The following is a 113,655-nucleotide window of genomic DNA, read 5'->3' on the forward strand; positions in this document are numbered from 1 at the left end:
GCGCGTCGTCGGAGCTGGCGATCAGCAACTGATAACCGCGGGCCCGGGCACCTTGTTCCAGCAGCTTGGCGATTCGCGCGTAACTGGGGTTTTCCAGGTCCGGCAGAATGAAGCCCAGCGTGCGGGTGTGCCGACTGCGCAGCCCGGCCGCTTGCGGGTTGGGCGTGAAGCCGTGTTGTTCAACGACCGCGCGCACGCGCTCGACGGTGGCACTACTGATGCGTTGCTGTTCGGCCTTGCCATTGATGACATAACTGGCGGTGGTCACGGACACACCGGCCAGTTGGGCGATATCACTGAGTTTCAACTCGGGTTTTCCTTGTTTGTCGGCCGACATTTTCGCCAATCCTACCCGATTCAGGCAGGCGACTATTGTCGCAGCCAATCCGACAAGTTGGGCTTCAAGGATGGGACATAATCGAGTAACGTGCCAATCATTCTAGATTAAACGTTTCAGCAAGCGTATTTTCTACGTTTCAGGTGCATTTGGCCGGTTCTGCCGCGAAACCGCCAAAAGTGATGATTAAGCGCCTAAGCTGACTCATTCAAAACAATACCTGGCACCTCAAGGTGCCAAAAAGGAGAAAGCATGCTCGAGCTCACGATAGAGCAGATTTCCATGGGCCAGTCGGCCGTGGACAAGTCCGCAGCGTTGCATTTGTTGGCTGGGCATCTGGTCACCGATGGTCTGGTGGCCGAGGGGTATCTCGCCGGTTTGCAGGCGCGCGAAGCCCAGGGCTCGACCTTTCTCGGGCAAGGTATTGCCATCCCCCACGGTACGCCGGAAACCCGCGACCAGGTGTTTTCCACCGGCGTGCGGCTGATGCAATTCCCTGAAGGCGTGGATTGGGGCGACGGCCAGATCGTCTATCTGGCGATCGGCATTGCGGCCAAATCCGATGAGCACTTGCGCCTGCTGCAACTGCTGACCCGCGCCCTCGGCGAAACCGATCTGGGCCAGGCCCTGCGTCGCGCCAGTTCTGCCGAAGCATTGCTGAAACTGTTGCAAGGCGCGCCGCAGGAACTGGCGCTGGATGCACAGATGATCGGTCTCGGCGTGTCGGCCGATGACTTCGAAGAACTGGTCTGGCGCGGTGCGCGTTTGCTGCGGCAGGCGGATTGTGTGAGCAATGGTTTTTCTGCGGTGTTGCAGCAAGTCGAAGCGTTGCCGCTGGGCGATGGCTTGTGGTGGTTGCACAGCGAGCAAACGGTCAAGCGTCCGGGCCTGGCGTTTGTCACGCCGGACAAACCGATACGCTACCTCGGCCAGCCGCTCAGCGGTCTGTTCTGTCTGGCCAGCCTCGGCGAGGCGCACCAGGCCTTGCTCGAACGCCTTTGCGCGTTGCTGATCGAAGGCCGTGGTCATGAACTGGGACGTGCCACCAGCAGCCGTAAAGTCCTCGAAGTGCTCGGCGGTGAACTGCCGGCGGACTGGCCCAGCGCTCGCATTGCGCTGGCCAACGCCCACGGCTTGCACGCCCGCCCGGCGAAAATCCTCGCACAACTGGCGAAGAGTTTTGACGGTGAGATTCGCGTGCGCATTGTCGATGGCCAAGACAGCGCGGTGTCGGTGAAGAGCTTGAGCAAACTGCTGAGCCTCGGCGCCCGTCGCGGTCAGGTGTTGGAATTCATCGCTGAGCCGAGCATCGCCGCCGATGCCTTGCCCGCCTTGCTGGCCGCGATCGAAGAAGGCCTCGGTGAAGAAATCGAGCCATTGCCTGCTGTTAGCCAACAACGTGAAGTGATCGCGGAGGTGGCCGAAGTGCTGCTCGCCCCGGCGTCCGGCAGCCTGGTTCAGGCCATCCCTGCCGCGCCGGGCATTGCCATCGGCCCGGCACACATTCAAGTACTGCAAACCATCGAATACCCGCTGCGCGGGGAGTCCGCCGCCATTGAACGCGAGCGTCTCCAGCAAGCGCTGGCGCACGTGCGTCGCGACATCGAAGGCTTGATCGAACGCAGCAAATCCAAAGCCATTCGCGAGATTTTCATTACGCATCAGGAAATGCTCGACGACCCGGAATTGACCGATGAAGTCGAGACTCGCCTCAAGCAGGGCGAAAGCGCCGAAGCGGCGTGGATGGCAGTGATTGAAGCCGCAGCGAAACAACAGGAATCGCTGCAGGACGCCTTGCTCGCCGAGCGTGCGGCAGATCTGCGCGATATCGGCCGTCGCGTGCTGGCGCAACTCTGCGGCGTCGAGACGCCCAATGAACCCGATCAGCCCTACATCCTGGTCATGGACGAAGTCGGTCCGTCCGATGTCGCGCGTCTCGATCCAACCCGCGTCGCCGGCATTCTCACCGCCCGTGGCGGCGCTACCGCGCACAGCGCCATCGTCGCCCGTGCGCTCGGTATTCCGGCATTGGTCGGCGCCGGTGCAGCGGTGTTGCTGCTGGCGCCGGGCACGCCATTGCTGCTTGATGGTCAACGCGGTCGCCTGCACGTGGACGCCGATGCGGCGACCCTGCAGCGCGCCACCGAAGAGCGCGACACCCGCGAGCAACGCTTGAAAGCGGCGGCCGAACAACGTCATCAACCGGCGCTGACCACCGACGGCCATGCGGTCGAAGTGTTCGCCAACATCGGGGAAAGCGCAGGCGTCACCAGCGCCGTGGAGCAGGGCGCCGAAGGCATCGGCTTGCTGCGCACCGAGCTGATTTTCATGGCCCACTCGCAGGCGCCGGACGAGGCGACTCAGGAAGTCGAATACCGTCGTGTGCTCGATGGCCTCGCCGGTCGGCCGCTGGTGGTGCGCACCCTCGATGTAGGTGGCGACAAACCGCTGCCGTATTGGCCGATTGCGAAAGAAGAAAACCCGTTCCTCGGCGTGCGCGGCATTCGCCTGACCTTGCAGCGTCCGCAGATCATGGAAGCGCAATTGCGCGCCCTGCTGCGGGCCGCTGACAACCGCCCTCTGCGCATCATGTTCCCGATGGTCGGCAGCGTTGACGAGTGGCGTCAGGCCCGAGACATGACCGAGCGCCTGCGTCTGGAAATCCCGGTGGCGGACCTGCAACTGGGGATCATGATCGAAGTGCCATCGGCGGCATTGCTGGCGCCGGTGCTGGCCAAGGAAGTCGACTTTTTCAGCGTCGGCACCAACGACCTCACCCAATACACCCTGGCCATCGACCGTGGCCATCCGACCTTGTCGGCCCAGGCTGACGGCTTGCACCCGGCGGTGCTGCAACTGATCGACATCACCGTGCGCGCGGCCCATGCCCATGGCAAGTGGGTCGGCGTGTGCGGTGAACTGGCGGCTGATCCGCTGGCGGTGCCGGTGCTGGTCGGCCTCGGTGTGGATGAGTTGAGCGTGTCGGGCCGCAGCATTGCCGAAGTCAAGGCGCGCATCCGCGAACTCAGCCTGACCCAGACTCAAACCCTTGCCCGACAGGCCCTGGCCGTCGGCAGCGCGGATGAAGTGCGCGCATTAGTGGAGGCCCTGTAATGGCCAAGATCCTGACCCTGACCCTCAACCCGGCGCTGGACCTGACGGTTCAGTTGCCGCGCCTTGAACCCGGCCAGGTCAATCGCAGCGACGAAATGCACACCCACGCCGCCGGTAAAGGCGTGAACGTGGCGCAGGTGTTGGCGGACCTTGGGCATTCGCTCACCGTCAGCGGTTTCCTCGGCGAAGACAATCTACAGGCGTTCGAAGCCCTGTTCGCCAAACGCGGTTTTGTCGACGCGTTTATCCGCGTTCCCGGCGAGACACGCAGCAACCTCAAACTGGCGGAAAGCGACGGGCGCATCACCGACATCAACGGGCCGGGGCCGATGGTCAGTGAAGCGGCGCAGCAGGCGTTGCTGGATCGCCTCGATCAGATTGCGCCGGGTCATGATGCGGTCGTCGTTGCCGGCAGCCTGCCTCAGGGCATCAGTCCCGAGTGGTTGCAGGCGCTGATTGTGCGCTTGAAGAATCTTGGCTTGAACGTCGCACTGGACACCAGTGGCGAAGCGTTGCGCGCGGCGCTCAAGGCCGGTCCGTGGCTGATCAAACCCAACACCGAAGAACTGGCCGAAGTGCTCGGCTGCGAAGTGATTTCGGTCGCGGCTCAAGCTGAAGCTGCGAGCCGCTTGCATGCGCAAGGCATCGAACATGTGGTGATTTCCCACGGCGCCGATGGCGTGAACTGGTTCAGTGTCGGTTCGGCGATGCATGCCACGCCACCCAAGGTTAGCGTCGCCAGCACGGTCGGCGCGGGTGATTCGCTGTTGGCCGGCATGCTCCACGGTCTGCTCAGTGCCGACACGCCGGAACAAACCCTGCGCACCGCCACGGCGATTGCCGCGATGGCGGTGACCCAGATCGGTTTCGGAATCGGTGATGCGGCGCAGTTGGCGCGGCTCGAACAGGGTGTGCGCGTGCGTCCCCTGACAGAACAATAAGAGGGTTTGTCATGAAGTTAGCCATTGTTACGGCTTGCCCCAACGGTATGGTCACCAGCGTGCTTTGTGCCCGCTTGCTCGATGCCGCAGCGCAGCGTCAGGGCTGGAGCACCAGCGTCGAAGTGGTGGATGCGGCGCACCCGGAACGTCAGTTGTCGGCGGCCACAATTGAAGCGGCCGAGTGGGTGTTGCTGGTGACCAGCGCGCCGGTGGACATGTCGCGATTCTTTGGCAAGCGCGTGTTCCAAAGCACCCCGGCGCACGCCCTGCAAGATGTCGAAGCGGTGCTGCGCCGTGGTGCCGAAGACGCTGAGGTTTACGTCGCCCCCGCAGCGGTCGCCGAACCTGCAGCCGTCGCGAAAAACGCGCCCCGGCTGGTCGCGATCACCGCATGCCCGACCGGCGTTGCTCATACGTTCATGGCCGCTGAGGCTTTGCAGCAAGCGGCGAAACGTTTGGGGTACGACCTGCAGATCGAAACCCAGGGCTCGGTCGGTGCACGCAATCCGTTGAGTGCGACGGCGATTGCCGACGCGGACGTGGTACTGCTCGCCTGCGACATCGAAGTCGCGACCGAGCGTTTTGCCGGCAAGAAAATCTACCGTTGCGGCACGGGCATCGCCTTGAAACAAGCCGAAGCGACGCTGAACAAAGCGCTGGCCGAAGGCACGCAGGAAAGCGCCGCGACCGGCGCCAAAGGCCCGGCCAAAAAGGAGAAGACCGGCGTCTACAAACACCTGCTGACCGGTGTGTCGTTCATGCTGCCGATGGTGGTGGCGGGCGGTCTGATGATCGCGTTGTCGTTCGTCTTCGGCATCACCGCGTTCAAGGAGGAAGGCACCCTCGCCGCCGCCCTGATGCAGATCGGTGGCGAGACGGCGTTCAAGCTGATGGTGCCGCTGCTGGCGGGCTACATCGCCTACTCGATTGCCGACCGTCCGGGCCTTGCGCCGGGGATGATCGGTGGTTTGCTGGCGAGCACCTTGGGTGCCGGTTTCATCGGCGGGATCATTGCCGGTTTCATCGCCGGTTACGCGGCGCAGGCGATCAATCGGTATGCGCGTTTGCCGCAAAGCCTTGAGGCGCTGAAACCGATCCTGATCATCCCGTTGCTGGCGAGTCTGTTCACCGGTCTGGTGATGATCTATGTCGTCGGCAAACCGGTGGCCGGGATGCTCGCGGGGCTCACGCATTTCCTCGACAGTATGGGCACCACCAACGCTATTCTGCTCGGCGTATTGCTGGGGGGGATGATGTGCGTCGACCTGGGCGGGCCGATCAACAAAGCCGCTTATGCCTTCTCGGTGGGGCTGCTGGCGTCGCAGAGTTATGCGCCGATGGCCGCGACGATGGCCGCCGGCATGGTGCCGCCGATTGGCCTGGGCATCGCCACGTTCATTGCCCGACGCAAGTTTGCCCAGACTGAACGCGAAGCGGGGAAAGCGGCGTTGGTGCTGGGGTTGTGCTTCATCTCCGAAGGCGCGATTCCGTTTGCCGCCAAGGACCCGCTGCGGGTGATTCCGGCGAGCATTGCCGGGGGGGCGTTGACGGGTGCGCTGTCGATGTATTTCGGCTGCAAACTGATGGCGCCGCACGGTGGGTTGTTTGTGCTGGCGATCCCGAATGCGATCAACCACGCACTGCTTTATTTGCTGGCGATTGTGGCCGGGAGTTTGCTGACGGCGGTGGTGTATGCGGTGGCCAAACGGCCCGAGGTTGTTGAGCTGGCGGTAGAGCCCGTCAGCGCCTGACACTTAACCCCTGTGGGAGCGAGCCTGCTCGCGATGGCGGTGTAACAGTCACCATTTTCGTTGAATGTTGCACCGTCATCGCGAGCAGGCTCGCTCCCACATTGATCTTCATCAAGCGCCAAATTTGTATACGACGAAAATCAAATGTGGGAGCGGGCTTGCCCGCGATGGCGTCAGCGACAACACCATCAAACCGAGGTACGCCTCCTCCCGCTGCAACGCCCGCGCCTGAACCACACCCGGCACAGCACAGCCCTCATGCACAGCTGTCATAAAATATTCAAGTGGGGGATACCGAAGGCTCACAGGTAGCAGCTGATATACAGCATTAGGTTCCTGGGTAATTTCATCATTGCGAGACGTTCAATTGCCGTGATTTGCCTGGCGGTCAGAAGATGGCTCGCCATGGCATCCTCTTCCTTATGCCAGGCCATTATCGGCATCAGGACATCCGTGGTAACGGTCGGGGGCAAATCGGTTTCGAATACCGCCAGGTCGCTGGCTTCTTCTCTTCCGTAAATCTGAAACTTCAAATCATATTTCATGGTTCAACCTTCCTGGTTCTGTTTGCGGGCTTTGTCTGCCGGGTATTCGAGTTCAAACTACTAGGACGCTTAGGCGCTGGAGCTAGGACTATTCCCGATAGCGGTGTCGAAATTTCCTATTCTTTGATAGGACCGGGAGCCGCGACGGTGCCTCCACAAGGGGATCTGTGGTGTTGGCTGATTTGTGTGTCACGCCCGGTTCACACGGTCATGTTTTAGTTTTCCTTTTTCAGGGAGAACACCATGAGCGAATTCAACCTCGGTCGCCGTCGTGTCATGCAAGCGGTCGGCGCCGGGATTCTGCTTCCCGGCCTCGCGCCGGCGGTGATTGCGTCGGTCAAGGACCGGCCGCAACTCACCGATGGCGTGCAGTCCGGCGACGTGCTGGGCGACCGGGCGATGGTCTGGAGCCGCAGCGATCGTGCGGCGCGGATGGTGGTGGAATGGGACACCCGCAGTCTGTTCAGCAACCCTCGGCGTTTTGTCTCGCCACTGGCGGATGCCCGCAGCGATTTCACCGCACGGGTCGAGCTCACCGGTCTGCCCGCCGATCAGGCGATTTTCTATCGCGTGCATTTCGAAGACGCTCAGAGTGGCGTCGCCAGCGAACCCTGGTTCGGTCACTTGCGCAGCGTGCCGCAGGCCCGGCGCGACATCCGCTTTGTCTGGAGCGGCGACACCGTCGGCCAAGGCTTCGGCATCAACCCGGACATTGGCGGCATGCGCATCTATGAAGCCATGCGTTTGCGCCTGCCAGATTTCTTTATCCACAGCGGCGACACCATCTACGCCGACGGTCCGGTCCCGGCGCAGCTGACCACCGAAAGTGGTCGCGTGTGGCGCAACATCACCAGCGATGCCAAGAGCAAAGTCGCCGAAACCCTCGATGAGTACCGCGGCAATTACCGCTACAACCTGATGGACGACAACGTCCGTCGCTTCAACGCTGAAGTGCCGCAGATCTGGCAGTGGGACGACCACGAAGTGGTGAACAACTGGTCGCCGGGCAAGCAACTGGACGAGCGCTACAAGAGCAAGGATATCCACAGCCTGGTAGGCCGCGCACGTCAGGCGTGGCTGGAATATGCACCGATGCGGTTGCAGAGCGCCGACGGTGGCGGGCGGATTTATCGCAAGCTCGGTTATGGGCCGATGCTGGATGTGTTTGTACTCGACATGCGCAGTTATCGTGAGGCCAATGATGACAACCTCGGCGCAGCCAAACCCTTTCTCGGGCGTGAGCAACTGGACTGGCTCAAGCGTGAATTGAAAGCCTCCAGTGCCCAGTGGAAAGTCATTGCCGCCGACATGCCGATCGGCCTCGGCGTGCCCGATGGCGAAGTCAGTCCTGGCGTGGCGCGCTGGGAGGCGGTTGCCAACGGTGATCCGGGCGCCGCTCAGGGGCGTGAACTGGAAATCGCCGAACTGCTCGGTTTTTTGCGGGCGCAACAGGTGCGCAATTTTCTGTTCCTGACCGCGGATGTGCATTACTGCGCGGCGCATCACTATCATCCGGATCGTGCCGCGTTTCAGGACTTCGAACCGTTTTGGGAATTTGTTGCCGGGCCGTTGAATGCGGGGAGTTTCGGACCTAATCCGCTGGATAAAACCTTCGGTCCTGAAGTGGTGTTCGAGAAGGCACCGCCGGCGCAGAACACGTCGCCGTTTGCCGGGTTTCAGTTTTTTGGCGAGGTGAATATCGAGGGGGCGACGGGGGAGATGAGTGTGGTGTTGCGGGATCTGGATGGGGTCAGTGTGTTTGAGCAGAAATTGCAGCCGCTAGAAGGGTAACGGACGACGCCTGGATCCTGTGGGAGCTAGCTAGCTAGCTTGCTCGCGATGTCGGTTTTACATTCAACAGGTCTGTTGGATGTTGCACCGCAATCGCGAGCAAGCTCGCTCCCACAGGGACTGGGGGGTGTCAGTAAACGTCGCGGCGGTAGCGACCTTGCTCGATCAGGCGGTCCACCTCTTCAATCCCGAGCACTTCGTTGAGCACGTGATCCACCCCTGATGCCATCCCCTGCAAGCTGCCGCAGATGTAAATCACGGCACCGTCGGCCAGCCATTGCTTGAGCAGATTGGCCGATTCACGCAAGCGATCCTGCACATAGATCTTCTCGGCTTGATCCCGCGAAAACGCCAGGTCCAGACGCTCGATGTCCCCGGAGATCAGCCACTCTTCCAGCTCGGCGCGACACAGGTAGTCATGCTCGCGATTGCGCTCGCCAAACAGCAGCCAATGGCGAGTCTGCCCATCGGCAATCCGCGCCTTGAGCAAACTGCGCAGCCCGGCAAGGCCCGTGCCGTTGCCCAGCAGGATCATCGGCAACGGTTCGACCGGCAGATGGAAACCGCTGTTGCGTCGCACGCGCAAGCTGATGGTGCTGCCCAGCGGCGCGTGTTCGGTCAGCCATCCGGAGCCGATACCCAGGCGGCCGTCGGGATGCAGTTCCTGGCGTACGATCAGTTCCAGCACGCCGTCGGCGGCAATCGAGGCGATGGAGTATTCGCGCAGGGCCAACGGCACCAGCGCGTCCACCAGCGCTTGCGCGTGCAGACCGACAAGGTGCGTGCGGTTCTCGGGCAATTGTCGAGTGGCGAGTGCTTGTTCCAGCGATTGCGACAAGCCATCGAGCACCACCGCCGCCCGCCCGTCAATCCCAAGGCCATCGAGGAAATGCTCGATCGCCCACGAGCAGTTACGCGGCAACACTTCCACCAGATCACCGGCCAGCCAACTGCTGGTGGTCGGCGCGCTGAGGCCCAACAGGTACACCGGCGAACCGCTGCTGTCCGGGTTCATCAAGTCGCGGCGGCTCAGCGTCCAGTTGTCGTAGCTCGGCGCTTGCCAGGTGTCCACGGGCGCCTTTCCGGTCAGCAGACCGAGTTGCTGCTGCCAGTGACGCAAGGCGTAAGGGTCGCCGCAGTCGACTTCCACCGGCGCAAACAGGTGCTTGCCACCGTGTTCGCCGAGCCAGGCATGCAAGCGTCGGGCGAAACCACAGAAGTGCTGGTACTGGCGATCACCGAGTCCGAGTACCGCGTAATTCAGGCTTTCCAGGCTCAATGCCCGGCCCAGCACCTTGCGTTCAAAACCGCGAGCGCTGTCCGGCGCTTCGCCGTCACCGAAGGTACTGACTACGAACAGCGCGTTACTGGAATCACGCAGATCTTGCTCGCTGACATTGGCCAGCGGCTGAACCTTCACCGGCAGGCCTGCTGCTTGCAGTTGGCCGGCGGTCTGCCACGCCAGTTGTTCCGCAAAGCCACTTTGGCTGGCGAAGCCGATCAGCCACGCCGGTGCATCGCTGTCCGGTTGTTCAAGGCCTTTGCGGGCGTCCTTGATGTGTTTTTTCTTGCGTCGACGATCCAGGTACAGCAACCAGCCAGTGATGAAAAACAGCGGCATGGTCAGCGCGCTGAGCGTCAGGACGATCCGTCCGAAAATCCCGAAGTAACTGCCGACGTGCAGCGCGTAGATGCTCGTCAGCAGTTGCGCCTTGAAGCTTTTGTCGCTGTAGCGGTCATGGCGTTTGACGAGGCCAGTGGCCGGATCGAGGGTGATCTGGTTCAGCGCGCGGTCGTGTGGCGAGGAGTTCAGCAGGTAAAACACGGTCGCCGGTTGCCCGGCCACTGGCGGCATGCGGATGTTGTAGGCGCTCAGTGCCGGACCGGCAGCGCTGTAGATGCTGCTCCACATCGCGGCGTAATCGGCGGTCGGTGCCGGGCCTTCTGGCGCCGGGCCACGATTGCGAACCCGCTCGTTCTGCGGTGAGTCGGAGAGCAATCGGGTCAGGCCCTTGTTGTACCACTCGTAAGACCAGGACAACCCGGTCAGCGCCGCCAGCAGGTAAAACACCAGACACCAGGTGCCGGCCACCGAGTGCAAATCCCAGTTGAAGCTGCGGCCCGTTTTCTTCCAGTCGAGGGTCAGCCAGGCGCGCCAGCTTGTCCATTGGCGCGGCCAGCGCAGGTAAAGGCCGGACAGGCAGAAAAACACCAGGATCAGCGTACAGGCGCCGGTGATTTGCCGACCGGTATCGCCCATGGCGAGGAAGCGGTGCAGTTGCAGCATCAGGCCGAAGAAATCCTGGCCGGTGGCGTCGCCCAGGAACTCGGCGGTGTACGGATCGAAGTAGCGCATCTCACCGCGACGCTCGCCCGGTGGCGGGGTAAAGGACACCCGCGCGGCGTTGCCACTGTCGGTGTCGACCCAGATCATCGCGACTTTCTTGCCCGACGCGCCTTCGATTTTTTCCACCAGTTCAGCCGGCGGCAGCACGCCGGCGACCTGTTTCTCGACCTGCAACACCGACGGGTTGAGTGCGCGCAGGATTTCATCCTCAAACGACACTGTCGCCCCGGTGATGCCCATCAGGGCCAGGACCAGCCCGGCACTGATACCGAAAAACCAGTGCAACTGGAACAGGGTTTTCTTCAACACGTCACTCGCCTTGTTCGTTCAAAAATTGTCATCACGGCGCGCATTATGCCGTGGGCTGTCGAGAAGCATTCTTTTTTACGCACAAAAGCCCCGTTCATGTGGATGAACGGGGCTTTGACCTCACACTTGCGTCAGAAGTGGAAGTTGGCGCTCAGCAGGGCAGTACGGCCCGCCGCCACGTGGGCGTAGTGCGTCTGGAACACCTGGTCGAAGTAACGCTTGTCGGTCAGGTTCTGCACGTTGAGTTGCAGGTCGACGTTTTTGGTCAGGCGGTAGCTGGCCATCGCGTCGTAGCGCCAGTAGGACGGGATCTCTACCGAGTTGGCGATGTTGCCGAACTGCGAATCGACGAACGTGGCGCCGGCACCAATGGTCAACTTTTCCGGAACCACGTCATAGGTTGACCACAGGGTGAAGTTGTTTCGCGGGGTGCTCGGCATATGGTTGCCTTCATCGGCGGCGAGGGTGGTTTTGACCACTTCGCTTTCCATGTAGGTGTAGCCGCCATAGACCTTCCAGTTACGGGTCAGCTTGCCGGTGTACGTCAGTTCCAGGCCGTTGACCTGCTGCTCGCCGTCCAGCACTTGGGTGGTGGCGCCGTCCGGATCGTTCATGCGCGCATTGGTTTTCTCGGTGCGGAACAGTGCAGCGGTCAGCGACAGGTCGTCACCGAAGAAGTCCCACTTGGTGCCGATCTCGTAGTTGCGGTTTTTTTCCGGGTCCAGATCGTTGTTGTTCGCCGCCAGGTCCAGGCTACCGTTGCCGCTGGTTTCACCGGACGGGTTGCTGGAGGTCGAGTAAGCCGCGTAAATGCTGCCGTTTGGCAATGGGTTGTAGACCACGCCGATCTGGTAGTTGACCAGGTCGCTGGTGTTCTCGCGATCGAAGCTCCCCGCCCGTGTGGTACGGCCAGCATTAGCGAAGCCGCTGGATTGGGTCTTGTAGTTGTCATAGCGCAGACCCAGGTTCAGCGACCATTGTTCGTTGAACTTCAGCGTGTCGAACACGTAGGCCGCGGCGGTTTTGGTGTCGGTGTCGGTGAACGCGGCGCTGTCGGTAATCGTGCCGTTCCAGTTATCCCCAGGTGTCGGGTTGTACAGGCTGGTGCAGTCGCCGGAGCGGAAAAGTGCCGGGTTGCACGTCGTGCCGCTGGCGGCCGAAGTCAAGATGTACGGGCGGTTGTGGGTGTCTTGATAAGAAAACTCAAGACCGGTCACCAGGCTGTGTGCGATGGCGCCAGTGTCGAATTTGGCGCTCAGGTCGGTCTGGTTGACCCAGCCGCTGGACGTCGAATTACGGTTCTTGGTGCCACGGTACACACTGCCCTTGGCGACGTTGCCCTTGCTGTCGTCCGGGTTGGTAACGATGTAGTCCAGGGTCGAACGGGACATGCGGAAGCTGTTGGACACGGTCAGGTCTTCATTCAGATCGTGCTCGATCTTGAAGGTGCCGCTGTCATTGGTGGTTTCGCGATAGTCGCGATTGCTCACGCCGTAGAAGTTGTCGCGGTCGACATGCACCGGTTTGTCGACGTTGTACTTGCTGCGGGCCGGGTTCAGGGTCAGCGGAATGCCGTAGTCCGGCATGTCGTCGGTTTCGACGTGGTAGTAGCCGAGGGTCACGCGGGTATCGGTGCCCAGGCCGAAAGCGAACGTCGGCGCCACACCCCAGCGGCTGACATCCACGGTATCGCGCCCGGCGACATTGGCTTCGTGCTTCATCAGGTTCAGACGGAAAGCCGAGGTGTCGGTCATCTGCTGGTTCAGGTCGAGGGTGGTGCGCTTGGTCTGATCCGAGCCCCAAGTGAAGCCGCCATTGTAGAAACTGCCCAGTTTGGCGGTCTTGCTCACCAGGTTCAGGCTGCCACCGGTGGAGCCGGCGCCGGTGAAGGCCGACCCCGGGCCTTTGCTGACTTCGATCGATTCAACGTTGAAGATTTCGCGGCTCTGGGACGCCGGGTCGCGCATGCCGTCGACGAACGTGTCGCTTTCAGCGCTGAAGCCACGAATGATCGGACGGTCGCCCGCCGGGTTGCCGCCTTCGCCAGCACCGAAGGTAATGCCCGGTGTGGTGCGCAAGGCGTCGACCAGGCTGGTGGCGCCCGTGTCGCGGATCACCTGCTGCGGAATCACGGTGACACTTTTCGGTGTTTCGCGCAGCGGTGCGGTGTATTTCTTGTTGGTCGAGGTGTCGGTCTTGTAGGAGGTATCGTCCTGGGCTTCGCCGGTGATGGCAGTGGCGTCCAGGGAAATCGCATTGTTTGGCGCTTTTTCGGTCTTTTCGGCAGCGAAAACCATGTGCCCCGCAGAGCCGGCGGTGATTGCCACGCCAATCGCAGAAGCGAGCAAACGCGGTGAACTGACAGGTAATTGTGGTTGTTGGCGTGACATGTGAATTCCCCTCCCCAAGGATTTGAGGCCGCGGAATATAGGGTAATCGAGTATTCTTATCAATTGCGAAATATTGCTATTCGCACTGAATTTACAATCTTTACAATTTTCCCTTACGGTTTTTGCTGTTTCATTCGTCGCAGGGGTTTTACAGCGCCAATAAGAATCAATACCATTAGCGCCTCTTTGTCTTCAGGTGTATTCCCATGCTGCTGCACATCCCCGGCGTGTTCGCGAAAGAAGAAGTGCAGCGCATCCGTGAGGCTCTGGAGCGGGCGGATTGGGCTGACGGCAAGATCACCGCCGGCTACCAGTCAGCCAAGGCCAAACACAATCTGCAGCTGCCGGAAGGTCATCCGCTGGCCAAGGAGGTTGGCGCGGCGATGCTTGAACGGTTGTGGAAAAATCCGCTGTTCATGTCGGCGGCGTTACCGCACAAGGTTTTCCCGCCGTTGCTGAACTGCTACACAGCGGGCGGCAGTTTCGATTTTCATATCGACAACGCCGTGCGTCAGCCCAAAGGCAGCATCGAGCGTGTGCGCACGGATCTGTCGGCGACACTGTTCTTTAGCGAGCCTGAGGATTACGACGGCGGTGAACTGGAAATCCAGGACACCTACGGCACCCAGCGTGTGAAGTTGCCCGCCGGCGACATGGTGTTGTACCCCGGCACCAGTCTGCACAAGGTCAATGCCGTCACGCGCGGCACACGGTTCGCCTCCTTCTTCTGGACCCAAAGCCTTGTCCGCGAAGACAGCCAGCGCGCCCTGCTGTTCGAGATGGACGGGGCGATCCAGCAACTGACGCAGGACATGCCCGACCATCCCTCACTGATCCGCCTGACCGGCACTTATCACAACCTGTTGCGTCGCTGGGTCGAGGTATGAGTTTTCAACTGCGCCGTGAAGAAGTGCTCGACGGCGATCACCTCAAAGCCATGCTTAATGACAGTCCGGCACGTGCTGCTCAGGCGATCCTGATCGCTGCCCGCGAAGGGGTTCTCGATGCCCAAGCCTTGCTCGGCCAGATTCTGCTGGACGGCCAAGGGATCGAGCAGGACCAGCCTCTGGCCGTGCGCTGGTTCGAGATAGCCGCCCAGGGCGGGCATCTGATGGCGCGCAACATGCTCGGTCGTTGTCATGAACATGGTTGGGGTTGTGCGGCAGATGCTTCAGTCTCCGCGCGGCATTACCGGATTGCAGCAGAAGCGGGTCTGGATTGGGCGATGTACAACTACGCCAATTTGCTGGCCACCGGGCGCGGGGTGGTCGAGGATCAGTTGCAAGCGCTGGAACTCTACCGTCGCGCTGCTGAGCTGGGGCACGCGAAGTCGATGAATCTGCTCGGGCGTTATCTGGAAGAAGGGCGGGTTTGTGCGGCAGATCCGGTTGGCGCTGTCGATTGGTACCGACGTTCTGCGGTCGGCGGGGATTTTCGCGGGCAGTTCAGTTATGCCGCGGTGCTGGCGGATGAAGGGAAAATAAACGAGGCGCTGGAATGGTTGCGCAAAGCATTGGCCGGGGGCAATCTGAATTTTCTGCGGGTGGCGAGTAAGGCGCTGTTGAGCGCAACCGATGCGCAGATTCGCGACCTGGCGACCGATTATGCCCGTCGATACGCCGAACTGGGGCAGGAACTCCCGGCCCTGTAGGCGCTGCTCTTGAGACCATCGCTGGCAGGCCAGGTCCCGCAGGGAACTGGGTGCAATCCAGACAAAAAAAGCCCATGTCACGTCATGGGCTTTTTGATGTCTGCGTGCAGCGTTTTACACGTAGAACGACTTCAGCGGCGGGAAGCCATTGAATTCGACGGCGCTGTAACTGGTGGTGTACGCACCGGTCGACAGCCAGTACAAGCGATCACCGATTGCCAGGTTCAGCGGCAGACCGTACTTGTAGTTCTCGTACATGATGTCGGCGCTGTCGCAGGTCGGGCCGGCGATAACCACTTCTTCCACTTCACCTTTCTTCTCGGTCCAGATCGGGAACTTGATGGCTTCGTCCATGGTTTCGATCAGGCCGGAGAACTTGCCCACATCCGTGTACACCCATCGCTCTACAGCGGTGCGGGATTTACGCGCAACCAGTACCACTTCGCTGACCAGGATGCCGGCGTTGGCGATCAGCGAACGGCCCGGCTCCAGGATGATTTCCGGCAGGTCGTCGCCGAAGTCTTCCTTGAGGAAACGGATGATTTCTTCCGCGTAGGTTTCCAGGCTGTTGGTGCGGGTGATGTAGTTGGCCGGGAAGCCGCCGCCCATGTTGATCAGCTTGAGGTGGATGCCGTCTTCTTCTTTCAGACGCTCGAAGATCACTTTGACCTTGGCGATCGCCGCGTCCCAGACACTGATGTCGCGCTGTTGCGAACCGACGTGGAACGAGATGCCGTAAGGCACCAGGCCCAGGTCACGAGCGAGGATCAGCAGGTCCATGGCCATGTCGGTCTGGCAGCCGAATTTGCGCGACAGAGGCCAGTCAGCGGTGGTCGAGCCTTCAGTCAGAATGCGCACGTAGACTTTCGAACCCGGTGCAGCCTTGGCGATGTTGCGCAGGTCGGCTTCGGAGTCGGTGGCATACAGACGCACGCCCTTCTCGTAGAAGTAGCGGATGTCCTTGGATTTCTTGATGGTGTTGCCGTAGCTGATGCGATCCGGGCCGACGCCCTGGTTCATCACTTTGTCGAGCTCGTAGATCGAAGCGATGTCGAAGTTCGAGCCTTTCTCTTTGAGCAGGTCGATGATTTCGACGGCCGGGTTGGCCTTGACCGCGTAGTAGACCTTGGCGAATTCGAAACCGGCGCGCAGGTCGTCATAGGCCTTGCTGATCATCGCGGTGTCGATCACCACGAACGGGGTTTCTTGTTTGTCGGCGAAGGCCTTCATTTTGTTGAAAGTATCGCGCGCGAAATAGTCTTCGACGTTGATCGACATGCTGGGAACTCCTACTGGCAAACTGAAATTATCAATGGGTGCAAATGAACGTCCTCCGTATCCCCACTTTGGTTCGCCTACTTCCCAAGGCATGTCGCCGAAAGCAAAAAGGCCACGGGAGGCGGTGCTTCCCTTGGCCTTGCTGTCTCGTCGTCAGTACTTGAGCCGGATGGATCGTTTCCAGCATGGACGTTCGGCGCGAACTTTAGGGCGTGAGGGGCTTGAGATCAACAAAAAATGTCGCGTTTTTGCACACTTCCGTCGTGCGGTCCCGGACAGTTACTGATGTAACCGACCTGCATGACAGTGTGATGTTCCCTCGGCAGGGAGATTTCGGGTGTGTCAGGCGGGAGTTGTGTTTGCCCCAATCGCTAGCAGGCTAGCTCCCACAGAGGATTTGTGTTGTTGCACAGATTGCATGCACACCACAGATCCAATGTGGGAGCTAGCCTGCTAGCGATAGCGTCAGATCAGGCGACAGCGGTCTCGGCTGGCGAAACAATGCTGGTCTTGCCGCCACGCGACTTGCCTGAACTCAGATACTCGGCAATCGATTCCTGGGTCACTTCCCCGAGAAACACCCGCTCGGCATCCATCACCGGCAACCACGAGCGATTGAACTCGTACATCCGCGACAACAGAATGCGCAGATGCTCGTCATACGCCGCCGTGGCGTTGAACTCGCGCAGGTATTGCGCGCAAGTGCCGGTCTGACGGTGCAGGTCGCGACGTCGTACGTAACCGAGCGCTTTGTTCTCACCATCAGTGACCACCACGTAACGACGGTCCAGTTCGTCCATCAACTCCAAGGCCTCGGCCACCGGCGTTTCCGGGCTGACGGACGGCGCGTTGTCCGCCGCGTCTTCGGCCTTCACCAGCAACAGGCGCTTGAGCGTGCTGTCCTGGCCGACGAAGTTGCTGACGAAATCGTCCGCCGGGTGCGCGAGCAACGTGTCCGGGTGGTCAATCTGCAACAGCTTGCCGGCACGGAAGATTGCAATCTTGTCACCCAGTTTGATGGCTTCGTCGATGTCGTGGCTGACCATGATCACGGTCTTGTTCAGCGCCCGTTGCATCTCGAAGAATTCGTTCTGGATCATCTCGCGGTTGATCGGGTCGACCGCGCCAAACGGTTCGTCCATCAACAGCAACGGCGCATCGGCCGCCAGTGCGCGAATCACGCCGATCCGCTGCTGCTGACCGCCAGACAGTTCACGCGGATAACGATTCAAATACTGCTTGGGCTCAAGCTTGATCATGCTCATCAACTCGCGGGCGCGGTCGTGGCACTTCTGTTTGTCCCAGCCCAGCAGGCGCGGAACGATGGTGATGTTTTCCTCGATGGTCATGTTCGGGAACAGACCGATCTGCTGGATCACATAACCGATGTTGCGGCGCAGAGTCACGGCGTCGAGGTCAGTGGTGTCCTCGCCGTTGATCAGAATCTTGCCCGAGGTCGGTTTGATCAGGCGGTTGATCATCTTCAGCGTGGTGCTTTTGCCGCAGCCCGACGGCCCGAGGAACACGCAGATTTCGCCTTCATTGACGGTCAGGCTGACCGAGTCCACGGCTTTCACATCTTTGCCGTTGCTTTGGAAGGTCTTGCTGAGGTTTTGAAGTTCGATCATTTCAGGAGTCCTTTTGGAGTCAGCGTGCGTTGCAGCCATTGCAGAAGCAGGTCGGCGAAGATGGCCAGGAGGCTGACCAGCACGGCGCCGACGATCAGCATCGACATGTCGCTGCGGCTGATGGAAGCGAGAATGAGTACACCGAGGCCGCCGGCGCCGATGGTCGCGGCGATGGTCATGACACCGATGTTCATGACCACGGCAGTGCGCACGCCGGCAAGAATTACCGGCACGGCAATAGGCAGTTCGACCATGCGCAGGCGCTGGCCGAAGGTCATGCCGATACCGCGTGCGGCTTCGCGAATGCCCGGTTCAACACCGGTCAGGGCGAGGTAGGTGTTACGCATGATCGGCAGCAGCGAGTACAGAAACACCGCGGTGATCGCCGGCATCGGACCGAGGCCCTGGCCGAATTTCGAGTAGAACGGCAAGAGCAAGCCGAACAGGGCAATCGACGGCACGGTCAGCAGCACCGTGGCGCTGGCCTGCAAGGGGCCGGCGAGCGTCGGGAAACGCGTCATCAGAATGCCCAGCGGCACGCCGACCAGAATCGCCAGGGTCACGGCGATGCCGACCAGGGTGATGTGCTGCCAGGTCAGGTGCAGCACCAGCGGCCAGTCGAGATGGGAAAAGGCGTTGAGAAATTCCATGGCTTTTCCTCCTTAGTTGATGGGGTGCTGGCGCAGGAAATCGGCGGCAACGGATGAAGGGCTTTCGTGATCGACATCAACCCGCGCATTGAGCGCGCGCATGGTTTCGTCATCGAACAGCTCGGCCAGCGGTTTGATTTCTTCCGCCAGTTTCGGATGGGCATCGAGGTAAACCTGGCGCACCACCGGCGCGGCGGTGTAGTCCGGGAAGTAGTGCTTGTCGTCTTCAAGCAACTTGAGTTTGAAGGCGTTCAGGCGACCGTCGGTGGTGTAGACCAGACCGGCAAACACTTGGCCATTGCGCAGTGCGGTGTAGACCAGCCCGGCATCCATCTGCCGCGTGTTTTTGCGGGTCAGGTTCATGCCGTAGAGCTCGACCATGCCGGCCATGCCGTCGGAACGGTTGGCAAACTCGGTGTCCAGGGCGACCAGGTGGTTGGTCTTCGCCTCAGCTTGCATCACCGTGTTCAGCTCGCTGATGGTGTTGATCTGCGGATAAGCCTTCGCCGTGGTTTCCGGTAGCGCCAGAGCGTAGGTATTGCTGAATTTCGACGGGGTCAGCCAGACCAGGCCTTTTTTCGCGTCGAGTTCTTTCACCTTGGCGTAGGACTGGGCACTGTCGAGCTTTTCAGTGATGTGGTTGTAAGCCACCAGCGACACGCCGGTGTATTCCCAAATCAGATCCAGTTGGCCGCTTTCCTGAGCGCTGCGAGCGAGGTTGCTGCCCAGACCGCCCGTGACCTGGGCGTCGTAACCCTTGGCGCGCAGGTACTGTGAAGTGATTTCCGCGAGCAGGGTTTGCTCGGTAAACACCCGGGCACCGATGCGGATCACGGGTTTTTCAGCGGCTTGGGCAAATCCTGCGAACAGCAGGGCGCAGCCTAAAAATAAGCATATTTTTTTCATGAGTCTTCCTTTGCCGAGGCTTAAGACGGGCGCAAGCCGCGTTCGAGCCAGAGGCGGCTGGCGAGTGTCACCAGTCCGTCGAGCAGCAAGGCCAGCAGGGCGGTGCAAGCGGCGCCGAGCAGCAGTTGCGGCTGATTGTTCAGGGCGATGCCGGGGAAAATCAGGCTGCCCAGGCTGTTGGCGCCGATCAGGAACGCCAATGGCGCGGTACCGACGTTGATCGCCAGCGCCACGCGCACGCCGCCGATGATGATCGGCACGGCGTTTGGCAATTCAACCCGCCACAGCACTTGTGTCGGCGTCATGCCGATGCCGACGGCCGCTTCCTTGAGTGAACCCTGGACGTTTTTCAGGCCTTCATAGGTGTTGCGCACGATCGGCAACAACGAGGCGAGGAACAGCGCAAAGATCGCGGGGCCGCTGCCAATGCCCAGAATCCCCAGAGCAATGGCCAGTACGGCGAGAGGCGGCACGGTGTTGCCGATGTTGAAGATCTGCATGAAGCGTTCGGCGCGTCCAACCATGGTCGGGCGGCTGAGGAAGATGCCGGCGGGGATGCCCACAACAAGGGCGGCCAGCATGGAAACGAGGACGAGAATCAGGTGAGCTTGCAGGTAAAACAACAAATCGTCGCGGTAATGTTCGATCGTGTTGATGCCAATCCAGTGGACCAGCAGGGCCAGAAGGGCGACGACAACCGCACCTCCTATCAGCCCTTTGCCATAGCGAATAGCCACAGGCGGACTCCTTTTTTCTTTGTCGGCGAACGCAGTCCCGAGTGGCAATGCCATTCCTGGCTGCCGGGATTATCAACGTTCGCGAGAAGCAGCTCTTCATGCTGATGCAACCGCATGAGATCGAGCCATAAGCGCAGCCTCGTCAGGCTAACTTGCAGGTTCTTCAAACCCTGCTACGAGAGCTGTAACAGGGGAGTGGACGTCTCTACCTTTTAAAAGGTTCCATATTTAACAGCAGATAGCCACCCTTGATGTCCGATCACGTCCCTGTAGGAGCCGGTTTGCTGGCGATGGGCGCGCCTCGGTCTGCCAGATACACCGAGGTGATGCCATCGCCAGCAAGCCGGCTCCTACAAAGTTCCTCGCGTCCGGGCGGGCGGTGGTCCGTGACAGTCGGTTTGCGCTATACTCGCCGCCCTTTTTTGAATCACCGCCAGGCGATTTCCCATGACCAAACAGGCCGCCGAAGTCGCGAAACGCCGCACTTTCGCCATTATTTCCCACCCCGATGCCGGTAAAACCACCATCACCGAGAAGCTCTTGCTGATGGGCAAGGCGATTGCGATTGCGGGCACGGTGAAGTCTCGCAAGTCCGACCGCCATGCCACCTCCGACTGGATGGAAATGGAAAAGCAGCGGGGTATCTCGATTACCACGTCGGTCATGCAGTTCCCGTATCGCGATCACATGATCAACCTGCTCGACACCCCGGGCCACGAAGACTTCTCCGAAGATACCTACCGCACCCTGACGGCGGTCGACTCGGCATTGATGGTCCTCGACGGCGGTAAGGGTGTAGAACCACGGACCATCGCGCTGATGGACGTTTGCCGTCTGCGTGACACGCCGATCGTCAGCTTCATCAACAAACTCGACCGTGACATCCGCGACCCGATCGAACTGCTCGACGAAATCGAAGCGGTCCTGAAGATCAAGGCTGCACCCATCACTTGGCCGATCGGTTGCTACCGCGACTTCAAAGGCGTTTATCACCTCGCCGACGACTACATCATCGTGTACACCGCCGGTCACGGCCATGAGCGCACCGATGTGAAAATCATCGAGAAGCTCGACTCCGATGAAGCCCGCGCGCACTTGGGCGACGAGTACGATCGCTTCGTTGATCAACTGGAACTGGTGCAAGGCGCCTGCCACGAATTCAACCAGCAGGAATTCCTCGACGGCCAACTGACACCGGTGTTTTTCGGTACCGCGCTCGGCAACTTCGGTGTCGATCACGTGCTCGACGCCGTGGTCAACTGGGCGCCGAAACCGTTGGCCCGGGTCGCCAACGAGCGCACCGTGGAACCGGTTGAAGAGAAATTCGCCGGCTTCGTGTTCAAGATCCAGGCGAACATGGACCCGAAACACCGCGACCGTATCGCCTTCATGCGTATCTGCTCCGGCAAATACGAGAAGGGCATGAAGATGCGCCACGTGCGCACCGGCAAGGATGTACGGATCGGCGATGCGCTGACCTTCTTCTCTTCCGAGCGTGAGCAACTGGAAGAAGCGTTCGCCGGCGACATCATCGGCCTGCACAACCACGGCACCATCCAGATCGGCGACACCTTCACCGAAGGCGAAGTCCTGGGCTTCACCGGCATCCCGCACTTCGCCCCGGAACTGTTCCGTCGTGTGCGTCTGCGTGACCCGCTGAAATCCAAGCAACTGCGTCAAGGTTTGCAGCAGTTGGCGGAAGAAGGCGCGACCCAGGTGTTCTTCCCCGAGCGCAGCAACGACATCATCCTCGGCGCCGTCGGTGTGCTGCAGTTCGATGTGGTCGCCAGCCGCTTGAAAGAGGAATACAAGGTCGAGTGCTCTTACGAGCCGATCACCGTGTACTCCGCACGCTGGATCGATTGCGACGATAAGAAAAAGATGGAGGAATTCCGCGTCAAGGCTGTGGAAAACCTCGCAGTCGACGGCGGTGGTCATCTGACCTACCTGGCCCCGACCCGCGTCAACCTGGCGCTGATGGAAGAACGCTGGCCGGACGTGAAATTCCGTGCGACGCGTGAACATCACTAAGCGCTGAGCTGCAAAACCCAAAAGCCCCGGTCGCGAAAGTGCCGGGGTTTTTTCATGCTCGCCACAATCCCCTGTGGGAGCCAGCCTGCTGGCGATAGCGGAGTGACATTCAACACAATCATTGAATGAAAGAATGCCATCGCCAGCAGGCTGGCTCCCACAGGGATCAGCGTTGTTGGTGGGTTTGGGTATAAACATTATTCCAAACCAGTCTTCCCACTCACGGCGTTTCCCGCGCATCGTCAGGGTCTATCTGGAGAACGCGCCCCATCGGAACCGGATGTCTATCAGTGCCGTCGGGCTTCCACGTTTCACCTGCAAAAGGATGGAATCGGCCATGAGCATTTTTCAACGCATTGTGTTGTTGCTGAAGGTTTTGGTACTGCTGTCGGTTGGCATGTCAGCGGCGTGGGCGGAATGCCCGGACCATGGTGAGCAGGCGTCGAGCGGGCAGGTGACGCACACCGGGCTGATGATCGCCGCGTCCGAATCGGAACCCGGCGACCAAGGCCAGGGCGGCAGCGCGGACGATGATGACTCGACCACCGAAGATCCCGATGCCGATACCGATGAAGATGAAGGGGCTTAAGTAGCAGGCAAAAGAAAACCCCTTCTCCCCTGACAGATGCGCAGCCAGGGCAGAAGAGGTTTTGAACAGTTCACCTGTCCCATGTGGGAGCGAGCTTGCTCGCGATGGCGGTGTGTCAGTGTCAGTTATGCTGATTGACACTCCGCCATCGCGAGCAGGCTCGCTCCCGCAGGTTTTTTCAGATCACTGTCATGCCGCGCCGTCGAGGAACTGCTCGGCGTAGTGGCATGCCACCTGGCGGTTATCAAGAGGGCGCAGGGCCGGCTCTTCCGTGCTGCAGCGCTCGGTCGCGTACGGGCAACGCTTGTGGAAAGCGCAGCCCGACGGCGGGTTCAACGGGTTGGGCAACTCGCCGACGATCTTGATTTTCGGCTTGTTGGGATCCGGGTGAATGGTCGGCGTGGCCGACAGCAAGGCCTGGGTGTACGGGTGCAGCGGACGGGCATAGATGTCGTTCTTCGGGCCCATTTCCACCGGGCGTCCGAGGTACATCACCATCACGTCATCGGCAACGTGCTGCACCACGGCCAGGTTGTGGGAGATGAACACGTAGGCGGTGTTGAACTCTTGCTGCAAATCCATGAACAGGTTCAGCACCTGCGCCTGGATCGACACGTCCAGCGCTGAGGTCGGTTCGTCCGCCACCAGCACTTTTGGCTGCAACATCATCGCGCGGGCGAGGGCGATCCGCTGGCGCTGACCGCCGGAGAACATGTGCGGATAACGCTGGTAGTGCTCTGGGCGCAAACCCACCTGCTTCATCATTGCCTGCACTTTCTCGCGACGTTCCGAGGCGCTCAGGCTGGTGTTGATCAGCAGCGGTTCGGCGAGTTGGTCACCGACTTTCTGCCGAGGGTTCAATGAGGCGTACGGGCTCTGGAACACCATCTGCACGTCTTTGCGAAGTTGCTTGCGTTGAGCCTTGTCAGCACCGGCAACTTCCTGCCCGGCGATTTTCAAGGAGCCGGAGGACGGCTCTTCGATCAGCGTCAGGGCGCGGGCCAGGGTGGATTTGCCGCAACCCGATTCGCCCACGACGGCGAGGGTCTTGCCGGCTTCCAGTTCGAACGACACTCCGTTCAGGGCGCGGACGGTCGCATGGCCCTTGAACAGGCCACGGGACACTTCGTAGTGACGGGTGAGGTCGCGGGCGGTAAGTACGACGGCCATTACGCCACCTCCTGGTTCAGCGGGTAGAAGCAGCGGGCGAGGCTGTTGCTTTTCGGGTCGAGGGTCGGACGTTGCGCACGGCAGTTGTCCTGCACATACGGGCAGCGCGGCGACAACAGGCAACCTTGCGGACGGTCATAACGACCGGGAACGATGCCCGGCAGGGTCGACAGACGCGTGGCGCCGAGGCTGTGTTCCGGAATCGCCTTGAGCAGCGCTTCGCTGTACGGGTGCGCTGGAATATCGAACAGTTGTGGGACCTGACCGACTTCGACCGCCTGGCCGGCGTACATCACGCACACACGCTGGGCGGTTTCGGCCACGACCGCGAGGTCGTGGGTGATCAGCACCAGGCCCATGTTCTGCTCTTTCTGCAACGCCAGCAGCAGGTCCATGATCTGTGCCTGAATCGTTACGTCGAGGGCAGTGGTCGGTTCGTCGGCGATCAGCAGTTTCGGCTCGCCGGCAATCGCCATGGCGATCGCAACACGCTGGCTCATACCGCCCGACAATTGATGCGGGTAGGCGTCCATACGGCTGGCGGCGCCCGGGATTTCGACTTTTTCCAGCAGCTCGATGGCGCGGGCGCGGGCTTGCTTGCCGGACATTTTCAGGTGCAGGCGCAGCACTTCTTCGATCTGGAAACCGACGGTGTAGCTCGGGTTCAGCGCGGTCATCGGGTCCTGGAAAACCATGGCCAGGTCTTTGCCGACGATTTGCCGACGCTGACGGTTGCTGAGCTTGAGCATGTTCTTGCCATCGAAATTCAGGGCGTCGGCAGTGACGATCCCCGGATGTTCGATCAGGCCCATCAGCGCCATCATGGTCACGGATTTACCCGAACCCGACTCGCCAACGATGGCCAGCACTTCGCCCTTGTCCACGGAGATGTCGAGCCCGTCGACCACCGGAACGGCGTTCTTGTCGCCGAAGCGAACGTTGAGATTCTTGATTTCTAACAGTGACATTTGAATCTCCTCAGGCGGCGTTCTTGAGTTTCGGGTCCAGCGCATCGCGCAGGCCGTCGCCCATCAAGTTGATTGCCAGCACGCTGAGCAAAATGGTCAGACCAGGCAGGCTTACCACCCACCAGGCGCGTTCGATGTAGTCGCGAGCCGAAGCCAGCATGGTGCCCCACTCAGGGGTTGGCGGTTGTACGCCAAGGCCGAGGAAACCCAGGGCCGCGGCATCGAGAATCGCCGAGGAGAAACTCAGGGTGGCCTGAACGATCAGCGGCGCCATGCAGTTGGGCAGCACGGTGATGAACATCAGGCGCGGCAGCGTTGCGCCGGCCAGGCGCGCGGCAGTCACGTAGTCGCGGTTCAGCTCGCCCATCACCGCAGCGCGGGTCAGACGAACATAGGACGGCAGGGACACCACGGCGATCGCGATCACGGTGTTGATCAGGCCAGGGCCGAGGATGGCGACGATCGCCACAGCCAGCAGCAGCGACGGCAGGGCCAGCATGATGTCCATCAAACGCATGATGGTCGGGCCGAGCAGGCGCGGGAAGAACCCGGCGAACAGACCGAGCAGGATGCCCGGGATCAGCGACATCACCACCGACGACAAGCCGATCAGCAGCGACAGGCGCGAACCCTGGATCAGGCGCGACAGCAGGTCGCGACCCAGTTCATCGGTGCCGAGCAGGAACTGGATCTGCCCGCCTTCCAGCCAGGATGGCGGGGTCAGCAGGAAGTCACGGTATTGCTCGCTCGGGTTATGCGGGGCAACCCACGGCGCGAAGATCGCGCAGAAGATCACCAGCAACATGAACATCAGGCCGGCGACGGCACCTTTGTTCTTGGAAAACGCTTGCCAGAATTCTTTGTACGGGGACGGGTACAGCAGGCTTTGATCGACTGTTACCGCTTGATTTGCAGTTGAAGCTGGAGTGGTCATGGTCATGATCTCAGCGCTGATGACGGATGCGTGGGTTGGCGAAGCCGTAGAGGATGTCCACGATGAAATTCACCAGAATCACCAGGCAGGCGATTAACAGGATGCCGTTCTGCACCACGGGATAATCCCGTGCGCCAATGGCTTCGATCAGCCATTTGCCGATGCCGGGCCAGGAGAAGATGGTTTCGGTGAGGACCGCACCGGCCAGCAATGTGCCGACTTGCAGGCCGACCACAGTCAGTACCGGAATCAGCGCGTTGCGCAGGCCGTGCACGAACACCACGCGTGATGGCGACAGGCCTTTGGCGCGGGCGGTACGGATGTAGTCCTCACGCAGCACTTCGAGCATCGACGAGCGGGTCATCCGCGCAATCACCGCCAGCGGGATAGTGCCGAGCACGATGGCCGGCAGGATCAGGTGATGCAGGGCATCGAAGAACGCTCCGACGTCATCGGCCAGCAGCGTGTCGATCAACATGAAGCCGGTGCGCGGCTCGATGTCATAGAGCAGGTCGATCCGCCCGGACACCGGGGTCCAGCCCAGGGACACCGAGAAGAACATGATCAGGATCAGGCCCCACCAGAAGATCGGCATCGAATATCCCGCCAGGGAGATGCCCATCACCCCATGGTCGAACAGGGATCCTCGCTTGAGTGCCGCGATCACCCCGGCCAGGAGGCCCAGGATGCCGGCGAACAACAGGGCGGCCATGGACAATTCCAGGGTCGCGGGGAATAGAGAGCTGAACTCGTTCCACACGCTTTCACGGGTACGCAGGGATTCTCCGAGATCGCCGTGAGCCAGTTTACCGATGTAATCCAGGTATTGGGCATACAGCGGTTTGTTAAGACCTAGGCGTTCCATTGCCTGAGCATGCATTTCGGGGTCGACTCGTCGTTCGCCCATCATTACTTCCACGGGGTCGCCAGGAATCATGCGAATCAACGCGAAAGTCAGCAAGGTGATGCCGAAGAACGTGGGGATCAATAACCCCAATCGGCGGGCAATAAAACTAAACATCGTGTGGTGTACCTCATCAGCCGGTTAGGCGTGCCTGGTGTCCCTGGAGTCAGGGACACCGGGAGTTTTCTTATCTACTTCACCTGGGTGGTGGCGAAGTTATTAGTGGTGAGGGGGCTAATGTGATAGCCCTCTACGTTGTTGCGCATTGCGGTGAACATTCTAGTGTGCGCCATGCTGATCCATGGCTGGTCCTGGTTAAAAATAACCTGAGCCTGTTCATACAGCGCTGCCCGCTCGGCCGGATCGGTTTTTTCGCGAGCCTGGTCGATCAGCGCCTGGAACTTGTCATTGCACCAGCGCGCGTAGTTTTCGCCGTTCTTCGCGGCTTCGCAACTGAGCATAGGCGTCAGGAAGTTATCCGGGTCGCCGTTATCGCCCGCCCATCCGGCGGAAACCATATCGTGCTCGCCGTTTTTCGCGCGTTTGAGCATTTCGCCCCATTCCATCACGCGGATGTCGATCTTGATCCCGACCTTGGCCAGGTCAGCCTGCATCATCTGTGCGCCGAGCATCGGGTTCGGGTTGGTCGGGCCGCCACCGTTGCGGGTGAACAGGGTGAAGGTGGTGCCTTCCGGTACGCCGGCTTCCTTGAGCAGGGCGCGGGCCTTGTCCAGGTCGCGGGGTGGGTTTTTCAGGCTGTGGTTGTAGCCCAGCAGCGTGTCCGGGAACGGGTTGACCGCCACGGTCGCATTGCCTTTACCAAACAGCGCGTTGACATAAGCCTCTTTGTCGAAGGCGATGTCGATGGCTTTGCGCACCCGCACATCACTCATGTATTTGTGCGTGGTGTTCATGGCGATGTACGAAACGGTCATCGCGTTCAGTTCGTCGACGCTCAGCTTGGCGTCTTTCTTGATGCTCGGGATGTCATCCGGCTTCGGATACAGCGCGACCTGGCACTCGTTGGCCTTGAGCTTTTGCAGGCGCACGTTGTTGTCGGTGGCGATGGCCAGGATCAACGAGTCCGCCGGCGGCTTGCCACGGAAGTAATCCGGGTTGGCCTTGAAGCGAACCTGAGCGTCCTTGGCGTAACGCTGGAAAATGAACGGGCCGGTGCCGACCGGTTTGTTGTTCAGGTCACCGGTCTTGTTCGCCTTGAGCAACTGGTCGGCGTACTCGGCAGGGTAGATCGAGGAAAACGCCATGGCGATGTCGGCCAGGAACGGCGCTTCGCGGCGGGTCAGGGTGAAGGTGACGGTGTTGTCGTCGATCTTCTCTACGCTTTTGAGCAGTTCCTTGAAGCCCATGCTTTCAAAGTACGGGAAGCCCACGCTCGACAGTTTGTGCCACGGATGATTCGGGTCCAGCTGACGCTGGAAGCTCCAGACCACGTCGTCGGCGTTCATGTCGCGGGTCGGCTTGAAGTATTCGGTGGTGTGGAACTTGACGCCTTTACGCAGGTGGAACGTGTAGGTCAGGCCGTCGTCGCTGATATCCCAGGACTCGGCCAGCGCCGGAATCACTTCCGTGGTGCCGGGCTTGAAGTCCGCCAGGCGGTTGAAGATGGTTTCGGCCACCGCATCGGCTGTGACTGCAGTCGTGTACTGAACCATGTCGAAGCCTTCCGGACTGGCTTCGGTGCAAACCACCAGGGGTTTGGCCGAGACGCCAACGGCAACACTCAGCAACGCGGCAGCGATGGCCGCACGTAGGGGAAGCATTTTCATCAAGAACCCTCTGCAATCGGTTGAACAGGAAAAAACCGAACGGCCGACTCCTCATGAGTCAGCCGTCGGCTGGCGCTTTTTACAAAATTTTGAACGGGATGGTGGTCACGAGACGGAACTCGTTGATGCTGCCGTCAGCCTGGTTATCGCTGGCGCGGTGGGTGGTGTAGGTCGCGCGGACTGTGGTGGCCTTGAGCGGGCCGCTCTGTACGGCGTACGAAGTACCGATGCCGTATTCATAGTGGTTCTCGCCATCCATATTGCGCACGTCGTAGGCGGTGCCGGTGTAGTGCGTACCGTCGATGCCCCAGCCGCGAGCCTGGTAGATGTTGAACTTCAGGCCTGGCACGCCGTATTCGGCCATGTTCAGGCCGTAGGCGATCTGGAAGGATTTCTCGTTCGGTCCGTTGAAGTCGGACAGCAAGGAGTTGGCCAGGTAAATGCCGTTGGTTTCATGCAGGTAGTCGAAGTACTCGTTACCGTTCACTTCCTGGTAAGAGAACGTCAGGCTATGGGCGAGGTGAGTCAGACCCAACGACAGCGAGTAGGTGTCGTTGTCAATCTCACCCATCAACTTTTTGCCTTCGTCGACGGTTTTGTAGTAGTTCAGGCCGGTGGTCAGGCTCAGGATCGAGCTGTCACCCAGTTCGTGAGTCGCGCCAAAGTAGTACTGGTTCCAGAAGTCTTCGACGTTGGTCGCGTACAGGCTGGTTTTCAGGCTTTTCAGCGGCTGATAGTTCAGACCTGCGGTGTTTACGTGGTCGGTTTCAGCGCCATTGGCCGAGTACTCGGAAGTGAATTTGGTCAGGCTCTGCTCGGTACGAGGCGATACGCGGTCGAAGGTGCCGAGGTCGAACGACAGGTTGTCGAACTCTTCGCTGTGAATGGTCACACCTTCAAAGCTCGAAGGCAGCGGGCGGTTGCCGATGACGTCGACGATCGGGCTGCTGAAGTTCTGGCGGCCGGCGGTCAGGGTGGTGTTGGAGATACGCGCCTTGACGTTGGCCAGGCCCAGTTTGCTCCACTGATCTACCGCGTCGCCGTTGGTGTGAGCCAGGGTACGGTTGGAACCGCCCTTGATGTCTTCACGGCTACGATCCAGCGCAATGGCGTTGTAAGCAGCGACTTCGGTGCTGAACCCCACGGTGCCCTGGGTGAAACCCGAGGTGTAATTCAGGATGGTGCCCTGAACCCAGTTGATACGGCGCGTGCCGTTCAGGGTCTCGCCGTGGCGCTCGTATTTGTAGGTAGCGCCTCGCTGTTTATCTTCGTTGGCGTACCAGTTACGGGTGCTGCCCGACAGGCTCTGGCCATCAATGAAGCCCTTGGCTTCCGACTGTGCATTGGTGCTTGCCAATTGGGTCGGAACGAAGTCCTGGCTCTGGGATTCTGCGTAGGCCGTGGCGGTAACGCTGCTGATGGCCAAGGCCAATAACGCGGTGCTGCTCAGTTTCATGGGTGAAGCTCCTTTCTTTCTTTTTTAATGCCGGTCTTTTTTTGTGATCCGGCTATTGGTTTTGAAACGCATACAAGGCTTCGCAAACGTTTGCTTTCGGCCTGATCGGCAAACAGCGGCAATACGCTTGCGTGAGGGCGGAATCCGCCCCCAGCGTTTTTGGCTAATCGGTTATTGGTCGATACTGACGCCCGAGAACACGTTGCGGCCGAAAGGACTCACCTTGAATCCTTCGACTTTGGCGCTCAACGGCTGGTTGACCGTCGAGTGGGCGACAGGCGTGATCGGCACTTGCTGCTTGAGCAACTGCTGAGCCTGTTTGTAGAGCACGGTGCGCTGGTCACGGTCGGTGACGACCTTGGCCTGCTTGATCAGCTTGTCGTAAGCCGGATCACACCATTGGGAGTAGTTGTTGCCGCCAATGGCGTCGCAGCTGTAAAGCGTGCCGAGCCAGTTGTCCGGATCCCCGTTGTCACCGGTCCAGCCAATCAGGCTGACGTCGTGCTCGCCATTCTTGGTGCGCTTGATGTACTCGCCCCATTCGTAGCTGACGATCTTGACCTTGAGGCCGATCTTCGCCCAGTCCGCCTGAAGCATCTCGGCCATCAACTTGGCGTTGGGGTTGTAGGGACGCTGAACCGGCATCGCCCACAAAGTGATTTCGGTGCCTTCCTTCACGCCGGCAGCCTTGAGCAGTTCCTTGGCTTTTTCCGGGTTGTAGGCGGCGTCCTTGATGGTGTCGTCGTAGGACCATTGGGTCGGTGGCATGGCGTTTTGCGCGAGTTGCCCGGCCCCTTGGTAAACGGCATTGAGAATGCCTTGCTTGTTTACCGCCATGTCCAGCGCCTGGCGCACTTCGAGCTGGTCGAATGGTTTGTGGCGCACGTTGTAGGCGATGTAACCGAGGTTGAAACCGGGCTTCTCGATGAGCTTGAGTTTTGCGTCGTTCTTCAGCGCTTCGACATCGGCAGGACGTGGGTGCAGGGTGATCTGGCACTCATTGGCCTTGAGCTTCTGCACCCGCACAGAGGCGTCGGTGTTGATGGCGAAAATCAGGTTGTCGAGTTTGACCCGGCTCGGGTCCCAGTACTGCTTGTTGCCGCTGTAACGGATGTTGGAATCTTTCTGGTAGCTCTTGAACACGAACGGCCCGGTGCCGATCGGCTTCTGGTTGATGTCGCTCGGTTTGCCTTCGGCCAGCAGCTTGTCGGCGTACTCGGCGGACAGGATGGCGGCGAAGCTCATGGCGATGTTCTGGATGAACGCGGCGTCAACGCTGTTGAGCGTCATGACCACGGTCAGCGGCCCGGTCTTCTCGACCTTGGCGATGTTCTTGTTCAGGCTCATCCCGTTGAAGTACGGGAATTCGGTTGGATAAGCCTTACGGAAAGGTTGCTGCGGATCGAGCATGCGGTTGAAGGTGAACAGCACGTCGTCAGCGTTGAAATCACGGCTCGGCGTGAAGTACTTGGTCGTGTGAAATTTCACCCCTTCGCGCAGGTGAAAGGTGTACTTGAGGCCGTCCTCGGAAATATCCCAGCTTGTTGCCAGGCCTGGTACGACGTTGGTGGCGCCTTTTTCGAACTCTGCCAGTCGGTTGTACAACGGCTCGGCGGCGTCGTTGTCGGTCGCGGTCGTGTACTGCGCAGTGTCGAAGCCAGCCGGGCTGCCTTCAGAGCAGAACACCAGGCTGTTGTTGGCGGCCTGGCTGATGGAAGTGGCGGCCAGCAGGCCGGTGCCCAGTAATGCGGATAAAACCAAGGTATGGCGCATGACGCTCCCTTTTCTCTTTCGCTAAGTGTTTTCAATGAGCCGCTCCCGTCCGGGGACGTGGAGGCATCACTGATCTCAAGCCATGGCGTGCAACAAAACCGAGAGCCCACACATGAATTGGTCAGATCCCGACGGTATGAGCCGTGGGTCTGGCAGTAAATGCGTAAAGTCCTAAAGACTCGTAGGAAAGTTCAACGCGTCCGACACCGCCGTCGTAATACTCGGCGGAAATGGATGTAGGCTGTTTCCTAATTTCTCGGCAGAAAAAAGCAACGGCGACGTCAAAAACGTCGCCGTTGCCAAATCTTATTTGCTGACGCTAACGCCGTAGAAGGAGTTCAAGCCGAACGGGCTGATCTTGAAATCCTGCACTTCGTTGCGCATGGGTTGGAACACCGTCGAGTGAGCGATAGGTGTCATCGGAACAGCGTCTTTGAGGACGTGCTGCGCCTGCTTGTACAGTTCGGTGCGCTTGCCCTGATCGGTCGTGCGCTTGGCTTCTTTGACGATGCCGTCGAACTTCTTGTCGCACCACTTGGAGAAGTTGTTGCCTTCCAGCGAGTCGCAGCCGAACAGCACGTTGAGCCAGTTGTCCGGGTCACCGTTGTCGCCGCTCCAGCCAATCAGCATCGCGCCGTTTTCGCCGCCTTTGGAGCGCTTGATGTACTCGCCCCACTCGTAGGTCACGATCTTGGCCTTGATGCCGACCTTGGCCCAGTCGGACTGCAGCATTTCAGCCATCAGTTTGGCGTTCGGGTTGTACGGACGCTGCACCGGCATCGCCCACAGGTTGATCTCGGTGCCTTCCTTGACGCCCGCTTCCTTGAGCAGCTCTTTGGCTTTCTCAGGGTTGTACGGCGCATCCTTGATGGTGGTGTCGTAAGACCACTGGGTCGGCGGCATGGCGTTGACCGCCAGTTGACCTGCACCCTGGTAAACCGAGTCGATGATCTGTTGTTTGTTGACGGCCATGTCCAGTGCCTGACGCACTTTCAGTTGGGCCATCGGGTTCGGCTCGGTGCTGCCCTTGATCTTGTCCATCACGTTGTAGGCGATGTAACCCAGGTTGAAACCAGCCTGGTTAGGCACCTTCAACGTCTTGTCTTCCTGCAGCGCCTTCAGGTCGGCCGGACGCGGGAACAGAGTGATCTGGCACTCGCCCTTTTTCAGCTTCTGAATACGTACCGACGGGTCGGTGGTGATGGCGAAGATCAGGTTGTCGATCTTGACGTCTTCAGGCTTCCAGTAGTCCTTGTTCCCGGTGTAGCGGATGTTGGAGTCTTTCTGGTAGCTCTTGAACACGAACGGACCCGTGCCGACCGGCTTCTGGTTGATGTCGGCGGCTTTGCCTTCTTTCAGCAGTTGAGCGGCGTACTCGGCGGACTGCACCGAGGCGAAGCTCATGGCCATGTTCTGGATGAACGCGGCATCCACTTCTTTCAAAGTGAACTTGACGGTGTGGTCGTCGACTTTATCGATCTTGGTGATGTTGGTGTCCATCCCCATGTCGGTGAAGTACGGGAATTCGGTCGGGTACGCCTTACGGAACGGATCATCCTTGTTAATCATGCGATTAAAGGTGAACAGCACGTCGTCGGCGTTGAACTCGCGAGTCGGTTTGAAATACGGGGTGGTGTGGAACTTGACGCCTTCACGCAGGTGGAAGGTGTAAGTCAGGCCATCAGCGGAGATGTCCCACTTGGTCGCCAGACCAGGAATAACGGCGGTGCCGCCGCGCTCGAACTGGGTCAGACGGTTGAACATGGTTTCTGCAGAGGCGTCGAAGTCGGTTCCGGTGGTGTACTGACCAGGATCAAAACCAGCCGGGCTCCCTTCGGAGCAAAACACCAGGTTAGTCGCCGCTTGGGCGAAAGGTGCGGCAGCTAACAAGCTGGCGCCGACTAAAAACGGAATGACCGCGTGTTTAAGCATGTTGGCCTCATGATTTGTTGTCATTTTTGGAATTAGAGGACGACCTCGTGAGCCGTGCCTGCGGATACTTATGCAGGGGCCATACCCAATGCAAGATCCTGAACGACCACAGGCCTTAAACAGTGGCACGAACGTACCTTAATGTCGCATATGTATAAATTCACGCGCATTTGATCGTTTGCGCAGGTTTTTTTCAGTGCAAATCGCGCACCGGTGAGGGGCAACCGGGGCGCGTGGCGCACCCGGTTGGAGCGTGGTGTTACTTATTTATACCCACACCATAGAAGGGCGTGAGGCCGAATGGGCTGATCTTGAAGTCGGTGACTTCCTTGCGCAGTGGCTGGAACACCGTGGAGTTGGCGATCGGCGTGATAGGTACTTGTTGCTTAAGGATTTGTTGTGCCTGTTGATACAGTTTGACCCGCTGCTGTTTGTCCGTGGACACCTTGGCTTGCTGGACGAGCTTGTCGTAAGCCGGGTCGCACCACTTGGCATAGTTGCTGCCCTTCACGGCCGCGCAGCTGTAGAGCACGCCGAGCCAGTTGTCGGGGTCACCGTTGTCGCCGGTCCAGCCGTAAATCATCGCGTCGTGTTCGCCGTTTTTGGCGCGTTTGATGTACTCGCCCCATTCATAGCTGACGATGTTGGCCTTGATGCCGACCTTCTCCCAATCCTGCTGGATCATCTGTGCCGACATCCGCGCGTTGGGGTTGGAGGCACGCTGCACGGTCATGGCCCACAAATTAATGGTCGTACCGGGTGCAACCCCTGCTTCTTTCAGTAGCGCCCTGGCCTTTGTCGGGTCGTGGGGCGCGTCCTTGATGTTCGGGTCATACGACCATTGCGCCGGTGGCAGTGCGTTTTGCGCCAGTTGCCCGGCGCTCTGGTAGACCGCTTTGATGATCGCTGGTTTGTCGATCGCCATGTCCAGGGCCTGACGCACCTTGAGCTGGTCCAGCGGCGGGTGCGTCACGTTATAGGCCAGGAAGCCGAGGTTGAACCCGGCCTGTTTGAGCACGCGCAGGTTCGGGTCTTTCTCCATCACTTCAATGTCGGCCGGACGCGGGTAACCGCTGACCTGGCATTCGCCGGTCTTGAGTTTCTGCAAGCGCACGGCGGCGTCCGGAGTGATCGAGAACACTAGGTTGTCGATTTTCACGTCCTCGGGTTTCCAGTACGCCTTGTTGGCGACGTAGCGGATCTGCGAGTCCTTCTGATAGCGCTTGAACACGAACGGGCCGGTGCCGACAGGTTTCTGGTTGATGTCGGCTGCCTTGCCTTCCTTTAACAGTTGCGCGCCGTACTCGGCCGATTGCACCGAAGCGAAACTCATCGCCAGGTTCTGGATGAAGGCGGCGTCAATGTTGTTCAGGCTGAAGCGCACGGTGTGCTCGTCGATTTTGTCGACGCTCTTGATCGTTTTGTTCAGGTCCATGTCGGTGAAGTAGGGTGATTCGGCGGGATAGGCTTTGCGGAAGGCGTTTTCCGGGTCGAGCAGGCGCTGGAAGGTGAACAGCACGTCGTCGGCGTTGAAATCCCGGGTTGGAGTGAAATAGTCGGTGGTGTGGAATTTCACGCCGTTGCGCAGGTGAAAGGTGTAGCTGAGGCCGTCAGTCGAGACATCCCAGCGTGTGGCCAGGCCGGGTTCGACTTCGGTGCCGCCGCGTTTGAATTGGGTCAGGCGGTTGAAGACGGTTTCGGCCGAGGCGTCGAAGTCAGTGCCGCTGGTGTATTGGCTGGGGTCGAAGCCGGCGGGGCTGGCTTCGGAGCAGTAGACCAGGGTGGTGGCGGCTTGGGCGAATGGGGCGGTGGTGGCGATGGCCAGGGCGAGCAGGAGTGGTTTGACGGTGGTTCTTTCCATGGAGTCCCCGAGGGTTTGGGCGGTGATGTTTTCCGCAGAGTAGCGTCGTAGACGGGGTGGGCGGAAATATCTGTTTTTGAGGTCGACCCCTCTATCTCGGTATATTCAGGCTGTTTGTCGGATGTGCACACATTCAATGTGTAGGTGCTGGCTTGCTGGCGATGGCGGCCTCATAGCCGGCCATTTTCTTTCAGGTGTACATATCCATTCCTGCGGTAACGGCCGCCTATGGTTTCGCCCTTACGGCGAGTCCCTTTTGTCAAACGCCACAAAAGGAACCAGAAAGTCTCGCCCCGAGCGTCCAGCCCCTCGCTAAGGCTCGGCGTTCCCTCGCTCCGGTCCTGCTCCGTGGGCCCGCCGCCATCGGCCATCCATGGCCGGGGGCGGCTAGCCCGGCATCCATGCCGGGCTGCCCACTGCGCAGAACCTCCACTCGGCCTTCCGAAGGGGCGGGCAGATCAAATTCAAAAGCGCAACGCGAGCTAACGCTCGGCCTCGTGGTTTGGCGGGTGTACGCCGATCCATTGTAGGAGCCGGCTCCTACAGGATCGTGTGAACCACTCCCTTCTGTCAGGCAGTCCCACCGCTGACTTTTGCCTGGCCACAAAAAAACGGCGATCACTCAAGTGATCGCCGTTTTTTTGTGCAGGTTATCGAATCACTGCATCAACACTTCAATCGACCCATCCGCCGTCATGCTGACCTGGCTGGTGCCGGCCTCGACTTCCGGGGTCACCGGCGCGGCATCCATGCTCGCCGCTTTCATCATCATCGGCCCGCGCATGTACGGTTGTGGGTAGCCGTTGCTGTTGAGGTTCAGGTTGACGATTTTGTAACCCTTGCCCCCCAGCGCATCGGTGGCCAGTTGTGCGCGGGACTTGAAGGCGGTCACGGCGTCTTTCAGCAGCGCGTCTTCGCTGGCCTTGCGGGTTGGCGTGGCGATGGCGAAGTCCATGCCGCCCATTTTCAGGTCGGTCAGCAGTTCGCCGGTCAGTTTCGACAGTGCGGCGAAGTCCGAGCTCTCCAGGCGCAGTTCGGCGCGTTCACGCCAGGCGGTGATTTTCTGGCCCTTGGTGTCGTAGATCGGGTAGCTGTTGCGACTGCCCTGGCGCAGGGTGATGTCTTTGACTTGCTTGGCCTGGGCCAGTGCCTTGTTCATGGTGGTGCTGACGTCGGCGGCGAGTTTGGCCGGGTCGGTGTTTTGTTCTTCGGTGTAGAGGGTCACGATCATCAGGTCGCGGGCGACTTCCTGACTGACTTCGGCGCGCAGGGAAATCTGGTTGTAATGCAGCTCGTCGGCGGCCAGGGCCGGGAGGCTGGCGACGGTGCCAACGCTGAGGGCGAGAAGGGCGGCGCTGCGGCGGAAAGTGTGCATGAAAACTCCTTGGACGATGCGCAGGGGTTAGGTCCGAGCCTGCGTGAAACCATCAGACTCTAGCTCTAATGATCCGGTTCGCCCAGTTACAACTTCTATACAGATGGATTGACGGTAGCCGCTGCGCGGCCAATCGCGAGCAGGCTCGCTCCCACATTGGAATGCGTTCACCTGTGGGAGCCAGCCTGCTCACGAAGGCGGCCTTATAGACGCAGCTGGTTTTTCTGCCATGTGGCCGTTTGCCGCACTTTTGCCTGTCAGCCCCCGTGCTTGGTTATACTCCGTGCGATCCGCCTGGAGCGCTCATCAGGAGAGCTCATGCTCGCCCCCGTTCAAATCACTTCTGCAACCCGCCAGAATCTCTGGCGGCTGACGTTCATTCGCACCTTGGTGCTGGCCGCTCAGGCCGGTTCGGTGGGCCTGGCTTACTGGCTCGACTTGCTGCCGCTGCCCTGGTTTCAACTGGCCGCGACCCTCGGTTGCTCGATGTTGCTGTGCGCGTTCACGGCGATTCGCTTGCGCACCTCATGGCCCGTCACCGAACTCGAATACGCCGTGCAACTGGCCTGCGACCTGTTTATCCACAGCGCCTTGCTGTATTTCTCCGGCGGTTCGACCAACCCCTTTGTCTCTTATTACCTGGTGCCGCTGACCATCGCCGCCGTGACACTGCCGTGGCGTTATTCAGTGATTCTGTCGGGCATCGCGCTGACGATGTACACCTTGCTCCTGGCGGGTTTCTATCCGTTGCAAACCTTCCCGATTGCCCGGGAAAACCTGCAGGTCTACGGGATGTGGCTGAGCTTTGCCCTCGCGGCGGCGGTGATCACCTTTTTTGCCGCGCGCATGGCCGAAGAGCTGCGCCGGCAGGAAGAGCTGCGCGCTATCCGTCGCGAAGAAGGCCTGCGTGATCAGCAATTGCTGGCCGTCGCGACCGAGGCCGCCGGTGCCGCCCATGAACTGGGTACGCCGCTGGCGACCATGAGCGTGCTGCTCAAGGAAATGCGTCAGGACCACCACGACCCGATGTTGCAGGACGACCTCAGTGTGCTGCAGGATCAGGTCAAACTCTGCAAAGAAACCTTGCAGCAGCTGGTTCGGGCGGCCGAAGCCAATCGCCGCTTGGCGGTAGAAATGCAGGACGTCACCGACTGGCTCGACGAAGCGCTGAACCGCTGGCACCTGATGCGTCCGGAAGCCAGTTACCGCTTCCAGCGCCTGGGCCAGGGCACCGTGCCGCGCATGGCGCCGCCACCGGACCTGACCCAGGCGCTGCTGAATTTGCTCAACAACGCCGCCGATGCGTGCCCCGAAGGGCTGCAAGTGTCGCTGGACTGGAATGCCGAGGACTTGACCATCAGCATTCGCGACCACGGCGCCGGTGTGCCGCTGGCCATTGCCGAACAGATCGGTAAACCGTTTTTTACCACCAAGGGCAAAGGTTTCGGCCTGGGCCTGTTTTTGAGCAAGGCCAGCGTGACACGCGCCGGCGGCTCAGTGAAACTCTACAGTCATGAGGAAGGCGGCACGCTCACCGAGCTGCGCCTGCCCCGTGTCGCCCGAGGAGACGAACATGAGTGAAGAGATCCAAGTCGAAGGCGAAGAACTGCCGCATTTGCTGCTGGTAGATGACGACGCCACGTTCACCCGCGTGATGGCGCGTGCCATGGCCCGCCGCGGTTTTCGCGTCAGCACCGCCGGTTCCGCCGAAGAAGGCCTGACCATCGCCCAGGCCGATATCCCGCATTACGCCGCGCTGGACCTGAAAATGGACGGCGATTCGGGCCTGGTGTTGTTGCCTAAACTGCTCGAACTCGATCCGGACATGCGCGTGGTGATCCTCACCGGTTACTCGAGCATTGCCACCGCCGTCGAGGCGATCAAGCGCGGTGCCTGCAACTACCTGTGCAAACCGGCGGATGCCGACGACGTGCTCGCCGCGCTGCTCTCCGAGCACGCTGACCTCGACACCCTGGTGCCGGAAAACCCGATGTCGGTGGACCGCTTGCAGTGGGAACACATTCAGCGCGTGTTGACCGAACACGAAGGCAACATCTCCGCCACCGCCCGCGCCCTGGGCATGCACCGGCGCACGCTGCAGCGCAAACTGCAAAAGCGTCCCGTTCGTCGCTGAACCTGCGCTGAACGAATGCCGGCCGTGCCTCGCGACAAACCGAGCCGATCCTCTATGATCGGTTCGTGTGTGTTCTTTTCTTTATCGAGCCTTTTCCATGAATCAGAACGCTGAATATTCCGCGGTCAACGACGCGGTGCGCGGGCAGTTTTTTCGCAAAGTCTGGGCGATGATCACGCCTTACTGGCGCAGTGAAGAGAAGGTCAAAGCCTGGACGCTGCTGATCGCGGTGATTGCGTTGTCACTGATCAGCGTGGGCATCTCGGTGTGGTTCAACACCTGGTACAAGGATTTTTACAATGCGCTGCAGCAAAAAGACGAAGCGGCGTTCTGGCGGCTGATTCTTTATTTCTGCGGGATTGCGGCGGTGGCGATTGTCGGTGCCGTGTACCGGCTCTATCTGACGCAGATGCTGACCATTCGCTGGCGTGCCTGGCTCACCGAAAAGCATTTCGCCCGTTGGCTCGGCAACAAGAATTACTACCAGCTGGAACAGGGTGGATACACCGATAACCCGGACCAGCGGATTTCCGAAGACCTTAACAACTTCACCTCGAATACCCTGGAACTGGGCATTGGTTTGCTGCGCAACATTGTCAGCCTGGTGTCGTTCTCGATCATTCTGTGGGGTGTTTCGGGCAGCATTGAAGTGTTCGGTTTTACCATTCCCGGCTATATGTTCTGGTGTGTGCTGGTGTATGCCGTGATCGGCAGCTGGCTGACCCATTTGATCGGTCGGCGCTTGATCGGCCTCAACAACCGACAACAACGCTTCGAAGCTGACCTGCGTTTCTCCATGGTCCGGATTCGCGAGAATGCCGAAAGCATCGCGTTGTACAACGGCGAGCCCAATGAAAACCGTCGCTTGAGTGACCGCTTCGGGCTGGTCTGGCATAACTTCTGGGACATCATGAAGGTGTCCAAGCGTCTGACGTTCTTTACCGCAGGTTACCAACAGGCCGCCATCATCTTTCCGTTCATGGTCGCCGCGCCACGTTACTTCGCGGGCAAGATCGAACTGGGCGAGCTGATGCAAATCAGTTCGGCGTTCGGCAATGTGCAGGAGAGTTTCAGCTGGTTTATCAGTGCGTACCAGAACCTTGCGTCGTGGCGCGCCACTTGTGATCGTCTGCTGAGTTTCCGTCAGGCCATGACCGACAATGAAGAACGTGCGCCAGCCATTGACGTGCAGAATCAAGGTGATGCATTGAAGGTGCATAACCTGGACCTCGACCTCGCGGATGGTCGTCACCTGCTGACCAAAGCCGACATGACCGTGGAGGAGGGCGAGCGCGTAATGCTCAGCGGCCGTTCCGGCAGCGGCAAGTCCACGTTACTGCGGGCGATGGGGCATTTGTGGCCGGCGGGCCACGGTAGCATTCGTCTGCCGGCGGCGCGCTATCTGTTCCTGCCGCAAAAGCCTTATTTGCCGATTGGCACGCTGCGCGAGGCGTTGAGTTATCCACAGCCTGGCGAGACCTATCCGCACGAGCGTTACGTCCATGTGTTGGAAACCTGCCGTTTGCCGCACCTGGTTTCGCGTCTGGATGAAGCGAATCACTGGCAACGCATGCTCTCACCGGGTGAGCAGCAACGTCTGGCCTTTGCCCGTGCGCTGCTTTATGCACCGCAATGGCTGTACATGGATGAGGCGACCTCGGCGATGGATGAAGAGGATGAGGCGTCCTTGTATCAGGCGCTGATCGATGAGATTCCGGGGCTGAGCATCCTCAGCGTCGGGCATCGCAGCAGCCTGAAACGCTTCCACCCGCGGCATGTGCGCATCGACAACGGTCATTTGGTGGACCAAGCCGTAACCGTATAACCACCACCTAACCTGTGGGAGCGGGCTTGCCCGCGATGGCCTCGACGCGGTTCACCCACTGAACCGCGTTATCGTTCATCGCGGGCAGCCACGCTCCTGCAGGGGGCGATGGTGATCGTACAACGGCGTTAAGCTATGATGCGGTTTAAGCCGAACTTTTCGAGACAGACGTTCACCATGGAAAACCCGATCGACGCACCACGCCTCCCTCGCAAGCGCCGCAGCCTCGCACAGGAACTGGTGACGGTGCTGTCCGAGCAGATCCGCGACGGTCACCTCAAGCGCGGCGACAAATTGCCCACCGAGTCGGCGATCATGGATGCCCATGGTGTCAGCCGCACGGTGGTGCGCGAGGCGATTTCCCGTTTGCAGGCAGCCGGGCAGGTGGAAACCCGCCACGGCATCGGCACCTTCGTGCTCGACACGCCGAGCCCGAGCGGTTTCCGTATCGATCCGGCCACCGTGGTGACGCTGCGTGATGTGCTGGCGATTCTGGAACTGCGCATCAGCCTCGAAGTGGAATCCGCCGGCCTCGCCGCACAACGCCGCAGCGCCGAACAGTTGGCCCTGATGCGCGCCGCGCTGGACGCCTTGAACGAAAGCGCGGCCCACGCCAGCGATGCCGTGGCCTCGGACTTCCAGTTCCACCTGCAGATTGCACTGTCGACCGGCAACCGCTACTTCACCGACATCATGACCCACCTGGGCACCAGCATCATTCCGCGGACGCGCCTGAATTCGGCGCGCCTGGCCCACGACGACCAGCAGCATTACATGGGGCGCCTGAGCCGCGAGCACGAAGAGATTTACGATGCGATCGCCCGCCAGGATTCCGATGCGGCGCGGGCGGCGATGCGTTTGCACCTGACGAACAGCCGCGAGCGGTTGCGTCATGCCCATGAAGAGGCTGAGGCGCAGCGGGGGTAGGTTTTCCCCGGTTAAGATCTTTATTTCCTGACAGGTCGCCTTCGCGAGCAGGCTCGCTCCCCCATTGGATTTGTGTACAACCACGATCAAATGTGGGAGCGAGCCTGCTCGCGAAGGGCCGACCGCCCTCTCGCAAAACTTCAATTAGTCGCCTCTCCTCCGACAACATACCACTGCCGCCAAACAGGCTCTGCGGCAGCATTTACCTGCCTGAACAGCTGCCTTCCCACCTCATTCCCCCTATGAAATTTACGCCCCGGCGATGAAATGCAGTTGACGGTTATTATTTAAGTTGTACGATGACCTACAACTCGGCGCAAGCTGAACGCTTTCCTCATACACAAACGTTGCTACCCAGGGTGTTCGAATAATGAATCCACAAGAACTGAAGTCCATCCTCTCTTCCGGTCTGTTGTCTTTCCCGGTTACCGATTTCAATGCTCAGGGCGACTTCAATCGCGCGGGCTACATCAAGCGTCTCGAATGGCTGGCCCCATACGGCGCCTCGGCTCTGTTCGCCGCAGGCGGCACCGGTGAGTTCTTCTCTCTGGCGGCCAGCGAATATTCGGAAATCATCAAGACGGCCGTCGACACCTGCGAAACCAGCGTGCCGATTCTGGCCGGTGTGGGCGGTTCGACCCGTCAAGCCATCGAATACGCACAGGAAGCCGAGCGTCTGGGCGCCAAAGGCCTGTTGCTGCTGCCGCACTACCTGACCGAAGCCAGCCAGGACGGCGTTGCCGCCCACGTTGAAGCCGTGTGCAAATCGGTGAAGATCGGCGTGGTGGTTTACAACCGCAACGTCTGCCGCCTGACCGCGCCGTTGCTGGAGCGTCTGGCCGAGCGCTGCCCGAACCTGATCGGCTACAAGGATGGCCTGGGCGATATCGAATTGATGGTGTCGATCCGTCGTCGCCTCGGCGATCGCTTCAGCTACCTGGGTGGTTTGCCGACCGCCGAAGTCTACGCAGCGGCCTATAAGGCACTGGGCGTGCCGGTTTACTCCTCGGCGGTGTTCAACTTCATCCCGAAAACCGCGATGGATTTCTACCACGCTATCGCTCGCGAAGATCACGCCACCGTCGGCAAGATCATCGACGACTTCTTCCTGCCGTACCTGGACATCCGTAACCGCAAAGCCGGTTACGCGGTGAGTATCGTCAAGGCCGGGGCAAAAATTGCCGGCTATGACGCAGGTCCTGTGCGTGCGCCGCTGACCGATCTGCTGCCGGAAGAGTACGAAGCTCTGGCCGCGCTGATCGACAAGCAAGGTGCGCAGTAACACACCCGATTAAACAAGGCCGCTGAGCAATCAGCGGCCTTTTGCGTGAGGAGATTCCCAAGTGGCAGATGCAAAGCGTTTTGATAACTACATCAACGGTGAATGGGTGGCGGGCAGTGAATATTGCGCCAACGTCAACCCGTCCGAACTGACCGACACCATCGGTGAATACGCCAAGGCTGATCTGGCCCAGGTCCACGCCGCCATCGACGCTGCTCGCGCTGCGTTCCCGGCATGGTCCACTTCGGGCATTCAGGCACGTCACGACTCGCTGGATAAAGTCGGTACTGAAATCCTCGCTCGCCGCGAAGAGCTCGGCACTTTGCTCGCCCGTGAAGAAGGCAAGACCTTGCCTGAAGCCATCGGCGAAGTGACTCGCGCCGGTAACATCTTCAAGTTCTTCGCCGGTGAAACCCTGCGCCTGTCTGGTGACTACTTGCCGTCGGTACGTCCGGGCGTCAACGTCGAAGTGACCCGCGAAGCCTTGGGTGTGGTTGGCCTGATCACCCCGTGGAACTTCCCGATCGCCATCCCTACGTGGAAAATCGCCCCGGCCCTGGCCTATGGCAACTGCGTCGTGCTGAAACCGGCGGATCTGGTGCCGGGTTGCGCCTGGGCGCTGGCCGAAATCATCTCCCGCGCAGGCTTCCCGGCGGGCGTGTTCAACCTGGTGATGGGCAGCGGTCGTGTAGTTGGCGATGCGCTGGTGCAGAGCCCGAAAGTCGATGGCATCAGCTTCACCGGTTCCGTCGGTGTCGGTCGTCAGATCGCGGTCAGCTGCGTCTCGCGCCAGGCCAAGGTTCAGCTGGAAATGGGCGGCAAGAACCCGCAGATCATTCTCGACGACGCCGACCTCAAGCAAGCGGTCGAGTTGTCGGTACAGAGCGCGTTCTACTCCACTGGCCAGCGTTGCACCGCTTCGAGCCGCTTCATCGTCACTGCCGGGATTCACGACAAATTCGTTGAAGCCATGGCCGAGCGCATGAAGTCGATCAAGGTCGGCCACGCGCTGAAAACCGGTACCGACATCGGTCCGGTGGTTTCGCAAGCTCAGCTTGAACAGGACATGAAGTACATCGACATCGGCCAGTCCGAAGGTGCGCGTCTGGTCAGCGGCGGTGGTTTGGTAACGTGCGACACCGAAGGCTACTACCTCGCGCCAACGCTGTTTGCCGACAGCGAAGCCGCGATGCGCATCAGCCGCGAAGAGATCTTCGGCCCGGTGGCCAACATCGTTCGCGTGGCGGATTACGACGCGGCACTGGCCATGGCCAACGACACCGAATTCGGTCTGTCGGCGGGCATCGCCACCACATCGCTGAAGTACGCCAACCACTTCAAACGCCACTCCCAGGCCGGGATGGTGATGGTCAACCTGCCGACGGCGGGCGTGGATTACCACGTTCCATTCGGTGGGCGCAAAGGTTCATCCTATGGATCGCGCGAGCAGGGTCGCTATGCGCAAGAGTTCTACACGGTCGTAAAAACCTCCTACATCGGTTCCTGATTCACCGCCGTACCTGTGGGAGCTGGCTTGCCAGCGATAGCATCACCGCGAAGTGACTGACACTGCGCGGTGCCTGCATCGCGGGCAAGCCCGGCTCCCACAGGAAGTCAGCGCCTACAAAACATCGTTATTACCCGCATAAAAATAATCAGTGGGAGTACATCTACATGCAATCGACCCAAAAGCCGACTCACGTCCGCTATTTGATCCTGCTCATGCTGTTTCTGGTGACCACGATCAATTACGCCGACCGGGCGACCATCGCCATCGCCGGCTCCAGCCTGCAAAAAGACCTCGGCATCGACGCGGTCACCCTCGGTTATATCTTCTCTGCATTCGGTTGGGCCTACGTGGCCGGGCAAATTCCCGGTGGCTGGCTGCTGGACCGTTTTGGTTCGAAAAAAATCTATGCGCTGAGCATCTTCACCTGGTCGCTGTTCACCGTGCTGCAGGGCTATGTCGGCGAGTTCGGCATGTCCACGGCAGTGGTTGCGCTGTTCATGCTGCGCTTCCTGGTGGGCCTGGCCGAAGCGCCATCCTTCCCCGGTAATGCACGCATCGTCGCGGCCTGGTTTCCGACCGCTGAACGTGGCACCGCTTCGGCGATCTTCAACTCGGCGCAATACTTTGCCACTGTATTGTTCGCGCCGCTGATGGGCTGGATCGTCTACAGCTTCGGCTGGCAGCACGTGTTCATCGTCATGGGCGTGATCGGCATCATCTTCTCGGGCATCTGGCTCAAGGTTATCCACAGCCCACGCCAGCACCCGATGATCAACGACGCCGAGTTCAAGCACATTGCCGACAACGGCGGCATGGTCGACATGGACCAGGACAAAGGCAAAGGCAAGAAGGTCGACGGTCCGAAGTGGGACTACATCCGCCAGTTGCTGACCAACCGCATGATGCTCGGCGTGTACCTCGGCCAATACTGCATCAACGGCATCACCTACTTCTTCCTGACCTGGTTCCCGGTGTACCTGGTGCAAGAACGCGGCATGACCATCCTCAAGGCCGGTTTCATTGCCTCGTTGCCGGCGATCTGCGGCTTCATTGGTGGTGTGCTCGGCGGGGTGATTTCCGACTACCTGCTGCGCAAAGGCCATTCCCTGACCTTTGCCCGCAAGGCGCCGATCATCGCCGGTTTGCTGGTCTCCAGCAGCATCGTGGCCTGCAACTATGTGGATGTTGAATGGATGGTCGTGGGCTTCATGGCCCTGGCATTCTTCGGCAAAGGCGTGGGTGCGCTGGGTTGGGCGGTGGTGTCCGACACCTCGCCGAAACAGATCGCCGGGCTCAGCGGTGGCCTGTTCAACACCTTCGGTAACATTGCGTCGATCACCACGCCGATTGTCATCGGCTACATCATCAGCTCCACCGGCTCGTTCAAATGGGCGCTGGTGTTTGTCGGTTGCAACGCACTGGTTGCAGTGTTCAGCTACCTGGTGATCGTCGGTCCGATCAAACGTGTGGTGCTCAAAGAGCCACCGGTCAACGGCCCTGAAACAAACAACAAATTGTCACAAGCGCATTCCTGAGGAGCGGCGTCATGCAGTTGATTGAACATTCCGACTCGCCGCGCTACATCCGCCTGCACGAGCGGGACAACGTCGTGATCGTGGTCAATGACCAAGGCGTCCCGGCAGGCACCGAGTTTCCCGATGGCCTGGTGACGGTGGACTTCGTGCCGCAGAGCCACAAAGTCACCCTTGAGGACATTCCCGAGGGCGGCCAGGTGATTCGTTACGGCCAGACCATTGGCTACGCGTTGCAGCCGATTCCGCGCGGCAGTTGGGTCAAGGAAGATCAACTGCGCATGCCCACCGCGCCACCGCTGGACAGCTTGCCGCTGTCCACCGAAGTGCCGGCCGCGCAGGCACCGCTGGAAGGTTTTACGTTCGAGGGTTATCGCAATGCCGACGGCACTGTCGGCACGCGCAACATTCTCGGGATCACCACGACGGTGCAGTGCGTTACTGGCGTTCTGGATCATGCGGTCAAACGCATCAAGGACGAGTTGCTGCCCAAGTATCCGAACGTCGATGACGTGGTCGCGCTGACTCACAGCTACGGCTGCGGCGTGGCGATCACCGCCACCGACGCGTACATCCCGATTCGCACCGTGCGCAATCTGGCGCGCAACCCGAACCTGGGCGGCGAAGCGCTGGTGATCAGTCTGGGCTGCGAGAAATTGCAGGCTGGGCAGGTGATGCACGAGAACGACAGCTCGGTGGATTTGAGCGAGCCGTGGTTGTATCGCTTGCAGGATTCGAGTCACGGTTTCACCGAGATGATCGAGCAGATCATGGCGCTGGCCGAGACCCGTTTGAAGAAGCTCGACCAACGTCGCCGGGAAACCGTGCCAGCGTCCGAGTTGATCCTTGGCATGCAGTGCGGCGGCAGCGATGCGTTCTCCGGCATCACCGCCAACCCGGCGCTGGGTTACGCCTCTGACCTGTTGCTGCGCGCTGGCGCGACCGTGATGTTTTCCGAAGTCACCGAAGTGCGCGACGCGATTTACCTGTTGACGTCCCGTGCCGAAACCGAGGAAGTCGCTCAGGAACTGGTACGGGAAATGGACTGGTACGACCGTTACCTGGCCAAGGGTGAAGCGGACCGCAGCGCCAATACCACACCGGGTAACAAGAAGGGCGGGTTGTCGAACATTGTCGAGAAGTCCCTCGGGTCGATCGTCAAATCCGGCAGCAGCGCGATCAACGGCGTGCTGGGCCCTGGCGAACGTTTCAAGCGCAAAGGGCTGATTTTCTGCGCGACCCCGGCCAGTGATTTTGTCTGCGGGACGCTGCAGTTGGCGGCCGGGATGAACCTGCATGTGTTCACCACCGGTCGCGGTACGCCGTATGGTTTGGCGATGGCGCCGGTGGTGAAGGTATCGACCCGGACCGAACTGGCGCAGCGCTGGCCTGACTTGATCGACATCGATGCCGGGCGGATCGCGACCGGGCGCGCTTCGATCGAGGACCTTGGCTGGGAGTTGTTTCACTACTACCTGGATGTCGCCAGCGGCAAGAAGCAGACGTGGGCGGAGCAGCATAAGCTGCATAACGACATCACGTTGTTCAACCCGGCGCCGATCACCTGAGACCGCGTTATCGTTCATCGCCAGCAGGCTGGCTCCCACAATGATCTTCGGTGTTCACACAGTTTGTGCAACAAAGAAGATCTCCTGTGGGAGCGAGACCGGCTTGCCGGCGATGGCGATCTACCAGACGCCAACGTCCTCGGTGGCTTATCATTAGCCAACTAACGACACCCTCAAGGTTCTCCCCGGCATGCTGGCAATCTTCCTCGAAACCCTGAACATCACCGCGCCGGTGTTTGCCATGCTGTTTCTGGGTGTGCTGCTCAAGCGCATCAACTGGATCAACGACAACTTCATTCACACCGCGTCGGCCTTGGTGTTCAACGTCACCATGCCGGCCTTGCTGTTTCTGGGCATCCTGCATGCCGACCTGCACGCCGCACTGCAACCGGCGCTGCTGATCTATTTCTCGATTGCGACGCTGGTGTGTTTTGCCATCGCCTGGGGCTGGGCGATCTGGAAGTGTCCGCGAGAAGACCGCGGGATTTACACCCAGGGTGCGTTTCGCGGTAACAACGGCGTCATTGGCCTCGCGCTGGCAGCGAGCATGTACGGCGATTACGGGATTTCCCTCGGGGCGATTCTCGCGGCGCTGGTGATTCTGTTTTACAACACGCTTTCGACCATTGTGCTGGCGGTCTACAGCCCGGTGATCAAGTCCGACCCGTGGAGCATCTGCAAAAGCGTGATGATCAACCCATTGATCATCAGCGTGTTTGCGGCGGCGCCGTTTGCGTATTTCAAGATCGGTTTGCCGGGCTGGCTGGAGACGTCCGGCCAGTATTTGGCGCAAACCACGTTGCCGTTGGCGTTGATCTGCATCGGCGGCACGCTGTCGCTGGCGGCCATGCGCAAGAGCGGCAATATTGCGCTCAGCTCCAGCCTGGTAAAGATGATCGGCCTGCCGGTGCTGGCGACGCTGGGCGCTTGGCTATGGGGCTTTCGCGGGGCGGAGTTGGGGATTCTGTTCCTGTACTTCGGCAGCCCGACCGCCGCGGCCAGTTTTGTCATGGCGCGTCAGGCCAACGGTAATCATGAGCTCGCGGCAGCGATCATTGTGATCACCACGTTGATGGCGGCGGTGACCACCAACATCGGGATCTTCCTGCTGCAGTGGGGCGGGTGGATCTAGCTTCACGATTTTCAGTGATCCTAAGGGCCTCATCGCGGGCAAGCCCGCTCCCACAGTGATCTTCAGTGCTCACACAATTAGTGCAGCAAAGAAGATCCCCTGTGGGAGCGGGCTTGCCCGCGATAGCGATTTCAATGTCACTGCAAAAGCCAGACTGTTACTCGGGCTTCTGGTAGCTATCGATCACTTCCTGCGCCGCCCGAAACGCATCGATCGCCGCCGGCACGCCCGCATACACCGCGCAATGCAGCAGTGCCTCGCGAATCTCTTCCACCGTGCAGCCGTTGTTCAGCGCGCCGCGCACGTGACCTTTCAACTCTTGCGGGCACTTCAGCGCGGTCAGCGCGGCAAGGGTGATCAGGCTGCGGGTTTTCAGCGGCAACCCTGCGCGATTCCACACACTGCCCCAGGCGTGTTCGTTGACGAAATCCTGCAGCGGCTGGGTGAACTCGGTGGCATTGCCCAAGGCGCGATCGACGAAAGCGTCGCCCATCACTTGGCGGCGGACTTCAACGCCGGGTTTTTTATGGTCGGTCATGGCAATTCCTTCTTGTGGTGTTGGCGACGCCAGGCGCGTAGCGACGTGAACAGCAAGAACGCCACAAGCGTCGGCAGGACGAAAAACAGCATCAGGTGTTCAAGCTTGCCGGCCAGCGGCATGCCGGTGGTGAATGACACCACGTGCAGACCGTAAGCCAGGTACAAGCCCAAAAACAGCAGACCTTCGGCGCGGGTCACCCGGTAGCCGGAATAGAACACCGGCAGGCACAGCGCCGCGACGCCGAGCATCACCGGCAAATCGAAATCCAGCGCGTTGGGCGAGACCGACAACGGCGATGGCGCGATCAGAGCAGTGACGCCCAGTACGCCCAACAGGTTGAACAGGTTGCTGCCGATCACGTTGCCGACGGCGATGTCGCGCTGACCCCGCAATGCCGCAATCAATGAGGTCGCCAGTTCCGGCAACGAAGTGCTGACGGCGACGATGGTCAGGCCGATGATCCGCTCCGACAGCCCCAGGTCCGTAGCGACCGACACCGCCGCGCCCAACAGCAAATGCCCGGCGTAGATCAGCATCGCCAGGCCGGCGACGATCATCAGCAGACTGCTGACCCACGGCACTTGGGGGCCTTCGTGGAGTGGCGATTGCGGGCGGACCGAGTGCCGCGACTGGCGCAGCAACAAGCCCAGATACAGCACCAGCGCCGCCAACAGCATCACGCCGTCGGCCCGGGTCAGTTCTTCATTCCACGCCAGAACGAACACCAGCAGGCTGGCGCCGATCATCAGCGGAATGTCCAGGCGCACCAGTTGCCGCGAGACCCGCAGCGGGATGATCAGCGCCGAGAGCCCGAGGGTGACGAGAATGTTGAAGATGCTGCTGCCGATCACGCTGCCGACGGCGATGTCGGCGTTCTGCGCCAGCGTGGCTTGCAGGCTGACGGCCATTTGCGGGGCGCTGCTGCCGAGGGCGACGATGGTCAGGCCGATGATCAGCGGTCGGACATGCAGGCGCGCGGCCAGGCGCACGGCGGCGCGCACCATCAGCTCGGCACCGGCGATCAGTAGAACCAGGCCGCTGAGCAGTTCAATCATGCTGAGCAGGGGGATGTCGGCAAGTCCGAAAATGGTCGGGGCTCCGTCAGTCAGTCGAGGGCTTGCACGCGAACCCGTGCGGTGCCGCTTTTAAGCATGCCCAGTTGCTCGGCGGCTTCATGAGACAAGTCGATCAGACGTCCGCGAGTATGCGGCCCGCGATCATTGATGCGGACGACGCAGGACTTGTCGTTTTTCAGATTAGTGACCTTCACCCGTGTACCAAAAGGTAGTTGGCGGTGGGCGGCGGTCAGGGAATTCTTGTCGAAACGCTCACCACTGGCGGTGCGTTTGCCTTGGTGTCTGGCGCCGTAATAGGACGCCACGCCTGTCTGGTCGTAGCCGTGTGGATCGACGACATCGGTGCTGGCGCAACCGGCGAGCAGAGAGAGCAGGGCGCAGGCACCCAATAGACGCTTCATTCAAGGTCTCCCGAAAACAAATGTGGGAGCCAGCCTGCTGGCGATCGCGGAGTATCAGACACGGGTATGTTGAATGTCAGACCGCAATCGCCAGCAGGCTGGCTCCCACAAGGGGTGGAGCCAGATTTGACGGCTGGCTCCATTCTCATCAGCCTTCGAGCTTGCTTTTCAGCAGTTCGTTGACTTGTTGCGGGTTGGCCTTGCCTTTGGAGGCTTTCATGGCCTGACCGACGAAGAAGCCGAACATCTTGCCGCGTTTGGCTTCGTCTGCCGCGCGGTATTGCTCGACCTGCTCGGCGTTGGCCGCAAGCATTTCGTCCAGCACCGCCGAGATCGCGCCGCTGTCGGTCACTTGCTTCAGACCGCGCTTGTCGATGATCTCGTCTGCGCTGCCTTCACCGTTGGCCATCGCTTCAAACACCACTTTGGCGATCTTGCCGGAGATGGTGTTGTCCTTGATGCGCAACAGCATGCCGCCCAGCTGCTCGGCCGAAACCGGCGATTGATCGATGTCCAGGCCTTGTTTGTTCAACAGGCTGCCCAGTTCAACCATGACCCAGTTGGCCGCCAGTTTGGCGTCGCCGCCGATGCTCGCGACTTTCTCGAAGTAATCGGCTTGCTCGCGGCTGGTGGCCAGGACGCTGGCGTCGTAGACCGACAGACCGAACTGCTCCTGGAAGCGCTCGCGTTTCTGCGGTGGCAATTCCGGCAGCGTGGCGCGCACGTCGTCGAGGAACGAGTTCTCGATGACCACCGGCAGCAGGTCCGGATCGGGGAAGTAACGGTAGTCGTTGGCTTCCTCTTTGCTGCGCATCGGACGGGTTTCGTCCTTGTTCGGATCGTACAGGCGGGTCTGCTGGATCACCTTGCCGCCGTCTTCGATCAGCTCGATCTGACGCTGCACTTCGGTGTTGATCGCCTTCTCGATGAAGCGGAACGAGTTGACGTTCTTGATCTCGCAGCGCGTGCCGAACTCAGCCTGACCTTTCGGGCGGATCGACACGTTGCAGTCGCAGCGCAGCGAACCTTCGGCCATGTTGCCGTCGCAGATGCCCAGATAGCGCACCAGCGCGTGGACGGCCTTGACGTAAGCCACGGCTTCCTTGGCGCTGCGCATGTCCGGCTCGGAAACGATTTCCAGCAGCGGCGTGCCGGCGCGGTTCAGGTCGATGCCGGTGGCGCCGTTGAATTCTTCGTGCAGGCTTTTACCGGCATCTTCTTCCAGGTGCGCGCGGGTGATGCCGACACGTTTGACCGTGCCGTCTTCCAGCGCGATGTCCAGGTGGCCCTTGCCGACGATCGGCAATTCCATCTGGCTGATCTGGTAGCCCTTGGGCAGGTCCGGGTAGAAATAGTTTTTACGGGCGAACACGTTGTGCTGGCCGATCTCGGCATCGATAGCGAGGCCGAACATCACCGCCATGCGCACCGCTTCCTGGTTCAGCACCGGCAGTACGCCAGGCATGCCGAGGTCAACCAGGCTGGCCTGGGTGTTCGGCTCGGAACCGAATGTGGTGGAACTACCGGAAAAGATTTTCGACCGGGTGGTGAGCTGGGTATGAATCTCCAGCCCGATCACGACTTCCCATTGCATGTGTTTCTCCTCAGAAGCCGGTTGGGGTGCGGGTGTGCCAGTCAGTGTTCAACTGGTACTGGTGCGCAACGTTGAGCAAGCGGCCTTCCTGGAAATACGGGGCGAGCAATTGCACGCCGACCGGTAGACCGTCGACAAAACCTGCCGGCATGGACAGGCCCGGCAGACCGGCGAGGTTGGCGGTGATGGTGTAGACGTCTTCCAGGTACGCAGCGACCGGGTCGCTGTTCTTGGCGCCGAGCTTCCAGGCCGGGTTCGGCGTGGTTGGGCCGAGGATGATGTCGACCTCGTTGAAGGCGGCCATGAAGTCGTTCTTGATCAAGCGACGAATCTTCTGCGCCTTCAGGTAATAGGCGTCGTAGTAACCGGCGGACAGCGCGTAGGCGCCGACCATGATCCGGCGCTGCACTTCCGCACCGAAACCTTCGCCACGGGAACGCTTGTACAGGTCTTCGAGGTTTTTCGGGTCTTCACAGCGATGGCCGAAACGCACGCCGTCGAAACGCGACAGGTTGGAAGAGGCTTCTGCCGGGGCGATCACGTAGTACGCAGGAATCGCGTGCTGCATGTTCGGCAGGCTGATTTCCTTGATCACGGCGCCGAGCTTTTTCAGCTCTTCGACACTGGCCATGACCAGGTCGGCGATACGCGGGTCCAGGCCGGCGCTGAAGTATTCCTTCGGCACGCCGATGCGCAGACCTTGCAGCGAGCCGTTGAGGCTGGCGCTGTAATCCGGCACGGGTTCGTCGATGCTGGTGGAATCCTGCGGATCGAAACCGGCCATGCCTTGCAGCAGGATCGCGCAGTCTTCGGCCGTGCGGGCCAACGGGCCGCCCTGATCGAGGCTGGAGGCGTAGGCGATCATGCCCCAGCGCGAAACGCGACCGTACGTCGGTTTCAGGCCGGTGAGGTTGGTCAGTGCAGCGGGCTGACGGATCGAGCCGCCGGTGTCGGTGCCGGTAGCCGCCGGCAACAGGCGCGCCGCGACCGCCGCAGCGGAACCGCCGGACGAACCACCCGGAACGTATTCCAGGTTCCACGGGTTTTTCACCGGGCCGTAGTAGCTCGACTCGTTGGCCGACCCCATGGCGAATTCGTCCATGTTGGTCTTGCCCAGCGTCACCGCGCCGGCAGCTGCCAGTTTGGCAACCACGGTGGCGTCGTACGGTGCTTTAAAGTTGTCGAGCATCTTCGAGCCGCAGCTGGTGCGGATGCCTTGGGTGCAGAACAAGTCTTTGTGGGCGATCGGCGCGCCGAGCAGGGCGCCGCTCTCACCGTTGGCCCGGCGAGCGTCAGCGGCTTTCGCCTGCTGGAGCGCCAGGTCTTCGGTGAGGCTGATGAAGCTGTTGAGCTGAGGATCGAGCTGGGCGATGCGCGCCAGCAGGACTTTGGTCAGCTCTTCGGAAGAAAACTTTTTATCGGCGAGACCGCGGGCGATCTCGGCCAGAGTCAATTGATGCATTGCAGGCTCTTTCCCTTTAGTCGATGACTTTCGGAACCAGGTACAGGCCGTTTTCGACCGCTGGTGCGATGGACTGATACGCCTCGCGATGATTGGTCTCGGTCACGACGTCTGCACGCAGGCGCTGGCTGGCTTCCAGTGGGTGGGCCAGCGGCTCGATACCGTCGGTATTGACCGCCTGCATTTCGTCGACCAGCCCCAGAATGCTGTTCAGGGCCGAAGTAATATGTGGAAGATCGGCATCATCGAGGCCAAGGCAGGCCAGATGAGCGATTTTTTCCACGTCGGAGCGTTCAAGCGCCATTGCGATTCTCCAGTGGAAAACAGAACGGACGGCGTCCGTGTGTTAGATTGTCGGAACACTACCGCATTTCTACGGTCATAAGGCCGCGATTGTGGGGGTTGGTGCACAGAAAAGCGGCCAATTTAACATATTGGCGCCTTGCCCAAAATCCCTGTCGTTGTTAGAGTTTGCCGCACTTTTTTACCCACGCGTTGCCTAGGGTCCCTTTCCCATGTTCAAGAAACTGCGTGGCATGTTTTCCAGCGATCTTTCCATTGACCTGGGCACTGCCAACACCCTTATTTACGTGCGCGAGCGCGGAATCGTCCTGAATGAGCCATCGGTTGTGGCTATTCGGACACACGGTAACCAGAAAAGTGTCGTTGCTGTCGGCACCGAGGCCAAGCGCATGCTCGGCCGTACGCCGGGCAACATCGCGGCCATTCGTCCGATGAAGGACGGCGTGATTGCCGACTTCAGCGTCTGCGAAAAGATGCTGCAATACTTTATCAACAAGGTTCACGAAAACAGCTTCCTGCAGCCTAGCCCTCGTGTGCTGATCTGCGTTCCATGCAAATCCACTCAGGTTGAGCGTCGTGCCATCCGTGAATCGGCCCTTGGTGCCGGTGCGCGTGAAGTGTTTCTGATCGAAGAGCCGATGGCAGCTGCGATCGGTGCCGGCCTGCCGGTTGAAGAAGCACGCGGTTCGATGGTGGTCGATATCGGTGGCGGTACCACTGAAATCGCGCTGATCTCCCTGAACGGTGTGGTTTACGCCGAATCCGTACGGGTGGGTGGCGACCGCTTCGATGAAGCGATCATCACCTACGTACGTCGCAACTACGGCAGCCTGATCGGCGAATCCACCGCCGAGCGCATCAAGCAGGAAATCGGTACAGCCTACCCGGGCGGCGAAGTTCGCGAAGTCGACGTTCGTGGCCGTAACCTGGCTGAAGGCGTTCCACGCGCATTCACCCTGAACTCCAATGAAGTGCTGGAAGCTCTGCAAGAGTCGCTGGCCACTATCGTTCAGGCCGTGAAAAGTGCACTGGAGCAATCGCCGCCGGAGCTGGCTTCCGATATCGCCGAGCGTGGCCTGGTACTGACCGGTGGTGGCGCCTTGCTGCGTGACCTCGACAAGTTGCTGGCCCAGGAAACCGGTCTGCCGGTGATCGTTGCCGAAGACCCGCTGACCTGCGTTGCTCGCGGCGGTGGCCGTGCATTGGAAATGATGGATAAACACACCATGGATCTGCTGTCCAGCGAGTAAGTCGCCGGATCGCTTCTATGCTGTTGAGCGCGCAGGCGGCACTTTGCAGTGCTGCCTGTTTGCGTTTACCTTCTGTCAGTCTGTATCCAGGCCGGTCTGCCGTATGAATAAACAAAACATTTGCCTGGGAGGAGCGGCTTATTAAACCGCTTTTCACCAAAGGGCCTTCACTGGGCGTGCGCTTGTTGGTGCTGGTCGTGCTATCGGTCGCGCTGATGGTGGTCGATGCCCGCTTCACACTGCTCAAGCCAGTGCGTAGCCAGATGTCGCTGGTGTTGATGCAGTCTTACTGGATCACCGACCTGCCGCAGCGGCTATGGCAAGGTGTGGCCAGCCAGTTTGGCAGCCGTACCGAGCTGGTCGCCGAAAACGAAAAACTCAAGACCGAAAACCTGCTGCTGCAGGGGCGCATGCAAAAGCTTGCCGCCCTCACCGAGCAGAACGTTCGGCTGCGCGAGTTGCTTAATTCCTCCGCACTGGTCAACGAGAAGGTCGAAGTGGCCGAGTTGATCGGCATGGACCCTAATCCCTTCACCCATCGCATCATCATCAATAAAGGTGAGCGTGACGGTGTGGTGCTCGGTCAGCCGGTGCTCGATGCCCGCGGCCTGATGGGCCAGGTGGTCGAGTTGATGCCGTACACCTCCCGTGTGCTGTTGCTCACCGACACCACCCACAGCATCCCGGTGCAGGTGAACCGTAACGGTCTGCGAGCCATTGCCAGCGGCACCGGCAATCCGGAACGCCTGGAACTGCGTCACGTGGCCGACACGGCGGATATCAAGGAAGGCGATCTGCTGGTCAGCTCCGGTCTCGGCCAGCGATTCCCGGCGGGTTACCCGGTGGCGACGGTCAAGGAAGTGATTCACGATTCCGGCCAGCCGTTCGCCATTGTCCGCGCCGTACCGACCGCTGCATTGAACCGTAGCCGATACCTGTTGCTGGTGTTCAGCGACACCCGTACGCCGGAAGAGCGCGCAAACGACGCCGCCCAAGCCCAGGAAAGCCTCGATGCGCAAGGCGGTGGGCCAATCATTCCTGCCACCGTGCCGAAACCTGCTGCCGTGATTGCACCTGCCGTTGCAGCCCCTGCCGCTCCAGCGACTGCACCTGCCGCTGCGACCCCGGTCAAACCTGCTGCCGCACATCCTGCCGCCGCCAGGCCGCCCGCGACTGCGCCCGCCGCCAAACCACCGGCGACGCAACCCGCTGTCGTGAAGCCTGCTACCAAACCGCCTGTCTCTGCACCGGCTACCACTGGGGGAAGAGAATAATGGCCGGTGCTACCGCCTCCCGAAACGACTGGATGGTCTGGCTGACATTCGCCATCGGCATGTTGCTCAGCGTTTCGCCGCTGCCGCAGTTCATGGAAATCCTCCGTCCGCTCTGGCTCGCCTTGCTGCTCGCGTTCTGGGCGTTGGCATTGCCGCAGAAAGTCGGGATGGTCACTGCGTGGTGCCTGGGCCTGGCTGAAGATGTGCTCTACGGCACGTTGCTGGGCCAGAACGCGCTGATCCTGACGCTAATCACCTTCCTGGTGCTGTCGCTGCAACAGCGGCTGCGGATGTTCCCGATGTGGCAACAGAGCTTGGTGATCCTGGTGATCTTCGGCCTCGCACAGCTTGTTCAACTCTGGCTCAGCGCCTTGACCGGCAACCGTCAGCCCACGTTGGCGCTGGTCTTGCCGGCACTGGTCAGCGCGCTGCTCTGGCCGTGGATCAGCTTCGGTTTGCGTGGTCTGCGTCGACGCTACAAAATCAATTAAATCGGTCAGGCATTTGCCCATAACCTCGACAGGGAGATGTCTTGATGAAACCGCTTTATCTCGCCTCCGGCTCTCCGCGTCGGCGTGAACTGCTCACGCAGATCGGCGTGCCGTTCTCCGCCATCAGCGCGGACATCGACGAAACCCCTTTGAATCATGAATCGCCGTCGGCCTATGTCGAGCGCCTCGCGCGCGGCAAGGCTGAAGCCGGACGCGGCACGGTCGTGTCCGACGCAGCATTCTGCGTGCTGGGCGCCGATACCGCCGTGGTGCTCAACGGGAAAATTCTTGGCAAACCGGTGGACGAAGCCGACGCGTGCGCCATGCTTATGATGTTGGCAGGGCAAGAGCATGAAGTGCTGACCGCCATTGCCGTGCTTGACGGTGAGCGTTGCGAATCGCGTGTTGTACGCAGCCTGGTGCGTTTTCGCCCCATCGGCCGCGATGAAGCGGCGGCCTACTGGGCCAGCGGTGAACCGCAGGACAAGGCCGGCGGCTATGGCATTCAAGGACTGGGCGCGGTGTTTGTCGCCGGTCTCGATGGCAGCTACTCGGCGGTGGTCGGACTGCCGCTGTGCGAAACCGCTGAGCTGCTTGGCCATTTCGGCATACCCTGTTGGCAAACCCTTAACGCGCGCTGAGCGTCGTACTGACAAGATGCGGCCATTATCGTGAACATGCCTGAACGAGACCCTGCCATGAGTGAAGAGATCCTGATCAACATCACGCCGATGGAATCGCGCGTGGCGGTGGTTGAAAACGGTGTCCTGCAAGAGGTCCACGTCGAGCGTACGCAAAAGCGCGGGATCGTCGGAAACATCTATAAAGGCAAAGTCGTGCGGGTGTTGCCCGGCATGCAGGCGGCGTTCGTCGACATCGGTCTGGACCGCGCCGCGTTCATTCATGCCTCGGAAATTTCCCTGCGCGAAGGCCCGGCGGTCGAAAGCATCAGCGCGCTGGTCCATGAAGGCCAAAGCCTGGTAGTGCAAGTCACCAAGGACCCGATCGGTTCCAAAGGTGCGCGCCTGACCACACAACTTTCAATTCCTTCGCGTTACCTGGTGTACATGCCGCGTACTGCGCATGTCGGCATTTCGCTGAAGATCGAAGACGAAGCCGAGCGCGAGCGTCTCAAGCAAGTGGTTACCGATTGCGTGGCCAAAGAAGGCATCAAGGAAGCGGGTGGTTTTATCCTGCGTACCGCCGCCGAAGGCGCCGGGGCCGATGAAATCCTCATGGACATCCGTTACCTGCGCCGGCTCTGGGATCAGATCAACGAGCAGATCAAAACCATCGGCGCGCCGAGTGTCATCTACGAAGACCTCGGCCTGGCACTGCGCACCTTGCGCGACCTGGTCAGCCCGAAAATCGAGAAGATCCGCATCGACTCCCGGGAAACCTTCCAGAAAACCACGCAGTTCGTTGCCGAACTGATGCCGGAAATCGCGGATCGCCTGGAGCATTATCCGGGCGAGCGGCCGATCTTCGACCTGTACGGCGTCGAAGACGAAATCCAGAAAGCCCTTGAGCGCAAAGTGCCGCTGAAGTCTGGCGGTTACCTGGTGGTGGACCCGGCGGAAGCCATGAGCACCATCGATGTCAATACCGGGGCGTTCGTCGGTCATCGCAATCTCGAAGAAACCATCTTCAAGACCAACCTCGAAGCCGCGACCGCCATCGCTCGCCAGCTGCGCCTGCGCAACCTGGGCGGGATCATCATCATCGACTTCATCGACATGGAAGACGAAGAGCACCAGCGCCAGGTGCTGCGCACCCTGGAGAAACAACTGGAGCGCGACCACGCCAAGACCAACATCATCGGCATCACCGAGTTGGGCCTGGTGCAGATGACCCGCAAGCGCACCCGCGAAAGTCTCGAACAGGTGCTGTGCGAACCGTGCAGCAGTTGCCAGGGGCGCGGCAAGCTCAAGACGCCGGAAACGGTCTGCTACGAAATTTTCCGCGAAATCCTCCGTGAGGCTCGCGCCTATCAAGCGGAAGGCTATCGTGTATTGGCGAACCAGAAAGTCGTCGACCGTTTGCTCGATGAAGAGTCGGGCAACGTCGCCGAACTCGAAGGTTTTATCGGACGCACCATTCGGTTCCAGGTGGAAACCATGTATTCCCAGGAACAATACGACGTGGTGCTGCTCTGAATCGCTGTATTTGCACCCGACTAGAACAGCTGGCCTCAGCTTTTTGCAGTACTTTTGCCATGGGAGCCAACTGACATGGACCGTCTGACACGCATTTTGGCCGCACTGACCCGCTGGGGTCTGGGCCTGTGCGCGTTGGCTTTGGTGCTGATGGCACTTTACGTCAGTCTCGGTCGCGAGCTGACACCGCTGGTGGCCGAGTACCGGGCCGAAGTCGAAACCAAAGCCGGCGCTGCCTTGGGCATGCCGCTGCACATCGGTGAGCTGGAAGGTAACTGGAGCGGCTTCGCGCCGATTATGCTGGCTCACGACGTGATGGTCGGCGAGGGCGCCAATGCCCTGCGCCTGGATCAGGTGCGCGCGGTGCCGGACCTCTGGGCCAGCCTGCTGGCCCGCGAAGTGCGCATCGCTCATCTGGAGCTCAACGGTCTGAAGATCAGCCTCAAGGAAGGCGAGGACGGTCGTTGGGCGCTGGAAGGCTTGCCGGTGCAGCAGGATCAGCCACTGGATCCGGAACAACTGCTCAATCGCATGCAGATGGTCCAGCAGTTGTCGGTGCTCGACAGCCAGGTGACCTTGCAGCCACTGGATCACCCGCCGCTGACCTTGACGTACGTTGGCCTGAATCTGAAAACCGGCGTTTCCCGGCAGCGCCTCGATGCGCGGCTGACCCTGCCCGACGGGCAGCCGGTCGCCATGAGTGTGCGCACCCGCATTCGCGCCAGCCAGTGGCAGGACGGCGCAGCGGATGCGTACCTGAGCCTGCCGCAAAGCGACTGGTCGAAATGGCTGCCCGAACGCGTGACCCGGCAGTGGAACTTCTCCGAGTTCAAGGCCGGCGGCGAACTCTGGGTCAACTGGGATAAAGGCGCTCTGCAAAGCGGCGCGATCCGTTTGAACGCGCCTCAGCTCAAGGGCGCTTACGCCGAGCGCAAGCCGATCCAGATCAACAATCTGGCGCTGAACGGCTTCTTCCAGCGCGGCACCGAAGGCATCCTGGTGACCCTGGACTCCCTGGCGATGAACTTTGGCGAAACGCGCTGGGAATCGCACCTGCAACTCAAACAGAGCCTGGCGACTGACAAGGCCGAAGAACTCTGGCATCTGCAAGCCGACCGTCTCGACCTCACCCCGCTGACCCCGCTGCTGAATGCCCTGGGGCCATTGCCCGAAGGTGTTGCCACCGCCGTCGAGCGGCTCAAGGTGACCGGTGGTTTACGCAACGTGCTGATGGACTTCCGGCCCAACGCCACCGACGACAGTAAGATCAGCTTCGCCGCCAACCTCGATCGGGTGGGTTTTGACGCCTATCACGGCGCGCCGGCGGCGAGAAATGTCAGTGGCAGCATCAGTGGTGACCTCGGCCATGGCGAGTTGCGCATGGACAGCAAGGATTTTTCCCTGCATCTGGACCCTATTTTCGCCAAGCCATGGCAATACATTCAGGCCAACGCCCGGCTGACCTGGAAGCTCGACAAAGAAGGTTTCACCCTGATCGCGCCGTACCTGAAGGTGCTGGGCGAGGAGGGCAAGATTGCCGGCGATTTCCTGATCCGCCTGCATTTCGATCACACCCAGGAAGATTACATGGACCTGCGGGTCGGTCTGGTGGAGGGCGATGGCAAATACACCGCCAAGTACCTGCCGCAAGTGCTCAGCCCGGCGCTGGATGAATGGTTGCGTACAGCGATTCTCAAGGGAGCGGTGGACGAGGGCTTCTTCCAGTATCAGGGCTCGCTGAATCATGGCGCCGCCGACACCGCCCGCAGCATCAGCCTGTTCTTCAAGGTGCACGATGCCGAGCTGGCGTTCCAGCCAGGCTGGCCGTCTGTGAGCAAGGTCTCGGGCGACGTGTTCATCGAAGACAGCGGCGTGCGCATTCTGGCCAGCCAAGGCCAGTTGCTCAACACGCAGGTCAGCGACATCTACGTCAATATTCCCCACGTGCCTGCCGGGCAAACCACCCATCTGTTCCTCGACGGCGCGTTCGCCGGCGGGTTGGGCGATGGCGTGAAAATTCTGCAGGAAGCGCCGATCGGCACCGCCGCGACCTTCGCTGGATGGGAAGGCGAGGGCGATCTGCAAGGCAAATTGAAACTGGATATTCCACTGGTCAAAGGCGAGCAACCGAAAATTCTCGTCGACTTCAAGACGGCCAAGGCACGTTTGAAGTTGGCCGAGCCACCGCTGGAGCTGACTCAGCTCAAGGGCGATTTCCGTTTCGACAGCGACAAAGGTTTGAGCGGCCAGAACATCACGGCGCGAGCGTTTGACAAACCGGTCAGCGCCCAGATTTTCGCCGACGGCAGGCCGGGCAACATCAAGACACGCGTCACCGCTTCAGGCCAGGTCGAGGTCAAGAAGCTGACCGATTGGCTGAGCGTCACGCAGCCGTTGCCGGTGTCCGGCCTGATCCCGTATCAACTGCAACTGAACCTGGACGGCGCAGACAGCCAGTTGATGGTCAATTCCAGCCTCAAAGGCGTGGCCGTCGACTTGCCGGCGCCGTTCGGCATGACGGCCGACGTCGGGCGCGACACGACGTTCCGCATGACCCTGCAGGGGCAGGAGCGGCGTTACTGGGTCAAATACGGCGAGTTGGCGAGCTTCACGTTTGCAGCACCGCCGGGCAATTTTGCCGACGGTCGCGGCGAACTGTTCCTCGGCGGCGGCGAAGCCGTGTTACCCGGCGCCAAAGGTCTGCGGGTGCGCGGGGTGCTGTCGGAACTGGATGTCGGCCCGTGGAAGGATCTGGTCGACAAGTATGCCGGCCAGGATCCGGGCGGCAGCGCCAAGCAGTTGCTCAGCAGCGCGGATTTCAAGGTTGGCAAGCTCAGCGGCATCGGTACCACGCTGGGTCAGGCCTCGGTGCAGTTGAACCGCAAGCCGACCGCGTGGGCCTTGCAGCTCGACAGCCAGCAGGTCAAGGGCACCGCCGTTATCCCCGATGCGAAAGCCGCTCCGATTGCGATCAATCTGCAATACGTGCGTTTGCCGGCGCCGGATCCGACTGTACTGGCCGATGAAAACTCGCCGGATCCGTTGGTGACCGTGGACCCGACAAAGATCCCGGCACTGGATATCACCATCAATCAACTGTTCCAGGGGCAGGATTTGGTCGGGGGCTGGTCGCTGAAAGTGCGCCCGACCGCCAAGGGCATCGCGCTCAATACGCTGGATCTGGGCCTCAAGGGCATTCTCTTGCAGGGCAGCGGCGGCTGGGAAGGTGTGCCCGGCTCCTCCACCAGTTGGTACAAAGGTCGAATCAGCGGCAAGAATCTGGCTGACGTTTTGAAAGGCTGGGGCTTTGCGCCCAGTGTCACCAGCGAAGAGTTTCATATGGATGTCGACGGCCGCTGGCCCGGTTCGCCGGCCTGGCTGGCGACCAAGCGTTTCTCCGGGACGCTGGATGCGTCGCTGAATAAAGGCCAGTTCGTTGAAGTCGAGGGTGGTGCTCAGGCGTTGCGGGTGTTTGGCCTGCTCAACTTCAACTCCATCGGCCGACGCTTGCGGCTGGATTTTTCCGATCTGTTTGGCAAAGGCTTGAGTTACGACCGGGTCAAGGGCCTGCTGGTCGGGACCAACGGCGTTTACGTGACCCGTGAGCCGATTCTGTTGACCGGCCCGTCGAGTAATATCGAGCTCAATGGCACGCTGGATCTGGTGGGTGATCAGGTCGATGCGAAACTGCTGGTGACCTTGCCGGTCACCAACAACCTGCCGATTGCCGCGCTGATCGTCGGCGCACCGGCTATCGGCGGGGCGCTGTTCCTGATCGACAAGCTTATCGGCGACCGCGTGGCGCGTTTCGCCAGCGTGAAGTACACCGTCAAAGGCCCGTGGAAAGAGCCGAAAATCACCTTCGACAAACCTTTTTGACGCGCTTTTTCAGAACCCACACGCCAAGCCTATGGAGTAGCATGGACGCCTGTCTATTCAGGAGCGCGCCATGTCTGTAGCGGTAATTCAAATGGTCAGCCAGAGCGACGTGCTGGCCAATCTGGCCCAGGCCCGGCGCCTGCTTGAGCAGGCGGCAGCCGCTGGCGCGGTACTGGCCGTGCTGCCGGAAAACTTTGCCGCCATGGGCCGTCATGACATCGCCGACATCGGTCGCGCCGAGGCATTGGGCGACGGTCCGATCCTGCCATGGTTGAAACAGACCGCCCGCGACCTCAAGTTATGGATAGTGGCCGGCACATTGCCGTTGCCGCCGGTGGATCAGCCGACGGCGAAAGTGCATGCCTGCTCACTGCTGGTCAATGATCAGGGCGAGACGGTGGCACGCTACGACAAGCTCCATTTGTTCGATGTGGACGTGGCGGACAATCGCGGGCGTTATCGGGAGTCCGACGACTATGCTTATGGCAGTGGCGTGGTGGTCGCGGACACGCCCGTCGGTCGCGTCGGCCTGACCGTATGCTACGACCTGCGCTTCCCCGAGCTGTACAGCGAATTGCGCGCTGCCGGTGCGGAGTTGATTACCGCGCCGTCGGCCTTTACTGCGGTGACTGGCGCGGCGCATTGGGATGTACTGATTCGCGCGCGGGCCATCGAGACCCAGTGTTATGTGCTCGCGGCTGCCCAGGGTGGCACGCATCCGGGACCGCGAGAAACGTATGGCCATGCTGCAATTGTCGACCCATGGGGTCGGGTGCTGGCGCAACAGGATCAAGGCGAGGCCGTGCTGCTGGCCGAACGCGATAGCAGCGAACAGGCGTCCATCAGGGCGCGGATGCCGGTGTCGAGTCACCGGCGCTTTTTCTCGCAGGGCGCCCGGCGACCTGCCTCAGAACGATGAATTTAAGGCGTAAAGCATATGAGCGAGTTGTTGTCCTCAGTCAGTGAACACCTCCTGGCGCCCGGCGGCGTCACCATCGAGAGTCTGCAAGGTGTGCTCGGCGATCTGGCCGGCCCGGGCATCGATGCCGCCGACCTGTATTTCCAGGGGCAGATTTCCGAGTCCTGGGCGCTGGAAGACGGCATCGTCAAGGAAGGCAGCTTCAACCTCGATCAGGGTGTTGGCGTGCGGGCGCAATCGGGTGAGAAAACCGGATTTGCCTACAGCAATGCAATCACCCTCGAAGCCTTGGGCGCGGCGGCCCGTGCGGCGCGCTCGATCTCCCGCGCCGGACAGAACGGCACGGTGCAGGCCTTCACCACTCAGGACGTCGCCCAGTTATACGGACCGGACAACCCGCTGGAAGTGCTGACCCGTGCCGAAAAAGTCGAATTGCTCAAACGCATCGACGTCGCCACCCGCGCCCTCGACCCGCGTATTCAGCAAGTCACGGTCAGCATGGCCGGCGTCTGGGAGCGCATTCTTGTCGCTTCGACCGACGGCAGCCTGGCGGCGGATGTGCGGCCGCTGGTGCGCTTCAATGTCAGCGTGATCGTCGAGCAGAACGGTCGCCGCGAGCGCGGTGGTCATGGCGGTGGCGGTCGGACCGATTACCGTTATTTCCTCGCCGAAGACCGTGCCATGGGCTACGCCCGTGAGGCGCTGCGTCAGGCATTGGTCAACCTTGAAGCCATCCCTGCGCCGGCCGGTACCTTGCCGGTTGTATTGGGGTCGGGCTGGTCCGGCGTGCTGCTGCACGAAGCGGTCGGCCATGGTCTGGAAGGCGATTTCAACCGCAAGGGCAGCTCGGCTTACAGTGGCCGTATGGGCGAGATGGTTGCGTCCAAGCTTTGCACCATCGTCGATGATGGCACGTTGGCCGGTCGTCGCGGTTCGCTGAGTGTCGACGACGAAGGCACGCCGACCGAATGCACCACACTGATCGAAAACGGCGTACTCAAAGGTTACATGCAGGACAAGCTCAACGCGCGCCTGATGGGCGTGGCCCGCACGGGTAACGGTCGTCGCGAATCCTACGCGCACCTGCCGATGCCGCGCATGACCAACACTTACATGCTCGCGGGTGAAAGTGATCCGGCAGAAATCATCGCCTCGGTGAAGCGCGGGATTTACTGCGCCAACCTCGGCGGCGGTCAGGTGGACATCACCAGCGGCAAGTTCGTGTTCTCTACCAGCGAAGCGTATTTGATCGAAGACGGCAAGATTACTGCCCCGGTCAAAGGCGCGACGTTGATCGGCAACGGGCCGGAAGCCATGAGCAAGGTGTCGATGGTCGGAAACGATCTGGCGCTGGACAGCGGCGTGGGGACGTGTGGCAAGGATGGGCAGTCGGTGCCGGTGGGTGTCGGCCAGCCAACGCTGAAAATCGATGCGATCACTGTGGGTGGCACAGGATCGTAAGGGATGGAGCGTCGGGTGAGCCGCGTGACGACTCACCCGAGAAGGGACTTAACGCAAGCCGCGTTGAGTCTCGTCCAGCTCACGGATGTACTTGAAGATTTTACGGCTCGATGCTGGAGGCTTATTGGTCGCCAGTTCGTGCTGGGCCTGACGGATCAGGGAGCGCAACTGCTGACGATCAGCTTCCGGGTAGTCGAGCACGAACTTCTCCAGGACTGCATCGTCGCCCGCGATCAAGCGATCGCGCCAGCGTTCCAGACCATGGAAACGTTCGTTGTACTGCCGTGTGGAGGCATCGAGTTGATCGAGCAAAGTCAGAATGGCGTCAGTGTCCTGATCGCGCATCAGTTTGCCGATGAACATGAGATGCCGTTTACGCGCGATATTCGCGGTGTGCTTGGGCGCATCGGCCAGGGCCCGGCGCATAGCGTCGGTCAATGGCAGTTTTGCCAGCAAGTCAGGCTTGAGCGTTGTAAGGCGCTCGCCGAGGTCAACCAGAGCATGCAGCTCGCGTTTAACCTGGGATTTGCTTTTTTCTCCCGTATCGAGGGAGTCGTCGTAAGAATCAACCATGGTGGCCGTCCGCAAAGAAACGCCGCCATGATAACCAGTCGGGGGCCGCTTGTCCGGCCCGGTCGCTCGAAGGCCTTTACCGAAAGCAGAATTTGAGTGGAGAACAGCATGAGTGCAGTTGAAAGCGTCGGCCCACAAGCGTTGCCGGCACTGCAAGAACAAGTCGAGCAGATCATTGCTGAAGCCAAGCGTCAGGGCGCCAGTGCCTGTGAAGTGGCGGTGTCCCTGGAGCAGGGACTGTCCACATCGGTGCGCCAGCGTGAGGTCGAAACCGTCGAATTCAACCGCGATCAGGGCTTTGGCATCACGTTGTACGTCGGGCAGCGCAAGGGTTCGGCCAGCACGTCGGCCAGCGGTCCTGAAGCGATTCGTGAAACCGTCGCTGCAGCGCTGGCCATTGCCAAGCACACCTCCGAAGACGAAGCGTCGGGCCTGGCGGACGCCGCGCTGATGGCCAAGGATCTGCAGGATTTCGACTTGTTCCACCAATGGGACATCACGCCGGAGCAAGCCATCGAGATGGCACTGAGCTGTGAGGCCGCGGCATTTTCCGCCGACAGTCGCATCAAGAATGCCGATGGCACCACCCTCAGCACGCATCAGGGCTGTCGCGTATACGGCAACAGCCACGGTTTTATCGGCGGTTATGCATCGACTCGTCACAGCCTGAGCTGCGTCATGATCGCCGAAGCCGATGGCCAGATGCAGCGCGATTACTGGTACGACGTGAATCGCCAGGGCAGCTTGCTGGCCGACCCGGCGAGCATCGGCCAGCGTGCCGCGCAAAGGGCGGCGAGCCGTCTGGGCGCGCGTCCGGTGCCGACCTGTGAAGTGCCGGTGCTGTTCTCCGCTGAACTGGCGGGTGGCTTGTTCGGAAGTTTCCTCTCGGCGATTTCCGGCGGCAGCCTGTATCGCAAATCGTCGTTCCTTGAAGGCACGCTGGGTCAGAAGCTGTTCCCGGAATGGCTGACCATCGATGAACGCCCGCACTTGATGCGCGCCATGGGCAGTTCGGCGTTCGATGGCGATGGTCTGGCGACCTACGCCAAACCGTTCGTCGAAAAAGGTGAGCTGGTGTCCTACATCCTCGGCACCTATTCCGGTCGCAAGCTCGGCATGCCGAGCACGGCCAACGCGGGCGGCGTGCACAACCTGTTCGTCACCCATGGCGATGAAGATCAAGCGGCCTTGCTCCGCCGTATGGGCCGTGGCTTGCTGGTCACCGAGCTCATGGGCCAGGGCCTGAACATGGTCACGGGTGATTACTCCCGCGGCGCGGCGGGTTACTGGGTCGAGAACGGCGAAATCCAGTTTGCGGTCCAGGAAGTCACCATCGCCGGCAACATGCGCGACATGTTCAAGCAGATCGTCGCCGTGGGTAATGACCTGGAATTGCGCAGTAACATTCGCACGGGTTCGGTGTTGATCGAGCGGATGACTGTCGCCGGTAGCTAAACACTTACGGCAACACAAAAGGCGCGCCACCCATTGGGTGGCGCGCCTTTTTTATTGGGTTCGTGCAGACCCTGTGGGCGTGGGCTTGCCCGCGATGGCGGTGTGTCAGGCGCCCGGTATGTTGGATGTACTTGCCTCATCGCGGGCAAGCCCGCTCCCACAATGTACTCAGAGTGTCTCTGGGCTTGTGTTGGTTATCATTATCATATAATAATAAATCTCATTACCGAATGAGCCCGGATCATGAGTTCTGCCTTGTACGAGCAGCCTTACCTCGAAAGCTGGCGCTGGATGAGTCGCCAGATCCGTTGCGGGATGGACCCTGACGAGCCTCGCCTGATCGAACACTACTTGGCCGAAGGCCGGTATCTGGCGTGTTGTACCGCGACGTCCCCTTGGACCATCGCCGAAACCTCTTTCCGATTGCTGCTCGACACTGCCGCCGATGTCGCGCTGCCCTGGCACTGGCGAACCTATTGCCTGGACCAGGCGTGGCGCCCGCTGCGCGAACTCGAACGCCTCTCCCTCTGCAAGTGCCGCCTCAAGCGCTGGCAAAGCTACACCTGGCAACTGGCGACCTGCGAGTTGCAGCCCTCGATACCTCTCATAGAACTGGTGCAAGGATTTTCTGATGAGTAGGGTCTGCCATCCGTTATTTCCTATGCCGCGCCGGGCCTGCTGTGGTGCAGGGCCAGACTGCGTTGCAGTCCTTGGCAAGGGAACAACCATTACCAGCGGACTGCGCCTTGCCTGGCCCGCTTTCATACGCAACGCGACATAGGAAATAACGGATGGCAGACCCTAAGACTCGTATTGAGCGCGACAGCATGGGCGAACTCCAGGTCCCGATGGACGCCCTCTACGGCGCACAGACCCAGCGTGCGGTGAACAATTTCCCGATCAGTGGCAAGCCGATGCCGATGCAGTTCATCCGCGCACTGATCCTGGCCAAGGCCGCCGCCGCGCGAGCCAACGTCGAACTCAGGCAGATCAGCGAATCCCAGGGCAACGCCATCGTTGAGGCATCACTGGGCTTGCTTCAGGACGATTTCATGCAGCACTTCCCGGTGGATATTTTCCAGACCGGTTCCGGCACCAGTTCCAACATGAATGCCAACGAAGTGATTGCGACCCTGGCCAGCCGTCTGCTTGGCGAGCCGGTGAACCCCAATGATCACGTCAATTGCGGCCAGAGCAGCAACGACATCATCCCGACCACCATTCACGTCAGCGCTGCGCTGGCGTTGCATGAACAATTGCTGCCGGCACTGGTGCGTCTGGTGCAGGTGATCGAGCACAAGGCCGAAGAGGTTCATCACCACGTCAAAACCGGTCGCACTCACTTGATGGATGCGATGCCAGTGCGCATGAGCCAGGTGCTCAACGGTTGGGCGCAACAACTGAAGGCCAACATCGGCCATCTGCAGGATCTGCTGCCGAGCCTGCAGTCCCTGGCTCAGGGCGGTACGGCGGTGGGCACCGGTATCAATGCGCATCCAGAATTCGCCAGACTTTTCAGCCAGCAGCTGACCAGATTGACTCAGGTGCAATTCACGCCGGGCACCGATTTGTTCGCTCTGATCGGCTCTCAGGACACCGCCGTTGCGCTCTCCGGGCAGCTGAAAACCTCCGCTGTATCGCTGATGAAAATCGCCAACGACCTGCGCTGGATGAACTCCGGTCCACTGGCCGGCCTCGGCGAAATCGAACTTGAAGCCTTGCAGCCGGGCTCGTCGATCATGCCCGGCAAGGTCAATCCGGTGATCCCGGAGGCCACCGCGATGGTCGCCGCCCAAGTGATCGGCAATGACACGGTGATCACCATCGCCGGCCAGTCGGGCAATTTCGAGCTGAACGTGATGCTGCCGATCATCGCCCAGAACCTGCTGAGCAGCATTGAATTGCTGGCCAACTCCAGCCACTTGTTGGGTGAAAAGGCTATCGCCAGCTTCAAGGTCAACGAAGCCAGGCTCAAGGAAGCGCTGTCGCGCAACCCGATTCTGGTCACGGCACTCAACCCGATCATTGGTTACCAAAACGCTGCGGAGATCGCCAAGAAGGCTTATCAGCAGGGCCGGCCGGTGATCGATGTCGCTCTGGAACACACTGACCTGTCGCGCAGCCAACTGGAAGAGTTGCTCAATCCGGAAAAGCTCACCGCAGGCGGCGTGTAATCACCGCAACCGCTTTGGAGGCTCACCATGGAGCACTGGAAACGCACGATCGAAAGAGCAAACCGCTGTTTCATGCTGGGCGAATACGTCGATGCTCGCGAGGCTTACTTGCAAGCATTGGCCCTGGCCCAGGTGTTGTTCGAGCGCTGGGCGGATGCCGACGAAGCGGTGGCGGCCTGCGTGATTTCCCATCACAACCTGGCGGACCTGCATTTGCGTCTGAACCAGCCGGAGGAGAGCGCCGAATACCTGTGCGCCATCCACCAACGGTTGTTGAAGACTATGCAGGACCCGCGACTGGCGCCGGCATTGCGTGAAGCCGCGCTGCGTCAGAGCAGCAAAACCTACGTTGAACTGTTGAATTTCATCAGCGAGCACGGCGAATACCCGCGCACTCATCGTTTACTGCACATCGATGCCGCGTCGTCCCCTGCGCCTCTACACCATGGAGTCCACTGAAATGGCTTTTAGCTTGCCTGTCTTGCCGTACGCCTACGATGCCCTGGAACCGCATATCGATGCGCAGACCATGGAAATCCACTACACCAAGCATCACCAGACCTACATCAATAACCTTAACGCTGCCGTCGAAGGCACCGAGTTTGCCGAGTGGCCGGTGGAAAAACTGGTGGCTGCCGTTCAGCAACTGCCGGAAAAACTCCGCGCGGCGGTGATCAATCAGGGTGGCGGTCATGCCAACCATTCGCTGTTCTGGGAAGTCATGGTGCCCAACGGCGGCGGTCAGCCGGTCGGCGAATTGGCCAAGGCCATCGAGGAGCAGTTGGGCGGCCTCGACCGTTTCAAGGAAGCGTTCACCAAAGCCGCGCTGACCCGTTTCGGCAGCGGCTGGGCCTGGCTGAGTGTGACGCCGCAAAAGAGGCTGGTCGTTGAAAGCAGCGGCAACCAGGACAGCCCCTTGATGAACGGCAATACGCCGATTCTGGGGTTGGATGTCTGGGAGCATGCCTATTACCTGCAGTATCAAAACCGCCGTCCCGAATACATCAACGCGTTTTACAACGTGATCAATTGGCCCGAAGTCGCTGCGCGCTATCAGGCTGCACTGGTTTAAGTCTTCTAGAAAAACAATCCTGGGCTGACTATGGGCACTGAAACACTGGCGATCGGAAGTGGGCGGATGTTTCGTTACGCGTTTGGGTCGCTGTTACTGCTGGCGGGCATGAGCTTGTTGGTCGCGCATGGGCTCGCGTGGCTGGATCTCGAGCCGAAACTGCTGCGCGCGTTGCAAGGCGGGGCGATTTGCGCCTTGGGCACGGCCTTGGGCGCGGTGCCGGTGCTGGTGATTCGACGCATGCCTCAGGCGGTCAGCGATTCGCTACTCGGCTTTGGCGCCGGGGTTATGCTCGCCGCAACGGCATTTTCGCTGATTGTTCCGGGCATTGCCGCCGCTGAAAGCCTGGGACTGACACCTTGGACGGCCAGCGGGCTGATCAGTTTCGGCATCATGCTTGGCGCGTTCGGGCTGTATCTGGTGGATCGAAAGGTTTCCGGTGCTTCGCCGGAAATGCTCGTCGGCACGCTGGAGCGGCCGGTTATTCCGCCACGGATCTGGTTGTTCGTGTTTGCCATCATTGCCCACAACATTCCTGAAGGCATGGCGGTCGGTGTCTCGGCGGGTGGCGGCATGCCCGACGCCGACAGCCTGGCGATGGGCATTGCCTTGCAGGATGTGCCGGAAGGATTGGTGATTGCGTTGGTGTTGGCCGGGGCAGGGATGTCGCGGGTCAAGGCGTTCCTGATCGGCGCGGCATCAGGGTTGGTCGAACCGGTCTTTGCGCTGTTGTGCGCCTGGCTGGTGAGCCTTGCCGAGTTGCTCTTGCCGTTGGGGCTGGCGCTGGCGGCTGGGGCCATGCTGCTGGTGGTCACGCATGAAGTCATTCCCGAGTCGCGCCGCAATGGTCACGACAAGCTTGCCAGCCTTGGGCTGCTGATCGGGTTTTGTCTGATGATGGTGATGGATACAGCGCTCGCCTAGGCGAGCGTTATTCGCCTTCGTCGAAGAAGTTGTTGATCAGCGCGACCAGCGCGTCCAGCGCTTCCTGTTCCTGCTCGCCTTCCGTGCTCAGATGGATTTTGGTGCCTTTGCCTGCAGCCAGCATCATCATGGCCATGATGCTTTTGCCGTCGACCGTGGACTGCGGCGTGCGTCCTACCCTGATCGTGCAATCCTTGAACTGACCGGCCACGCCGACGAACTTGGCGGAAGCGCGGGCATGCAGGCCCAGCTTGTTGATGATTTCGATTTCCAGAGCAGGCATCGCGATGTGAATCCTTTAGCTGAGGTCGCGGTGGCGGACCTGGACGTTCTTCAGGGATTTTTGCAGGACCTGGCCCAGACGTTCGGTCAGGTAGACGGAGCGGTGATGCCCGCCGGTGCAGCCAATGGCAATGGTGACATAAGCGCGGTTGCTGGCGGCAAAGCGGGGCAGCCATTTGAGCAGGTACGTGGAAATGTCCTGGAACATCTCCTCGACGTCCGGCTGGGCCGCCAGGTACTCGGCAACCGGTTGATCAAGCCCGGACTGCTCGCGCAGCTCCGGCTTCCAATAGGGGTTGGGCAGGCAACGCACATCGAACACCAGATCGGCGTCCACCGGCATGCCGCGTTTGAATCCGAACGACTCCACCAAAAACGCAGTACCGGGTTCCGGTTGGTTCAGCAGGCGCAACTTGATGGTATCGCGCAACTGATACAGGTTCAGGTTGGTGGTATTGACCTTGAGATCGGCGAGGTCGGCAATCGGCCCGAGCAGGTTGGTTTCATCGTTGATCGCCTCGGCCAGCGAGCGGTTGGCGCTGCTCAACGGGTGACGACGGCGAGTTTCCGAAAAACGCTTCAGCAAGGTTTCTTCGTCGGCGTCCAGGTACAGGACATCGCATTGGATATGTCGGCTGCGAACTTCTTCGAGCAGTTCCGGAAACCGGCTCAAGTGGCTCGGCAAGTTGCGCGCGTCAATGGAGACGGCCACCAGCGGCTGCGCAAGTTCGGTGTGGATCAGCGCGCGCTCGGCCAGTTCCGGCAACAACCCGGCAGGCAGGTTGTCGATGCAGTAATAGCCGTTGTCTTCGAGAACATCGAGCGCGGTACTTTTACCTGAGCCGGAGCGGCCACTGACGATGATCAAACGCATGATTACTGCCCGTTTTGCTCGTTCAGGACAACCTGATACAAGGCTTCATTGCTCGGAGCGCTGCGCAGTTTTTCGCGCACTTCCTTGCGATCGAGCATGCTGGCGATCTGGCGCAGTAGCTCCAGGTGCGCATCGGTAGCGGCTTCCGGGACCAGCAGAACGAACAGCAGGTCAACCGGTGCGCCATCGATGGCGTCGAAATCGATGGGAGCGTCCAGGTGCATCAAGGCACTGATGGGCGAGATACAGCCTTTGAGGCGGCAGTGAGGAATGGCGATGCCGTTGCCAAAACCGGTCGAGCCGAGTTTTTCACGGGCAATCAACGCCTCGAAGACAACTTGCATCTCCAGATCCGGCACTTCCCGGGCGATCAGGTTGGCAATTTGCTCGAGGGCTTTCTTTTTGCTGCCGCCCGGCACGTTCACGAGGGAACGGCCGGGGGTCAGGATGCTTTCAAGTCGGATCATGGGTTGGGAGTGTTAACGACCGGTCGCGCCCTGGAGGAGGCTCTGGGTCTTTTCCTTATGCTTTTTGAGTTGTTTATCCAGCTTGTCGGTCAATGCGTCGATCGCCGCGTACATATCGGTATGTTCCGCGTTGGCGACCACTTCATTGCCGGGAATATGCAGCGTGGCTTCGATTTTCTGCTTCAGCTTTTCGACCGTCATCGTGACCTGCACGTTGGTGATCTTGTCGAAATGCCTCTCTAACCGTTCGAGTTTTTCGCCGATGTAGGTGCGAAGAGGTTCGGTCACTTCCAGTTGGTGTCCACTGATGTTGACTTGCATACAGCTTCTCCTTCGTTGCCAGTGCATAAAGCGGTAGACCAGATGATCTACCACTGGAACGCTGTGGCGTGGCTCTACATCAACCGCTTGCGTTCGCTCGAAGGCGCGATCCCGAGGGATTCGCGGTACTTGGCGACGGTGCGGCGAGCCACCTGAATGCCTTGTGCCTCCAGTAAACCAGCGATCTTGCTGTCACTCAACGGCTTTTTCTGATTTTCAGCGGCAACCAGTTTTTTGATGATCGCGCGGATCGCTGTGGACGAGCATTCACCGCCTTCGGAGGTGCTGACGTGGCTGGAGAAAAAGTACTTCAGCTCATATATGCCCCGAGGGGTATGCATGAATTTTTGTGTGGTCACCCGCGAAATCGTCGATTCGTGCATGCCCACCGCTTCGGCGATGTCATGCAGTACCAACGGCTTCATCGCTTCGTCGCCGTATTCCAGAAAACCGCGCTGATGCTCGACGATCTGGGTGGCAACTTTCATCAGGGTTTCGTTGCGGCTTTGCAGGCTCTTGATGAACCAGCGGGCTTCTTGCAACTGATTGCGCATGAAGGTGTTGTCGGCGCTGGTGTCGGCGCGGCGCACAAAACCGGCATATTGGGCATTGACCCGCAGCCGTGGCACCGACTCCTGATTCAGTTCGACCAGCCAGCGCTCGTTGTCTTTGCGCACGATCACGTCGGGTACGACGTACTCGGCTTCACTGGATTCGATCTGCGAGCCAGGGCGCGGGTTGAGGCTCTGGACCAGTTCGATCACCTGGCGCAGTTCATCTTCCTTGAGCTTCATGCGGCGCATCAGCTGGCTGTAGTCACGGCTGCCGAGCAAATCAATGTAATCGCTGACCAGGCGCTTGGCCTCGGCCAGCCAAGGTGTCTTGGCCGGCAGCTGGCGCAATTGCAGCAGCAGACATTCACCCAGGTTGCGGGCTCCGATGCCGGCAGGTTCGAATTGCTGGATGCGATGCAGGACGGCTTCGATCTCGTCCAGTTCGATGTCGAGTTCAGGGTCGAAGGCTTCGAGGATTTCCTCGAGGGTTTCGTCCAGGTAACCCTGGTTGTTGATGCAATCGATCAGGGTTACGGCGATCAGGCGATCGGTGTCGGACATCGGCGCCAGGTTCAGCTGCCACAGCAGGTGGCTTTGCAGGCTCTCACCGGCGGATGTACGGGTAGTGAAGTCCCACTCGTCGTCATCGTTGCTCGGCAGGCTGCTGGCGCTGGTTTGGTAGACATCTTCCCAGGCGGTGTCGACGGGCAGCTCGTTGGGAATGCGCTCGTTCCAGTCACCTTCCTCGAGGTTGTCCACCGTTGGGGCGGTTTCCTGGTAGGAGGGTTCCGAGACGTCGGCATTGGGTTGCTGTTCGGCTTTGTCGGCCAAGGGGTCGGCGTTATCGAAGTCGTCGCCTTCTTCCTGGCGTTCGAGCATCGGATTGGACTCCAGGGCCTCCTGGATTTCCTGTTGCAGGTCCAGGGTCGACAATTGGAGCAGGCGGATGGCCTGTTGCAGCTGCGGTGTCATCGTCAGCTGCTGGCCCATTCTCAAGACTAGCGATGGTTTCATGGCAGGGGCTAAACACCTTATTCGCCGGCGCGCATGCGCCATCCACTACAGGGCGCCGAAGCGCCAAACATAAGCAAATTATATGCCCGAAACCGTAGCGTTTGCCTAGAGCGCTGTAACAATAAAAAACTATTGATTTTTTATCGAGACAATCGCTCGGACAACCAGCCAGACACCTCAGCGCTTACAGACGGAACTCGTGGCCCAGATAGACTTCTTTCACGAGGTCGTTGGCCAGGATGGTGGCCGAGTCACCTTCGGCGATCAGTTGGCCATCGTTGACGATGTAGGCGGTTTCGCAGATATCCAGGGTTTCACGGACGTTGTGGTCAGTGATCAGCACGCCAATGCCCTTGGCCTTGAGGTGGTAGATGATCTGTTTGATGTCGCCCACCGAAATCGGGTCCACACCGGCGAACGGTTCGTCGAGGAGGATGAATTTCGGGTTGGTCGCCAGTGCCCGGGCGATTTCCACGCGGCGGCGTTCGCCACCGGACAGGCTCATGCCGAGGTTGTCGCGGATGTGGCTGATGTGGAATTCCTGCAGCAGGCTTTCCAGCTCTTTGCGACGATCGGCCTTGTCGAGTTCCTTGCGGGTCTCGAGGATCGCCATGATGTTGTCGGCGACCGAGAGTTTGCGGAAGATCGACGCTTCTTGCGGAAGATAGCCGATACCGGCCTTTGCACGACCGTGCATCGGCTGGTGGCTGACGTCCAGATCATCGATCAGGACGCGGCCCTGATCGGCCTGAACCAGGCCGACAATCATGTAGAAGCAGGTGGTTTTACCGGCGCCGTTAGGGCCAAGCAGGCCGACGATCTGACCGCTGTCGATGGACAGGCTGACGTCGCGCACGACCTGACGGCTCTTGTAGCTCTTGGCCAGATGCTGAGCTTTCAGAGTTGCCATTACGGGGCCTTTTGCTCTTCGGTTTTCTTTTTCGGCTGGATCACCATGTCGATGCGCGGACGCGATTCGGTCACATTGGTCCCTGTGGCACGACCGGCGCTGGCAAGCTTTTTATTGGTGTCGTAGACGATTTTCTCGCCTTGGGTGACGTTGCCGTCTTTATCGACAACTTTGGCGCGATCGATCAGCACGACGCGGTCTTGCGAGGCGTGGTACTGGATGGTGACCCCCCAGCCCTGAACGGGCTTGGTGTCGCCTGCCGTTTGCAGTTGTTCGAAGTAGGCGAGGTTGCCCACCGAAGTCACCACGTCGATGTCGCCCGCAGGGGTGCGGGTCATGGTCACAGTATTGCCCTTAACGATCATCGAGCCTTGGGTGATGATCACGTCACCTTTATAGGTGGCAATGCCGTTCTTGTCGTCCAGTTGGGCGTCGTCGGCCTGAATACGGATAGGCTGCTGTTGATCGTTCGGCAGAGCCCAGGCGCTCACGCTTCCCAGTGCTGCGCCCAGACCGAGCAAAATAGGGAGAGTTTTAACGAGCCTCATACTGTCCTCTTACGTTCGATAGCAGGTGTATCCTGCTTTCTTTCAAATACGCTTTCATTCCCTTGCCAGTCGATACACCGCCAGCGCCGTCGATTCTAACGGGTTGCTCGGTCTGCGCATATTGCTGTTGCGGGAACACGGTCATGCGGGTGGAGGTAATCAGGGTCTTGCGGTTTTTCTCGTCGAAGCGCGTGATGCGCACCGAGTCGATCAGTTCGACCTGAGTGCCGTCCGGGTTGACTTCGCCGTGTTCGCTCTGGACGTGCCAAGGGAACTGGGTGCCGCGGAACAGGTTCAGGTCCGGGTTGGTCAACAGCGTCACTTCGGTCGCTTTCAGGTGTTCAACCTTGTCGGACGTCATCTCGTACTGCAGTTTGCCATCCGGCAGGTACTGCACGCTGTGCGCGTTGATCGCGTAGTAGTCGATCTCGCTCTCATTGACTGTAGCCACTGGCTTGTCGAGGAAGCGTTCCGGGCTGATGTTCCAGTAGCCGACCGCAGCAAAAATCGCTGCGATGCAACCGAACACCAGGATGTTACGAAATTTCTTGCTCAGCATAGTTGGCTCACAGGTACGCGGCGTTGGCCGCATCGAGGCGGCCCTGGGCGCGCAGGATCAATTCGCAGAATTCGCGAGCGGCACCCTCGCCACCACGGGTCTGGGTGATGCCGTGGGCGTGTTCACGCACGAAGCTGGCGGCATTGGCCACCGCCATGCCCAGGCCGACGCGGCGAATCACCGGCAGGTCTGGCAGGTCGTCGCCGAGGTAGGCGACTTGTTCATAGCTTAGATTGAGCTGGGCGAGAAGCTCGTCGAGCACCACCAGTTTATCTTCGCGGCCCTGATAAAGGTGGGGAATACCGAGGTTCTTCGCCCGTCGCTCGACCACCGGGGTCTTGCGGCCGCTGATGATAGCCGTCTGCACGCCCGCTGCCATCAACATCTTGATGCCCTGGCCGTCGAGTGTGTTGAATGTCTTGAATTCGCTGCCGTCTTCAAGGAAATACAGGCGTCCGTCGGTCAGGACGCCGTCGACGTCGAATACCGCGAGTTTTATCTGTTTGCCGCGTTGCAGCAGGTCCGCACTCATTACATTACTCCCGCACGCAGCAAGTCGTGCATGTTCAAGGCGCCGACCGGGCGGTCTTCGCTATCGACCACGACCAGCGCGTTGATTTTATGGTCTTCCATGATTTTGAGTGCCTCGGCCGCGAGCATCTCGGCGCGAGCAGTCTTGCCGTGGGCGGTCATGACCTGGTCGATCGTCGCGCTATGGATATCGATGCTGCGATCCAGGGTGCGGCGCAAATCGCCGTCGGTGAAGATCCCGGCGAGTTTGCCGTCGGCTTCGAGGATCACGGTCATGCCCAGGCCTTTGCGGGTCATTTCCATCAGCGCGTCCTTGAGCAGAGTGCCGCGCTGGACTTGCGGCAGCTCTTGCCCGGCGTGCATGACGTTTTCCACTTTCAACAACAGGCGTCGGCCCAGCGCACCACCGGGATGGGAAAACGCGAAGTCTTCAGCGGTGAAACCGCGGGCTTCGAGCAGCGCAACGGCCAGAGCATCGCCCATGACCAGCGCCGCGGTGGTCGACGACGTCGGTGCCAGGTTCAGCGGGCAGGCTTCATGCTCCACGTGCACGTTGAGGTTGACCTCGGCAGCCTTGGCCAGCGGTGAGTCGGGGTTGCCGGTCACGCTGATCAGTTTGATGCCCAGGCGCTTGATCAGCGGCAGCAGGGTGACGATTTCGTTGGTGGAGCCGGAGTTCGACAGGGCCAGGATGATGTCGTCGCGGGTGATCATGCCCATGTCGCCGTGGCTGGCTTCAGCCGGATGTACGAAGAAAGCCGTGGTGCCGGTGCTGGCCAGGGTGGCCGCGATCTTGTTGCCGATGTGCCCTGATTTGCCCATGCCGACCACGACCACGCGGCCTTTGCTGGCCAGAATCATCTCGCAAGCGCGTACGAAATCTGCGTCGATATGGGGCAGCAAGCCTTGTACGGCTTCCAGTTCGAGGCGGATGGTGCGTTGTGCTGATTGAATCAGGTCGCTGGATTGGCTCATGTCAGAAATCGTATAGCCTGATGAAAAGGCGGCGATTATAGCGGTAATGATCAAAACCCTCACGCAAGTTCGTCGCGCTTTGACATTCCCTTCTTCCGAAACCCTCTAAATGCTGCTTTTTGCCTGTCATGCTACTGAATATGGCCCGGCTTGGAGCTTGGGCGCTTGGCCTTTGCAGTGATATAGTTCGCCGCCAGTTCGGCCTGCCCGGGATGTATGTGCTTTCGCCAGAAAGTCAGGCGTCCGAGTGAGAGGCTGCATCGCAAGGAGTTTAGATGAGTGCCGATAACGCCTACGCGGTCGAGCTGAAGGGACTGACCTTCAAGCGCGGTTCGCGCAGCATTTTCAATAACGTCGATATCCGTATTCCACGCGGCAAGGTCACCGGCATCATGGGGCCTTCCGGGTGTGGCAAGACCACATTGCTGCGTTTGATGGGCGCACAACTGCGTCCTACCAAGGGCGAAGTCTGGGTCAACGGTCAAAACCTGCCGAAGCTTTCGCGCAGCGATTTGTTCGACGCGCGCAAGCACATGGGTGTGCTGTTCCAAAGTGGCGCACTGTTTACCGACCTCGATGTGTTCGAGAACGTCGCCTTTCCGCTACGCGTTCATACCGAGCTTCCGGAAGAAATGATCCGGGACATTGTCCTGCTCAAATTACAGGCCGTTGGCCTGCGTGGCGCCATCGACCTGATGCCTGACGAGCTGTCCGGCGGCATGAAGCGCCGTGTCGCGCTGGCGCGGGCGATTGCCCTGGATCCGCAGATTCTCATGTATGACGAACCCTTTGTCGGCCAGGACCCTATCGCCATGGGCGTGTTGGTGCGCCTGATCCGTTTGCTTAACGATGCGCTGGGTATCACCAGTATCGTGGTTTCCCACGATCTGGCCGAGACGGCCAGCATCGCCGATTACATTTATGTAGTGGGCGACGGGCAAGTGTTGGGGCAGGGCACTCCCGAGGAGCTGATGAATTCGCAGGAGCCTCGAATTCGTCAATTCATGACCGGCGATCCCGACGGTCCGGTCGCATACCACTTTCCAGCGACGGATTACCGCGCAGATCTTCTGGGGAAGCGTTGATGCGCAAGATTTCACTATTAGAACGCGTACGTCGTTTCGGTCACGGCGGCATTGATGTGATGGCGGTGTTCGGCCGTTCGGCGATCTTCCTGTTCCATGCCTTGCTCGGCCGTGGCGGCATCGGTGGCGGGTTCGGGCTGCTGATCAAGCAATTGCATTCGGTGGGCGTGATGTCCCTGGTGATCATCGTGGTCTCCGGGGTGTTCATCGGCATGGTGCTGGCGCTGCAGGGGTTCAACATCCTGTCCAGCTATGGTTCGGAACAGGCGGTCGGGCAGATGGTTGCGCTGACGTTGTTGCGTGAGTTGGGTCCTGTGGTCACGGCGTTGTTGTTCGCCGGGCGCGCCGGTTCGGCCCTGACGGCTGAAATCGGCAACATGAAGTCCACCGAGCAGTTGTCCAGTCTCGAAATGATTGGTGTCGACCCGCTCAAATACATCATTGCCCCGCGCCTCTGGGCCGGCTTCATTTCCCTGCCGGTGCTGGCGATGATTTTCAGCGTGGTGGGTATCTGGGGCGGTTCGTGGGTGGCCGTCGACTGGCTGGGTGTCTATGAAGGTTCCTACTGGTCGAACATGCAAAACAGCGTGACCTTTGCGGACGATGTGCTGAACGGCATTATCAAAAGCATAGTCTTCGCTTTTGTCGTGACCTGGATCGCCGTATTCCAAGGCTATGACTGCGAGCCCACATCCGAGGGGATCAGTCGTGCCACTACCAAGACCGTTGTGTATGCCTCGTTGGCTGTACTCGGCCTGGACTTTATTCTGACCGCCTTGATGTTTGGAGATTTCTGATGCAAAACCGCACCCTGGAAATCGGTGTCGGCCTTTTCTTGCTGGCTGGCATCCTGGCTTTGCTGTTGCTGGCGTTGCGGGTGAGTGGCCTGTCCCCGAGCGCAACCACCGATACGTATAAACTGTATGCCTATTTCGACAATATCGCCGGTTTGACGGTCAGAGCTAAAGTGACCATGGCCGGTGTGACCATCGGCAAGGTCACGGCGATCGATCTGGACCGCGACAGTTTCACCGGTCGAGTGACGATGCAACTGGAAAAGCGCGTAGATAACCTGCCGACTGACTCCACTGCATCTATCCTGACGGCTGGCCTGTTGGGCGAGAAATACATCGGTATCAGCGTGGGCGGCGAAGAAGGCTTGCTCAAGGATGGTGGAACCATCCACGACACCCAGTCGTCGCTGGTGCTCGAGGACCTGATCGGTAAATTCCTGCTCAATACCGTTAGCAAAGACGCCAAATGAGGAGCTTTTGAATGATCTCTACCTTGCGACGTGGCCTGTTGGTATTACTCGCGGCTCTGCCGTTGATGGCTAACGCCGTGGCGGCGCCTTCCGCGCACGAACTGGTTCAAGACACCACGACCCGCTTGCTGGCGGATCTGTCGGCCAACAAAGAGAAGTACAAGCAGGACCCGCAGGACTTTTACACAGCGCTGAACACCATCGTCGGCCCTGTCGTGGATGCCGAGGGCATTTCCAAGAGCATCATGACGGTCAAATATTCGCGCAAGGCCACGCCTGCGCAAATGAAGACCTTCGAAGAAAACTTCAAAAAGGGCCTGTTCCAGTTCTATGGCAACGCCCTGCTGGAGTACAACAACCAGGGCATCGTCGTCGACCCTGCCAAGGATGAGTCGGGAGACCGCACCAGCGTTGGCATGACGGTCAAGGGCAGCAACGGCGCGATCTATCCTGTGTCCTACACACTGGAAAAGATCAACGGCGAGTGGAAGTTGCGTAACGTGATCATCAACGGCATCAACATCGGCAAGCTGTTCCGCGATCAGTTCGCTGATGCGATGCAGCGCAATGGCAACGACCTGGACAAGACCATCAATGGTTGGGCCGGTGAAGTCGCCAAAGCCAAGGAAGCCAGCGAGAAGCAGACCCAATGAGTGTATCGGCCATTCGCATGAGCGAATCCGGTGAGCTGATGCTCAGCGGCATGCTGGATTACCGTACCGGCCCCGGCCTGCGCAAGCAGGGCCAGGCGCTGATCAAGGCCAGCAAGGCCCCCGCACTGGTGGTGGATTGCTCGGCGGTACTGAAATCCAGCAGTGTCGGCTTGTCGCTGCTGCTGTGTTTCATTCGGGATGCGCAGGAGGCCGGCAAGCCGCTGAGCATCCGCGCGATGCCCGAAGACATGCGCGAAATTGCTCAGGTCAGCGAATTGACCGAGCTGTTGGCGCATCCCTAACCGCATCGACAGAGAAGCCCCCCGTCAGAGTCCTGCTTCGCGGGGTTCGCAGGCGCGGGGCTTTTTTGTATGATGTCCGACCCGCGCGCACAGGGCGCCGATTGAGGTTGAGCATGCAGGCCGTAGAAGTGAAGAGCTTCCTTGAAGGAAAGCTGCCAGGAATCCAGGTGGAAGTTGAAGGCGAAGGCTGCAACTTTCAGCTGAACGTGATTAGCGATGAACTGGCGGCACTGAGCCCGGTCAAGCGTCAGCAAAGCATCTATGCCCATTTGAACCCATGGATCGCCGATGGCAGCATCCATGCGGTCACTATGAAATTTTTCAGCAGCGCGGCCTGGGCCGAGCGCACCTGAGCCCAAGGGCGTCGAGATTCTTATGGATAAATTGATTATTACCGGTGGCGCTCGTCTTGATGGCGAGATCCGCATTTCCGGGGCAAAGAACTCTGCCCTGCCGATCCTGGCTGCAACCCTGCTGTGCGATGGCCCGGTGACGGTTGCCAACCTGCCGCACCTGCACGACATCACCACCATGATCGAGCTGTTCGGTCGCATGGGCATCGAGCCGGTGATCGACGAGAAACTCAGCGTCGAAATCGACCCGCGCACCATCAAGACCCTGATTGCTCCGTACGAACTGGTTAAAACCATGCGTGCGTCGATCCTGGTGCTGGGCCCGATGGTTGCCCGCTTCGGTGAAGCCGAAGTCGCACTGCCTGGCGGTTGCGCCATCGGTTCGCGTCCGGTGGACCTGCACATCCGTGGTCTTGAAGCCATGGGTGCGGTCATCGACGTCGAAGGCGGCTACATCAAGGCCAAGGCGCCTGAAGGTGGCTTGCGCGGCGCGCACTTCTTCTTCGATACCGTCAGTGTGACCGGTACCGAAAACATCATGATGGCCGCTGCTCTGGCCAAGGGTCGCAGCGTGCTGGCCAACGCCGCCCGCGAGCCGGAAGTCATCGACCTGGCGAACTTCCTGATCGCCATGGGTGCCAAGATCACTGGCGCCGGCACTGACACCATCACCATCGATGGCGTCGAGCGTCTGCATCCGACCACTTACAAAGTGATGCCGGACCGTATCGAAACCGGGACGTACCTGGTCGCTGCCGCTGTGACCGGCGGTCGTGTGAAGGTCAAGGACACCGATCCGACGATCCTCGAAGCCGTTCTGGAAAAACTCCGTGAAGCCGGCGCCGAAATCACTTCGGGCGAAGACTGGATCGAGCTGAACATGCACGGCAAGCGGCCAAAAGCCGTCAACGTGCGAACCGCTCCGTACCCGGCGTTCCCGACCGACATGCAAGCGCAGTTCATCTCGCTCAACGCCATTGCCGAAGGCACCGGTGCCGTGATCGAGACGATCTTCGAAAACCGCTTCATGCACGTTTACGAACTGCACCGCATGGGCGCCAAGATCCAGGTCGAAGGCAACACCGCCATCGTCACCGGTACCGAGAAGCTGAAAGGCGCGCCAGTCATGGCCACCGACCTGCGCGCCTCGGCCAGCCTGGTGATCTCGGCGTTGATCGCTGAAGGTGACACCCTGATCGACCGCATCTACCACATCGACCGTGGTTACGAGTGCATCGAAGAGAAACTGCAAATGCTCGGCGCCAAGATCCGCCGCGTACCGGGCTAGTTTTTTTGCTGCATGGGCATAAGGATGTGCCCGTTGAATTCGTTTCAAGTCGAGGGTAATTCACTCTCGATGTGTGTCCGGCACCGTTTGTGACCGGGCACGTACCTTGATAAGGACTGACGTTTCCCATGTTGACCATCGCACTGTCCAAGGGCCGCATCCTTGACGACACCCTGCCGCTTCTGGCTGAAGCGGGCATCGTGCCGACCGAGAATCCGGACAAGAGCCGCAAGCTGATCATCCCCACGACCCAGGCCGATGTGCGTCTGCTGATCGTGCGCGCCACCGACGTGCCGACGTATGTCGAGCATGGTGCCGCTGACCTGGGCGTCGCCGGTAAAGATGTGTTGATGGAATATGGCGGCCAGGGTCTGTACGAACCACTGGACCTGCGCATTGCCCTGTGCAAGCTGATGACCGCTGGCCGTGTCGGCGATGTCGAGCCCAAGGGCCGTTTGCGGGTGGCGACCAAGTTCGTCAACGTTGCCAAGCGCTACTATGCCGAACAAGGCCGTCAGGTCGACATCATCAAGCTGTACGGCTCGATGGAACTGGCGCCGTTGATCGGTCTGGCGGACAAGATCATCGACGTGGTCGACACCGGCAACACCTTGCGCGCCAATGGCCTGGAACCCCAGGATTTCATTGCCGACATCAGTTCCCGGCTGATCGTCAACAAAGCTTCGATGAAAATGCAGCACGCCCGTATCCAGGCGTTGATCGACACCCTGCGCAAGGCAGTGGAGTCTCGACACCGCGGCTGATTCACCTGCGCGGCCTTGAGTCGCGCCGTCTATCCGCCTCATAGCCAGAATTCTCAGGTGCCCAAGCGGATCGAATGTTAGCTTCGGGCGCCTGAGTTTTTTGCCAATCCTATGAGGCTCTCGCTATGACCGCACCGACTGCAATTCGCCGACTCAACGCTGCTGACCCGGATTTCGCACATCATCTGGATCATCTGCTGAGCTGGGAAAGTGTGTCTGACGACTCGGTCAATCAGCGGGTGCTGGACATCATCAAAGCCGTGCGCGAGCGTGGTGATGCGGCGCTGGTGGAATTCACCCAGAAGTTCGACGGCCTGCAAGTCGCCTCGATGGCCGACCTGATCCTGCCGCGTGAACGCCTGGAACTGGCGCTGACCCGGATCACCGTGCCGCAGCGTGAAGCGCTGGAAAAAGCCGCGGCCCGCGTGCGCAGTTACCACGAAAAGCAGAAACAGGATTCCTGGAGCTACACCGAGGCCGATGGCACCGTGTTGGGCCAGAAGGTCACGCCGCTGGATCGCGCCGGTCTTTATGTCCCGGGTGGTAAAGCGTCGTATCCGTCGTCCGTACTGATGAACGCGATCCCGGCCAAAGTGGCGGGCGTGACCGAAGTGGTCATGGTGGTGCCGACCCCGCGTGGTGAAATCAACGAACTGGTGTTGGCCGCAGCCTGCATCGCCGGCGTTGACCGTGTCTTCACCATCGGTGGCGCACAAGCCGTTGCCGCGTTGGCTTATGGCACCGAAAGCGTGCCGAAGGTCGATAAAGTGGTCGGCCCGGGCAACATCTATGTCGCCACCGCCAAGCGCCACGTGTTCGGCCAGGTCGGCATCGACATGATCGCCGGCCCGTCGGAAATCCTCGTCGTCTGCGACGGCCAGACCGATCCGGACTGGATCGCGATGGACTTGTTCTCTCAGGCCGAGCATGACGAAGATGCCCAGGCGATTCTGGTCAGCCCGGACGCCGGGTTCCTCGACAAGGTCGCCGCCAGCATCGCCAAACTGTTGCCGACCATGGAGCGCGCCGAGATCATTGAAACCTCGATCAATGGCCGTGGTGCGCTGATTCAGGTGCGCGATATGGAACAAGCCATCGAAGTGGCCAACCGCATCGCACCGGAGCACCTGGAGTTGTCGGTCGCCGATCCGCAAGCGTGGTTGCCGCAGATCCGCCACGCTGGCGCAATCTTCATGGGCCGTCACACGTCCGAGGCCTTGGGCGATTACTGCGCCGGCCCGAACCACGTATTGCCGACTTCCGGCACCGCGCGATTCTCCTCGCCGCTGGGTGTTTATGACTTCCAGAAACGCTCGTCGATCATCTTCTGCTCCGAGCAGGGGGCATCCGACCTGGGCAAGACCGCTTCCGTGCTGGCCCGTGGCGAGTCGCTGACCGCGCACGCTCGCAGCGCCGAATACCGCATCGTTGACGAAGATTTTCCACAAGGGCAGGGAAACTGAACATGAGTAAATTCTGGAGCCCCTTCGTCAAGAATCTGGTGCCTTACGTGCCGGGCGAGCAGCCGAAGCTGACGAAACTGGTGAAGCTCAACACCAATGAAAACCCGTACGGCCCGTCGCCCAAAGCCTTGGCGGCGATGCAGGCCGAACTGAATGACAACCTGCGTCTGTACCCGGACCCGAACAGTGATGTGCTCAAGCAAGCCGTCGCCAGGTATTACGGCGTGCAGGGCAATCAGGTGTTCCTCGGCAACGGTTCCGATGAAGTCCTGGCGCACATCTTTCACGGTTTGCTGCAACACGATAAACCGCTGCTGTTCCCGGACATCAGCTACAGCTTCTACCCGGTCTACTGCGGGCTGTATGGCATCACGTTCGACGCAGTGCCGCTGGACGAACAGTTCCAGATCAACCCGACTGATTACGCCAAGCCGAACGGCGGGATCATCTTCCCGAACCCGAACGCCCCGACCGGTTGCCTGCTGGCGCTGGACGCGGTCGAGCAAATCCTCAAGGCCAGCCCGGATTCGGTGGTCGTGGTGGATGAGGCTTACATCGACTTTGGAGGCGAGACGGCGATCAGTCTGGTGGACCGATATCCGAATTTGCTGGTGACCCAGACCTTGTCCAAGTCCCGTTCGCTGGCCGGTCTGCGGGTCGGTCTGGCGGTGGGGCATCCGGACCTGATCGAGGCGCTGGAGCGGATCAAGAACAGCTTCAACTCCTATCCCCTGGATCGCATGGCAAATGTCGGTGCTGCGGCAGCGTTCGATGATCGTGAGTACTTCGACAAGACCTGCCGTCTGGTGATCGAAAACCGTGAATGGGTGATCACGCAATTGCAGGCGAAAGGCTTTGAAGTGCTGCCGTCGGCGGCGAACTTCATTTTCGCCCGTCACCCGCAGCACGATGCGGCGGGGCTGGCGGCGAAGCTGCGCGAGCAGGGCGTTATCGTTCGGCACTTCAAGCAAGAGCGGATTGCGCAGTTCCTGCGGATTTCCATCGGCACGCCTGAGCAGAACCAGGCACTGATCGACGGGCTCGGCGACCTGTAAATCGCTTTCGCTGGCAAGCCTCCAGCGCTTACAGAATTGTGTCGTCCACAACGGCCGTGATCGACACAAATCCTGTAGGCGCCGGCTTGCCGACGAACGATTCACCGCAGAATCGGTGTCCTACTCGTGATGTGGCTCGCCCAGGAACGTCAGCGAACTGAACAATCCCCGACTACTCACGTCAGCACTGTCCTTCACCGGGACTTCCACCTGCGCCGCAATCACATTCAACCCTTCATTACGCACCAACACCTGAGCCCGCCCTTGGGCGTCGGTTTCCGTGCTCAACGTATTCGGCGCGCTGCGGTAGTCGCCCGTCAACTTCACTCCCGCCACAGGCTTGCCATCCAGTAGCACGCGAACCGGCAACGATTTGCCCGCCCCGACCGTCAACGGATCAACCTCCGGCAAAATCAGCAGTTTCATCTGATCAAGTGACGGCAATCTCGCCCCCGGTTGGTAGATCGCCAGGCTGTACTTGAACGTCTGGATCGACTCGATTGCGCCCGGTACTTTACTGCGTCCTTCGTTGATCCACTTTTTATCGGCAGTCTGCGACCACATTCCATTGTTTAGCGCCACGGCCATGACGGCCGGCGGTTTCAGCGGTTGCAGGCGTGCGTGGTCAGCGAGGCGTTGCACGGTCACCGGGATCATTTTGCCGCTGACGTCATAGGCCCAGGCGCCGCTGATCTTTTCCGGTTTGAAGGCGTTGTCCTCGGCGCCGTGGCCGTAAACCACTTCGATGTTGCCGCGGCGTTGTTCGGTCCACAGGCCATGGGCCGAGACTTCAGTGGCGAAGAGCAAGCCGAGCAGTGCCAAGGGTTTGAGAGGGTGCATGGTGATGTCCTTTTTACAGTTTGAGTGTCAGGCTGACGGTTAAATTGCGCGGCTCGCCGGGATTGACCCAGTAGTTGCTGTAAGAGCGCTCGAAGTAATTCTCGTCGAAAAGGTTGTTCAGGTTCAGGCCCACGGTGACGTTTTCGGTGGCCTTGTAATGGGCCAGCAGGTCAACGGTGTGGTAAGCCGGCAGTTCAAAATCAGTGCCGGTTTCACCCGAGCGATCGCCGACATAAGTGAATGCCGCACCGAGGTCTGACCCGCGCAAACGGCCCTCCTGAAATTCATAAACCCCCAGCAGGCTGCCGCTGCGCCTGGCCACGCCGAGGATGCGGCTACCGGCCGACGTGACCTTGTCGCCCTTGGTGACTTCGGCGTCGATGTAGGCAAACGCACCGATCACCCGCACGGCGTCGCTCACTTGTCCGGTGACTTGCAGATCAAAACCCTGGCTACGCGCCTTGCCCATGGCGCGACTGGAGTCGGTGCCCGGATCGAAGGCCAGCACGTTTTCCTTGTCGATCCGAAAAGCGGCGAGGGTGCTGCTCAGGCGATTGTCGAACAGCTCGCTCTTGATCCCGATTTCATAGCCCACACCTTCTTCCGGATCGAAGGATTTGCCGGCTGCGTCCAGGCCGTTGTTCGGTTTGAACGAGGTGGAAGCGTTGGCGAACACACCGACTTCAGGCGTCAGTTGGTAGAGCAAGCCGGCCCGTTGAGTCAGCGCGTCGTGCCTCTTGCGACTGGTCGCTCCGCGCGTGTGATCGTCGATGCTTTGTTGGAAATGTTCGACGCGCGCACCGAGCAGGCCGCGTAGTTTGTCGGTGAAGACAATCTGGTCCTGCACGTTCAGCGCCTGGCTTTCGACATGCTCGAAAAAATCCGTGCCTGAGCGAGCGCCGTTGGGCTTCGGTTGGCCGTAGACCGGCTGATAAATGTCGATGGCGTAGGCACCGCCGGCAATCGTGGTCACCCGTTCGTTCTTGCGGTAGTTCTCGTATTCGCTGCCGATCAGCAGTTCGTGCTGCCAGCTCCCGAGGTCGAACAGACCCCGCAATTCGAGCTGGGTGATGCTGTCGTGCCAATCATTGTCACGCTCGCGGTAGCGTCGATTGACCGTGTGCCCGTTGGCATTCAGCGGCCGCGTCTCGGAGGCGAAGCCCCAGAGTTTGCCTTCTTTGTAATGGCTGGCCAGACGCAGCTTCCAACCATCGTTGAGGTGATGTTCAAGAGCGGCCTGCAGACTGTTGTTGTGGTTGTCGATGTCGTCGTCATTGGGTTCGCCGAGGAAGGTTGAGCGCGAAACGCCGCTCCACGAGTTGTTCGGGGCGACGATGCCACGGTCGAACGTCGAGCGGTGACGGACGAGTTCGCTCTCCACCAGCAAATGCGTGTCAGTGTTCAGTTGCCAACTGAAGGAGGGCGCGATGAACACGCGCTGGCTCTCAACATGATCGCGAAAACTGTGGTTGTCCTCGACCGCCAGGTTGACGCGGGACAGCACATTGCCGTCGTCATCCAGCGGTGTATTGACGTCCAGCGCGGTGCGATAACGGTCCCGACTGCCGGCGCTGGTCTGCAACGTGGTGAAGGTTTCTGGCTGCGGTTTCTTGGCGACGATGTTTACTGTACCGCCCGGATCACCACGGCCATAAAGACTGGCGGCCGGACCTTTGAGCACTTCGATTCGCTCGATGTTGGCCACGTCCGGTGTGCTGGGGTAACCACGGTTGGCACTGAACCCGTCCTTGTAGAACTCGGAGGTGGTGAAGCCACGCACGCTGTATTCGTAAAGCGTCAGGCCGCCGAAGTTGTTCTGCTTCGATACGCCGCCGGCAAAATCCAATGCGCGCTCGACGTTGTTGCTGCCGAGGTCCTTGAGCACGCTGGCGGGAATCACACTGATCGATTGCGGGGTGTCGCGAAGGGCCGTGTCGGTTTTAGTCGCGCTGGAGGAGCGAGTGGCGCGGTAGCCTTTGACCGGGCCGGTGGGTGATTCGTAGTCGGAGGTGACGCTGATGGCGTCCAGCTCGAGCGGGCTGGAGTCTTCGGCGAAGACCGGATCTGCGAGCAGGCCAAAGGCAAGACTTGCCACAGAAACCATTGTTCGAGACGACATGTTATGTTGTTCCAATAGTGATATTGAAACAATATAACATGTCTAATGAGAATGTCTGCTGTTAGCCCGCATGGCTCGGGCTAGCGCTTTTATTCCTCTTCTTTTTCCTTCGCGGGCGCGGGTGGCGGGCGCAAGCCAATTTCAGCGGTGAGCTTCAGTTCTTTGCCGTTGCGCATTACCTGAATCGTGACTTTGTCGGTCGGCTTGATCCGTGCGACCTGGTTCATCGAGCGACGACCATCACCGGCCGGTTCGCCGTCGATGGCGAGAATCACGTCGCCCAATTGCAAACCGGCCTTCTGCGCCGGACCGTCACGGAATATCCCCGCGACCACAATGCCCGGACGTCCCGACAAACCGAACGATTCGGCCAGTTCCTGGGTCAACGGCTGCACTTCGATACCGAGCCAGCCGCGAATCACCTGGCCGTGTTCGATGATCGACTTCATCACTTCCATCGCCAGTTTGACCGGGATCGCGAAACCGATGCCTTGCGAGCCGCCGGACTTGGAGAAGATCGCGGTGTTGATCCCGGTCAGGTTGCCATTGGCGTCCACCAGCGCGCCGCCGGAGTTGCCGGGGTTGATCGCGGCGTCGGTCTGGATGAAATCTTCGTAGTTGTTCAGGCCCAGCTGATTACGGCCTGTGGCGCTGATGATGCCCATGGTCACGGTCTGGCCGACGCCGAACGGGTTGCCGATGGCCAGCGCGACGTCGCCGATGCGGATGTTGTCCGAGCGGCCGACGGTGATCGACGGCAGGTTTTTCAGATCGATCTTCAGGACGGCGAGGTCGGTTTCCGGGTCGCTGCCGATCACGCGGGCCAGGGTTTCACGGCCGTCCTTCAAGGCGACCACAATCTGGTCGGCGCCGCTGGTCACGTGGTTGTTGGTCAGCAGGTAACCTTCCGGGCTCATGATCACCCCGGAGCCGAGGCTCGATTCCATGCGCTTCTGCTTGGGCGAGTTGTCGCCGAAGAAGCGGCGGAACTGCGGGTCTTCGAACAACGGATGGTTTGGCTTGTTGATGACTTTGGTGGTGTACAGGTTCACCACCGACGGTGCTGCCGTGGTCACCGCGTCGGCATAGGACACCGGACCCTGTTGCATGGTGGTGGTTTGCGGGGCTTGCTGCAGGTTGACGTCGAGGCTCGGGAGCCCGACCCACTGCGGGTAACGCTGGATGATCAACAGAGCGATAAGCACGCCGGCCAACAGCGGCCAGCCGGAAAAACGCAGCGCCTTGAGCATTAAGCACGTCCTGAGAGGTTGCAGGCGGTTAGAGACCGCCCATAATGTCGCGCATTATACGAGGCCGCGCGCGCCTCTGAACGGGATATTTAGGAGTCTTTTATGGCCGTCGCCCTGAGCACCCTGGTCGAAGAAGCCGACCGTTACCTGAACAGTGCAAAGATTGCCGATTATTGCCCCAACGGGTTACAGGTCGAAGGTCGGCCGCAGGTGATGCGCATCGTCAGTGGCGTCACCGCCAGCCAGGCGTTGCTGGACGCGGCCGTCGAAGCCCAGGCCGATCTGGTGCTGGTGCATCACGGTTATTTCTGGAAGGGCGAGAACCCGTGCATCACCGGTATGAAGCAGCGTCGGTTGAAAACCCTGCTCAAGCACGACATCAGCCTGCTGTCTTACCATCTGCCACTGGATCTGCATCCGGAAGTCGGCAACAACGTGCAGCTCGCACGTCAACTGGACATCACCGTCGAAGGCCCGCTCGATCCGGAGAACCTTAAAATTATCGGTCTGGTGGGCTCTCTGAACGAACCGGTGACGCCGCGTGATTTCGCTCGCCGCGTGCAGGAAGTCATGGGGCGCGAGCCATTGTTGATCGAAGGCGGCGAGATGATTCGTCGGGTCGGCTGGTGCACCGGTGGAGGTCAGGGTTACATCGATCAGGCGGTTTTGGCCGGCGTCGATCTGTATCTCAGTGGCGAGGCGTCCGAGCAAACCTTCCACAGCGCCCGGGAAAACGACATCAGCTTCATCGCCGCCGGTCACCACGCCACCGAGCGCTACGGTGTGCAGGCACTGGGGGATTACCTGGCACGACGGTTTGCGCTGGAGCACATCTTCATCGATTGCCCGAATCCGATTTGATTAACACCACACATAAAATGTGCGAGCGAGCCTGTTCGCGATGACTGCATCACAAGCGACATTGATGTGACAGATACACCGCAATCGCGAGCAGGCTCGCTCCCACAGGGGCCTGACCGCCCTAACGAGGGGGTATATTCATATACCCTTTCGATCTAGCTCGCGTCCTGATTAGAAGAGGACGCTGTGCTAGGATTCCTCGCTCGAACACGGCCCGCTGGCCGTCCATAAGATCGTTTTCGTGAGTAGCCATGGTCGACAAACTGACGCATCTGAAACAGCTGGAGGCCGAAAGCATCCACATCATCCGCGAGGTCGCCGCCGAGTTCGATAACCCGGTGATGCTGTACTCCGTCGGTAAAGACTCCGCCGTGATGCTGCACCTTGCGCGCAAGGCATTCTTCCCGGGCAAGTTGCCGTTCCCGGTGATGCACGTCGACACCCGGTGGAAGTTCAAGGAAATGTACGCGTTCCGCGACCGCATGGTCGAAGAACTCGGCCTGGACCTGCTGGTGCACGTGAACCCCGATGGCGTCGCGCAGGGCATCAACCCGCTGACCCACGGCAGTGCCAAGCACACCGACATCATGAAAACCGAAGGCCTGAAACAGGCTCTCGACAAGTACGGTTTCGATGCCGCTTTCGGTGGCGCTCGTCGCGATGAAGAAAAATCCCGTGCCAAAGAGCGCGTGTATTCCTTCCGCGACACCAAGCACCGCTGGGACCCGAAAAACCAGCGTCCAGAGTTGTGGAACGTCTACAACGGCAACGTCAACAAGGGTGAGTCGATCCGCGTTTTCCCGTTGTCGAACTGGACCGAACTGGACATCTGGCAGTACATCTATCTCGAAGGCATCCCGATTGTGCCGCTGTATTTCGCCGCCGAGCGCGACGTCATCGAGATGAATGGCACCTGGATCATGATCGACGACGAACGCCTGCTCAATCACCTGAGCGACGAAGACAAGGCGCGCATCGTCAAGAAGAAGGTCCGTTTCCGTACGCTCGGCGACTACCCGCTGACCGGTGCGGTCGAGTCCGAGGCCACCAGCCTGACCGACATCATTCAGGAAATGCTCCTGACGCGAACTTCCGAACGCCAGGGCCGGGTCATCGACCACGATGGCGCAGGCTCGATGGAAGAAAAGAAACGTCAGGGTTATTTCTAAGGGGTTGTCATGTCGCACGTATCTGATTTGATCAGCGAGGACATCCTCGCCTACCTGGGCCAGCACGAACGCAAGGAAATGCTGCGTTTCCTGACCTGTGGCAACGTCGACGACGGCAAGAGCACCCTGATCGGGCGCCTGCTGCACGACTCCAAGATGATCTACGAAGATCACCTGGAAGCCATTACCCGCGACTCGAAAAAAGTCGGCACCACCGGCGAAGACATCGACCTGGCATTGCTGGTCGACGGCCTGCAGGCCGAGCGTGAGCAGGGCATCACCATTGATGTTGCCTACCGCTATTTCTCCACCGCCAAACGCAAATTCATCATCGCCGACACCCCTGGCCATGAGCAGTACACCCGCAACATGGCCACCGGTGCGTCCACCTGTGACCTGGCGATCATCCTGGTCGACGCCCGTTACGGCGTGCAGACCCAGACCCGTCGCCACAGCTTCATCGCCTCGTTGCTCGGCATCAAGCACATCGTGGTCGCCATCAACAAGATGGACCTCAACGGTTTCGACGAAACAGTGTTCGAGTCGATCAAGGCCGATTACCTGAAGTTCGCCGAAGGCATCGCCTTCAAACCGACCACCATGGCCTTCGTGCCGATGTCGGCGCTGAAGGGCGACAACGTGGTGAACAAGTCCGAGCGCTCGCCGTGGTACACCGGCCAGTCGCTGATGGAAATTCTCGAGACCGTCGAGATCGCCAGCGACCGCAACTACACCGACCTGCGTTTCCCGGTGCAGTACGTCAACCGTCCGAACTTGAACTTCCGTGGTTTCGCCGGCACCCTGGCCAGCGGCGTCGTGCACAAGGGCGACGAAGTCGTGGTGCTGCCGTCGGGCAAGAGCAGCCGCGTGAAATCCATCGTCACCTTCGAAGGTGAACTGGAACACGCAGGTCCGGGTCAGGCGGTAACGCTGACCATGGAAGACGAGATCGACATCTCCCGCGGCGACTTGCTGGTGCACGCCGACAACCTGCCGCAGGTGACTGACGCCTTCGACGCCATGCTGGTGTGGATGGCCGAAGAACCGATGTTGCCGGGCAAGAAATACGACATCAAACGCGCCACGACGTACGTGCCGGGTTCGATCACCAGCATCGTCAACCGCGTTGATGTGAACACTCTGGAAGAAGGTCCGGCCAGTTCCCTGCAACTGAACGAGATCGGACGGGTCAAGATCAGCCTCGACACCGCCATCGCGCTGGACGGTTACGCGAGCAACCGCACCACCGGTTCGTTCATCGTCATCGATCGCTTGACCAACGGCACCGTTGCGGCCGGCATGATCATCGCTCAGCCATTGGCGCATGGCAGCAGCACGCACCACGGCAAACTGGCGCACGTTGCCACCGAAGAACGCGCTCAGCGTTTCGGCCAGCAGCCGGCCACCGTGTTGTTCAGCGGTTTGTCGGGCGCGGGCAAAAGCACCCTGGCTTATGCGGTTGAACGCAAGTTGTTCGACCTGGGCCGCGCGGTGTTTGTGCTCGATGGCCAGAACCTGCGTCATGACCTGAACAAAGGTCTGCCACAGGATCGCGCCGGGCGTACCGAGAACTGGCGCCGTGCCGCGCACGTTGCGCGTCAGTTCAACGAGGCCGGTCTGCTGACCCTCGCTGCGTTTGTTGCGCCGAGTGCTGAAGGTCGTGAGCAAGCCAGGGAACTGATCGGCAAAGAGCGTTTGCTGACGGTCTACGTCCAGGCCTCGCCGACGGTCTGCGCCGAGCGAGATCCGCAAGGTTTGTACGCGGCGGCCGGGGATAACATTCCGGGCGATTCCTTCCCGTACGACGTGCCGCTGGACGCCGACCTCGTGGTCGACACCCAGTCGCTGTCGCTGGAAGAAAGCGTCAAGCAAGTGCTGGATCTGCTGCGTCAGCGTGGCGCGATCTAAGCCCTTTTAGCCGTTAATAAAAAACCCGCCGATGAGTGATCATCGGCGGGTTTTTTTGTGGGTCAACTCGGTCAGCTGTGGGAGCTAGCCTGCTAGCGATTGCGGTGATTCAGGTAATAAATCTGCTGAATGTGAACCCGCTATCGCCAGCAGGCTGGCTCCCACAGTAGGTCAGTGTTTATCGGGATACTCCCGATGCATCTGCTCCAGCAACGCATCCTTGTCTTCCCAAAGCTGATTGATCCAGCCCTGAAACTGCAAGCGATACTCTCCATCCTGGTCGTAATTCTTGCCAATGAACTGCGGCGGAATCTTCAGCTCCTGAAAATGCACCACCACGTCCGCAACGTTTCCGCAGAGCAAATCCCAGTACCCCGGACGCCCGCCCGGGTAGTGAATGGTCACGTTGACGATCGACTCCAGCTGCTCACCCATCGCATCCAGCACAAACGCGATGCCACCGGCCTTGGGTTTGAGCAGATACTTGAACGGTGATTTCTGTTGCGCGTGCTTGCCCTCGGTGAAGCGTGTGCCTTCAACGAAATTGAAAATCCCCACCGGGTTATTGCGAAATTTTGCGCAGGTCCTGCGGGTGGTTTCCAGATCCTTGCCTTTCTTCTCCGGGTGTTTTTCCAGGTAGGCCTTGGAGTAGCGCTTCATGAACGGAAAGCCCAACGCCCACCACGCCAGACCAATCACCGGCACCCAGATCAGCTCTTGCTTGAGAAAGAACTTCAACGGCTGGATGCGCCGGTTGAGCACGTACTGCAACACCATTATGTCGACCCAGCTCTGGTGGTTGCTGGTGATCAGGTACGAGTGCTGGTAGTCCAGGCCTTCGAGGCCGCTGAGGTGCCAGCGCGTGCGGCAGACCAGGTTCATCCAGGCCTTGTTGTTGCTGATCCAGGCTTCATGGGTATGGCTCATCAACCAGCGCGTGAAACGCTGGGTGAGGGCAAACGGCAACACCTTGAAAATCGCCACGCAGAACAGAAACGAGCAGAGCAAAATTGTATTCAACGCCAGCAACAACGATGCAATCACGCCGCGCACGGCGGCAGGCAGGAAATCCAGCATTTAAAGATCCAGAGGTCGGTTGGCAGCTTGAATCGCGGTCAACGCGATGGTGTACACGATGTCATCGACTTGCGCGCCGCGCGGCAGGTCGTTCACCGGTTTGCGCAGGCCTTGCAGCATCGGCCCAAGGCTGACGCAATCGGCACTGCGCTGCACGGCTTTGTGCGTGGTGTTGCCGGTGTTCAGGTCGGGGAACACGAACACTGTGGCACGTCCGGCCACCTGACTGTTCGGCGCCAGTTGCCGGGCGACGGTTTCGTTGGCGGCGGCGTCGTATTGCAACGGGCCGTCGATCAGCAGTGAGTGCTGTTGTTCGTGGGCGAGCAAGGTCGCCTCGCGCACCTTCTCGACTTCTTCACCGCTGGCCGACTCACCACTGGAATAGCTGATCATCGCCACGCGCGGGGTAATGCCGAATGCGGCGGCCGAGTCGGCGCTTTGCAGGGCGATCTCGGCCAGTTCGCTGGCACTCGGGTGCGGGTTCATCACGCAGTCGCCGTAGACCAGCACCTCTTCGGGAAACAGCATGAAGAACACCGACGACACCAGGGTGCAGCCCGGCGCTGTTTTAATCAGCTGCAAGGCCGGGCGGATGGTGTTGGCGGTGGAGTGAATGACCCCGGACACCAGGCCGTCGACTTCATCCAACGCCAGCATCATCGTGCCGATCACCACGGTGTCTTCCAGTTGCTGCTCGGCCATCGGCGCATTGAGGCTTTTGCTTTTGCGCAAGGCAACCATTGGCTCGACGTAGCGTTCGCGAATCAGGTCCGGATCGAGAATTTCCAGACCTGGCGGCAGCTCGATATCGTGGGCACGGGCCACGGCTTCGACGTCCGCCGGTTTCGCCAGCAACACGCAACGGGCAATGCCGCGCGCCTGACAGATCGCCGCCGCTTGTACGGTCAGCGGCTCGCTGCCTTCGGGTAACACGATGCGTTTGTTGGCGGCCTGGGCGCGCTGGATCAGTTGATAACGGAACACCGCCGGCGACAGGCGCATTTCCCGTGGCGTGCCGCAGCGCTGGTGCAGCCAGTTGGCATCGAGATGGCTGGCGACGAAGTCGGTAATGATCTCCGCACGCTCGCGGTCGTCGATCGGGATTTCCTTGTTCAACCCGTTCAACTGGTTGGCGGTCTCGTAGGAACCGGTGCTCACCGACAACACCGGCAAACCGGCCTGCAACGCGCCACGGCACAAGTCCATGATGCGCGGGTCGGGCAGGGTGTCGCTGGTCAACAACAGGCCGGCCAATGGCACGCCGTTCATGGCGGCGAGGCTGACGGCGAGGATGATGTCGTCGCGATCGCCGGGTGTCACCACGAGTACGCCGGGCTTGAGCAGCTCCACGGTGTTGCGCATGGTGCGGGCGCAGATGATGATTTTGGTCATGCGCCGGGTTTCGTAATCGCCGGCATTGAGGATTTGCGCGCCCATCAGGTCGGCCACGTCGCGGGTGCGCGGCGCGTTCAGTTCCGGCTGGAACGGGATGCAACCGAGCAAGCGGAAATCACCACTGCGCAGCAACGGCGAATGCTCCTTCAGGCGCGAGGCGAAGGCCTCCATGCTCTCGTCGGTCTTGACCTTGTTGAGGATCACGCCGAGGACTTTCGGATCTTTCGGACCGCCAAACAATTGCGCCTGCAATTCCACGCGGCCGGAGAGCTCGGTCAGCACTTCGTTTTCCGGCGCCGAGACCAGGATCACGTCGGCGTCGAGGCTCTTGGCCAAATGCAGATTGACCCGCGCGGCGTAACTGGCGCTGCGGGTCGGGACCATGCCTTCGACGATCAGCACGTCCTTGCCAATGGCCGCTTGCTGATAGAGCGTGATGATTTCTTCGAGCAACTCATCGAGCTGACCGTCGCCCAGCATGCGCTCTACATGGGCCAGGCCCAGCGGTTGAGGCGGTTTCAAGCCGTGGGTGCGCGCCACCAGTTCGGTGGAGCGCTCCGGCCCGGTGTCGCCCGGATGGGGCTGGGCGATCGGTTTGAAAAAGCCGACTTTGAGGCCGGCCCGCTCAAGTGTACGCACCAGCCCGAGGCTGATGGAGGTCAGACCCACACCAAAATCGGTGGGTGCGATAAAAAAAGTTTGCATGCGGATTCTCTAAGGGTGCATGGCAAAGGCGATCATCTATAACTGACGATCTACCGAAATTCAGTCGCCAAGGTTATCGCTAACCGAGCCTTGTGCGCACCACCCGCAATCAAAGGGTTGACCTATTTTTTCATGACGCCGCAGTGGGTCCATGACCCAGGCGCGTGATTGCCACGGCGGCTGGTGGCGCAGGTGTTGCGTGTGGCCGCAGGAAAGCTCGGCCACCCAATGCCCGTCCTCGTCCTGATGAAAACCGGTGACCGTTGAGCCTTGCGCTGCATTCCGTCTGTCCGGGTTGTGTTCGCTTTCGGACGATTGCTTCGCTAAACTTGGCCTTTCTAAATTCTTATGCAAAAGGTCTCGCCCCATGCTGATCGCCGCCAATAAGGCTGTCTCCATCGACTATACCCTGACCAACGACGCTGGTGAGGTCATCGACAGCTCCGCCGGCGGCGCGCCGCTGGTCTACCTGCAAGGTGCAGGCAACATCATCCCGGGTCTGGAAAAGGCTCTGGAAGGCAAAGCAGTCGGCGACGAGCTGACCGTAGCCGTTGAACCTGAAGATGCCTACGGCGAATACGCTGCTGAACTGGTCAGCACTTTGAGCCGCAGCATGTTCGAAGGCGTCGACGAACTGGAAGTGGGCATGCAGTTCCACGCTTCCGCGCCGGACGGCCAGATGCAGATCGTGACCATTCGCGACCTGGACGGCGACGATGTCACCGTCGACGGCAACCACCCGTTGGCCGGTCAGCGCCTGAATTTCCAGGTCAAGATCATCGACATCCGTGATGCCAGCCAGGAAGAAATCGCTCATGGTCACGTCCATGGCGAAGGTGGCCATCACCACTGATTTTCTGCGCTAAGCTCAGATAACTGGAGAGGCGCCCGAGGGCGCCTTTTTAGTCCGCGGCTGTCCCTGGCGGCGCCGCCAAGTGGCTGTTTCGAGAAGAACACGGGAATCTGGAGTTCGTCATGAGTGCTTTTCACGACCTTAAATTAACAGCCCTGGATGGTCAGGAGCTACCTCTGGCACCCTTCAAGGGGCACGTCGTGCTGGTGGTCAACGTCGCCTCCAAATGTGGCTTGACCCCACAGTACGCGGCGCTGGAAAACCTCTACCAGCAATACAAAGGTAAAGGCTTCAGCGTGCTGGGCTTGCCGTGCAACCAGTTTGCCGGGCAAGAACCAGGCACCGAGCAGGAGATCCAGGAATTCTGCAGCCTCAACTATGGCGTGACCTTTCCGTTGTCCAGCAAGCTGGAAGTCAACGGTCATGAACGTCATCAGTTGTATCGCCTGCTGGCAGGCGAGGGTGCTGAGTTTCCGGGTGACATCACCTGGAACTTCGAAAAATTCCTGCTCGGCAAGGACGGCCGTGTATTGGCGCGATTCTCGCCGCGTACGGCGCCGGATGATCCGAGCGTCATTCAGGCGATCGAAAAAGCCCTGAGCTGATTCCCTATTGCAGGAGCCGGCTTGCTGGCTCCTGCAGTTTCGTGTGACTTTTAGATCTTAATCACTGCAATCAATAGTGCTGTTCATTGCGACGGACTCTCCATATTATCGCCGTCATAAAGTCTATTCCCGTGGAGCGTCCCATGCCTGTCAAAGCCCTGTTCAAACCGTTCCACCTCGGCACCCTCGAACTGCCGACCCGTGTCGTCATGGCGCCGATGACCCGCTCGTTCTCGCCGGGTGGCGTACCTAACTCCAAAGTGGTCGAGTACTACCGTCGTCGCGCCGCCGCCGGCGTTGGTTTGATCATCACCGAAGGCACCACCGTCGGTCACAAAGCCTCCAACGGCTACCCGAACGTGCCGCATTTCTACGGTGAAGACGCGCTGGCCGGCTGGAAGAAAGTCGTCGACGCGGTGCACGCCGAAGGCGGCAAGATCGTGCCGCAACTGTGGCATGTCGGCAGCGTGCGTCGCATCGGCACCGAGCCGGATGCCAGCGTGCCGGGTTACGGTCCGTCGGAAAAACTGAAGGACGGCCAGGTCGTGGTGCACGGCATGACCAAGCAGGATATCCAGGACGTGATCGCCGCGTTCGCCCAGGCTGCCAAGGATGCCCAGAGCATCGGCATGGACGGTGTGGAAATCCACGGCGCCCACGGCTACCTCGTGGATCAGTTCTTCTGGGAAGGCACCAACCAGCGCACCGACGAATACGGCGGCGACCTGGCCAGTCGTTCGCGTTTTGCCATCGAACTGATCCAGGCCGTGCGTGCAGCCGTCGGCGAAGGTTTCCCGATCATCTTCCGTTTCTCCCAGTGGAAGCAGCAGGACTATACCGCGCGTCTGGTGCAAACCCCGGAGGCTTTGGGCGAATTCCTCAAGCCGTTGTCCGACGCCGGCGTGGACATTTTCCACTGCTCGACGCGCCGTTTCTGGGAGCCGGAGTTCGACGGTTCTGAACTGAACCTGGCGGGCTGGACGCGCAAACTGACCGGCAAGCCGACCATCACCGTGGGCAGCGTCGGCCTGGATGGCGAGTTCCTGCAGTTCATGGTCAACACCGACAAGATCGCGCAGCCGGCCAGCCTGGAAAAACTGCTGGAGCGTTTGAACAACGACGAGTTCGATCTGGTGGCGGTAGGGCGTGCGCTGCTGGTGGACCCGGACTGGGCGCAGAAAGTGCGCGACGGTCGTGAGGAAGACATTCTGCCGTTCAGCCGTGAGGCGTTGATGACCTTGGTCTAAGCGGCGACTGGCAAGGCCCCATCGCCAGCAGGCTGGCTCCCACATGTTCTGTGTACAGCGCAGACCCCCTGTGGGAGCCAGCCTGCTGGCGATGAATGACTCAATGTCACCCTGGGCTCAGGGCAAGGTGGGTGCATTCGGCACCACCGCCTCCCCAACACAAGCCCCGCGCAACTGCCCCTCAAACTGCTCGATAATCGCCGCCCACCCCTGCCGACTCGCATGCTGGCGCGCATTGAGCCTTATGCATCGCAAGGTTTCGCGCTCCTCCAGCAGCCACGCCGCGGCATCGTTGAACGCTTCCTCATCCCCCGGCATCGCCAGCACGCCGTTGTAGCCATGGCGTATATGCTGAGCCGCCGCAGCCTGATCGTAGGCCACTACGCCCAACCCTGAAGCGAGCGCTTCAAGCACCACATTGCCGAACGTTTCGGTCATGCTCGGAAACAAAAACACATCCCCTGACGCATAGTGGCTGGCCAAGGCTTCGCCGCGCTGTGCGCCACAGAAAATCGCCTCGGGCAGTTCCTGCTCCAGAGCCACTCGTTGCGGACCGTCACCGACGATGATCAGTTTTAAGTTTCGCTGTGGATAAGTTGCTTTCAGCGTGTCGAAACAGCGTTTGAGCAAACCAAGATTCTTCTCCGGTGCCAGGCGTCCTACGTGGATGACAGCGATGTCCTTCTCACCCAGGCCCCATTGTTCACGCAACGATTGCAGGCGTTTGGTCGGGTGGAACAACTGACTGTCGACCCCACGGGAAAGCAATGCCAGCCGCTCGAAATGCCGCCGCTCGAGCTCCAGTCGCTGGCTGACACTTGGCACCAGGGTCAGGGTCGAACGATTGTGAAACCAGCGCAGGTAGTGGGTCAGCAGGCGCGTGAGCAAGCCGAGCCCGTACTGATTGGAGTATTGCTGGAAATTGGTGTGAAAGCCGCTGACCACCGAAATGCCCAGGCGCCGTGCTGCACGCAACGCGGACAATCCCAGTGGCCCTTCCGTGGCGATGTACAGCACGTCCGGGCGCTGGCGCTTCCAGCGTCGCAACAGCTTGTGCATCGACGACTGACCCCATTGCAAACCTGGATACCCTGGCAGCGGCCAGCCCCGACACAGCAGCAACCCATCGTCGCTGCCCAGCTGTTGATCGCAACCTTGCCGCGGCCGCACCAGTTCTACCTGATGGCCGCGCGCGCGCAAACCGTCGCACAAGCGGCCAAGGGTATTGGCCACGCCGTTGATTTCGGGAGGGTAGGTTTCGGTGATCAGGGTGATATGCAGAGCTGTCGTCATGACCTCAGTGTCGGCTGAGGCCATGTCGTCGTTGTGGCGTTTTGATGATGGATTTGTGACCGGCTCAGCGTTGCGTCACCAGATTCTCTGCACCGCGCTCACGCACCCAGAACAATGTCGCGCCCGCCACCGCCGCCGGCATCATCAGAATGTTGACCACCGGAATCAGCAGCACCAGGTAAACACTGCCGCCAAAACTCATGCTCTGCCAGCGCTTCTCGCGCAGCCAGGCAAGCATCTCGTTCCAGCCGAGTTTGTGGTTGTCCGCCGGGTAGTCGATGTACTGGATCGCCATCATCCACACCCCGAACAGCAGCCACAGCGGCGCGGCGATGATGTTTACCACGGGGATGAACGAGAGGATGAACAGCCCGAGCGCCCGCGGCAGGAAGTAGCCGAGCTTGCGCATCTCCCGAGCCAGGGTGCGCGGGACCATGGCGATCAGTTCGCCCCAACTGAACGCCGGGAAGTCATCGGTGCCACGCACCACCACTTCGACTTTCTCCGCGAGAAAGCCGTTGAACGGCGCGGCGATGATGTTGGCCAGCATGGTGAAGGTGAAGAACACCATCAACACCACCAGCACCACGAAAATCGGCCACAGGACATAACTGAGAAAACTCAGCCAGTCGGGCAGGGACGGCATCAGCGTATCGACCCACAGGCTGAATTGATGGCCGGCCAGATAGATCAATCCGACGAACAGCACCAGATTGATCGCCAGCGGCAGCAACACGAACAAACGCAGGCTGGGGCTGAGGACCAGCTTGAGGCCTTCGCGCAGGTATTGCGGGCCGGACAGAACAGGGGCGGGCATATCGTGCTCCGAGCAGAGGGGAAACGCGCCGACCTTACCGGCTTTGCCTGAAGGGCGAAAGCGCGGTCGCAGTATCGACATCAACTGTAACAAAGGCGCCTATATATAGGCTGCAATCGGATAGAGACCGCCTATGAGCTGGATTGTTAAACCGTATTTCCTTAATCTTCGCCCCCTCGATACGCTGCACCCAATCTTTTTACAGGACTGTCGAGTTCAAGCCTTCCCCAAGTGCTTTCAACAGTCCTTTTTTATTCCCGCCGGCAACCCGGCGTTCCGCGCCAGGTGTTTCGGGCCGGTCAACAGGAGCAGGTCATGTCTGAAGTCCGTCATTCGCGAGTGATTATTCTCGGTTCCGGCCCTGCCGGTTACAGCGCCGCGGTCTATGCCGCCCGTGCCAACCTCAAGCCTTTGCTGATTACCGGCATGCAAGCCGGCGGTCAACTGACCACCACCACCGAAGTCGATAACTGGCCGGGCGACGTCCACGGTCTGACCGGCCCGGCGTTGATGGAGCGGATGCGTGAGCACGCCGAGCGCTTTGAAACCGAGATCGTTTTCGATCACATCAATGCCGTGGACTTCGCTGCCAAGCCGTACACCCTGACCGGTGACAGCGCGACGTACACCTGCGACGCCCTGATCATCGCCACCGGCGCCAGCGCTCGCTACCTGGGCCTGCCATCGGAAGAAGCGTTCATGGGCAAAGGCGTTTCGGCCTGCGCGACCTGCGACGGTTTCTTCTATCGCAACAAGCCAGTGGCCGTGGTCGGTGGCGGTAACACCGCTGTCGAAGAAGCGCTGTACCTGGCCAACATCGCCAGCACCGTGACCCTGATCCACCGTCGCGAGACTTTCCGCGCCGAGAAGATCCTGATCGACAAGCTCAATGCCCGCGTTGCCGAAGGCAAGATCATCCTGAAACTGAACTCGAACCTGGACGAAGTCCTGGGCGACAACATGGGCGTTACCGGTGCTCGCCTGAAGAACAACGACGGCAGCTTCGACGAGCTGAAAGTCGACGGCGTGTTCATTGCCATCGGCCACACCCCGAACACCTCGTTGTTCGAAGGCCAACTGACGTTGAAAGACGGCTATCTGGTGGTGCAGGGCGGCCGTGAAGGCAACGCTACCGCGACTAACATCGAAGGCATCTTCGCGGCCGGCGACGTGGCTGACCACGTTTACCGTCAGGCGATCACCTCGGCCGGTGCTGGCTGCATGGCTGCACTGGATGCCGAGCGTTATCTGGACGACCTGCAGAACGCCAAGTTCTGAGAGCGTTGAAATGAAAAAACCGGCTTCGGCCGGTTTTTTTGTGCCCACAGAAAGTGCGGCCAACACAAACCCTTGTGGGAGCTAGCCTGCTAGCGATGGTGTGTCAGTCACATCAATGGAGCTGACACACCATCGCTAGCAGGCTAGCTCCCACAGGGACTGCATGGGCTTTAAGTTCAGACTAGTTTCTTCAGACACACCTCGAGGATGTCCAGACCTTCCTCCAGTACGGTAGCCTCGGTGGTCAATGGCGCCAGCAGCCGAATGATATGGCGCGACTTGCCGCTGGGCATCAGCAGCAATCCCGCCTCGCGCGCCAGGGCCAGCAGTTGGGTCAACTGCGCCGGGGCCGGTGTACCGTCGGCATGGGCCAGTTCGATGCCGCGCATGGCGCCCACGCCGGTCAGCCGTCCGAGAAAGGGTGAAATCCTGTTGGCGCGCCAGGCGTCGTAGCGACTGACAATCGCTTCTTCCTGTTGCACGCCCCACGCGTGCAGGTTGGCGTCGGTCATTTCATCCAGCGTCGCCAACGCAGCGGCGCAAGCGATCGGATTGCCCGAGTAAGTGCCGCCCAGTCCGCCCTTGGGCAAGGTGTCGAGCAGTGTCTTGCGCCCCACCACCGCACCCAGCGGTACGCCGCCGGCGATGCTTTTGGCCAGCAGGATCAGGTCGGGTTCGATACCCAGTCGCGAGAACGCAAACCGCTGGCCGGTGCGGCCGAAACCGGACTGGATTTCATCGGCGATCAGCAGGATGTTCTTTTCATCACAGAACTTGCGCAAGGCCTGTGCGAACGCCACGTCCATCGCCAGGAAGCCCGCTTCGCCCTGCACCGGTTCGACGATAAAACATGCCACGTCGTCGACATCGATCTCGACGCTGAACAGCCGATCCATCGCCTTCAACGCTTCGGCGCAGGTCACGCCGTTGTCCTTGCTCGGGTAGGGCAAGTGGAACACCGGACCGGGCAGCACGCCGACTTTCTGCTTGTAAGGCGCGACTTTGCCATTGAGGTTGAGGGTGGCAAGGGTGCGACCGTGGAAGGCGCCGTCGAAAGCGATGACGGCCGTGCGACCGGTCGCGCCACGGACGATCTTCAGGGCGTTTTCCGCCGCTTCCGCGCCGCTGTTGGTGAGCATGCCGCTGACCGGGTAATCCACCGGAATGAACGCGGTCAGTCGCTCCATGAGTTCGAGATAGGGCACATGCGGGGCGGCGTTGAACGCGTAGTGCGTCAGCCGGGTGGCTTGTTCGCGAATGGCCTCGACGATGCGCGGGTGGCAATGGCCAAGGTTCAGCACGCCGATGCCGCCGACAAAGTCGATGTAGCGTTTGCCCTCGGTGTCCCAGACCTCGGCATTTTTGCCATGGCTGAGAGTGACGGGGTGCACGATGTTGATCGACTGGCTGATGGTTTCGCTGCTCATGGATGACCGACTCTGAAGAAGGGATACTTCTTTTTATCTAAGCCGTGAGCAGTGGTGCCGGGCAAACGAAATAAAGTTGCCGGGTCAATCTTAAAAGTCGGGATGTGCTCTGAGCGTTGTGCAAAATACTTCGAAACAACGCAGACCCCTTGCAGGAGCCGGCTTGCCGGCGATGGCGTCTTCGAAGGCGATGCACGACTCGAGGGACCCATCGCCGGCAAGCCGGCTCCTGCAAGGTTGGTGTCAGTCAGAAATCAGCGGCGGGTCAGTGGTTGTTCAGTGAATTTCACGCCGGCCAAACCGTGAGTAATCAACGCACGGATGTTGCCGTGATCGCTGCCGTCGGGGGTGGCCACGACGGAGCGGTAATGCTCGCCAAACGCCAACAGCGCTTCTTCATCGCTCAACCCTTCCAGCAACGCCAGACCCAGGGTCTTGCACGAACCTTCGTTTTGCCCGGCCGCATTTTCCACGCCGCCGTTGTTGAAGGCCTGAGGCTGGTAATCGTAGCCTGCGGCGATGAACGCCAGGGTGTCGGCAAAAACGTGTTCGCCGCTCTTGAGGCTGGCGCGCAGGGTGTTCAAATCACTCATTGGGTTTTCCTTTGGCGAACGCCGCTTGTTGGTCGGCGCTGGCTTCTTGCTGGTATTGGGCTTTCCACTCGGCGTACGGCATGCCGTAGACGACTTCGCGGGCGTCGTCGAGGCTGACCTCGATCTGGCGTTCGTCAGCCGCGGCCTTGTACCACTTGGACAGGCAGTTGCGGCAGAAACCCGAGAGGTTCATCAGGTCGATGTTCTGCACATCCTTGCGGCTGTCCAGGTGCGCGACCAGCCGGCGGAAGGCGGCGGCTTCAAGTTCGAGGCGTTGTTGATCGTTCATGGCGGGCTCTGTGCAATCGAATCGTGGCGCGGATGATAAAAGTCTGGCGCACGATGCGCCAGACGCGGTCAGCGGCTTGCGGCCAGGGTGATCGACACCGACTCGGCGAAGCGCAGCGCGTGGGGCTTGTCGACTTCGACCTCGGCGTACAGCACCGACTCATTGGCCATGACCAGATCGAGAATTTCCTGGGTCAGGCGTTCGAGCAGGGCAAAGCGATTGCCTTCCACGTGAGCGATGATCGCTTTGGTGATGGTCCGGTAATTCAGCGCGTGATCGATGTCGTTGTCACGCACCGCTTCCTGGGCGGCATACAGGATCGTCAGGTTGATCAGCACGTCCTGTTTGTTGAGGATTTCATCCTCGTTGATCCCGATGAACGTCCGCAGGCACAGGTCCTTGACCCGGATGCGTGCCATTCCTGGTTGAAGTTGTGGCATTGCTACTTGCTCCGTCCAATCAATTGCAGGAACTCCTGACGGGTGTTGCTCGAGTCGCGGAAGGCACCGAGCATCACCGAGGTGTTCATGGTCGAATTCTGTTTCTCGACGCCGCGCATCATCATGCACATGTGCCTGGCTTCGATGACCACCGCGACACCGGCGGCACCGGTCACCTGTTGCACCGCGTCGGCGATTTGCCGGGTGAGGTTTTCCTGGATTTGCAGGCGACGGGCGAACATGTCCACCAACCGCGCAATCTTCGACAGACCCAGCACTTTACCCGTTGGAATATAAGCCACATGGGCCTTGCCGATGAAGGGCAGCAGGTGATGTTCGCAGAGTGAGTACAGCTCGATGTTGTCGACAATGATCATTTCATCGTTGTCGGAGGCGAACAACGCACCGTTGACGATCTCTTCGATACTTTGATCGTAACCATGACACAGGTACTGCATGGCTTTGGCCGCGCGTGCCGGTGTATCGAGCAGTCCCTCGCGGTCGGGATTTTCACCGAGGCCGATGAGGATCTCTCGGTAGTTCTGGGACAGGCTATTCCGGGGTCGGGATAACGTCATGAAATATCCTCGCGGGGCAACTTACTTGAGGTGCCGTCCGCCGTTGACGGTCAGGGTTGTGCCGGTGACATAAGGGTTGTCGAGCAAATAACGCAGGCTCTGGTAGATCACTTCGCTGCCGGGTTCGATACCCAATGCGGATTTGGCCAAAGCCTTGGCGCGGTACGCCGCGTCGTCGTCAGGATTGAACAGTAGCAGGGCGGGGGCGATGCCGTTGACCTTGATGTCGGGCGCGTACTTCGCCGCGAAGGACAGGGTCAGGCTGTCGAGCCCGGCTTTGCTGGCGCAGTAGCCGATGTGCTTGCTGCTGCCCTTGCGTGTGACGTCATCGCTGATGTGCACGATGTCCGCCGGGGTCGAGCGTTGCAACAAGTCCGCACAGTGCAGGTTGATCAGATAGGGCGCCAGCATGTGCACGCTGAACATGCCGGTGAACGCTGCGGCGTCGGTGTCAGGCGTTTCGGCCAGCCATTGGGACGCGTTGTGGATGATCGCCCGCAGGCAGACGGTGTGGGTTTTCAGTTCGCTGATGAAGGCGAGTATCCCGCCTTCGCTGGAAAAGTCGGCGAAGATTGCCGTCGCCCCCAGATCACGCAATGCCTGTACGCCGGGGCGTTCAGTGCGATAGCTGAAGATTACCGCGTGGCCGTCTTCGAGCAATCGCTGCGCACAGTGCAGGCCGACACGCTGGCCGGCACCGGTGATGAGGATCGGGGCGGATGAAGAAGTCATGAACGGCTCGCGTCGCGGTAAGAGCAAAACTATACCAGCGAGCGGCCGCGTTCACCTATTGTGGGAGCGAGCTTGCTCGCGGTGGGGCCGTATGCTCAAACATCGATGTTGGCTGTTACACCGCTGTCGCAAGCAAGCTCGCTCCCCCAGGGTGATCAGCGGTTTTGGGAGGATGGTTCAGCGGACAACGGACGTATTGGCGTGCTGTTCAGCCAGTTGGCCAGAATCCGGGTCGACAGCGGAATAAAGAAGTAGACCATCAGCGGCGTCAGGCACAGCGTGCTGATAAACACCCGAGGCAGGAGGCTCATTTCACCGAGCAACGGCCCCAGTACAAAGTTGAACAGCAACGACACCGGGAAGAACGCCAGCCAGATCGCCACGGCCTGTTTCCAGCGCGGTGGACGTTGACCGGCCGCGCCGAACCAGCCTTCGATGCCGCTCACACGATGTTCCGTTTTATGCGCAAACAAGTCGCTGCCGCGTGCGAGCCAGGCGGTACGCGAGGCCGAATGCTCCCACGCGTGCATGGTCTGCTCGTTGGCGAAACGGAAAATGATCTGGAATTCGTCATCATCGGGCGGCGGGGCGAGCACGCCTGAGCCGAGATAACCCTGGAAATCGGTGGCCAGTTGTTCGCCTTCGCGTAACCAGGCCATCAGGTCCTGATAACGTCCATCGGCGACGCGGCGCGCAACCATCAGCGTGACGGGTGAGGTAGACATCGTGTATCTCCGTATGACAATCGCGTCACTCCGGATAGGAGTTTCGCCAGGCACAGCGCCGGGGTGGTGGGCTGCGTCTTGGAACAAGCAAGGATTATTCCGGATTCTACAGGTTCTGCCTGTGACAATCGTCTCCCATCAATGGGTTGAATGATGATGGGGCAACAGAGGTAGAATGGGATCCGATTTACACACGGAAGTTGACTGCCCTATGCCTGTCATGACTGACGATGTCGCTGGTTTGCAGCCTGTGCTTCCCCTTGAGCAGCAAGAGCTGTTTCCGATCCGGGAAGTGTCGCGGCTGACGGGCGTCAATCCGGTGACCTTGCGGGCATGGGAGCGACGTTATGGTCTGATTCAGCCAATGCGCACCGAAAGCGGGCATCGCTTGTACGCAATGACCGATATCGAACGGGTCCGCAGCATTCTGGGCTGGATCGAACGTGGCGTTGCCGTCAGCAAGGTCGGCAAGATTCTGGCCAAGACAGCGCCGCTTCAAGCGCTGTCGCACATTATCCCCAATGAACTGGTGCAGGCTGACTACGCGCAGTGGCAGGAACAAGTCAAAGCGGCGGTGAGCGTGTTCGACGAGGTAAAACTGGAGCAGGTCTATGGACAGATCTTTTCCAGTTACCCCTTGGCCGTGGCGTTTCAGGACATCCTGATGCCACTCTGGAAGCAACTGTTGCAATGTCATGAAGCGTTCGGTCAGGCCAGCGAGTGGTTATTCCTGGACGGTTTTTTGCGTTCACGGGTGTTACAGCGGCTGCTGCTGGTGCGCGTCATGCAACCACGGCGCGTGATTGTATGTCCCCTGAACGATCAATGTCGTGAGCTCGAACTGTTGGTCACGGCGCTGTTTTTGAGCAGTGTCGATTCGGCCATTCAACTGCTGGCGATCGGTCAACCCTTCGATGAACTGGCGCTGGTCTGCGAAAGGGTCAAGCCCCAGGCGTTGGTGCTGGTTTCCAATCACGCGCCCAGCAATGAATTGCCACGCCGTTTGAATCGTCTGGCAATGAGCCTGGATTGCCAGTTGATGCTGGCCGGTGATGTGTCGGAACTGGCGCAGGAAAGCCTGGACGGATCGTCCATTGGCTGCCTGGGTAACGAAGGATTGGTGATGCGTCAGCGTCTGAAACAGTTCCTGGCAGGAAACCTGGATACCTGAGTCAAAGATGCAGGGTCGGATGGGTCAGTCGATGCTGCTGAAGGATGTACTGGCGCAGGCGCTCGGTTTCGTCCTTGTCGCTCTGACTCAACTGATAGGCATAGAAGCCGTTCTCGGTTTCTTTCTCGAAGGTGCCGCGCAACGCGATACGTTCGTAGCCTGACGGGCTGAACCACAACGCGAAATGCTTGGGTGGTTTGGTCTTGTTGCGAACTTCCAGCAGAACCCCTTTGAACGACACTTCATGCACCCACATCGTGCCGGATTGACCACCGGCATTCTCCAGTGCGACCGGTTCTTCGAGGACCAGGCGCCATGGGCGGACCAACGGCCCGTCTTCATAGATGCTGGGGACGCCGAGACGTAAATGCAGTGCATGAAACTCGTCTTCCACCAGATGCAGCGGGAAGGTCATTTGCTGATTTTCGAAGTTGGCCTGGATCGTGACTTGCTCATGAGCAGCAAGGCGCGTGAGCAAGTCACGGATTTGCGAACCACCATTTACAAGCAGACTCGACGTCGCATCCCGCACATTGAGTTGCGGGTTGTGTTGCATGGTCTGGATAAAATCCAGTTCATCCTGGGTCAGGAGTGCGTCGCGCTGCATGATCGGCTCGAAAGGAAAAGTTACAAAGTCATCGGTGATTGTAGTTAATGACAATCAATTAGTGGTTTTGTTTGCGCCGTTCGTCGGTTTTAGTGCTGCGAGCTCGGCCTGAAGCGCCGCCACTTGTGCTTCGAGCTGCGCTACCCGCTGCTGTGTCTTGACCTGTGCGGTGACGTCCTTTTGCACACCGACAAAATAAGTCTGACCGTCGCTCGGGTTTTTCACCGTCGAAAGCGACAACTCGTTCCAGAAAGGCGTGCCGTCCTTGCGGTAGTTTCGCAGGATTTCCCGGCAGGAGCCGCCATTGCTCAACGCATTGCGGATCACGGTCAGCGCTTCCTGATCGCGGTCGCCCGATTGCAGAAAGCGGCAGTCCTGGTAGAGGATTTCTTCGCTGGTGTAACCGGTCAGGCGTTCGAACGCCGGGTTGACGTAAATCAGGATGTTGTCGTGTTCACCTTCTTTTTCGGCGATCACAACGCCGTCGTTGGAAGCGTTAATCACCATTTGCAGCAGTTGTGCGTTGATCATCGGAGAATCCTTTCCAGATTGATTGAGCGCAGCATTCTAAAAGAACTCTAGCGGCCTTCAATGCTTGATGAGAGCCAATCGCAGCTTTTTTGCTGCGGCTGTTAATATCACTCATCTTTTTACTGCTTCAGGATCAGATTGATGAAAGTCGCCATCTTTTCGGGCTCGGTGTACGGCACGGCTGAAGAAGTCGCTCGCCACGCTGCGAATATTTTGAAAACTGCGGGCTTCGAGACCTTTCACAACCCGCGCGCAAGCCTTGCCGATGTTCAGGCGTTTGGCCCCGAAGCGTTTCTGGCAGTGACGTCGACCACGGGCATGGGCGAACTGCCGGACAATCTGCAACCGTTGTATTTCGCCGTTCGCGACCAATTGCCCGCCGCCTGGCGTGGTTTGCCGGGTGCCGTGATCGGCCTGGGTGATGCGAGCTACGGCGATACGTTCTGCGGCGGCGGTGAGCTGATGCGCGAGCTGTTCGGCGAACTGGGCATCCGCGAAGTGCTGCCGATGCTGCGCCTGGACGCCAGCGAGAGCGTCACCCCGGAAACCGATGCAGAACCCTGGCTGGCGGATCTCGTCACGGCCCTGCGGGACTGACCGGCCATTCGCGCAGCAAGGCGAGCCAGGCTTGTGCGGCTTTTGACAGGTACGCGCCCTGACGCCAGATGAATGCGATGTCCCAGCGCAGAGAGCTCGGCGCGTTCAGGGTCAGGCGCACCACGCCTGGCCGAACCAGCCCGCGAGCCACCACTCGCGGCAACAACACCACGCCTTGGCCCGCGGCCACCAGCGCCGCTAGAAAGTCCGCCTGACCGCTGCGTCCGCCTTCCTTCGGTGTAAAGCCCAATTGCTGACAGGCTTGCAGCAATCGGTCGTTGAGAACGAAGCTGCGCTGATACAGCAGAAAGGGTGTGTCGGCCAATTCCTCCAACCCGATCACCGTTTTCGTCGCCAGCGGATGATCGACCGGTAGCAGGGCATCCAGGGGTTCGTCACAAAAGGGTTGAAAGGCAAACTGCGGGTCTCTTGTCAGCAGACTGCCACCCAGTTCCAGTTCACCGCTCAACACGGCTTGCTCGATGTTCAGGCTGCCGCCTTCGATCAACTGGATATTGATGTTGGGATAGCGTCGCCGGTACTCGGCAAACAGTCCGGCAAACAGCGCGTCGCTGCCTAACAACGGCAAACCCAGACGTAATTCGCCACGGGCCAGTTGGCTCAGATCATCCAGCTCGTTGAGCAATTCGGTGCGCAAACGCAGCATGCCTTCGGCCCGTTGCAAAACCACGCTGCCCGCGGCAGTCAAACGTAGCTGCGAACCCAGCCGTTCGAGCAGCGGTGTACCGAGGCTCTGTTCCAGCTGAGCAACCTGCTTGCTCACGGCCGATTGGCTGATGTGCAGGGACTTGGCGGCTTGGGTAAAGCCCCCTTGATGCATGACTTCGACGAAGCTGCGTAGCTGTTTGAATTCCATCTGCATGATTCCATTTTGGAATGGCTTCGAGTCTAACAATTCGCTTCTGGGATAGCAGCCCGCTCCGTAAAATGGACGCCTGTGAGGACCGAAGACATGCACGCATCCACCCTGAAATACCTGGCTCGACTGACAACCGAATTAGCCGTGTTGCTGGGCATCTACTTGCTCGGCTGCCAAATGACCCTCTGGTTTGGCTGGCCGGTTCCCGGTGGTGTCATCGGCATGCTGTTATTGCTGTTGGTATTCGCATTGGGACTGGTCAAACCGGCCGCGTTGCAAATGGGCGCCGGCCTGTTGATGGCCGAGATGCTGTTGTTCTTTATTCCGGCGTTGATG

105 protein-coding genes (2 of these 105 running past the window's edge) are annotated in these 113,655 nt (G+C 60.0%); 51 read left to right on the top strand and 54 right to left on the bottom strand.

All coding sequences use genetic code 11. From position 1 onward, the window contains the following. Positions 1-307 carry the beginning of a catabolite repressor/activator gene (gene cra / locus F8N43_RS22535; RefSeq protein ID WP_150633570.1) on the bottom strand. It extends 689 nt beyond the left edge of the window, so 307 of the gene's 996 nt are visible here — the first part of the coding sequence; its start codon is at positions 305-307; the stop codon falls past the left edge of the window. A 282-nt stretch (positions 308-589) separates the two neighbouring features. Between cra and ptsP the strand changes: the two genes are divergently transcribed. From ptsP to F8N43_RS22550, 3 genes are read left to right on the top strand one after another with little or no spacing between them, the layout of a single operon-like run. Continuing rightward, on the top strand, positions 590-3,451 hold the full coding sequence (gene ptsP, locus F8N43_RS22540) for a phosphoenolpyruvate--protein phosphotransferase (RefSeq protein WP_150633524.1): 2,862 nt from the start codon (positions 590-592) through the stop codon (positions 3,449-3,451). After that, a complete protein-coding gene (gene pfkB / locus F8N43_RS22545) occupies positions 3,451-4,392 on the top strand; it encodes a 1-phosphofructokinase (RefSeq protein ID WP_150640095.1) in 942 nt (313 codons plus the stop codon). Before ptsP ends, pfkB begins: the two co-directional genes overlap by 1 nt. Before the next feature lie 11 nt (positions 4,393-4,403). Beyond that, a complete protein-coding gene (locus F8N43_RS22550) occupies positions 4,404-6,143 on the top strand; it encodes a PTS fructose-like transporter subunit IIB (protein ID WP_150654399.1) in 1,740 nt (579 codons plus the stop codon). Positions 6,144-6,445: 302 nt separating this feature from the next. On the opposite strand, the gene F8N43_RS22555 is transcribed toward F8N43_RS22550, so the two are convergent. Then, positions 6,446-6,688, bottom strand: coding sequence for a pyocin S6 family toxin immunity protein (locus F8N43_RS22555; protein WP_150633936.1), 243 nt, complete (start codon positions 6,686-6,688; stop codon positions 6,446-6,448). A 243-nt stretch (positions 6,689-6,931) separates the two neighbouring features. On the opposite strand from F8N43_RS22555, the gene F8N43_RS22560 reads away from it, so the two are divergent. Further along, the gene (locus tag F8N43_RS22560) at positions 6,932-8,479 is read left to right on the top strand and encodes an alkaline phosphatase D family protein (protein ID WP_150654400.1); all 1,548 of its coding nucleotides are present in this window, start codon (positions 6,932-6,934) and stop codon (positions 8,477-8,479) included. A gap of 130 nt (positions 8,480-8,609) precedes the next feature. On the opposite strand, the gene F8N43_RS22565 is transcribed toward F8N43_RS22560, so the two are convergent. Together F8N43_RS22565 and F8N43_RS22570 are read right to left on the bottom strand one after the other, a co-directional pair. After that, entirely contained in the window at positions 8,610-11,135 is a 2,526-nt protein-coding gene (locus F8N43_RS22565) for a PepSY domain-containing protein (protein ID WP_150654401.1), read from the bottom strand. A 131-nt stretch (positions 11,136-11,266) separates the two neighbouring features. Continuing rightward, positions 11,267-13,525, bottom strand: a complete 2,259-nt coding sequence (locus F8N43_RS22570) for a TonB-dependent receptor (RefSeq protein ID WP_150654402.1) — start codon at positions 13,523-13,525, stop codon at positions 11,267-11,269. A 206-nt stretch (positions 13,526-13,731) separates the two neighbouring features. Between F8N43_RS22570 and F8N43_RS22575 the strand changes: the two genes are divergently transcribed. Both F8N43_RS22575 and F8N43_RS22580 read left to right on the top strand, forming a co-directional pair. Continuing rightward, on the top strand, positions 13,732-14,412 hold the full coding sequence (locus F8N43_RS22575; RefSeq protein ID WP_150633940.1) for a Fe2+-dependent dioxygenase: 681 nt from the start codon (positions 13,732-13,734) through the stop codon (positions 14,410-14,412). Then, a complete protein-coding gene (locus F8N43_RS22580) occupies positions 14,409-15,176 on the top strand; it encodes a tetratricopeptide repeat protein (RefSeq protein WP_150654403.1) in 768 nt (255 codons plus the stop codon). Before F8N43_RS22575 ends, F8N43_RS22580 begins: the two co-directional genes overlap by 4 nt. A 114-nt stretch (positions 15,177-15,290) precedes the next feature. On the opposite strand, the gene F8N43_RS22585 is transcribed toward F8N43_RS22580, so the two are convergent. The 5 genes from F8N43_RS22585 to F8N43_RS22605 all read right to left on the bottom strand — a co-directional run bounded on the left by F8N43_RS22585 (position 15,291) and on the right by F8N43_RS22605 (position 20,375). Next, positions 15,291-16,454 (bottom strand): type III PLP-dependent enzyme, encoded by a 1,164-nt coding sequence (locus F8N43_RS22585; RefSeq protein ID WP_150640009.1) that lies wholly within the window; start codon positions 16,452-16,454, stop codon positions 15,291-15,293. A 470-nt stretch (positions 16,455-16,924) separates the two neighbouring features. Next, positions 16,925-18,082, bottom strand: a complete 1,158-nt coding sequence (locus F8N43_RS22590) for a betaine/proline/choline family ABC transporter ATP-binding protein (protein WP_150633942.1) — start codon at positions 18,080-18,082, stop codon at positions 16,925-16,927. Then, positions 18,079-18,732 (bottom strand): ABC transporter permease, encoded by a 654-nt coding sequence (locus F8N43_RS22595; protein ID WP_007942812.1) that lies wholly within the window; start codon positions 18,730-18,732, stop codon positions 18,079-18,081. Before F8N43_RS22595 ends, F8N43_RS22590 begins: the two co-directional genes overlap by 4 nt. A gap of 12 nt (positions 18,733-18,744) precedes the next feature. Further along, a complete protein-coding gene (locus F8N43_RS22600) occupies positions 18,745-19,638 on the bottom strand; it encodes a glycine betaine ABC transporter substrate-binding protein (protein WP_150633943.1) in 894 nt (297 codons plus the stop codon). Positions 19,639-19,658: 20 nt separating this feature from the next. Then, a complete protein-coding gene (locus F8N43_RS22605) occupies positions 19,659-20,375 on the bottom strand; it encodes an ABC transporter permease (protein ID WP_054049992.1) in 717 nt (238 codons plus the stop codon). A gap of 447 nt (positions 20,376-20,822) precedes the next feature. On the opposite strand from F8N43_RS22605, the gene F8N43_RS22615 reads away from it, so the two are divergent. Together F8N43_RS22615 and F8N43_RS22620 are read left to right on the top strand one after the other, a co-directional pair. Beyond that, positions 20,823-22,406 (top strand): peptide chain release factor 3, encoded by a 1,584-nt coding sequence (locus F8N43_RS22615; RefSeq protein WP_150633945.1) that lies wholly within the window; start codon positions 20,823-20,825, stop codon positions 22,404-22,406. Between the two features lie 337 nt (positions 22,407-22,743). Next, positions 22,744-22,995 carry a hypothetical protein gene (locus F8N43_RS22620; RefSeq protein ID WP_150633946.1) on the top strand — a complete coding sequence of 84 codons (252 nt, stop codon included), beginning with the start codon at positions 22,744-22,746 and terminating at the stop codon, positions 22,993-22,995. A 189-nt stretch (positions 22,996-23,184) separates the two neighbouring features. Here the strand turns inward: F8N43_RS22620 and F8N43_RS22625 are convergent, their stop codons facing one another. From F8N43_RS22625 to F8N43_RS22670, 10 genes are all read right to left on the bottom strand, one after another. Further along, a complete protein-coding gene (locus F8N43_RS22625; protein WP_150633947.1) occupies positions 23,185-24,165 on the bottom strand; it encodes a peptide ABC transporter ATP-binding protein in 981 nt (326 codons plus the stop codon). Next, entirely contained in the window at positions 24,165-25,133 is a 969-nt protein-coding gene (locus F8N43_RS22630; protein ID WP_150633948.1) for an ABC transporter ATP-binding protein, read from the bottom strand. The genes F8N43_RS22625 and F8N43_RS22630 overlap by 1 nt, the downstream gene beginning before the upstream one ends. A 10-nt stretch (positions 25,134-25,143) precedes the next feature. Next, positions 25,144-26,067, bottom strand: coding sequence for an ABC transporter permease subunit (locus F8N43_RS22635; RefSeq protein WP_150633949.1), 924 nt, complete (start codon positions 26,065-26,067; stop codon positions 25,144-25,146). 10 nt (positions 26,068-26,077) lie between these two features. After that, positions 26,078-27,088 carry an ABC transporter permease subunit gene (locus F8N43_RS22640; protein ID WP_150633950.1) on the bottom strand — a complete coding sequence of 337 codons (1,011 nt, stop codon included), beginning with the start codon at positions 27,086-27,088 and terminating at the stop codon, positions 26,078-26,080. Between the two features lie 74 nt (positions 27,089-27,162). After that, positions 27,163-28,758, bottom strand: a complete 1,596-nt coding sequence (locus F8N43_RS22645; RefSeq protein WP_150640010.1) for an ABC transporter substrate-binding protein — start codon at positions 28,756-28,758, stop codon at positions 27,163-27,165. A gap of 79 nt (positions 28,759-28,837) precedes the next feature. Continuing rightward, complete coding sequence (locus F8N43_RS22650) at positions 28,838-30,214, bottom strand: OprD family porin (RefSeq protein ID WP_150633952.1); 1,377 nt, start codon at positions 30,212-30,214, stop codon at positions 28,838-28,840. A 171-nt stretch (positions 30,215-30,385) separates the two neighbouring features. Next, complete coding sequence (locus F8N43_RS22655; protein ID WP_150633953.1) at positions 30,386-31,987, bottom strand: ABC transporter substrate-binding protein; 1,602 nt, start codon at positions 31,985-31,987, stop codon at positions 30,386-30,388. Positions 31,988-32,293: 306 nt separating this feature from the next. Continuing rightward, a complete protein-coding gene (locus F8N43_RS22660) occupies positions 32,294-33,919 on the bottom strand; it encodes an ABC transporter substrate-binding protein (RefSeq protein ID WP_150633954.1) in 1,626 nt (541 codons plus the stop codon). Between the two features lie 259 nt (positions 33,920-34,178). Then, the gene (locus F8N43_RS22665) at positions 34,179-35,780 is read right to left on the bottom strand and encodes an ABC transporter substrate-binding protein (protein ID WP_150640011.1); all 1,602 of its coding nucleotides are present in this window, start codon (positions 35,778-35,780) and stop codon (positions 34,179-34,181) included. Between the two features lie 658 nt (positions 35,781-36,438). After that, positions 36,439-37,155 carry an SIMPL domain-containing protein gene (locus F8N43_RS22670; RefSeq protein ID WP_150640012.1) on the bottom strand — a complete coding sequence of 239 codons (717 nt, stop codon included), beginning with the start codon at positions 37,153-37,155 and terminating at the stop codon, positions 36,439-36,441. A gap of 318 nt (positions 37,156-37,473) precedes the next feature. On the opposite strand from F8N43_RS22670, the gene F8N43_RS22675 reads away from it, so the two are divergent. The 9 genes from F8N43_RS22675 to F8N43_RS22720 all read left to right on the top strand — a co-directional run bounded on the left by F8N43_RS22675 (position 37,474) and on the right by F8N43_RS22720 (position 49,065). After that, complete coding sequence (locus tag F8N43_RS22675) at positions 37,474-38,736, top strand: ATP-binding protein (protein WP_150633957.1); 1,263 nt, start codon at positions 37,474-37,476, stop codon at positions 38,734-38,736. Then, a complete protein-coding gene (locus F8N43_RS22680) occupies positions 38,729-39,289 on the top strand; it encodes a response regulator transcription factor (RefSeq protein WP_150633958.1) in 561 nt (186 codons plus the stop codon). The genes F8N43_RS22675 and F8N43_RS22680 overlap by 8 nt, the downstream gene beginning before the upstream one ends. A 97-nt stretch (positions 39,290-39,386) precedes the next feature. After that, positions 39,387-41,114 (top strand): ABC transporter ATP-binding protein/permease, encoded by a 1,728-nt coding sequence (locus F8N43_RS22685; protein WP_150654404.1) that lies wholly within the window; start codon positions 39,387-39,389, stop codon positions 41,112-41,114. Positions 41,115-41,291: 177 nt separating this feature from the next. Then, positions 41,292-42,041: a FadR/GntR family transcriptional regulator gene (locus tag F8N43_RS22690; RefSeq protein WP_191623752.1), complete on the top strand. Its 750-nt coding sequence runs from the start codon at positions 41,292-41,294 to the stop codon at positions 42,039-42,041. A 370-nt stretch (positions 42,042-42,411) separates the two neighbouring features. Continuing rightward, on the top strand, positions 42,412-43,323 hold the full coding sequence (gene kdgD / locus F8N43_RS22695) for a 5-dehydro-4-deoxyglucarate dehydratase (RefSeq protein WP_150633960.1): 912 nt from the start codon (positions 42,412-42,414) through the stop codon (positions 43,321-43,323). A gap of 61 nt (positions 43,324-43,384) precedes the next feature. Next, entirely contained in the window at positions 43,385-44,830 is a 1,446-nt protein-coding gene (locus F8N43_RS22700; protein WP_150654405.1) for an aldehyde dehydrogenase family protein, read from the top strand. 167 nt (positions 44,831-44,997) lie between these two features. After that, positions 44,998-46,368, top strand: coding sequence for an MFS transporter (locus tag F8N43_RS22710; RefSeq protein WP_150640014.1), 1,371 nt, complete (start codon positions 44,998-45,000; stop codon positions 46,366-46,368). A gap of 11 nt (positions 46,369-46,379) precedes the next feature. Further along, positions 46,380-47,933: a galactarate dehydratase gene (gene garD, locus F8N43_RS22715; protein WP_018929532.1), complete on the top strand. Its 1,554-nt coding sequence runs from the start codon at positions 46,380-46,382 to the stop codon at positions 47,931-47,933. 190 nt (positions 47,934-48,123) lie between these two features. Continuing rightward, a complete protein-coding gene (locus tag F8N43_RS22720; RefSeq protein ID WP_150633962.1) occupies positions 48,124-49,065 on the top strand; it encodes an AEC family transporter in 942 nt (313 codons plus the stop codon). 157 nt (positions 49,066-49,222) lie between these two features. Here F8N43_RS22720 and F8N43_RS22725 read toward each other — a convergent pair whose 3' ends face one another. The 6 genes from F8N43_RS22725 to gatC form a co-directional block, all read right to left on the bottom strand. Next, entirely contained in the window at positions 49,223-49,603 is a 381-nt protein-coding gene (locus tag F8N43_RS22725; RefSeq protein ID WP_150633963.1) for a carboxymuconolactone decarboxylase family protein, read from the bottom strand. Beyond that, positions 49,600-50,661, bottom strand: coding sequence for a calcium/sodium antiporter (locus tag F8N43_RS22730; RefSeq protein ID WP_150633964.1), 1,062 nt, complete (start codon positions 50,659-50,661; stop codon positions 49,600-49,602). The genes F8N43_RS22725 and F8N43_RS22730 overlap by 4 nt, the downstream gene beginning before the upstream one ends. Positions 50,662-50,711: 50 nt before the next feature. Further along, complete coding sequence (locus F8N43_RS22735; RefSeq protein WP_150633965.1) at positions 50,712-51,083, bottom strand: septal ring lytic transglycosylase RlpA family protein; 372 nt, start codon at positions 51,081-51,083, stop codon at positions 50,712-50,714. A gap of 148 nt (positions 51,084-51,231) precedes the next feature. Continuing rightward, positions 51,232-52,677 carry an Asp-tRNA(Asn)/Glu-tRNA(Gln) amidotransferase subunit GatB gene (gene gatB, locus F8N43_RS22740; protein ID WP_150640117.1) on the bottom strand — a complete coding sequence of 482 codons (1,446 nt, stop codon included), beginning with the start codon at positions 52,675-52,677 and terminating at the stop codon, positions 51,232-51,234. 10 nt (positions 52,678-52,687) lie between these two features. Next, positions 52,688-54,139 carry an Asp-tRNA(Asn)/Glu-tRNA(Gln) amidotransferase subunit GatA gene (gatA, locus tag F8N43_RS22745; protein WP_150633239.1) on the bottom strand — a complete coding sequence of 484 codons (1,452 nt, stop codon included), beginning with the start codon at positions 54,137-54,139 and terminating at the stop codon, positions 52,688-52,690. Between the two features lie 16 nt (positions 54,140-54,155). Then, the gene (gatC, locus tag F8N43_RS22750) at positions 54,156-54,443 is read right to left on the bottom strand and encodes an Asp-tRNA(Asn)/Glu-tRNA(Gln) amidotransferase subunit GatC (protein ID WP_007941222.1); all 288 of its coding nucleotides are present in this window, start codon (positions 54,441-54,443) and stop codon (positions 54,156-54,158) included. A 211-nt stretch (positions 54,444-54,654) separates the two neighbouring features. On the opposite strand from gatC, the gene mreB reads away from it, so the two are divergent. From mreB to tldD, 8 genes are all read left to right on the top strand, one after another. After that, on the top strand, positions 54,655-55,692 hold the full coding sequence (gene mreB / locus F8N43_RS22755) for a rod shape-determining protein MreB (RefSeq protein ID WP_002555108.1): 1,038 nt from the start codon (positions 54,655-54,657) through the stop codon (positions 55,690-55,692). Positions 55,693-55,832: 140 nt separating this feature from the next. Then, the gene (gene mreC, locus F8N43_RS22760) at positions 55,833-56,966 is read left to right on the top strand and encodes a rod shape-determining protein MreC (protein WP_150633240.1); all 1,134 of its coding nucleotides are present in this window, start codon (positions 55,833-55,835) and stop codon (positions 56,964-56,966) included. Further along, positions 56,966-57,457 carry a rod shape-determining protein MreD gene (gene mreD, locus F8N43_RS22765; RefSeq protein ID WP_150633241.1) on the top strand — a complete coding sequence of 164 codons (492 nt, stop codon included), beginning with the start codon at positions 56,966-56,968 and terminating at the stop codon, positions 57,455-57,457. The genes mreC and mreD overlap by 1 nt, the downstream gene beginning before the upstream one ends. Positions 57,458-57,501: 44 nt before the next feature. Then, entirely contained in the window at positions 57,502-58,098 is a 597-nt protein-coding gene (locus F8N43_RS22770; protein ID WP_150633242.1) for a Maf family protein, read from the top strand. A gap of 57 nt (positions 58,099-58,155) precedes the next feature. After that, positions 58,156-59,613: a ribonuclease G gene (gene rng, locus F8N43_RS22775; RefSeq protein WP_010463355.1), complete on the top strand. Its 1,458-nt coding sequence runs from the start codon at positions 58,156-58,158 to the stop codon at positions 59,611-59,613. Between the two features lie 75 nt (positions 59,614-59,688). Beyond that, entirely contained in the window at positions 59,689-63,492 is a 3,804-nt protein-coding gene (locus tag F8N43_RS22780; RefSeq protein WP_150654406.1) for a YhdP family protein, read from the top strand. A 70-nt stretch (positions 63,493-63,562) separates the two neighbouring features. Further along, entirely contained in the window at positions 63,563-64,411 is an 849-nt protein-coding gene (locus F8N43_RS22785) for a carbon-nitrogen hydrolase family protein (RefSeq protein WP_150633244.1), read from the top strand. Between the two features lie 18 nt (positions 64,412-64,429). Then, positions 64,430-65,872, top strand: coding sequence for a metalloprotease TldD (tldD, locus tag F8N43_RS22790; protein ID WP_150633245.1), 1,443 nt, complete (start codon positions 64,430-64,432; stop codon positions 65,870-65,872). 48 nt (positions 65,873-65,920) lie between these two features. Here tldD and yjgA read toward each other — a convergent pair whose 3' ends face one another. Further along, positions 65,921-66,445 (bottom strand): ribosome biogenesis factor YjgA, encoded by a 525-nt coding sequence (yjgA, locus tag F8N43_RS22795; protein ID WP_007901505.1) that lies wholly within the window; start codon positions 66,443-66,445, stop codon positions 65,921-65,923. A 108-nt stretch (positions 66,446-66,553) separates the two neighbouring features. On the opposite strand from yjgA, the gene pmbA reads away from it, so the two are divergent. From pmbA to F8N43_RS22825, 6 genes are all read left to right on the top strand, one after another. Next, entirely contained in the window at positions 66,554-67,900 is a 1,347-nt protein-coding gene (pmbA, locus tag F8N43_RS22800) for a metalloprotease PmbA (RefSeq protein ID WP_150654407.1), read from the top strand. Between the two features lie 243 nt (positions 67,901-68,143). Further along, positions 68,144-68,539, top strand: coding sequence for a FagA protein (locus tag F8N43_RS22805; protein WP_150654408.1), 396 nt, complete (start codon positions 68,144-68,146; stop codon positions 68,537-68,539). A gap of 152 nt (positions 68,540-68,691) precedes the next feature. After that, positions 68,692-70,074, top strand: coding sequence for a class II fumarate hydratase (locus tag F8N43_RS22810; RefSeq protein WP_150654409.1), 1,383 nt, complete (start codon positions 68,692-68,694; stop codon positions 70,072-70,074). A 27-nt stretch (positions 70,075-70,101) separates the two neighbouring features. Continuing rightward, positions 70,102-70,533, top strand: coding sequence for a hypothetical protein (locus F8N43_RS22815; RefSeq protein ID WP_150633249.1), 432 nt, complete (start codon positions 70,102-70,104; stop codon positions 70,531-70,533). Position 70,534: 1 nt separating this feature from the next. Then, the gene (locus F8N43_RS22820; RefSeq protein WP_150633250.1) at positions 70,535-71,146 is read left to right on the top strand and encodes a superoxide dismutase; all 612 of its coding nucleotides are present in this window, start codon (positions 70,535-70,537) and stop codon (positions 71,144-71,146) included. A 30-nt stretch (positions 71,147-71,176) separates the two neighbouring features. Next, positions 71,177-72,070 carry a ZIP family metal transporter gene (locus F8N43_RS22825; RefSeq protein WP_150633251.1) on the top strand — a complete coding sequence of 298 codons (894 nt, stop codon included), beginning with the start codon at positions 71,177-71,179 and terminating at the stop codon, positions 72,068-72,070. Positions 72,071-72,077: 7 nt separating this feature from the next. Here F8N43_RS22825 and F8N43_RS22830 read toward each other — a convergent pair whose 3' ends face one another. From F8N43_RS22830 to F8N43_RS22875, 10 genes are all read right to left on the bottom strand, one after another. Next, the gene (locus F8N43_RS22830) at positions 72,078-72,353 is read right to left on the bottom strand and encodes an HPr family phosphocarrier protein (protein ID WP_150633252.1); all 276 of its coding nucleotides are present in this window, start codon (positions 72,351-72,353) and stop codon (positions 72,078-72,080) included. Positions 72,354-72,368: 15 nt separating this feature from the next. Continuing rightward, positions 72,369-73,226 (bottom strand): RNase adapter RapZ, encoded by an 858-nt coding sequence (gene rapZ, locus F8N43_RS22835; RefSeq protein WP_150633253.1) that lies wholly within the window; start codon positions 73,224-73,226, stop codon positions 72,369-72,371. A 2-nt stretch (positions 73,227-73,228) separates the two neighbouring features. Further along, a complete protein-coding gene (gene ptsN, locus F8N43_RS22840) occupies positions 73,229-73,693 on the bottom strand; it encodes a PTS IIA-like nitrogen regulatory protein PtsN (RefSeq protein ID WP_150654410.1) in 465 nt (154 codons plus the stop codon). Positions 73,694-73,705: 12 nt separating this feature from the next. Then, positions 73,706-74,014, bottom strand: coding sequence for a ribosome hibernation-promoting factor, HPF/YfiA family (hpf, locus tag F8N43_RS22845; RefSeq protein WP_007941242.1), 309 nt, complete (start codon positions 74,012-74,014; stop codon positions 73,706-73,708). A gap of 74 nt (positions 74,015-74,088) precedes the next feature. Further along, entirely contained in the window at positions 74,089-75,582 is a 1,494-nt protein-coding gene (locus F8N43_RS22850; RefSeq protein ID WP_150639286.1) for an RNA polymerase factor sigma-54, read from the bottom strand. A gap of 184 nt (positions 75,583-75,766) precedes the next feature. Then, positions 75,767-76,492, bottom strand: a complete 726-nt coding sequence (gene lptB / locus F8N43_RS22855) for an LPS export ABC transporter ATP-binding protein (protein ID WP_017336541.1) — start codon at positions 76,490-76,492, stop codon at positions 75,767-75,769. Beyond that, complete coding sequence (lptA, locus tag F8N43_RS22860) at positions 76,492-77,040, bottom strand: lipopolysaccharide transport periplasmic protein LptA (protein WP_150633256.1); 549 nt, start codon at positions 77,038-77,040, stop codon at positions 76,492-76,494. Before lptA ends, lptB begins: the two co-directional genes overlap by 1 nt. Continuing rightward, the gene (lptC, locus tag F8N43_RS22865) at positions 77,027-77,599 is read right to left on the bottom strand and encodes an LPS export ABC transporter periplasmic protein LptC (protein WP_150633257.1); all 573 of its coding nucleotides are present in this window, start codon (positions 77,597-77,599) and stop codon (positions 77,027-77,029) included. The genes lptA and lptC overlap by 14 nt, the downstream gene beginning before the upstream one ends. A gap of 7 nt (positions 77,600-77,606) precedes the next feature. Continuing rightward, on the bottom strand, positions 77,607-78,131 hold the full coding sequence (locus F8N43_RS22870; RefSeq protein WP_150654411.1) for a KdsC family phosphatase: 525 nt from the start codon (positions 78,129-78,131) through the stop codon (positions 77,607-77,609). Then, positions 78,131-79,105 carry a KpsF/GutQ family sugar-phosphate isomerase gene (locus F8N43_RS22875; protein ID WP_150633259.1) on the bottom strand — a complete coding sequence of 325 codons (975 nt, stop codon included), beginning with the start codon at positions 79,103-79,105 and terminating at the stop codon, positions 78,131-78,133. Before F8N43_RS22875 ends, F8N43_RS22870 begins: the two co-directional genes overlap by 1 nt. A gap of 275 nt (positions 79,106-79,380) precedes the next feature. Between F8N43_RS22875 and F8N43_RS22880 the strand changes: the two genes are divergently transcribed. The 10 genes from F8N43_RS22880 to hisC all read left to right on the top strand — a co-directional run bounded on the left by F8N43_RS22880 (position 79,381) and on the right by hisC (position 87,332). Continuing rightward, complete coding sequence (locus tag F8N43_RS22880) at positions 79,381-80,190, top strand: ATP-binding cassette domain-containing protein (protein ID WP_150633260.1); 810 nt, start codon at positions 79,381-79,383, stop codon at positions 80,188-80,190. Continuing rightward, positions 80,190-80,987, top strand: a complete 798-nt coding sequence (gene mlaE, locus F8N43_RS22885; RefSeq protein ID WP_150639285.1) for a lipid asymmetry maintenance ABC transporter permease subunit MlaE — start codon at positions 80,190-80,192, stop codon at positions 80,985-80,987. Before F8N43_RS22880 ends, mlaE begins: the two co-directional genes overlap by 1 nt. After that, on the top strand, positions 80,987-81,454 hold the full coding sequence (gene mlaD / locus F8N43_RS22890) for an outer membrane lipid asymmetry maintenance protein MlaD (RefSeq protein WP_010463308.1): 468 nt from the start codon (positions 80,987-80,989) through the stop codon (positions 81,452-81,454). The genes mlaE and mlaD overlap by 1 nt, the downstream gene beginning before the upstream one ends. A gap of 11 nt (positions 81,455-81,465) precedes the next feature. Next, a complete protein-coding gene (locus tag F8N43_RS22895; RefSeq protein ID WP_150633262.1) occupies positions 81,466-82,107 on the top strand; it encodes a phospholipid-binding protein MlaC in 642 nt (213 codons plus the stop codon). After that, a complete protein-coding gene (locus F8N43_RS22900; RefSeq protein ID WP_150633263.1) occupies positions 82,104-82,409 on the top strand; it encodes a lipid asymmetry maintenance protein MlaB in 306 nt (101 codons plus the stop codon). Before F8N43_RS22895 ends, F8N43_RS22900 begins: the two co-directional genes overlap by 4 nt. A gap of 113 nt (positions 82,410-82,522) precedes the next feature. Next, positions 82,523-82,762 carry a BolA family protein gene (locus tag F8N43_RS22905; protein ID WP_008070578.1) on the top strand — a complete coding sequence of 80 codons (240 nt, stop codon included), beginning with the start codon at positions 82,523-82,525 and terminating at the stop codon, positions 82,760-82,762. A 22-nt stretch (positions 82,763-82,784) separates the two neighbouring features. Next, positions 82,785-84,050, top strand: a complete 1,266-nt coding sequence (murA, locus tag F8N43_RS22910; protein WP_150633264.1) for a UDP-N-acetylglucosamine 1-carboxyvinyltransferase — start codon at positions 82,785-82,787, stop codon at positions 84,048-84,050. 128 nt (positions 84,051-84,178) lie between these two features. Further along, positions 84,179-84,814, top strand: a complete 636-nt coding sequence (gene hisG / locus F8N43_RS22915; RefSeq protein WP_007901570.1) for an ATP phosphoribosyltransferase — start codon at positions 84,179-84,181, stop codon at positions 84,812-84,814. Between the two features lie 125 nt (positions 84,815-84,939). Then, the gene (gene hisD, locus F8N43_RS22920) at positions 84,940-86,277 is read left to right on the top strand and encodes a histidinol dehydrogenase (RefSeq protein WP_150633265.1); all 1,338 of its coding nucleotides are present in this window, start codon (positions 84,940-84,942) and stop codon (positions 86,275-86,277) included. A gap of 2 nt (positions 86,278-86,279) precedes the next feature. Then, positions 86,280-87,332, top strand: a complete 1,053-nt coding sequence (gene hisC, locus F8N43_RS22925) for a histidinol-phosphate transaminase (protein ID WP_150633266.1) — start codon at positions 86,280-86,282, stop codon at positions 87,330-87,332. A 120-nt stretch (positions 87,333-87,452) separates the two neighbouring features. Here the strand turns inward: hisC and F8N43_RS22930 are convergent, their stop codons facing one another. The 3 genes from F8N43_RS22930 to algW all read right to left on the bottom strand — a co-directional run bounded on the left by F8N43_RS22930 (position 87,453) and on the right by algW (position 91,541). After that, entirely contained in the window at positions 87,453-88,172 is a 720-nt protein-coding gene (locus F8N43_RS22930; protein ID WP_150633267.1) for a DUF4198 domain-containing protein, read from the bottom strand. A 13-nt stretch (positions 88,173-88,185) separates the two neighbouring features. Continuing rightward, positions 88,186-90,291, bottom strand: a complete 2,106-nt coding sequence (locus F8N43_RS22935) for a TonB-dependent siderophore receptor (protein ID WP_150654412.1) — start codon at positions 90,289-90,291, stop codon at positions 88,186-88,188. Between the two features lie 89 nt (positions 90,292-90,380). Beyond that, positions 90,381-91,541: a Do family serine endopeptidase AlgW gene (gene algW, locus F8N43_RS22940; protein WP_150633269.1), complete on the bottom strand. Its 1,161-nt coding sequence runs from the start codon at positions 91,539-91,541 to the stop codon at positions 90,381-90,383. 102 nt (positions 91,542-91,643) lie between these two features. On the opposite strand from algW, the gene F8N43_RS22945 reads away from it, so the two are divergent. The 3 genes from F8N43_RS22945 to cysN all read left to right on the top strand — a co-directional run bounded on the left by F8N43_RS22945 (position 91,644) and on the right by cysN (position 95,479). Next, positions 91,644-92,402: a Nif3-like dinuclear metal center hexameric protein gene (locus F8N43_RS22945; RefSeq protein WP_150639281.1), complete on the top strand. Its 759-nt coding sequence runs from the start codon at positions 91,644-91,646 to the stop codon at positions 92,400-92,402. Between the two features lie 251 nt (positions 92,403-92,653). Next, positions 92,654-93,571: a sulfate adenylyltransferase subunit CysD gene (gene cysD / locus F8N43_RS22950; protein ID WP_010463281.1), complete on the top strand. Its 918-nt coding sequence runs from the start codon at positions 92,654-92,656 to the stop codon at positions 93,569-93,571. A 9-nt stretch (positions 93,572-93,580) separates the two neighbouring features. Further along, a complete protein-coding gene (cysN, locus tag F8N43_RS22955) occupies positions 93,581-95,479 on the top strand; it encodes a sulfate adenylyltransferase subunit CysN (RefSeq protein ID WP_150654413.1) in 1,899 nt (632 codons plus the stop codon). 171 nt (positions 95,480-95,650) lie between these two features. On the opposite strand, the gene F8N43_RS22960 is transcribed toward cysN, so the two are convergent. Genes F8N43_RS22960 through F8N43_RS22970 form a run of 3 tightly spaced genes read right to left on the bottom strand, consistent with a single transcriptional unit; the run spans position 95,651 to position 99,055 of the window. Further along, a complete protein-coding gene (locus tag F8N43_RS22960) occupies positions 95,651-96,556 on the bottom strand; it encodes an acyltransferase (RefSeq protein ID WP_150639280.1) in 906 nt (301 codons plus the stop codon). Then, on the bottom strand, positions 96,557-98,656 hold the full coding sequence (gene pta / locus F8N43_RS22965; protein ID WP_150633273.1) for a phosphate acetyltransferase: 2,100 nt from the start codon (positions 98,654-98,656) through the stop codon (positions 96,557-96,559). A 60-nt stretch (positions 98,657-98,716) separates the two neighbouring features. Further along, positions 98,717-99,055 (bottom strand): DUF3565 domain-containing protein, encoded by a 339-nt coding sequence (locus F8N43_RS22970; protein ID WP_150639279.1) that lies wholly within the window; start codon positions 99,053-99,055, stop codon positions 98,717-98,719. Here F8N43_RS22970 and F8N43_RS22975 point away from each other — a divergent pair. From F8N43_RS22975 to F8N43_RS22985, 3 genes are all read left to right on the top strand, one after another. Then, on the top strand, positions 99,024-99,509 hold the full coding sequence (locus tag F8N43_RS22975; protein ID WP_007901600.1) for an FKBP-type peptidyl-prolyl cis-trans isomerase: 486 nt from the start codon (positions 99,024-99,026) through the stop codon (positions 99,507-99,509). The two genes, F8N43_RS22970 and F8N43_RS22975, sit on opposite strands and share 32 nt — an antisense overlap. 122 nt (positions 99,510-99,631) lie before the next feature. Continuing rightward, the gene (locus F8N43_RS22980; RefSeq protein ID WP_150633275.1) at positions 99,632-100,114 is read left to right on the top strand and encodes a glutathione peroxidase; all 483 of its coding nucleotides are present in this window, start codon (positions 99,632-99,634) and stop codon (positions 100,112-100,114) included. A 143-nt stretch (positions 100,115-100,257) separates the two neighbouring features. Beyond that, positions 100,258-101,361, top strand: coding sequence for an NADH:flavin oxidoreductase (locus F8N43_RS22985; protein ID WP_150633276.1), 1,104 nt, complete (start codon positions 100,258-100,260; stop codon positions 101,359-101,361). Positions 101,362-101,478: 117 nt separating this feature from the next. Here the strand turns inward: F8N43_RS22985 and F8N43_RS22990 are convergent, their stop codons facing one another. Both F8N43_RS22990 and cysZ read right to left on the bottom strand, forming a co-directional pair. After that, the gene (locus F8N43_RS22990) at positions 101,479-102,678 is read right to left on the bottom strand and encodes a glycosyltransferase family 4 protein (RefSeq protein ID WP_150654414.1); all 1,200 of its coding nucleotides are present in this window, start codon (positions 102,676-102,678) and stop codon (positions 101,479-101,481) included. A 40-nt stretch (positions 102,679-102,718) separates the two neighbouring features. Beyond that, positions 102,719-103,471, bottom strand: coding sequence for a sulfate transporter CysZ (cysZ, locus tag F8N43_RS22995; protein ID WP_150654415.1), 753 nt, complete (start codon positions 103,469-103,471; stop codon positions 102,719-102,721). Between the two features lie 315 nt (positions 103,472-103,786). On the opposite strand from cysZ, the gene trxB reads away from it, so the two are divergent. Then, a complete protein-coding gene (gene trxB, locus F8N43_RS23005; RefSeq protein ID WP_150639274.1) occupies positions 103,787-104,749 on the top strand; it encodes a thioredoxin-disulfide reductase in 963 nt (320 codons plus the stop codon). Positions 104,750-104,925: 176 nt separating this feature from the next. Here the strand turns inward: trxB and F8N43_RS23010 are convergent, their stop codons facing one another. The 7 genes from F8N43_RS23010 to F8N43_RS23045 all read right to left on the bottom strand — a co-directional run bounded on the left by F8N43_RS23010 (position 104,926) and on the right by F8N43_RS23045 (position 109,533). After that, the gene (locus F8N43_RS23010; RefSeq protein ID WP_150654416.1) at positions 104,926-106,176 is read right to left on the bottom strand and encodes an aspartate aminotransferase family protein; all 1,251 of its coding nucleotides are present in this window, start codon (positions 106,174-106,176) and stop codon (positions 104,926-104,928) included. Between the two features lie 254 nt (positions 106,177-106,430). Next, entirely contained in the window at positions 106,431-106,769 is a 339-nt protein-coding gene (locus F8N43_RS23020; protein ID WP_150633282.1) for a HopJ type III effector protein, read from the bottom strand. Further along, positions 106,762-107,058 (bottom strand): DUF1244 domain-containing protein, encoded by a 297-nt coding sequence (locus F8N43_RS23025; protein WP_092273166.1) that lies wholly within the window; start codon positions 107,056-107,058, stop codon positions 106,762-106,764. The genes F8N43_RS23020 and F8N43_RS23025 overlap by 8 nt, the downstream gene beginning before the upstream one ends. Before the next feature lie 68 nt (positions 107,059-107,126). Then, the gene (gene folX, locus F8N43_RS23030) at positions 107,127-107,498 is read right to left on the bottom strand and encodes a dihydroneopterin triphosphate 2'-epimerase (protein WP_008026970.1); all 372 of its coding nucleotides are present in this window, start codon (positions 107,496-107,498) and stop codon (positions 107,127-107,129) included. A gap of 2 nt (positions 107,499-107,500) precedes the next feature. Next, entirely contained in the window at positions 107,501-108,076 is a 576-nt protein-coding gene (gene folE, locus F8N43_RS23035; RefSeq protein ID WP_150633283.1) for a GTP cyclohydrolase I FolE, read from the bottom strand. A gap of 21 nt (positions 108,077-108,097) precedes the next feature. Next, positions 108,098-108,808, bottom strand: a complete 711-nt coding sequence (gene folM / locus F8N43_RS23040; RefSeq protein WP_150633284.1) for a dihydromonapterin reductase — start codon at positions 108,806-108,808, stop codon at positions 108,098-108,100. Between the two features lie 155 nt (positions 108,809-108,963). Continuing rightward, on the bottom strand, positions 108,964-109,533 hold the full coding sequence (locus F8N43_RS23045; RefSeq protein WP_150633285.1) for an antibiotic biosynthesis monooxygenase: 570 nt from the start codon (positions 109,531-109,533) through the stop codon (positions 108,964-108,966). Between the two features lie 211 nt (positions 109,534-109,744). Between F8N43_RS23045 and F8N43_RS23050 the strand changes: the two genes are divergently transcribed. Continuing rightward, positions 109,745-110,704, top strand: a complete 960-nt coding sequence (locus F8N43_RS23050) for a MerR family transcriptional regulator (protein WP_224787852.1) — start codon at positions 109,745-109,747, stop codon at positions 110,702-110,704. Between the two features lies 1 nt (position 110,705). Here the strand turns inward: F8N43_RS23050 and F8N43_RS23055 are convergent, their stop codons facing one another. Together F8N43_RS23055 and F8N43_RS23060 are read right to left on the bottom strand one after the other, a co-directional pair. Beyond that, the gene (locus F8N43_RS23055; protein ID WP_150633287.1) at positions 110,706-111,311 is read right to left on the bottom strand and encodes a hypothetical protein; all 606 of its coding nucleotides are present in this window, start codon (positions 111,309-111,311) and stop codon (positions 110,706-110,708) included. A 54-nt stretch (positions 111,312-111,365) separates the two neighbouring features. After that, entirely contained in the window at positions 111,366-111,842 is a 477-nt protein-coding gene (locus F8N43_RS23060; RefSeq protein WP_150654417.1) for a PAS domain-containing protein, read from the bottom strand. A 141-nt stretch (positions 111,843-111,983) separates the two neighbouring features. On the opposite strand from F8N43_RS23060, the gene F8N43_RS23065 reads away from it, so the two are divergent. Then, positions 111,984-112,439: a flavodoxin gene (locus F8N43_RS23065; protein ID WP_150633289.1), complete on the top strand. Its 456-nt coding sequence runs from the start codon at positions 111,984-111,986 to the stop codon at positions 112,437-112,439. Here the strand turns inward: F8N43_RS23065 and F8N43_RS23070 are convergent. After that, a complete protein-coding gene (locus F8N43_RS23070) occupies positions 112,420-113,316 on the bottom strand; it encodes a LysR family transcriptional regulator (RefSeq protein ID WP_150639269.1) in 897 nt (298 codons plus the stop codon). The two genes, F8N43_RS23065 and F8N43_RS23070, sit on opposite strands and share 20 nt — an antisense overlap. Positions 113,317-113,412: 96 nt before the next feature. Here F8N43_RS23070 and F8N43_RS23075 point away from each other — a divergent pair, with 96 nt between their 5' ends. Then, positions 113,413-113,655 carry the 5' portion of a CidA/LrgA family protein gene (locus F8N43_RS23075; protein ID WP_150654418.1) on the top strand. The gene runs 144 nt beyond the window's last position, so the window shows 243 of its 387 coding nt (coding positions 1-243); its start codon is at positions 113,413-113,415; its stop codon lies off the right edge, out of view.

It is taken from the genome of Pseudomonas fluorescens (genome assembly GCF_902498065.1).
In the GTDB taxonomy this organism is placed as follows: Bacteria; Pseudomonadota; Gammaproteobacteria; order Pseudomonadales; family Pseudomonadaceae; genus Aquipseudomonas; species Aquipseudomonas fluorescens_BJ.

Coding starts and splice junctions, on each gene's coding strand:
- F8N43_RS23055 (WP_150633287.1), bottom strand. CDS start 111,311: ATGCAGCGCGACGCACTCCTGACCCAGGATGAACTGGATTTTATCCAG.
- F8N43_RS22990 (WP_150654414.1), bottom strand. CDS start 102,678: ATGGCCTCAGCCGACACTGAGGTCATGACGACAGCTCTGCATATCACC.
- F8N43_RS23050 (WP_224787852.1), top strand. CDS start 109,745: ATGCCTGTCATGACTGACGATGTCGCTGGTTTGCAGCCTGTGCTTCCC.
- F8N43_RS22655 (WP_150633953.1), bottom strand. CDS start 31,987: ATGCGCCATACCTTGGTTTTATCCGCATTACTGGGCACCGGCCTGCTG.
- gatC (WP_007941222.1), bottom strand. CDS start 54,443: ATGGCGCTTGAACGCTCCGACGTGGAAAAAATCGCTCATCTGGCCTGC.
- F8N43_RS23065 (WP_150633289.1), top strand. CDS start 111,984: ATGAAAGTCGCCATCTTTTCGGGCTCGGTGTACGGCACGGCTGAAGAA.
- hisG (WP_007901570.1), top strand. CDS start 84,179: ATGTTGACCATCGCACTGTCCAAGGGCCGCATCCTTGACGACACCCTG.
- F8N43_RS22785 (WP_150633244.1), top strand. CDS start 63,563: ATGTCTGTAGCGGTAATTCAAATGGTCAGCCAGAGCGACGTGCTGGCC.
- ptsP (WP_150633524.1), top strand. CDS start 590: ATGCTCGAGCTCACGATAGAGCAGATTTCCATGGGCCAGTCGGCCGTG.
- F8N43_RS22805 (WP_150654408.1), top strand. CDS start 68,144: ATGAGTTCTGCCTTGTACGAGCAGCCTTACCTCGAAAGCTGGCGCTGG.
- F8N43_RS22645 (WP_150640010.1), bottom strand. CDS start 28,758: ATGAAAATGCTTCCCCTACGTGCGGCCATCGCTGCCGCGTTGCTGAGT.
- F8N43_RS22595 (WP_007942812.1), bottom strand. CDS start 18,732: ATGGAATTTCTCAACGCCTTTTCCCATCTCGACTGGCCGCTGGTGCTG.
- F8N43_RS22550 (WP_150654399.1), top strand. CDS start 4,404: ATGAAGTTAGCCATTGTTACGGCTTGCCCCAACGGTATGGTCACCAGC.
- kdgD (WP_150633960.1), top strand. CDS start 42,412: ATGAATCCACAAGAACTGAAGTCCATCCTCTCTTCCGGTCTGTTGTCT.
- F8N43_RS22635 (WP_150633949.1), bottom strand. CDS start 26,067: ATGACCACTCCAGCTTCAACTGCAAATCAAGCGGTAACAGTCGATCAA.
- folM (WP_150633284.1), bottom strand. CDS start 108,808: ATGACTTCTTCATCCGCCCCGATCCTCATCACCGGTGCCGGCCAGCGT.
- mlaD (WP_010463308.1), top strand. CDS start 80,987: ATGCAAAACCGCACCCTGGAAATCGGTGTCGGCCTTTTCTTGCTGGCT.
- folE (WP_150633283.1), bottom strand. CDS start 108,076: ATGACGTTATCCCGACCCCGGAATAGCCTGTCCCAGAACTACCGAGAG.
- F8N43_RS22880 (WP_150633260.1), top strand. CDS start 79,381: ATGAGTGCCGATAACGCCTACGCGGTCGAGCTGAAGGGACTGACCTTC.
- F8N43_RS22820 (WP_150633250.1), top strand. CDS start 70,535: ATGGCTTTTAGCTTGCCTGTCTTGCCGTACGCCTACGATGCCCTGGAA.
- lptB (WP_017336541.1), bottom strand. CDS start 76,492: ATGGCAACTCTGAAAGCTCAGCATCTGGCCAAGAGCTACAAGAGCCGT.
- F8N43_RS22945 (WP_150639281.1), top strand. CDS start 91,644: ATGGCCGTCGCCCTGAGCACCCTGGTCGAAGAAGCCGACCGTTACCTG.
- F8N43_RS22650 (WP_150633952.1), bottom strand. CDS start 30,214: ATGAAACTGAGCAGCACCGCGTTATTGGCCTTGGCCATCAGCAGCGTT.
- F8N43_RS22585 (WP_150640009.1), bottom strand. CDS start 16,454: ATGTCGATCAACGTCGAAGACTATTTCGCGCGCGATACTTTCAACAAA.
- F8N43_RS22615 (WP_150633945.1), top strand. CDS start 20,823: ATGACCAAACAGGCCGCCGAAGTCGCGAAACGCCGCACTTTCGCCATT.
- F8N43_RS22930 (WP_150633267.1), bottom strand. CDS start 88,172: ATGCACCCTCTCAAACCCTTGGCACTGCTCGGCTTGCTCTTCGCCACT.
- lptC (WP_150633257.1), bottom strand. CDS start 77,599: ATGCTGAGCAAGAAATTTCGTAACATCCTGGTGTTCGGTTGCATCGCA.
- F8N43_RS22980 (WP_150633275.1), top strand. CDS start 99,632: ATGAGTGCTTTTCACGACCTTAAATTAACAGCCCTGGATGGTCAGGAG.
- F8N43_RS22850 (WP_150639286.1), bottom strand. CDS start 75,582: ATGAAACCATCGCTAGTCTTGAGAATGGGCCAGCAGCTGACGATGACA.
- mlaE (WP_150639285.1), top strand. CDS start 80,190: ATGCGCAAGATTTCACTATTAGAACGCGTACGTCGTTTCGGTCACGGC.
- F8N43_RS22815 (WP_150633249.1), top strand. CDS start 70,102: ATGGAGCACTGGAAACGCACGATCGAAAGAGCAAACCGCTGTTTCATG.
- F8N43_RS22590 (WP_150633942.1), bottom strand. CDS start 18,082: ATGATCGAACTTCAAAACCTCAGCAAGACCTTCCAAAGCAACGGCAAA.
- F8N43_RS22825 (WP_150633251.1), top strand. CDS start 71,177: ATGGGCACTGAAACACTGGCGATCGGAAGTGGGCGGATGTTTCGTTAC.
- F8N43_RS22710 (WP_150640014.1), top strand. CDS start 44,998: ATGCAATCGACCCAAAAGCCGACTCACGTCCGCTATTTGATCCTGCTC.
- hpf (WP_007941242.1), bottom strand. CDS start 74,014: ATGCAAGTCAACATCAGTGGACACCAACTGGAAGTGACCGAACCTCTT.
- F8N43_RS22970 (WP_150639279.1), bottom strand. CDS start 99,055: ATGGAGACAGCCTTATTGGCGGCGATCAGCATGGGGCGAGACCTTTTG.
- gatB (WP_150640117.1), bottom strand. CDS start 52,677: ATGCAATGGGAAGTCGTGATCGGGCTGGAGATTCATACCCAGCTCACC.
- F8N43_RS22570 (WP_150654402.1), bottom strand. CDS start 13,525: ATGTCACGCCAACAACCACAATTACCTGTCAGTTCACCGCGTTTGCTC.
- F8N43_RS22780 (WP_150654406.1), top strand. CDS start 59,689: ATGGACCGTCTGACACGCATTTTGGCCGCACTGACCCGCTGGGGTCTG.
- trxB (WP_150639274.1), top strand. CDS start 103,787: ATGTCTGAAGTCCGTCATTCGCGAGTGATTATTCTCGGTTCCGGCCCT.
- F8N43_RS22675 (WP_150633957.1), top strand. CDS start 37,474: ATGCTCGCCCCCGTTCAAATCACTTCTGCAACCCGCCAGAATCTCTGG.
- cysZ (WP_150654415.1), bottom strand. CDS start 103,471: ATGCCCGCCCCTGTTCTGTCCGGCCCGCAATACCTGCGCGAAGGCCTC.
- F8N43_RS22680 (WP_150633958.1), top strand. CDS start 38,729: ATGAGTGAAGAGATCCAAGTCGAAGGCGAAGAACTGCCGCATTTGCTG.
- garD (WP_018929532.1), top strand. CDS start 46,380: ATGCAGTTGATTGAACATTCCGACTCGCCGCGCTACATCCGCCTGCAC.
- F8N43_RS22555 (WP_150633936.1), bottom strand. CDS start 6,688: ATGAAATATGATTTGAAGTTTCAGATTTACGGAAGAGAAGAAGCCAGC.
- F8N43_RS22560 (WP_150654400.1), top strand. CDS start 6,932: ATGAGCGAATTCAACCTCGGTCGCCGTCGTGTCATGCAAGCGGTCGGC.
- folX (WP_008026970.1), bottom strand. CDS start 107,498: ATGCCACAACTTCAACCAGGAATGGCACGCATCCGGGTCAAGGACCTG.
- F8N43_RS22670 (WP_150640012.1), bottom strand. CDS start 37,155: ATGCACACTTTCCGCCGCAGCGCCGCCCTTCTCGCCCTCAGCGTTGGC.
- F8N43_RS23060 (WP_150654417.1), bottom strand. CDS start 111,842: ATGATCAACGCACAACTGCTGCAAATGGTGATTAACGCTTCCAACGAC.
- F8N43_RS22985 (WP_150633276.1), top strand. CDS start 100,258: ATGCCTGTCAAAGCCCTGTTCAAACCGTTCCACCTCGGCACCCTCGAA.
- F8N43_RS22900 (WP_150633263.1), top strand. CDS start 82,104: ATGAGTGTATCGGCCATTCGCATGAGCGAATCCGGTGAGCTGATGCTC.
- F8N43_RS22935 (WP_150654412.1), bottom strand. CDS start 90,291: ATGTCGTCTCGAACAATGGTTTCTGTGGCAAGTCTTGCCTTTGGCCTG.
- F8N43_RS22730 (WP_150633964.1), bottom strand. CDS start 50,661: ATGATTGAACTGCTCAGCGGCCTGGTTCTACTGATCGCCGGTGCCGAG.
- F8N43_RS22725 (WP_150633963.1), bottom strand. CDS start 49,603: ATGACCGACCATAAAAAACCCGGCGTTGAAGTCCGCCGCCAAGTGATG.
- F8N43_RS22870 (WP_150654411.1), bottom strand. CDS start 78,131: ATGAGTGCGGACCTGCTGCAACGCGGCAAACAGATAAAACTCGCGGTA.
- F8N43_RS22720 (WP_150633962.1), top strand. CDS start 48,124: ATGCTGGCAATCTTCCTCGAAACCCTGAACATCACCGCGCCGGTGTTT.
- hisC (WP_150633266.1), top strand. CDS start 86,280: ATGAGTAAATTCTGGAGCCCCTTCGTCAAGAATCTGGTGCCTTACGTG.
- F8N43_RS22665 (WP_150640011.1), bottom strand. CDS start 35,780: ATGGAAAGAACCACCGTCAAACCACTCCTGCTCGCCCTGGCCATCGCC.
- F8N43_RS23025 (WP_092273166.1), bottom strand. CDS start 107,058: ATGAACGATCAACAACGCCTCGAACTTGAAGCCGCCGCCTTCCGCCGG.
- algW (WP_150633269.1), bottom strand. CDS start 91,541: ATGCTCAAGGCGCTGCGTTTTTCCGGCTGGCCGCTGTTGGCCGGCGTG.
- F8N43_RS22580 (WP_150654403.1), top strand. CDS start 14,409: ATGAGTTTTCAACTGCGCCGTGAAGAAGTGCTCGACGGCGATCACCTC.
- F8N43_RS22625 (WP_150633947.1), bottom strand. CDS start 24,165: ATGGCCGTCGTACTTACCGCCCGCGACCTCACCCGTCACTACGAAGTG.
- rng (WP_010463355.1), top strand. CDS start 58,156: ATGAGTGAAGAGATCCTGATCAACATCACGCCGATGGAATCGCGCGTG.
- rapZ (WP_150633253.1), bottom strand. CDS start 73,226: ATGCGTTTGATCATCGTCAGTGGCCGCTCCGGCTCAGGTAAAAGTACC.
- F8N43_RS22770 (WP_150633242.1), top strand. CDS start 57,502: ATGAAACCGCTTTATCTCGCCTCCGGCTCTCCGCGTCGGCGTGAACTG.
- F8N43_RS22810 (WP_150654409.1), top strand. CDS start 68,692: ATGGCAGACCCTAAGACTCGTATTGAGCGCGACAGCATGGGCGAACTC.
- ptsN (WP_150654410.1), bottom strand. CDS start 73,693: ATGATCCGACTTGAAAGCATCCTGACCCCCGGCCGTTCCCTCGTGAAC.
- F8N43_RS22895 (WP_150633262.1), top strand. CDS start 81,466: ATGATCTCTACCTTGCGACGTGGCCTGTTGGTATTACTCGCGGCTCTG.
- F8N43_RS23020 (WP_150633282.1), bottom strand. CDS start 106,769: ATGAGTGATTTGAACACCCTGCGCGCCAGCCTCAAGAGCGGCGAACAC.
- gatA (WP_150633239.1), bottom strand. CDS start 54,139: ATGCATCAATTGACTCTGGCCGAGATCGCCCGCGGTCTCGCCGATAAA.
- F8N43_RS22575 (WP_150633940.1), top strand. CDS start 13,732: ATGCTGCTGCACATCCCCGGCGTGTTCGCGAAAGAAGAAGTGCAGCGC.
- F8N43_RS22975 (WP_007901600.1), top strand. CDS start 99,024: ATGCTGATCGCCGCCAATAAGGCTGTCTCCATCGACTATACCCTGACC.
- F8N43_RS23070 (WP_150639269.1), bottom strand. CDS start 113,316: ATGGAATTCAAACAGCTACGCAGCTTCGTCGAAGTCATGCATCAAGGG.
- tldD (WP_150633245.1), top strand. CDS start 64,430: ATGAGCGAGTTGTTGTCCTCAGTCAGTGAACACCTCCTGGCGCCCGGC.
- F8N43_RS22640 (WP_150633950.1), bottom strand. CDS start 27,088: ATGTTTAGTTTTATTGCCCGCCGATTGGGGTTATTGATCCCCACGTTC.
- cysN (WP_150654413.1), top strand. CDS start 93,581: ATGTCGCACGTATCTGATTTGATCAGCGAGGACATCCTCGCCTACCTG.
- F8N43_RS22735 (WP_150633965.1), bottom strand. CDS start 51,083: ATGAAGCGTCTATTGGGTGCCTGCGCCCTGCTCTCTCTGCTCGCCGGT.
- cysD (WP_010463281.1), top strand. CDS start 92,654: ATGGTCGACAAACTGACGCATCTGAAACAGCTGGAGGCCGAAAGCATC.
- F8N43_RS22685 (WP_150654404.1), top strand. CDS start 39,387: ATGAATCAGAACGCTGAATATTCCGCGGTCAACGACGCGGTGCGCGGG.
- mreB (WP_002555108.1), top strand. CDS start 54,655: ATGTTCAAGAAACTGCGTGGCATGTTTTCCAGCGATCTTTCCATTGAC.
- F8N43_RS22960 (WP_150639280.1), bottom strand. CDS start 96,556: ATGCTGGATTTCCTGCCTGCCGCCGTGCGCGGCGTGATTGCATCGTTG.
- pta (WP_150633273.1), bottom strand. CDS start 98,656: ATGCAAACTTTTTTTATCGCACCCACCGATTTTGGTGTGGGTCTGACC.
- F8N43_RS22905 (WP_008070578.1), top strand. CDS start 82,523: ATGCAGGCCGTAGAAGTGAAGAGCTTCCTTGAAGGAAAGCTGCCAGGA.
- F8N43_RS22620 (WP_150633946.1), top strand. CDS start 22,744: ATGAGCATTTTTCAACGCATTGTGTTGTTGCTGAAGGTTTTGGTACTG.
- F8N43_RS22630 (WP_150633948.1), bottom strand. CDS start 25,133: ATGTCACTGTTAGAAATCAAGAATCTCAACGTTCGCTTCGGCGACAAG.
- hisD (WP_150633265.1), top strand. CDS start 84,940: ATGACCGCACCGACTGCAATTCGCCGACTCAACGCTGCTGACCCGGAT.
- pmbA (WP_150654407.1), top strand. CDS start 66,554: ATGAGTGCAGTTGAAAGCGTCGGCCCACAAGCGTTGCCGGCACTGCAA.
- murA (WP_150633264.1), top strand. CDS start 82,785: ATGGATAAATTGATTATTACCGGTGGCGCTCGTCTTGATGGCGAGATC.
- F8N43_RS22875 (WP_150633259.1), bottom strand. CDS start 79,105: ATGAGCCAATCCAGCGACCTGATTCAATCAGCACAACGCACCATCCGC.
- F8N43_RS22600 (WP_150633943.1), bottom strand. CDS start 19,638: ATGAAAAAAATATGCTTATTTTTAGGCTGCGCCCTGCTGTTCGCAGGA.
- F8N43_RS23045 (WP_150633285.1), bottom strand. CDS start 109,533: ATGTCTACCTCACCCGTCACGCTGATGGTTGCGCGCCGCGTCGCCGAT.
- F8N43_RS22830 (WP_150633252.1), bottom strand. CDS start 72,353: ATGCCTGCTCTGGAAATCGAAATCATCAACAAGCTGGGCCTGCATGCC.
- mreD (WP_150633241.1), top strand. CDS start 56,966: ATGGCCGGTGCTACCGCCTCCCGAAACGACTGGATGGTCTGGCTGACA.
- pfkB (WP_150640095.1), top strand. CDS start 3,451: ATGGCCAAGATCCTGACCCTGACCCTCAACCCGGCGCTGGACCTGACG.
- lptA (WP_150633256.1), bottom strand. CDS start 77,040: ATGAGGCTCGTTAAAACTCTCCCTATTTTGCTCGGTCTGGGCGCAGCA.
- yjgA (WP_007901505.1), bottom strand. CDS start 66,445: ATGGTTGATTCTTACGACGACTCCCTCGATACGGGAGAAAAAAGCAAA.
- F8N43_RS23010 (WP_150654416.1), bottom strand. CDS start 106,176: ATGAGCAGCGAAACCATCAGCCAGTCGATCAACATCGTGCACCCCGTC.
- F8N43_RS22690 (WP_191623752.1), top strand. CDS start 41,292: ATGGAAAACCCGATCGACGCACCACGCCTCCCTCGCAAGCGCCGCAGC.
- F8N43_RS22660 (WP_150633954.1), bottom strand. CDS start 33,919: ATGCTTAAACACGCGGTCATTCCGTTTTTAGTCGGCGCCAGCTTGTTA.